This window comes from Caballeronia sp. LZ003, from assembly GCF_031451465.1.
Lineage (GTDB): Bacteria > Pseudomonadota > Gammaproteobacteria > Burkholderiales > Burkholderiaceae > Caballeronia.
Genome location: NZ_JARUXJ010000004.1, coordinates 1 through 112184, shown reverse-complemented (window position 1 = coordinate 112184; position 112184 = coordinate 1). Strand labels below are relative to the sequence as shown.

General features: G+C 61.1%; 114 protein-coding genes, 1 pseudogene and 1 riboswitch (1 of these 116 running past the window's edge). Of the genes and pseudogenes, 35 read left to right on the top strand and 80 right to left on the bottom strand.

Annotation, left to right across the window (positions count from 1 at the left end; translation table 11 throughout):
* Positions 1–519, top strand: partial view of a pyrroloquinoline quinone biosynthesis protein PqqE gene (gene pqqE / locus QCE79_RS24610; protein WP_250467554.1) — the final stretch only. It extends 681 nt beyond the left edge of the window; the window shows 519 of its 1200 coding nt (coding positions 682–1200); the start codon falls outside the window, past its left edge; it ends in the stop codon at positions 517–519.
* Positions 516–1217 (top strand): response regulator transcription factor, encoded by a 702-nt coding sequence (locus tag QCE79_RS24605; RefSeq protein ID WP_250467555.1) that lies wholly within the window; start codon positions 516–518, stop codon positions 1215–1217. The genes pqqE and QCE79_RS24605 overlap by 4 nt, the downstream gene beginning before the upstream one ends.
* Here QCE79_RS24605 and QCE79_RS24600 read toward each other — a convergent pair.
* The gene (locus QCE79_RS24600) at positions 1145–2182 is read right to left on the bottom strand and encodes a sensor histidine kinase (protein WP_370652166.1); all 1038 of its coding nucleotides are present in this window, start codon (positions 2180–2182) and stop codon (positions 1145–1147) included. The two genes, QCE79_RS24605 and QCE79_RS24600, sit on opposite strands and share 73 nt — an antisense overlap.
* A 161-nt stretch (positions 2183–2343) precedes the next feature.
* On the opposite strand from QCE79_RS24600, the gene QCE79_RS24595 reads away from it, so the two are divergent.
* Complete coding sequence (locus QCE79_RS24595; RefSeq protein ID WP_309848345.1) at positions 2344–4698, top strand: TonB-dependent receptor; 2355 nt, start codon at positions 2344–2346, stop codon at positions 4696–4698.
* A gap of 9 nt (positions 4699–4707) precedes the next feature.
* Here QCE79_RS24595 and QCE79_RS24590 read toward each other — a convergent pair whose 3' ends face one another.
* From QCE79_RS24590 to QCE79_RS24575, 4 genes are all read right to left on the bottom strand, one after another.
* On the bottom strand, positions 4708–5691 hold the full coding sequence (locus QCE79_RS24590) for a glycosyltransferase (protein WP_244828838.1): 984 nt from the start codon (positions 5689–5691) through the stop codon (positions 4708–4710).
* Positions 5692–5795: 104 nt separating this feature from the next.
* Complete coding sequence (locus tag QCE79_RS24585) at positions 5796–6203, bottom strand: hypothetical protein (RefSeq protein ID WP_244828839.1); 408 nt, start codon at positions 6201–6203, stop codon at positions 5796–5798.
* A 133-nt stretch (positions 6204–6336) separates the two neighbouring features.
* Positions 6337–7401 (bottom strand): beta-propeller fold lactonase family protein, encoded by a 1065-nt coding sequence (locus QCE79_RS24580; RefSeq protein ID WP_250510429.1) that lies wholly within the window; start codon positions 7399–7401, stop codon positions 6337–6339.
* Positions 7402–7569: 168 nt separating this feature from the next.
* A complete protein-coding gene (locus QCE79_RS24575) occupies positions 7570–8115 on the bottom strand; it encodes a DUF3280 domain-containing protein (RefSeq protein WP_244828841.1) in 546 nt (181 codons plus the stop codon).
* Positions 8116–8273: 158 nt separating this feature from the next.
* Here QCE79_RS24575 and QCE79_RS24570 point away from each other — a divergent pair, with 158 nt between their 5' ends.
* The 3 genes from QCE79_RS24570 to QCE79_RS24560 all read left to right on the top strand — a co-directional run bounded on the left by QCE79_RS24570 (position 8274) and on the right by QCE79_RS24560 (position 9542).
* On the top strand, positions 8274–8588 hold the full coding sequence (locus QCE79_RS24570; RefSeq protein WP_309848344.1) for a hypothetical protein: 315 nt from the start codon (positions 8274–8276) through the stop codon (positions 8586–8588).
* A 1-nt stretch (position 8589) separates the two neighbouring features.
* A complete protein-coding gene (locus tag QCE79_RS24565; protein WP_250467560.1) occupies positions 8590–8964 on the top strand; it encodes a VOC family protein in 375 nt (124 codons plus the stop codon).
* Positions 8965–9293: 329 nt separating this feature from the next.
* Positions 9294–9542 carry a hypothetical protein gene (locus QCE79_RS24560; RefSeq protein WP_244828844.1) on the top strand — a complete coding sequence of 83 codons (249 nt, stop codon included), beginning with the start codon at positions 9294–9296 and terminating at the stop codon, positions 9540–9542.
* Between the two features lie 12 nt (positions 9543–9554).
* On the opposite strand, the gene QCE79_RS24555 is transcribed toward QCE79_RS24560, so the two are convergent.
* Positions 9555–10100 (bottom strand): DnaJ domain-containing protein, encoded by a 546-nt coding sequence (locus QCE79_RS24555; RefSeq protein WP_309848343.1) that lies wholly within the window; start codon positions 10098–10100, stop codon positions 9555–9557.
* Positions 10101–10234: 134 nt separating this feature from the next.
* Here QCE79_RS24555 and QCE79_RS24550 point away from each other — a divergent pair, with 134 nt between their 5' ends.
* From QCE79_RS24550 to QCE79_RS24540, 3 genes are all read left to right on the top strand, one after another.
* Positions 10235–10786: a phosphonate degradation HD-domain oxygenase gene (locus QCE79_RS24550; RefSeq protein ID WP_309850533.1), complete on the top strand. Its 552-nt coding sequence runs from the start codon at positions 10235–10237 to the stop codon at positions 10784–10786.
* 83 nt (positions 10787–10869) lie between these two features.
* Positions 10870–12306, top strand: a complete 1437-nt coding sequence (locus QCE79_RS24545) for a DHA2 family efflux MFS transporter permease subunit (protein WP_404989412.1) — start codon at positions 10870–10872, stop codon at positions 12304–12306.
* A gap of 117 nt (positions 12307–12423) precedes the next feature.
* A complete protein-coding gene (locus QCE79_RS24540) occupies positions 12424–12990 on the top strand; it encodes a transglycosylase SLT domain-containing protein (protein WP_250467564.1) in 567 nt (188 codons plus the stop codon).
* A gap of 112 nt (positions 12991–13102) precedes the next feature.
* On the opposite strand, the gene QCE79_RS24535 is transcribed toward QCE79_RS24540, so the two are convergent.
* The 3 genes from QCE79_RS24535 to rarD all read right to left on the bottom strand — a co-directional run bounded on the left by QCE79_RS24535 (position 13103) and on the right by rarD (position 15492).
* Positions 13103–13498: a hypothetical protein gene (locus QCE79_RS24535; RefSeq protein ID WP_250492940.1), complete on the bottom strand. Its 396-nt coding sequence runs from the start codon at positions 13496–13498 to the stop codon at positions 13103–13105.
* A gap of 125 nt (positions 13499–13623) precedes the next feature.
* Positions 13624–13950, bottom strand: coding sequence for a hypothetical protein (locus tag QCE79_RS24530; RefSeq protein ID WP_309848342.1), 327 nt, complete (start codon positions 13948–13950; stop codon positions 13624–13626).
* Positions 13951–14505: 555 nt separating this feature from the next.
* The gene (gene rarD / locus QCE79_RS24525) at positions 14506–15492 is read right to left on the bottom strand and encodes an EamA family transporter RarD (RefSeq protein WP_309848341.1); all 987 of its coding nucleotides are present in this window, start codon (positions 15490–15492) and stop codon (positions 14506–14508) included.
* Between the two features lie 325 nt (positions 15493–15817).
* Between rarD and egtD the strand changes: the two genes are divergently transcribed.
* Positions 15818–16786, top strand: coding sequence for an L-histidine N(alpha)-methyltransferase (gene egtD / locus QCE79_RS24520; RefSeq protein WP_244828850.1), 969 nt, complete (start codon positions 15818–15820; stop codon positions 16784–16786).
* A 1-nt stretch (position 16787) separates the two neighbouring features.
* Here the strand turns inward: egtD and QCE79_RS24515 are convergent, their stop codons facing one another.
* The 5 genes from QCE79_RS24515 to QCE79_RS24495 all read right to left on the bottom strand — a co-directional run bounded on the left by QCE79_RS24515 (position 16788) and on the right by QCE79_RS24495 (position 23036).
* Positions 16788–17084: an acylphosphatase gene (locus QCE79_RS24515; protein ID WP_244828851.1), complete on the bottom strand. Its 297-nt coding sequence runs from the start codon at positions 17082–17084 to the stop codon at positions 16788–16790.
* Between the two features lie 82 nt (positions 17085–17166).
* The gene (locus QCE79_RS24510; protein ID WP_250467569.1) at positions 17167–18306 is read right to left on the bottom strand and encodes a hybrid sensor histidine kinase/response regulator; all 1140 of its coding nucleotides are present in this window, start codon (positions 18304–18306) and stop codon (positions 17167–17169) included.
* Complete coding sequence (locus QCE79_RS24505) at positions 18307–19008, bottom strand: chemotaxis protein CheB (protein WP_309848340.1); 702 nt, start codon at positions 19006–19008, stop codon at positions 18307–18309.
* A 2-nt stretch (positions 19009–19010) separates the two neighbouring features.
* Positions 19011–19847: a protein-glutamate O-methyltransferase CheR gene (locus QCE79_RS24500; protein ID WP_244828854.1), complete on the bottom strand. Its 837-nt coding sequence runs from the start codon at positions 19845–19847 to the stop codon at positions 19011–19013.
* Between the two features lie 30 nt (positions 19848–19877).
* Positions 19878–23036, bottom strand: a complete 3159-nt coding sequence (locus QCE79_RS24495) for a response regulator (protein ID WP_250510435.1) — start codon at positions 23034–23036, stop codon at positions 19878–19880.
* 173 nt (positions 23037–23209) lie between these two features.
* Here QCE79_RS24495 and hpnA point away from each other — a divergent pair, with 173 nt between their 5' ends.
* From hpnA to QCE79_RS24480, 3 genes are all read left to right on the top strand, one after another.
* The gene (gene hpnA, locus QCE79_RS24490) at positions 23210–24220 is read left to right on the top strand and encodes a hopanoid-associated sugar epimerase (protein ID WP_309848339.1); all 1011 of its coding nucleotides are present in this window, start codon (positions 23210–23212) and stop codon (positions 24218–24220) included.
* A 222-nt stretch (positions 24221–24442) separates the two neighbouring features.
* Positions 24443–26695 carry an NADP-dependent isocitrate dehydrogenase gene (locus tag QCE79_RS24485; RefSeq protein WP_250467572.1) on the top strand — a complete coding sequence of 751 codons (2253 nt, stop codon included), beginning with the start codon at positions 24443–24445 and terminating at the stop codon, positions 26693–26695.
* Between the two features lie 196 nt (positions 26696–26891).
* Positions 26892–27407 (top strand): hypothetical protein, encoded by a 516-nt coding sequence (locus QCE79_RS24480; RefSeq protein WP_309848338.1) that lies wholly within the window; start codon positions 26892–26894, stop codon positions 27405–27407.
* A gap of 16 nt (positions 27408–27423) precedes the next feature.
* On the opposite strand, the gene QCE79_RS24475 is transcribed toward QCE79_RS24480, so the two are convergent.
* Positions 27424–28626: a glycosyltransferase gene (locus QCE79_RS24475; RefSeq protein ID WP_309848337.1), complete on the bottom strand. Its 1203-nt coding sequence runs from the start codon at positions 28624–28626 to the stop codon at positions 27424–27426.
* A 463-nt stretch (positions 28627–29089) separates the two neighbouring features.
* Here QCE79_RS24475 and ispH point away from each other — a divergent pair, with 463 nt between their 5' ends.
* Positions 29090–30061 carry a 4-hydroxy-3-methylbut-2-enyl diphosphate reductase gene (gene ispH, locus QCE79_RS24470; RefSeq protein WP_250510437.1) on the top strand — a complete coding sequence of 324 codons (972 nt, stop codon included), beginning with the start codon at positions 29090–29092 and terminating at the stop codon, positions 30059–30061.
* A 13-nt stretch (positions 30062–30074) separates the two neighbouring features.
* The gene (gene hpnH / locus QCE79_RS24465) at positions 30075–31229 is read left to right on the top strand and encodes an adenosyl-hopene transferase HpnH (protein WP_309848336.1); all 1155 of its coding nucleotides are present in this window, start codon (positions 30075–30077) and stop codon (positions 31227–31229) included.
* Positions 31230–31293: 64 nt separating this feature from the next.
* Here hpnH and QCE79_RS24460 read toward each other — a convergent pair whose 3' ends face one another.
* From QCE79_RS24460 to QCE79_RS24450, 3 genes are all read right to left on the bottom strand, one after another.
* Positions 31294–31689, bottom strand: a complete 396-nt coding sequence (locus QCE79_RS24460) for a type II toxin-antitoxin system VapC family toxin (protein WP_309848335.1) — start codon at positions 31687–31689, stop codon at positions 31294–31296.
* Positions 31686–31925, bottom strand: coding sequence for a type II toxin-antitoxin system Phd/YefM family antitoxin (locus tag QCE79_RS24455; protein WP_404989436.1), 240 nt, complete (start codon positions 31923–31925; stop codon positions 31686–31688). Before QCE79_RS24455 ends, QCE79_RS24460 begins: the two co-directional genes overlap by 4 nt.
* Before the next feature lie 170 nt (positions 31926–32095).
* Positions 32096–32710, bottom strand: coding sequence for a phospholipid-binding protein MlaC (locus QCE79_RS24450; protein WP_250492951.1), 615 nt, complete (start codon positions 32708–32710; stop codon positions 32096–32098).
* Between the two features lie 255 nt (positions 32711–32965).
* Here QCE79_RS24450 and QCE79_RS24445 point away from each other — a divergent pair, with 255 nt between their 5' ends.
* Both QCE79_RS24445 and QCE79_RS24440 read left to right on the top strand, forming a co-directional pair.
* Positions 32966–35626: an MMPL family transporter gene (locus QCE79_RS24445; RefSeq protein WP_309848333.1), complete on the top strand. Its 2661-nt coding sequence runs from the start codon at positions 32966–32968 to the stop codon at positions 35624–35626.
* Positions 35623–36573 (top strand): VacJ family lipoprotein, encoded by a 951-nt coding sequence (locus QCE79_RS24440; RefSeq protein ID WP_244828864.1) that lies wholly within the window; start codon positions 35623–35625, stop codon positions 36571–36573. Before QCE79_RS24445 ends, QCE79_RS24440 begins: the two co-directional genes overlap by 4 nt.
* A 70-nt stretch (positions 36574–36643) precedes the next feature.
* Here the strand turns inward: QCE79_RS24440 and QCE79_RS24435 are convergent, their stop codons facing one another.
* The 5 genes from QCE79_RS24435 to hpnD all read right to left on the bottom strand — a co-directional run bounded on the left by QCE79_RS24435 (position 36644) and on the right by hpnD (position 42071).
* The gene (locus tag QCE79_RS24435; protein ID WP_250467579.1) at positions 36644–37114 is read right to left on the bottom strand and encodes an acyl-CoA thioesterase; all 471 of its coding nucleotides are present in this window, start codon (positions 37112–37114) and stop codon (positions 36644–36646) included.
* 121 nt (positions 37115–37235) lie between these two features.
* A complete protein-coding gene (locus tag QCE79_RS24430; RefSeq protein ID WP_309850527.1) occupies positions 37236–37892 on the bottom strand; it encodes a phosphorylase in 657 nt (218 codons plus the stop codon).
* A gap of 74 nt (positions 37893–37966) precedes the next feature.
* Positions 37967–39946: a squalene--hopene cyclase gene (gene shc, locus QCE79_RS24425; protein ID WP_309848332.1), complete on the bottom strand. Its 1980-nt coding sequence runs from the start codon at positions 39944–39946 to the stop codon at positions 37967–37969.
* Positions 39946–41223 (bottom strand): hydroxysqualene dehydroxylase HpnE, encoded by a 1278-nt coding sequence (gene hpnE, locus QCE79_RS24420; protein ID WP_309848331.1) that lies wholly within the window; start codon positions 41221–41223, stop codon positions 39946–39948. The genes shc and hpnE overlap by 1 nt, the downstream gene beginning before the upstream one ends.
* On the bottom strand, positions 41223–42071 hold the full coding sequence (hpnD, locus tag QCE79_RS24415) for a presqualene diphosphate synthase HpnD (RefSeq protein ID WP_244828868.1): 849 nt from the start codon (positions 42069–42071) through the stop codon (positions 41223–41225). The genes hpnE and hpnD overlap by 1 nt, the downstream gene beginning before the upstream one ends.
* A gap of 484 nt (positions 42072–42555) precedes the next feature.
* Between hpnD and QCE79_RS24410 the strand changes: the two genes are divergently transcribed.
* Both QCE79_RS24410 and QCE79_RS24405 read left to right on the top strand, forming a co-directional pair.
* Positions 42556–44799, top strand: coding sequence for a hybrid sensor histidine kinase/response regulator (locus QCE79_RS24410; protein WP_250492956.1), 2244 nt, complete (start codon positions 42556–42558; stop codon positions 44797–44799).
* A gap of 169 nt (positions 44800–44968) precedes the next feature.
* Positions 44969–46366: a hypothetical protein gene (locus tag QCE79_RS24405; RefSeq protein WP_309848330.1), complete on the top strand. Its 1398-nt coding sequence runs from the start codon at positions 44969–44971 to the stop codon at positions 46364–46366.
* A 69-nt stretch (positions 46367–46435) separates the two neighbouring features.
* On the opposite strand, the gene QCE79_RS24400 is transcribed toward QCE79_RS24405, so the two are convergent.
* Positions 46436–46987 carry an NADPH-dependent FMN reductase gene (locus QCE79_RS24400; RefSeq protein WP_244828871.1) on the bottom strand — a complete coding sequence of 184 codons (552 nt, stop codon included), beginning with the start codon at positions 46985–46987 and terminating at the stop codon, positions 46436–46438.
* A 726-nt stretch (positions 46988–47713) separates the two neighbouring features.
* Here QCE79_RS24400 and QCE79_RS24395 point away from each other — a divergent pair.
* Positions 47714–47953: a DUF4148 domain-containing protein gene (locus QCE79_RS24395; RefSeq protein WP_250510445.1), complete on the top strand. Its 240-nt coding sequence runs from the start codon at positions 47714–47716 to the stop codon at positions 47951–47953.
* Between the two features lie 125 nt (positions 47954–48078).
* On the opposite strand, the gene QCE79_RS24390 is transcribed toward QCE79_RS24395, so the two are convergent.
* On the bottom strand, positions 48079–49059 hold the full coding sequence (locus tag QCE79_RS24390) for an AEC family transporter (RefSeq protein ID WP_250527055.1): 981 nt from the start codon (positions 49057–49059) through the stop codon (positions 48079–48081).
* 499 nt (positions 49060–49558) lie between these two features.
* On the opposite strand from QCE79_RS24390, the gene QCE79_RS24385 reads away from it, so the two are divergent.
* A complete protein-coding gene (locus QCE79_RS24385; protein ID WP_244828874.1) occupies positions 49559–50128 on the top strand; it encodes a lipocalin family protein in 570 nt (189 codons plus the stop codon).
* Positions 50129–50134: 6 nt separating this feature from the next.
* Here the strand turns inward: QCE79_RS24385 and QCE79_RS24380 are convergent, their stop codons facing one another.
* From QCE79_RS24380 to QCE79_RS24370, 3 genes are all read right to left on the bottom strand, one after another.
* Positions 50135–51358 (bottom strand): serine hydrolase domain-containing protein, encoded by a 1224-nt coding sequence (locus QCE79_RS24380; RefSeq protein ID WP_309848329.1) that lies wholly within the window; start codon positions 51356–51358, stop codon positions 50135–50137.
* Positions 51359–51436: 78 nt separating this feature from the next.
* Positions 51437–51691 carry a hypothetical protein gene (locus QCE79_RS24375; protein ID WP_244828876.1) on the bottom strand — a complete coding sequence of 85 codons (255 nt, stop codon included), beginning with the start codon at positions 51689–51691 and terminating at the stop codon, positions 51437–51439.
* Positions 51692–51825: 134 nt separating this feature from the next.
* On the bottom strand, positions 51826–53256 hold the full coding sequence (locus tag QCE79_RS24370) for a sigma-54-dependent Fis family transcriptional regulator (protein ID WP_250467589.1): 1431 nt from the start codon (positions 53254–53256) through the stop codon (positions 51826–51828).
* A 296-nt stretch (positions 53257–53552) separates the two neighbouring features.
* Here QCE79_RS24370 and QCE79_RS24365 point away from each other — a divergent pair, with 296 nt between their 5' ends.
* Positions 53553–54953, top strand: a complete 1401-nt coding sequence (locus QCE79_RS24365) for a GntP family permease (RefSeq protein ID WP_250467590.1) — start codon at positions 53553–53555, stop codon at positions 54951–54953.
* 28 nt (positions 54954–54981) lie between these two features.
* Here the strand turns inward: QCE79_RS24365 and QCE79_RS24360 are convergent, their stop codons facing one another.
* On the bottom strand, positions 54982–55884 hold the full coding sequence (locus QCE79_RS24360; RefSeq protein WP_309848328.1) for a LysR family transcriptional regulator: 903 nt from the start codon (positions 55882–55884) through the stop codon (positions 54982–54984).
* A gap of 93 nt (positions 55885–55977) precedes the next feature.
* On the opposite strand from QCE79_RS24360, the gene QCE79_RS24355 reads away from it, so the two are divergent.
* Positions 55978–56736 carry an SDR family NAD(P)-dependent oxidoreductase gene (locus QCE79_RS24355; RefSeq protein WP_250510449.1) on the top strand — a complete coding sequence of 253 codons (759 nt, stop codon included), beginning with the start codon at positions 55978–55980 and terminating at the stop codon, positions 56734–56736.
* Between the two features lie 70 nt (positions 56737–56806).
* Here the strand turns inward: QCE79_RS24355 and QCE79_RS24350 are convergent, their stop codons facing one another.
* Both QCE79_RS24350 and QCE79_RS24345 read right to left on the bottom strand, forming a co-directional pair.
* Positions 56807–57154, bottom strand: a complete 348-nt coding sequence (locus QCE79_RS24350) for an H-NS family nucleoid-associated regulatory protein (protein ID WP_244828881.1) — start codon at positions 57152–57154, stop codon at positions 56807–56809.
* A gap of 154 nt (positions 57155–57308) precedes the next feature.
* Entirely contained in the window at positions 57309–57968 is a 660-nt protein-coding gene (locus QCE79_RS24345; RefSeq protein ID WP_309848327.1) for an NAD(P)H-binding protein, read from the bottom strand.
* 32 nt (positions 57969–58000) lie between these two features.
* Here QCE79_RS24345 and QCE79_RS24340 point away from each other — a divergent pair, with 32 nt between their 5' ends.
* From QCE79_RS24340 to QCE79_RS24320, 5 genes are all read left to right on the top strand, one after another.
* Positions 58001–59017 (top strand): LysR family transcriptional regulator, encoded by a 1017-nt coding sequence (locus tag QCE79_RS24340; protein WP_309848326.1) that lies wholly within the window; start codon positions 58001–58003, stop codon positions 59015–59017.
* Positions 59018–59141: 124 nt separating this feature from the next.
* Positions 59142–59957, top strand: coding sequence for an IclR family transcriptional regulator (locus QCE79_RS24335; protein ID WP_309848325.1), 816 nt, complete (start codon positions 59142–59144; stop codon positions 59955–59957).
* 99 nt (positions 59958–60056) lie between these two features.
* Positions 60057–61421 (top strand): MFS transporter, encoded by a 1365-nt coding sequence (locus QCE79_RS24330; protein ID WP_309848324.1) that lies wholly within the window; start codon positions 60057–60059, stop codon positions 61419–61421.
* A gap of 53 nt (positions 61422–61474) precedes the next feature.
* A complete protein-coding gene (locus tag QCE79_RS24325) occupies positions 61475–62140 on the top strand; it encodes a DUF4286 family protein (protein WP_250492971.1) in 666 nt (221 codons plus the stop codon).
* 61 nt (positions 62141–62201) lie between these two features.
* Positions 62202–62630 carry a PaaI family thioesterase gene (locus QCE79_RS24320; RefSeq protein ID WP_309848323.1) on the top strand — a complete coding sequence of 143 codons (429 nt, stop codon included), beginning with the start codon at positions 62202–62204 and terminating at the stop codon, positions 62628–62630.
* Positions 62631–62702: 72 nt separating this feature from the next.
* Here QCE79_RS24320 and QCE79_RS24315 read toward each other — a convergent pair whose 3' ends face one another.
* Complete coding sequence (locus QCE79_RS24315) at positions 62703–62987, bottom strand: hypothetical protein (RefSeq protein ID WP_244828888.1); 285 nt, start codon at positions 62985–62987, stop codon at positions 62703–62705.
* Between the two features lie 295 nt (positions 62988–63282).
* On the opposite strand from QCE79_RS24315, the gene QCE79_RS24310 reads away from it, so the two are divergent.
* The gene (locus QCE79_RS24310) at positions 63283–63504 is read left to right on the top strand and encodes a hypothetical protein (RefSeq protein ID WP_250467598.1); all 222 of its coding nucleotides are present in this window, start codon (positions 63283–63285) and stop codon (positions 63502–63504) included.
* Positions 63505–63519: 15 nt separating this feature from the next.
* Here the strand turns inward: QCE79_RS24310 and catC are convergent, their stop codons facing one another.
* From catC to QCE79_RS24295, 3 genes are all read right to left on the bottom strand, one after another.
* Positions 63520–63798: a muconolactone Delta-isomerase gene (gene catC, locus QCE79_RS24305; protein WP_250467599.1), complete on the bottom strand. Its 279-nt coding sequence runs from the start codon at positions 63796–63798 to the stop codon at positions 63520–63522.
* 71 nt (positions 63799–63869) lie between these two features.
* Positions 63870–64997, bottom strand: a complete 1128-nt coding sequence (locus QCE79_RS24300) for a muconate/chloromuconate family cycloisomerase (protein ID WP_309848322.1) — start codon at positions 64995–64997, stop codon at positions 63870–63872.
* Between the two features lie 104 nt (positions 64998–65101).
* Complete coding sequence (locus QCE79_RS24295) at positions 65102–66025, bottom strand: LysR family transcriptional regulator (RefSeq protein WP_244828892.1); 924 nt, start codon at positions 66023–66025, stop codon at positions 65102–65104.
* 175 nt (positions 66026–66200) lie between these two features.
* Between QCE79_RS24295 and catA the strand changes: the two genes are divergently transcribed.
* From catA to benD, 5 genes are all read left to right on the top strand, one after another.
* Positions 66201–67136 carry a catechol 1,2-dioxygenase gene (gene catA / locus QCE79_RS24290; RefSeq protein WP_309848321.1) on the top strand — a complete coding sequence of 312 codons (936 nt, stop codon included), beginning with the start codon at positions 66201–66203 and terminating at the stop codon, positions 67134–67136.
* A gap of 100 nt (positions 67137–67236) precedes the next feature.
* Positions 67237–68595, top strand: a complete 1359-nt coding sequence (locus QCE79_RS24285; RefSeq protein WP_309848320.1) for a Rieske 2Fe-2S domain-containing protein — start codon at positions 67237–67239, stop codon at positions 68593–68595.
* On the top strand, positions 68592–69080 hold the full coding sequence (gene benB / locus QCE79_RS24280) for a benzoate 1,2-dioxygenase small subunit (protein WP_244828895.1): 489 nt from the start codon (positions 68592–68594) through the stop codon (positions 69078–69080). Before QCE79_RS24285 ends, benB begins: the two co-directional genes overlap by 4 nt.
* Before the next feature lie 38 nt (positions 69081–69118).
* The gene (gene benC / locus QCE79_RS24275; RefSeq protein WP_309848319.1) at positions 69119–70141 is read left to right on the top strand and encodes a benzoate 1,2-dioxygenase electron transfer component BenC; all 1023 of its coding nucleotides are present in this window, start codon (positions 69119–69121) and stop codon (positions 70139–70141) included.
* Positions 70138–70914 (top strand): benzoate diol dehydrogenase BenD, encoded by a 777-nt coding sequence (gene benD, locus QCE79_RS24270; protein WP_309848318.1) that lies wholly within the window; start codon positions 70138–70140, stop codon positions 70912–70914. The genes benC and benD overlap by 4 nt, the downstream gene beginning before the upstream one ends.
* A 211-nt stretch (positions 70915–71125) precedes the next feature.
* On the opposite strand, the pseudogene QCE79_RS24265 reads toward benD, so the two are convergent.
* From QCE79_RS24265 to QCE79_RS24225, 9 genes and pseudogenes are all read right to left on the bottom strand, one after another.
* Positions 71126–71968, bottom strand: a pseudogene (locus tag QCE79_RS24265) (endo alpha-1,4 polygalactosaminidase); the annotation flags it as partial.
* A 13-nt stretch (positions 71969–71981) separates the two neighbouring features.
* On the bottom strand, positions 71982–73355 hold the full coding sequence (pelG, locus tag QCE79_RS24260; RefSeq protein ID WP_309848317.1) for an exopolysaccharide Pel transporter PelG: 1374 nt from the start codon (positions 73353–73355) through the stop codon (positions 71982–71984).
* On the bottom strand, positions 73355–74992 hold the full coding sequence (pelF, locus tag QCE79_RS24255; protein WP_309848316.1) for a GT4 family glycosyltransferase PelF: 1638 nt from the start codon (positions 74990–74992) through the stop codon (positions 73355–73357). The genes pelG and pelF overlap by 1 nt, the downstream gene beginning before the upstream one ends.
* Positions 74989–75999: a hypothetical protein gene (locus QCE79_RS24250; protein ID WP_309848315.1), complete on the bottom strand. Its 1011-nt coding sequence runs from the start codon at positions 75997–75999 to the stop codon at positions 74989–74991. The genes pelF and QCE79_RS24250 overlap by 4 nt, the downstream gene beginning before the upstream one ends.
* Complete coding sequence (locus QCE79_RS24245) at positions 75992–77380, bottom strand: PelD GGDEF domain-containing protein (protein ID WP_309848314.1); 1389 nt, start codon at positions 77378–77380, stop codon at positions 75992–75994. Before QCE79_RS24245 ends, QCE79_RS24250 begins: the two co-directional genes overlap by 8 nt.
* A gap of 87 nt (positions 77381–77467) precedes the next feature.
* On the bottom strand, positions 77468–78019 hold the full coding sequence (locus QCE79_RS24240) for a penicillin-binding protein activator LpoB (RefSeq protein WP_309848313.1): 552 nt from the start codon (positions 78017–78019) through the stop codon (positions 77468–77470).
* Between the two features lie 32 nt (positions 78020–78051).
* Positions 78052–81930: a tetratricopeptide repeat protein gene (locus QCE79_RS24235; protein WP_309848312.1), complete on the bottom strand. Its 3879-nt coding sequence runs from the start codon at positions 81928–81930 to the stop codon at positions 78052–78054.
* A complete protein-coding gene (locus QCE79_RS24230; RefSeq protein ID WP_309848311.1) occupies positions 81920–84583 on the bottom strand; it encodes a sugar ABC transporter in 2664 nt (887 codons plus the stop codon). Before QCE79_RS24230 ends, QCE79_RS24235 begins: the two co-directional genes overlap by 11 nt.
* A 468-nt stretch (positions 84584–85051) precedes the next feature.
* Positions 85052–85132, top strand: a riboswitch (cyclic di-GMP riboswitch).
* Between the two features lie 30 nt (positions 85133–85162).
* Positions 85163–85387, bottom strand: a complete 225-nt coding sequence (locus QCE79_RS24225) for a hypothetical protein (protein WP_309850675.1) — start codon at positions 85385–85387, stop codon at positions 85163–85165.
* Between QCE79_RS24225 and QCE79_RS24220 the strand changes: the two genes are divergently transcribed.
* Complete coding sequence (locus QCE79_RS24220; RefSeq protein WP_404989411.1) at positions 85377–86009, top strand: spherulation-specific family 4 protein; 633 nt, start codon at positions 85377–85379, stop codon at positions 86007–86009. The genes QCE79_RS24225 and QCE79_RS24220 overlap by 11 nt on opposite strands.
* Positions 86010–86052: 43 nt before the next feature.
* Here the strand turns inward: QCE79_RS24220 and QCE79_RS24215 are convergent, their stop codons facing one another.
* From QCE79_RS24215 to QCE79_RS24040, 36 genes are all read right to left on the bottom strand, one after another.
* Positions 86053–86760 carry an SDR family oxidoreductase gene (locus tag QCE79_RS24215; protein WP_309848310.1) on the bottom strand — a complete coding sequence of 236 codons (708 nt, stop codon included), beginning with the start codon at positions 86758–86760 and terminating at the stop codon, positions 86053–86055.
* Between the two features lie 50 nt (positions 86761–86810).
* On the bottom strand, positions 86811–87644 hold the full coding sequence (locus QCE79_RS24210; protein ID WP_309848309.1) for a helix-turn-helix transcriptional regulator: 834 nt from the start codon (positions 87642–87644) through the stop codon (positions 86811–86813).
* 9 nt (positions 87645–87653) lie between these two features.
* Entirely contained in the window at positions 87654–88211 is a 558-nt protein-coding gene (locus tag QCE79_RS24205; protein ID WP_309848308.1) for a carboxymuconolactone decarboxylase family protein, read from the bottom strand.
* Positions 88212–88592: 381 nt separating this feature from the next.
* A complete protein-coding gene (locus QCE79_RS24200; RefSeq protein WP_309848307.1) occupies positions 88593–88964 on the bottom strand; it encodes a hypothetical protein in 372 nt (123 codons plus the stop codon).
* On the bottom strand, positions 88961–89566 hold the full coding sequence (locus tag QCE79_RS24195) for a glycoside hydrolase family protein (RefSeq protein ID WP_309848306.1): 606 nt from the start codon (positions 89564–89566) through the stop codon (positions 88961–88963). The genes QCE79_RS24200 and QCE79_RS24195 overlap by 4 nt, the downstream gene beginning before the upstream one ends.
* Entirely contained in the window at positions 89563–89844 is a 282-nt protein-coding gene (locus QCE79_RS24190) for a hypothetical protein (RefSeq protein WP_309848305.1), read from the bottom strand. The genes QCE79_RS24195 and QCE79_RS24190 overlap by 4 nt, the downstream gene beginning before the upstream one ends.
* Before the next feature lie 60 nt (positions 89845–89904).
* The gene (locus QCE79_RS24185; RefSeq protein WP_309848304.1) at positions 89905–90480 is read right to left on the bottom strand and encodes a hypothetical protein; all 576 of its coding nucleotides are present in this window, start codon (positions 90478–90480) and stop codon (positions 89905–89907) included.
* Positions 90477–90884, bottom strand: coding sequence for a hypothetical protein (locus tag QCE79_RS24180; RefSeq protein WP_309848303.1), 408 nt, complete (start codon positions 90882–90884; stop codon positions 90477–90479). Before QCE79_RS24180 ends, QCE79_RS24185 begins: the two co-directional genes overlap by 4 nt.
* Before the next feature lie 44 nt (positions 90885–90928).
* The gene (locus tag QCE79_RS24175; RefSeq protein ID WP_309848302.1) at positions 90929–91147 is read right to left on the bottom strand and encodes a hypothetical protein; all 219 of its coding nucleotides are present in this window, start codon (positions 91145–91147) and stop codon (positions 90929–90931) included.
* A gap of 77 nt (positions 91148–91224) precedes the next feature.
* Entirely contained in the window at positions 91225–91533 is a 309-nt protein-coding gene (locus tag QCE79_RS24170) for a hypothetical protein (protein ID WP_309848301.1), read from the bottom strand.
* Between the two features lie 14 nt (positions 91534–91547).
* Entirely contained in the window at positions 91548–92234 is a 687-nt protein-coding gene (locus tag QCE79_RS24165) for a hypothetical protein (protein ID WP_309848300.1), read from the bottom strand.
* Positions 92234–92515, bottom strand: coding sequence for a hypothetical protein (locus QCE79_RS24160; protein WP_250467622.1), 282 nt, complete (start codon positions 92513–92515; stop codon positions 92234–92236). Before QCE79_RS24160 ends, QCE79_RS24165 begins: the two co-directional genes overlap by 1 nt.
* On the bottom strand, positions 92515–95910 hold the full coding sequence (locus QCE79_RS24155; RefSeq protein ID WP_309848299.1) for a host specificity protein J: 3396 nt from the start codon (positions 95908–95910) through the stop codon (positions 92515–92517). The genes QCE79_RS24160 and QCE79_RS24155 overlap by 1 nt, the downstream gene beginning before the upstream one ends.
* Before the next feature lies 1 nt (position 95911).
* Positions 95912–96508 (bottom strand): tail assembly protein, encoded by a 597-nt coding sequence (locus tag QCE79_RS24150; RefSeq protein ID WP_309848298.1) that lies wholly within the window; start codon positions 96506–96508, stop codon positions 95912–95914.
* Complete coding sequence (locus tag QCE79_RS24145; RefSeq protein ID WP_309848297.1) at positions 96505–97257, bottom strand: C40 family peptidase; 753 nt, start codon at positions 97255–97257, stop codon at positions 96505–96507. The genes QCE79_RS24150 and QCE79_RS24145 overlap by 4 nt, the downstream gene beginning before the upstream one ends.
* Entirely contained in the window at positions 97257–97937 is a 681-nt protein-coding gene (locus tag QCE79_RS24140; RefSeq protein ID WP_309848296.1) for a phage minor tail protein L, read from the bottom strand. The genes QCE79_RS24145 and QCE79_RS24140 overlap by 1 nt, the downstream gene beginning before the upstream one ends.
* On the bottom strand, positions 97934–98854 hold the full coding sequence (locus QCE79_RS24135; protein WP_309848295.1) for a hypothetical protein: 921 nt from the start codon (positions 98852–98854) through the stop codon (positions 97934–97936). The genes QCE79_RS24140 and QCE79_RS24135 overlap by 4 nt, the downstream gene beginning before the upstream one ends.
* A 6-nt stretch (positions 98855–98860) precedes the next feature.
* Positions 98861–99202 (bottom strand): phage tail protein, encoded by a 342-nt coding sequence (locus tag QCE79_RS24130; protein WP_309848294.1) that lies wholly within the window; start codon positions 99200–99202, stop codon positions 98861–98863.
* Positions 99202–102018: a phage tail tape measure protein gene (locus QCE79_RS24125; protein WP_309848293.1), complete on the bottom strand. Its 2817-nt coding sequence runs from the start codon at positions 102016–102018 to the stop codon at positions 99202–99204. The genes QCE79_RS24130 and QCE79_RS24125 overlap by 1 nt, the downstream gene beginning before the upstream one ends.
* Positions 102019–102097: 79 nt before the next feature.
* Complete coding sequence (locus QCE79_RS24120; RefSeq protein ID WP_309848292.1) at positions 102098–102499, bottom strand: HK97-gp10 family putative phage morphogenesis protein; 402 nt, start codon at positions 102497–102499, stop codon at positions 102098–102100.
* Positions 102492–102797, bottom strand: a complete 306-nt coding sequence (locus tag QCE79_RS24115; protein ID WP_309848291.1) for a hypothetical protein — start codon at positions 102795–102797, stop codon at positions 102492–102494. Before QCE79_RS24115 ends, QCE79_RS24120 begins: the two co-directional genes overlap by 8 nt.
* Positions 102798–102799: 2 nt before the next feature.
* Positions 102800–103186, bottom strand: a complete 387-nt coding sequence (locus tag QCE79_RS24110; protein ID WP_309848290.1) for a hypothetical protein — start codon at positions 103184–103186, stop codon at positions 102800–102802.
* A gap of 5 nt (positions 103187–103191) precedes the next feature.
* Positions 103192–103626 (bottom strand): phage tail tube protein, encoded by a 435-nt coding sequence (locus QCE79_RS24105; RefSeq protein WP_309848289.1) that lies wholly within the window; start codon positions 103624–103626, stop codon positions 103192–103194.
* A gap of 7 nt (positions 103627–103633) precedes the next feature.
* Entirely contained in the window at positions 103634–103987 is a 354-nt protein-coding gene (locus QCE79_RS24100; RefSeq protein WP_309848288.1) for a DUF3168 domain-containing protein, read from the bottom strand.
* Positions 103980–104216 (bottom strand): hypothetical protein, encoded by a 237-nt coding sequence (locus QCE79_RS24095; protein ID WP_309848287.1) that lies wholly within the window; start codon positions 104214–104216, stop codon positions 103980–103982. The genes QCE79_RS24100 and QCE79_RS24095 overlap by 8 nt, the downstream gene beginning before the upstream one ends.
* Positions 104209–104541 carry a phage head closure protein gene (locus QCE79_RS24090; protein ID WP_309848286.1) on the bottom strand — a complete coding sequence of 111 codons (333 nt, stop codon included), beginning with the start codon at positions 104539–104541 and terminating at the stop codon, positions 104209–104211. The genes QCE79_RS24095 and QCE79_RS24090 overlap by 8 nt, the downstream gene beginning before the upstream one ends.
* Entirely contained in the window at positions 104538–104894 is a 357-nt protein-coding gene (locus QCE79_RS24085; RefSeq protein WP_309848285.1) for a head-tail connector protein, read from the bottom strand. The genes QCE79_RS24090 and QCE79_RS24085 overlap by 4 nt, the downstream gene beginning before the upstream one ends.
* On the bottom strand, positions 104884–105072 hold the full coding sequence (locus tag QCE79_RS24080; RefSeq protein WP_309848284.1) for a hypothetical protein: 189 nt from the start codon (positions 105070–105072) through the stop codon (positions 104884–104886). The genes QCE79_RS24085 and QCE79_RS24080 overlap by 11 nt, the downstream gene beginning before the upstream one ends.
* A gap of 62 nt (positions 105073–105134) precedes the next feature.
* Positions 105135–106349: a phage major capsid protein gene (locus QCE79_RS24075; protein WP_309848283.1), complete on the bottom strand. Its 1215-nt coding sequence runs from the start codon at positions 106347–106349 to the stop codon at positions 105135–105137.
* Between the two features lie 27 nt (positions 106350–106376).
* Positions 106377–107234, bottom strand: coding sequence for a head maturation protease, ClpP-related (locus tag QCE79_RS24070; RefSeq protein WP_309848282.1), 858 nt, complete (start codon positions 107232–107234; stop codon positions 106377–106379).
* 3 nt (positions 107235–107237) lie between these two features.
* On the bottom strand, positions 107238–108506 hold the full coding sequence (locus QCE79_RS24065) for a phage portal protein (protein ID WP_309848281.1): 1269 nt from the start codon (positions 108504–108506) through the stop codon (positions 107238–107240).
* On the bottom strand, positions 108506–109939 hold the full coding sequence (locus QCE79_RS24060; RefSeq protein WP_309848280.1) for a terminase TerL endonuclease subunit: 1434 nt from the start codon (positions 109937–109939) through the stop codon (positions 108506–108508). Before QCE79_RS24060 ends, QCE79_RS24065 begins: the two co-directional genes overlap by 1 nt.
* Before the next feature lie 414 nt (positions 109940–110353).
* Complete coding sequence (locus QCE79_RS24055; protein WP_309848279.1) at positions 110354–110821, bottom strand: hypothetical protein; 468 nt, start codon at positions 110819–110821, stop codon at positions 110354–110356.
* 195 nt (positions 110822–111016) lie between these two features.
* A complete protein-coding gene (locus tag QCE79_RS24050) occupies positions 111017–111337 on the bottom strand; it encodes a phage head closure protein (RefSeq protein ID WP_309850522.1) in 321 nt (106 codons plus the stop codon).
* Positions 111337–111660 carry a head-tail connector protein gene (locus QCE79_RS24045; protein WP_309848278.1) on the bottom strand — a complete coding sequence of 108 codons (324 nt, stop codon included), beginning with the start codon at positions 111658–111660 and terminating at the stop codon, positions 111337–111339. The genes QCE79_RS24050 and QCE79_RS24045 overlap by 1 nt, the downstream gene beginning before the upstream one ends.
* On the bottom strand, positions 111641–112184 hold a 544-nt coding region (locus QCE79_RS24040), incomplete at its 5' end, for a phage portal protein (protein WP_309848277.1). The genes QCE79_RS24045 and QCE79_RS24040, both read right to left, overlap by 20 nt.

The window sequence follows — 112184 nt, the reverse complement described above, 5'->3', positions numbered from 1 at the left end:
AAAGAGATTGGCGACCGGTGCAAGATCTACTTCGTCGTGCCCGATTACTACGAGCGTCGTCCGAAGCGCTGCATGAACGGCTGGGGCTCGGTGTTTCTCGGCATTGCGCCCGATGGCGCCGCCTTGCCTTGTCATACGGCGCGCTCGTTGCCTGGCCTTACGTTCCCCAACGTCACGGAGACGCCGCTCAAGGACATCTGGTACGAGAGCGATGCGTTCAATCGATTTCGCGGCTTCGGCTGGATGAAAGAACCCTGCCGCAGTTGCGACGAGAAAGCGATCGATCTCGGCGGCTGCCGCTGTCAGGCGTATCTGCTGACGCAAGATCCCGCGAACGCGGACCCGGTCTGCGACAAGTCCCCGCATCACGAGCGCGTGATCGAAGTGGTGCGGGCCGCCACGATGCGTCAGGAGCCGGAAGAAAAACCGATCATGTTTCGCAACGATGCGAATTCGCGGCGCATTGCCGCCGAATCGCGCGAGAACAATTCGAACAAGAACGGAGAGAGACAACCATGACTGCCGACATCGCCGTGCTGCTGGTGGACGATCATGCCGTAGTGCGCGAAGGCTACAAGCGCTTGCTCGAATTGAGTCCCGACGTGAGCGTCGCGGGCGAGGCGGGCAACGCGGCGGAGGCGTATCAGAAGTTCTGCGCCTTGCAGCCGGATGTCGTGGTGATGGACCTTGCGCTGCCCGGCGCGAGTGGAATAGAAGCCATGCGCCGCATGCTCGCGCGCGAGCCACATGCGCATGTCCTGATCTTCAGCGTGCACGAGGAAGCCATCTTCGTGCGCCGCGCGCTCGATGCGGGCGCGCGTGGCTACGTCACGAAAGCGAGCGCACCCGATGTCCTGGTCGAAGCGGTACGCTCCGTCGCGCGACGCGTGTGTTACCTAAGCCCTGACATATCACAGGCGCTGGCGTTGCGCGCAACCATTCAGGAAGGACCGCCCGGACGTCAGCTTTCGGCACGCGAATTCGAGGTGCTGCGGCTCTTGGTCCAAGGCTATACATTGCCGAGTATCGCGGAAAAACTCGGCTTGAGTCAGAAGACAGTGGCGAACCATCAATCCGTGATACGGCAGAAATTCGGCGCCGATAACGGCGTGCAACTCGCGCAAATAGCAAACCGGCTAGGCCTTCATTTCGCCGATTTCACCGACGCGCCGTTCGCTCCTTCGTTCAGTTCGCTAGGCAACGGCAGTCCCGCCTGAGCCGGAACGCGCGCGCAAAACAGGAAGCCCGCACCGGGTTGACTGGCGATATGAAATTCGCCGCCGAGCGCTTCCACGCGTTCGCGCATGCCAATGAGACCCAACCCCATGCGCGGCTTCGCGAGATCGACGCCCGGTCCATCGTCGGTCATCGTCACCACGATCTCGCCTGCCGGCGCACGCGCCAGGTAAATCTCGACGCGTGAATCGCGCGCGAATTTCGACACGTTGGTCAGGCCTTCCTGCACGAGACGGTAGAGCGTGATGTTGAGCGCATCGTTGAGATTGTCGAAGTCGCCATCGACGGCTAGCGTAAACACCGCATCGGGCAAGCGCTCGCGCCAACCGTCCACGCAATGTTCGAGTGCGGTCGGCAAGCCGAATTCATCGAGACCGATCGGACGCAGCTTGCGGATCATTCCGCCGATTTCGCGGTACACATGCGTCGCGCTTTGCATGAGCGCAAGCGAAAGACGATGCACTTCAGGCTCGCGTTCGAGCGATAAATCGCGGATGCGCCCTGCATCGAGCGAAATGGCATTGAGGTACTGACCCAGTTCGTCATGCAGTTCGCGCGCGAGATGCCGGCGCTCGGTTTCCTGCGCGGCAATGGCCTGACTCGCGAGCCTGCGGTTTTCCGCGAGCAGATGCTCCGCCTCTTCCTCCAGCGCCCGGCGCCGCCGAACTTCACGCTGCGCCTGACGGTAGCGCCGCCACGCGAACCACGCGAAGCCGATTGCGAGCACGACGAGCGTGGCAGGCAATTCATCGAGCTGGAAACGCTCGGCGCTGCGCGTCCATCGGTAGGTGAACTCGTTGAAGTCGAAGGCCGCGAACAGCATGCCGGCCAGCACCGTGATAAGAACGACGCAGGCGAGATCGCTCCATACGGTCGAGCGCATGGAACGCGCGGGCGGGCGTTCGGAGAGCGAGGGAAGAGATTCGTTTGGTATCACGGAATGCATTCTACGCACGGCTTCATCCTCGGGCCCGACACCGTTTGTGCGATTGGGAACGCTTCCCTGCTGAATCGGGAAAAGCTCCCGGTGCGCGCGCGTGTTCTTATGCGACGCTTTCAATGAAAGGAACTTACCTCAAGACATTGCAATAACAAGAGGAGACGACGATGAGAAGCATGCCGCGCGAGCGCAAGTCAGCGCATCGGTTCAAACCCCGAGCCGGATTGCGGCTCGTGTTCGGCGGTGCGTTCGCCAGCATCACCGTCGGCGCATGGGCGCAGGCGGCAAGCGCTCCAGAGGTGCCTCCCGCCGTTGTGGCACCGGTCGTCGAAGCGAGTCCGCCGCCGAATACCGACTTGCCCACGGTAGTCGTGGTGGGCACGACACCGCTCATCGGCGTCGGCACGCCGCTCGAAAAGGTGCCCGCGAACGTGCAGACCATCAAGGGCAGCCAGATCGACGAGCAGCATTCCCAGACCATCACCGATGATTTGCAGAAGAACGGCGGCAGCGTCGATATCAACGACGCGCAAGGCAACCCATCGCAGACGGACATTCTCTATCGCGGCTTCACGGCTTCGCCGCTGCTCGGAACGCCGCAGGGCCTTTCGGTGTTTCTGGATGGCGTACGCATCAACGAGCCGTTCGGCGATGTCGTGAACTGGGACCTGATTCCGCAGGCCGCCATCAGCACGATGCAGATCATTCCCGGCTCGAACCCGACGTTCGGCTTGAACACGCTGGGTGGCGCAATCGCGGTGACAACGAAGAACGGCCGGGACAACCCTGGCGGCGCGGTGGATGTGAGCTTCGGTTCGTTCGGCCGCAAGGTGGCGCAGTTCGAACAAGGCGGGTTGATCGGCGATCATCTCGACTACTACTTCACGGCCAACATCACGAACGATAACGGCTGGGCGGCGCAGAATTCGAGCCGCTTGCGCCAGGCCTTCGGCAAGCTGCGCTACACCGACGCCGATACGACCATCTCCCTTTCGATGGGCGGTGCGGACAACACGCTAAACGGCTCGCAGACGATCCCGCGCTCGTTCCTCAACAACTTCAAGCAAGCCTATACGTTCCCAGATACCAACGAGAATCAGGTCGGCTATATCACGCTGTCGGCGGATCGTTACATCACGCCGAACATCCAGTTGAGCGGCAATCTGTACTACCGTCACTATCGCAACAAGAACGTGAGCAGCAACGTCAACGACGACTTCGGCACCGTGGAGGGCGACGATGACGACGATATCGATCTCACGCAGGCCACCAACGACCAGTCGGTGATCGTCACGGACAGCTATGGCGCAAGCCTGCAACTCACCTTGCTCAACAAGCTCTTCGGCAAGGACAACCAGTTGGTGATCGGTGCGGCGGGCGACTTCGCCAACTCGCATTTTTCGCAATCGTCGCAGGATGCCGAGTTCACGGATAGCCGCGCGACCATCGGCATGGGTCCGTTCGTTCCGCAGACGGACGCCAAGACGCGCAATCAGAACTGGGGCATCTACTTCGAGAACACCTTCTCTTTCACGCAGCAATGGTCCATGACGCTCGCCGGGCGCTATAACTGGTCGAAGGCGGTGATCGGCGACGAGAGCGGCGTGCAGCCATTACTCGATGGCAATCACACGTTCTCGCGCTTCAATCCGGCTATCGGTTTCAACTGGAATCCGACGCGCTCCTTCACCGCCTACGCCACGTATAACGAAGGCATGCGTTCGCCTACGGCTATCGAACTCGCTTGCGCCGACCCGGCCGCACCGTGCTCGCTGCCGAACGATTTCATCGCCGACCCCGACCTCAAGCCGGTGATTTCGCGCACCTTCGAAGTGGGCGCGCGTGGACGCCTTGGCAACGCGACGACATGGAGCGCGGCGGCCTACAGCACGACCCTTTCCGACGATATCCAGTTCGTCAGCAGCCAGGGCGCGGCAAGCACGCTCGGCTACTTTCAGAACGTGGGCAAGACGCGCAGGCAAGGCTTCGAACTCGCGGGCCGCACGCAATGGGGACCGGTCGGCATGGCCGCGAGCTATAGCTACGTGAACGCGACTTATCGTTCGACATGGACCGAGAGCAGCGCCAGCAATTCGAGCGCGGATGACGGCGGCAATATCACCGTTCACTCCGGCGATCGCATTCCGGGCATTCCGGCGAATACGGTCAAGGTGCGACTCGACTACAACGCGCTGCCGCAATGGAATATCGGCAGCAACCTCACGTATCGCAGCAGCATCTTCGCGCGCGGCGACGAGAACAATCAGGACACGAATGGCAGCATTGCCGGCTACTTTCTGATCGATCTCGATACGACCTACAACGTGACCAAGCAGTTGCAGGTCTATGCGACCGTAAAGAATCTGTTGAACAAGCGCTACGCGAACTTCGCCATTCTTGGCGAGAACTTCTTCAACGGACCGAATCACACGTTCAACGGTGCGGATACCACCAACGAGCAATTTCTGGGTGTTGGCGCGCCGCGTGGCGTGTGGGTGGGGATGCGCTATGCGTGGAAGTGAGTATGCCGCTCAAGCATGCTTGAGTTGACTCATTGCTTCCGCAATCGCGCGGTGACAGCGGAACTTGTCCTCTTCGCTACGAGGATAGGTCTGTGCTGACGCCCGCCATTTGCGATCGAGCATATCGACCATTCGATACTCGAGTTCGAGTGCGCTTACACCATAGCGCGTGTCGATCTGCGAAAGGGCGACGCCGCCCGCGCGATACGCGTCGATCAATGTATCGAGTTCGGCTTCCGGCTTGAGTGGCCAATCGTGCAACGTACACAGGCGTTGCACGTCATGTCCGGTGAGACGCGGAAAGAACGTGGGAAAGATACGCATGAAAAGGCGCTTCTTGGCTTCGTAGAGCTTTACGACATCGAGATTCAACGACGTCATCTCTCGATGAATCCGGTATGCCGTCAAAGGCTCTGCAAGGTTGGCGAAGCGCGCGCCATGCAGCATGCAGTCGAACCAGAAGCCGAGATCATCCACAATGTGCAGATTCGGATCGTAGCGAATCTCGAAGCGCTGGATGAACGCGCGCCGGAACATCACGCTCGGATTGGCGAGGTAAGCCGCGCCGATCATGAAACGCGCCTTTATCTCGCCGTCTTCGAGCGGAAAATTGCTGACGGTGGAATCTTCACCGAAGTGGCGGATTTGCGTGCCGAGCACGGTGACATGCGGATGCGCATCGAGATATTCCGCTTGCTTGCGAAGTCTGCCCGGCTCGGCAATGTCATCGTGATCGATGCGCGCAATGTATTCGCCACGGCATAGATTAAAGCCACGGTTTGCGTTGCTCGCGCGCCCCTGATTATGCTCGAGGGAAAAGATGCGAATGCGCGCGTCGTTCAGGCTGCGCACGCGTGCAAGCGTGTCGTCATGGCTCGCGTCATCGAGAATCAGGACTTCGAAATCGGCGTCCTGATTCAGCAACGATTGCAGCGTTTCGACGATGAAGCGCTCTGCGTTGTAAGTCGGGATGACGACGGATATCTTTGGCATGTTGAGCGCAGCGGCTTTTCCGCGGTCGGGTTCGGCTCGACATTATCCGCGCCTTCTTGCTTCGAATTGTCAAAGATGGTTTTATCAGCCATCCGAATTATTTTTCAGCGCGGCTTGAAGGGATAAACCTTAGCTGGCCTGCGCTGCTGCAATTCCGCCAGATAGTTTTCGACAAAGCGGCCAAGCGCGTTGGCCTTGAGTTGTTCGAGCATGCGCATGGCGTCGCTTGGCGATTCGGGACCCATGACGAGTGCGCCGACGCCAAGCTCACCCAGATGCACGACGAGCGCGCATGAAGAAAGCGAACCAGCGGAGAAGAGGCGGATTGCTTCGGCGGCATCGTCGTCTATTTCAATGTTAGCAGCGCGCGGGTCGCAACGAAACTCGCCATGCTTGCCGACGTATGCGGGTAGCCAATGACAATTGGCAGTGCCGCCTTGAGCTGCGATCAACAGACGCTTACGTGAGGGCGAATCCAGGAGCTCCTGGAAAGCCTCGGCCAATGTGAACATGGTGCACCTCGCCGTCGAGCCTGTCCCGATACTACCAGCGCTCTCTTGAGCGGCGCGGATTCCTTTACGAAACGATGCAAGGCACAAACCGAAATGGCCGCGCATGGCGGCCATCACGTTTCATGCATCAAGCTCAACGCCCTTCGATCGATCCCGCGCTCGGCGGATACGTCACGATGCCCCATGCGAGCGGTAGATCACCGATCTGCTTGACCGTCTGATAGTTCGATGCATCGAGCACATACACGGCGTTGGACCGTCCACATGCAAAGAGAATCTTCGAGCCATCGGGCGTGAAGCTGAAGTGCCAGCAACGTTGACCAATCGGTACATCGCTTAAGTGCTCGAAGCTTTTGCCATCGAAGACTTGCAAGGTCTTGTCGCGCGAAGCGGCAACGAGAAGACGCTTGCCCGAAGGATCGAACGATACGCCATACGGGCCCGTCTTCGTGTCGACGGTCTTGACGATCTTTAGATCGGCCGCATCGAGCACGGTGAACTTGTTCGTGTTCTCGAGCGTCACGACATACTGCTTGCCATCCGGCGATACCTTGATGCCGCGTGGGCGCGAACCTTTCGGCAACGTGACCGTGCGCACGAACTTGCCGCTGCCCACGCGATACACCGACACCGTGTCGTCACCTTCATTGGTCACGAGAATGGACTTGCCATCGGCCGAGAATTCCACGCCTTCCGTTTCGTGTCCGCTCTTGACCGAGCGCAGAACCTTAAGCGTCTTGAGATCGACGATGGCGATCTCGGCGGGCGGCGCATTGGGATCGTCATCGTCCTTTTCGAGTTGACCAGGCTTCGGGGGACCGCCGGATTCGCCCGGCTCGTAGGTCACGTAAGCGAAGCCGCCACGCACGCGCACGAACTCCGGATTCTTGCCGATCTTCACGCGCCGCACGACCTTACCCGTCGATGTATCGATCTCCGAAAGGTCCGCTGTCTCCTTGTTCGCGACGTAAAGGCGTGTTCCTTCCTTGTTGAGACTCAGGCCGCGCGGACCGTCTTTGCCCACATCGAAAGTTTGCTTGAGCGAGAGATCGCCCAGATCGATGACGCCGACACCGGCGGACTCGGTCGTCACGTAGGCGGTGGGCGTGGCCGCGTGCGTGGAGCTTGCGGCAAGCGCGAGCGTCGGCGCGAGTACCGACGCGCAGGCAAAGCGCGCCGCCCTGTATCTGGCTTGCATGGTCGTCTCCGGCTTTGATTCGTGTTCGAATCGAATTTGTTTTGACAGGCACCGCGACCGCGTCGAACGGGCGTGCCCGAATGGAACTTAGCCCAACATGCGCCGCTCTGGCAACGCCGGAAGGCGGGAGAAACTCCCGAATTCGTTTCCGTGGGTTCAATCGCCGCGTCAGGGCTTCATCGAAGGATCGTCGGCGAGCAGGACGACGAGCGCCTTGGCGCCGCGCTGCCACGAGAGATCCGTGTTGCCGCGTATATCGACGGAACGCTGAAAGAGCGTGGCGCCGCTCTTGGCATCTTCCACACGAAGGTTCATGTTGAGGATTAGATTACTGATCTTCTGCACCCAGCAAATGCCCACGCGCTCCACGCCAAGTTGGCGCGCAACGCGCAGTTCGCAGCCGTTGCAGGCGCTCATGTCTTGCGCCCCTTGAAGCGACGCGATGAGATCCTTGGCGGGCGCGTTATCGGCAATGCGGAACAGGCCACGCTCACGCATGTCGTCGCGCAGCGCGGTGCCGATCATCGCGAGGCGCTGGCTCTGGATGCGGTTGATGTCGGCATCGTTATACGCGGCGTTATCGTCGATAAGCGTGCAGTCGATGAGTGCAAGCGACGGCTTCTCGTTCTGCGCACCGGCGTTGCCTGTAGCAAAGCCTAAGCTTGCGATAACCACGAGAAACAGCGCACGCACTACGCGACGGATGACGGTCATGGTTGAAGTCTCGTCGGGCGAAAGGCCCGTGGCTCAACATAACGTCCAACGCGCTGCGGAGCAAGCGTATCGTTCGTTTCAACGCGCTTAAACATGGATTCATCGCGCCAACAGGAGTAACGTTGAATAGCCCGCGCGAAGATGGAAAGGAGGCGATCATGCCCGACGACCCCACGCCGAAGTGTCACGTTTTCGAATACGAAGGCTTCGAGATTCATGCACTGCCGCAAATCAAGGCAGCGCCTGAATCCGCGTCTAACAGCTACGTTTATATTGCCTATGTATGCAGACCCGGCACGCATGCGCAAAGACCTGGCGACGCCGTGCATTTCCATTCCGATGGCGACGACGCGTTCAAGACTCCCGACGACGCAGCCGACGACGCGCGGCATGTCGGCCGAAGTATCGTCGATGGTACGCATCCGGATTTGAACGTGCTGCCGCTCGTGTCGCATCATCATCACACTGGATGACATGACCGATTCGAATCAAGACGAGCCGCGCATTGAAAGTCTCAGCGCCGTTACGCTCGCCACGCACGATATGCCTCGTGCCGTCGCCTTTTACGAAGCGCTCGGTTTTCGTATCGTGCATGGCGGCGCGAACGAGGCATTCACTTCTTTTGCGCTAGGTACGTCCTTTCTCAACATCACGACCGAAACACATGGTCCCGTTCAATGGTGGGGCCGCTTCATCATTCATGTCTCCGACGTGGATGCTTTTTATCGCCGTGCGCTTGCCTGCGGAATGAAACCGCACTTCGCGCCGCGCGATGCGCCCTGGAACGAGCGCTACTTCCATCTCACCGATCCCGACGGCCACGAACTGAGTTTCGCACGGCCGCTCTAAAAAAATGCCGCGCCGCGGCACGGAACTGGCTCTTACACAAATGACGGATAGCGCACGCATCGGATCATTGATATGACCGTTCGCGTACATACCCGTCCATCGCGTTGAATGACCATTCAATCAACTCGAAGCCGTACTCCGCCAGTTCAAAGTGAGCGTGTTGCTATTTCGCAAACTTGGAGCAGGCGCCTGGTTTTCAGGCGTAGAGTTAAAGTGCTTTGTCAGGTACGTGATGCATTGCGGCATAGTTATTTCAGTGGCGGGGCGTAAAGCCTTGAGCGCATCTGGCCGTTAGCCCGAACATGAATGCCGCGTGTTGGAGACTCGGAATGAAATGCACGAAAGAGCAATCCCTTCGCTATCAGGTCGAAAAATGGCTGGCGCCCGGAAGCATGCCGGTCCATGTCAGGCAATTCAGTCGCACGCGCGCAGACCGGCGCCGCTTCGTTTGTGTGGAAACGCTGCAGGGCGCTGCATCGCGCGCGCTGTTTTTCTTCCGTCACGACGACGGCCACTGGTGTGTGTATCCGCCCGCGCCGCGTCACCGTAACATGCGCGGCGAAAGACTGGCCGCGTAGCACGGCATTGATTTAAAGCTTCAGGTTGTTGAGAAACTGGAACCACACGGACCCAAGCGGATTGACCATGGGACCCGCCAGTTTCTTTTCAACGACGGGTTCTTCGGCTGGCTCGGCGTCAGCCGTCTGTCGCGAATCATGCAGCGCTATCGCGCTATCCGCGATTTGCCGCGCTTGCACTTCATCGCATTGCTGTCCAAGCAGCGCGCCAAAGACGACATCGCGGTTATGCCCTTGCGATGCGAACCGCATGGCGAGCGATACATATTCCGCATAGAGCGCCTCGCGTACTTCACGCTCCTTCGCTTCGCGCTCTGTTTGCGCCTTATGTAGACGCGCGACTTCCTCCGCGAAAATGCGATCGTAGACTTCGCGTTGCGCGGGATCGGAAAGTATGGCGTAGGCTTCCTTGATCTCTTGAAACGTCGCGCGTGCGGCGTCTTCGTTACCCGCGTTGCGATCCGGATGCGAGCGCATCGCGGCCTTGCGATAAGCGCGCTTGATCTCTTCCTCAGTTGCGTGCTCGCCTACTCCAAGCGTTTCGTATAACGTTGCCATCTGCATTGAATGATTGACGGGTCGAAGGGCATCGTAACACGCTAAAAACAGTGGTTTTATGCAGGTGCGCAATGCCATCGGCACGTCATGAAGACTCGCGACAATCACCGTTTCTCCTCGCACTGCACTGGAAGATGGCGCTCTCCTTCAACGACATCCGGCATCTCTTCGACACCTACGGGGCGCTTGCCTATAGCGGCGAGCCCGTCACGCAACTCGAACACGCGCTGCAGACAGCGTATCTCGCGGAGCAGGCGGGCGCGCACCGCGAGTTGATCGTCGCGGCATTGCTGCACGACCTCGGGCATCTGTTGAACTTGCAGGGCGATACGCCGACTACACGCGGTATCGACGATCTCCACCAGTATTACGCGCTGCCGTTCTTACGCCCGCTGTTCGCGGATGCCGTGCTCGAACCGATCCGCCTTCACGTGGATGCCAAGCGCTGCCTCTGCGCGATCGATGCCTCATATCACGCGCTTCTTTCGCCCGATTCGGTGCGCAGTTTGCAGCTGCAAGGCGGCGTATTCGATGCCGACGAAGCGCGCCATTTTCTGGCGCGCCTGTTCGCCGAAGATGCCATGGCGTTGCGCCGCTGGGATGACGAAGCGAAGGACGCCGCACGCGGCACGCCGCCGCTTGCTCACTATCTGGAATACGCCGAAGGCATCGCACAGCAGAATTGAGAGGCGACCCGTGCGCCTCCGCGGGCTTCGCGTAGACTGGCGGGCATGCACTCGTCATCCACTCGAAATGCCTTGCAGCGCCCATGCAGCGTGCGAGCACACACTGCATCGTGAACGACGGCAACTTTCGCATCACCGCTGCCGTCGTGGCCTCGGCGCTCTTCATGCAGAACATGGACGGCACCATCGTCGCGACCGCCATTCCCACGATGGCGCGCGACCTGCATATCGATCCCGTCCATCTGAGCGGCGCCATTACCGCTTATCTCGTTGCGCTCACGGTCTTCATTCCGGCGAGCGGCTGGGTGGCCGACCGCTTCGGCGCGCGGCGCGTTTTCATGTGGGCAATCGCCACGTTCACGCTCGCGTCGATCGCTTGCGCGGCGGCGGCGAATCTTCCGCAACTCATCGGCGCACGCATCGTGCAAGGTCTGGGTGGCGCGATGATGGTGCCCGTCGGCCGCCTGATCCTCTTTCGCGGCGTGAAGCGCGAAGAGCTGCTGCAAGCGACCACGTGGCTCACCATGCCCGCGCTTGTCGGCCCCTTGCTTGGGCCGCCGCTCGGCGGCTTTCTCACCGATGCGCTCTCCTGGCGCAGCATCTTCTGGGTCAACGTCCCGGTAGGCGCGATCGGTCTCGTCCTCACGTGGAAGCTCTTGCCGCCCTCGCCGCCTGAAAGCCGCACGCCACCGGATTTGCGCGGCATGCTGCTTTCAGGGACATCGCTGAGTCTGTTCATGATCGGAATCGAAAGCGCGGGACGCGGCGTGATGCCCGAAGGGCTGCCCTGGGCATGCGTCGCGGTCGGCCTCCTACTGTTCTGGGCAACCGTCGTTCACTGCCGGCGCGTGGAGAATCCTGCCATCGACTTCTCGCTGCTTGCCATTCCGACATTTCACGCGGCCACGGTCGCGGGCAGCCTCTTCCGCGCGGGCGCCGGTGCGCTGCCTTTTCTCGTGCCGCTCACCTTGCAGACCGGCTTCGGTTACAGCGCGTCCGCTAGCGGACTGGTGACTTTTGCAAGCGCGCTCGGCTCCTTTTGCATGCGTCCGATGACCGCGCTCGCACTCCGGCGATTCTCCGTGCGCGCGGTTCTGTGCGCAGGCAGCGTGATCTTTGCGCTGGTTCTGGTCGTGTGCTCGACGATGTCGCAGGCTTGGCCCGCAGCAGCCATTTTCGTGCTGCTCCTCGTCGGCGGATTAGGCCGCTCGCTCAGTTTCGCGACGATGGGCGCGCTCGCTTTCGCCGATGTTCCGAAGCCGCGCCTCGCCGCCGCGACTTCGTTTCAGGGCACCGCGCAGCAGTTGATGAAGGCGCTTGGTGTAACCGTCGCGGCCGGGACGATTCAAGCCACGATGCTGATTTCCGGCAGCGTTCAGACCGAACGCTGGCAACTAGCGAGCGCCTTTTTGGCGACGGCGGCAGTCGTCCTGATGTCTCTTCCAATGTTCGCACGTCTCTCCGATGAAGCCGGCGCTGGCATCTCAGCGCCCACGGCGAAGCGCGCAGAGCGCACCTGATTTACCGGGTAAGCAATACCGAATTGCAAAAATATTCATCATATTTAAGACAAGCCCATGATCCGCAAGACTTTTTTATGAAGCTATAATGCGCTTTCCTCAAGATTACCCAGTCCGATGCGTCGAAATATTCTCTCAATCCTTCTACTGATCAGCCTCGCACAAGCTGCAAGCGCGCAAGAAGCCGTGCGGCCCGGCGGCCAAAACGACACGCAGGCGCCCTCGGGCAACGACGTAAAAACAGAGCAAGTCAGTCACAAGATTTCGGAATTGATCGTTCGCAAGTTCGGCGTCGCACGCGAAAAGGCGCAGACCATCGCATCGGCGGTAATGGCGTCTTCATCGAAATACTCGCTTCCGCCGGCATTGTTGCTTGCGATCATTTCCATAGAATCGCGCTTCAAGGAAACGGCCCACGGCCCGAACGACGCAACCGGTCTCATGCAGGTCGTGCCTTCCGCTCACAAGAAGTTGGTTCGCGATGTGGATTTGACAGAACCGGAAACCAATATCGAAGTCGGTTCGGCTATCCTGCACGGCTATCTGAAGTCCGCACAGGGCGATATCGACGCCGCGCTGAAGAGCTACGGCGGTTCACGCGCTTATGCCGAGAAGGTCAGTTTGCGCGTCAAGACATTCGAGCCGGCAGCGGCGGCAAGCGCAGCGTCCGCGACCGAGCAGTAAAACGTTATTCCCTATTCAATCTTTCGTTCTTCGCGCGCCGCTGCATAGCGGATGCCGCAACCTGCCCCGGCGATCGCACCTGCATGCGCGCTAGCGTACACATACCACGACATCAGTAGCTCTTTTGTGCACCGTTAGCGTTGCCGGTACTGTCCGGCGTGCTGCGCTGCATGGTTCCCGGGTTCATGTTGTTGTTGACCCCGTTGTTCATGCCACTCTTCGCGCCTGTGCCGGTTCCGCTCGTGCCATCCGACGAGCCGCCGACACCCGTGCCTGTCGCGCCGCTCATGCCAACGCCACCACCTTTGCCGGACGCGCCCATGCCGGCGCCAGCGCCCGCGGCGCCATTGCCGCCCGCACCTGCCGACCCCATGCCCGCGCCGCCGCCACCGCCTGCGCCGCCGCCCGCACCACCACCTGCGCCGCCTCCGCCTCCGGCCTGCGCGTAGACACCGCCCGAAAGACCTAACACCAGTGCCGAGATCACCAGCTTCTTAGTCGCGTTCATAGCAAGTCTCCAAAAGTTTGCGTTTCACGTGTCCATCCATCGTCCGTCCAGGCCGCAGAGACGCTGCAACGCACGTGGACTTGTTAGCGCAAACGTCGTGCCGCTTGGCGGTGATGGTCGGGCAATCAATATCCGTAGCCAGCGGGCGCGCACGGCACGTAGGCGCGGCGATAGCCGTCGTAGCAATAGCCGGGAGGAACGGCAGGTTGCGCGTACATGGGCTGCGCATAAGCCGGTTGCGCATAAGCCGGCTGTGCGTAGACAGGCTGCGCATTCGCCACCGAGCTCACGATGGCACCCAGCACAGCGCCGCCGATCAACGCGCCGACAATCGCGCCGCCATTGCCGCCATCACCGTGGCCGCTGTAGCCGCCGCCGCGCCCGTGGGCCGACGCTTGTCCTGCCACCGACAGACTTCCGATCATCAACAAGACAAGTGCTGCGCGTTTCATGAGACTCTCCAATTCCCGTGAGCCGGGTTCGTAGAGTCATCTTAAGCAGGCGATGAAGAAATAACTGATGCAGTTGGTAACCGTACATTTCAACGCTTACAAGTTGGTCCTGCGGCAGGCATTCGTTCGGATGTCGAAGTATTTCCACGGCGCTGCTATAAATGCCGACATATGTGTTTGGCCGTAACACTTGGCATGTTGAATCGGTAAAGACGTTCCACGACGCTCGGCGTTTTAACGCGCCGTTTCATTTGCTCGCGACTCGTTACCCTTTGTCACCAGACGGACGTCAACGCGCTACTGAAGCGCGGCGTTTTCATCGGCATCGCGACGAAAAAAACAGCGCATCAAGGTTTAACGGGGCGCAGCGAAGGTGCCGGTGGGGAGCCAAAACGAAGGCCGACAAGTAACAAGTCGCGAAATCCAGCGACGCAAAAAACGGCCGCCGATGCGAACAGTTGACGCAGCAGGCAATCAGGGAGGCTGCGCGTAGGCGCATCGCGCATCGGTTGCATCGATGCGTTCAGGCAAGGCGAGCTCACGGGCTCGCCTTTTTTATTGCATCGGCGCCACGCGCTCGCTGTGTTCCGCGCCAATCTCATGCTCAATACTCGCGTGATGTTCGCTGACCGGCAAACTCGCCGCCGACATGCGTTCACGCCGTAGCAGCCGCGCGCTGTGCACGGCGGTCAGCGCCACGGCAATCCAGATGGGCACATAGGTTCCGAGTTGCGTCGTCGAGAACGGCTTGCCGAGTACGAGCACTGCCACGCCGACCAGCAAGACCGGTTCGACATAGCCCAGAATGCCGAAGAGCGCGAGCGGCAAATAACGGCTCGCGCGCAGGTAAGACGCGAGCGCAACCGTGCTCAACGCGCCGAGTCCGGGAAGCAACAGCATCCACAAGCGCGCGTCGCTTGCAGCCATAGAAAACGAATTCCGTGCGAACAACATGACGATTGCGACCGGCGCGAGCAACATCATCTCTATCGCGAAGGAAACGAGCGGGTCCGCGTTCAGGCGTCGCCGCAAGATGAAATACGGTGGATAGCCGAGCACGACGACGAGCGTCGGCCAAGCGAACGCATGCGACACGACAAGCTCATGCGCCACGCCAAGCGCCGCCGCAATGACGCCCGCCCATTGCAGACGATCGAGCGCTTCGTGATAGTAAAAGCGACCCAGCAGGACCATCCCGAGGGGCAACAAAAAGTAGCCAAGCGACACTTCGAGCGCGCGTCCATGCAACGGCGCCCAAAGAAAAATCCATAATTGCAGGCCAAGCAAGGCGGCGACCGTGGCGAACGCCAAAAGCAGACTCGGGGTTCGAGCAAGCTTTCCAATGAGCGCGCACAATTGCGGCCAGCGATTACGCAAGGCGACGAGCAGCAGCGCGCCGGGCATGGTCCACACGATGCGCCAGGCGAAGATGTCGAGGCCATCGAGCGGCGCGAGCCATTTGGTGTAGCCCGACATGAGCGCGAAGAGCGCCGATGCGACAACGGAAAGCGCGATGCCGCGCCCGAGAACGTGCTGATTCATCAATGAGTGAAAGCTCGAGCGAAGCGGGAACTGCGCATTCTAAACGCTGTGCATCGACGCTATTCAGAGCGTGCTTCAAACTTCGCCTTGGGTCGTGCGCGTTTTTTGCTTCGCTAGTTCGCTTCTCGCGCCGGATGAACTTCACCGAGCGCGACGTTGTCTTCAACCCGTCATGCCGATGGGCGACTCTTCATATCTAACCCAACGGTTTCACCTGCCTGATTCGAGCGAAGCCGCTCACGTCATTGCATCAGCAGCATCCAAGCGCCGCGCCGTTGCAACGAAGGACGGCACGCGAATAAAACGCCGCATAGATGGAGACGTCATGATTCAACCCGCCCTATCCACCCGCGTCGACAGCGCCTTTGCCGAGGCCGTCCGCGCCGGGTTGTCGAAAGAGCCGCAAAAAGAATTGCCATCCATGTATCTGTATGACGAAGTGGGCTCGGCCCTCTTCGAAGTCATCACTGCGCTGCCCGAATACGGCGTGACGCGCGCCGAAGAGCGCGTGCTCACGGAACATGCTGCCGATATCGTCGCGGCAATGCCGGGCAACGTGAAGGTCGCCGAACTCGGCAGCGGCAGCGGCCGCAAGACGCGCCGCATTCTGGAGGCGCTTTGTAAAAAGCAGCCCACCGCCTATTACCCGATTGAAATATCGCGCACCGCTTTGCAGTTGTGCCGCCGGGAACTGGGCGATATCGAGCGCATTTCGATCGTCGGTTATGAGCGCGATTATCTGGCCGGCTTGTCGGAAGTCAGCGCCAAACGGAAGGAAGGCGAAAGGCTGCTCGTGCTGTTTCTCGGCAGCACCATCGGGAATTTTTCGCGGCTCGCGGCGACCAAGTTTCTACAGTCGATACGCAGCATGCTCGCTCCCGGCGATGCCCTTTTGCTCGGCACCGACCTTCTCAAACCGCTGCCGACGTTAATCGCCGCGTACGACGATCCCATCGGCGTGACGGCTGCATTCAACCTGAACTTGCTGGCGCGCATCAACCGCGAACTGGGTGGCGATTTTCCGCTCGATGCCTTCGAGCACGTCGCGCGCTTCAATTCCGAAGCACGCAGTATCGAAATGCATCTGCGAGCCAAGCGTGCGCTGACGGCGCATGTGCCAAGTGCGGATCTACGTGTCGAGTTCCGCGAAGGCGAGACGATCTGGACGGAAAGCAGCCACAAGTACGCCGCCGATGAAGTTGCGCCGATGGCCGCCGACGCGGGCTTCGAATGCTCGCATCAGTGGCGCGACGAGGAATGGCAGTTCGCGGAGAGTTTGTTGGTGGCGCGTTGATTCAGTGCTGCTCGAAGCGCTCGTAGCGCTTTTCTACGTAGCGTTCTTCGCTGAAGAACTCGGTGACGCGGGCATGCGGCGGCCCGCGTCGCAGCCATTCGAGCATCAAGTCGACTTGATTGGCCGCGCCTTGTACTATCGCCTCCACCGAGCCGTCTTCGAGATTCGCGACCCAGCCGCGCACGCCGAGCGCATGCGCGCGCCTCACGGTGTGATGTCGAAAGCCCACGCCCTGCACGACGCCCTTCACGTGCACGTAATAGGTTTCGATTCTCGTATCCAGATCCGGGCCAGGCATCGCGCATTCCCCTCGTAAGCGTTGATAGGCCGCATTGTAGACGGCGTATCGAAACGCTTCAGGATCAGCTCGATTTCGCGCTTCAGCTGAGACGGAACGGCTGCGCGGAATCCGTGCGTTCGCCAGGACGCGGACGCGGCGTGCGCGGCAGATGCACTTCGAACACCGTGCCCGCCTGCGCGGACGATTGCACCGTCACGTCGCCGCCATGCATTTCGGTGATTTCGCGCGTGATGTAGAGGCCGAGCCCGAGGCCGCTGGACTCGCTCTGACGCCGCCCCGAGCGATACGGCGCAAAGATGGTCGGCACCACTTCAGGCGGAATCTCGCCCGCGTTCTGCACGACGATGGTCACGTCGTCCTTGCCGCCTTCGAGACGCACTTGAATGGCCGAGCCTTCGAGCCCGTGCTGCAACGCGTTGCCGATGAGATTCGAAAACACTTGCGAAAGCAGATCGCCGTCGCCTTGCAAAAGCGTATCGCCGTGGCGCAGCACGAAGATGCGCCCCTTGCCTACGCGCGCCTCATATTCCTCGACGATATTCTTCGCGAGCGTCGCGAGTTCCACGGAACGCGGCTGCAAGGTCACGCGGCCGCCGCGCAGACGCGCAAGGTTCAGCAACTGATCGACCATGCGAACCATGCGCATGCCGCTCGACTTGATGCGGTTGCCGATATTCGCGACATTCTCGTCCGGCACGAAGCGCGCGAGATATTCCGCCGAAGCGATCACGGCCGACAGCGGCGTGCGCAGGTCGTGACCGAGCACGGCCATGAGCATCTCGTTAGCATCGAGCAGTTGCTGTACGGTTGCGAGTTGCGTCGCGAGTTGCTGCTTTTGACGCTCCATCTGAATGAAGACATCTACCTTCGAATTGAGGATGCGCGAATCGAACGGCTTGTAGAGAAAGTCCACCGCGCCCGCTTCGTAGCCGCGAAACGTGCGGTTGCCATCCTGCGCGGTCGCGGTCAGAAAGATGATCGGCACATGCGCCGTACGCGGACTGCCGCGCATGAGTTCGGCAAGTTCGAAGCCGTCCATGCCGGGCATGTTGACATCGAGAATGGCGAGCGCGACGTCGTGCTTGAGCAGCAGTTCGAGCGCGGCCGGTCCCGATTCCGCCTTCAGCACCGAGAGATCCGGCCGGGCCAGCGACGCCTCGAGTGCGGTGATGTTGTTGCGGATGTCATCGACGATCAGCACATAAATGGGTTGCGTCATTTAGCGGCTCCCCTTGCCTGCATTGCCTGCATTGCCTGTTTTGCTTCCTGCGTCGCTTCCAGCTTCATTGCCTGCCTCATTGCCTAACTTATTCTCTGATAAGTACCCGATGCGCGTGGAAAGACGCGTCACCATTTGCTCCAGCGTCAGGACCTCTCGGACCGCGCCGTTTTCGATAGCCGCAAGCGGCATCGCGGACGAGGAAGCCGTGCGCGGGTCCTGCGCCCAACACGCGCCGCCCGCATCGCGAATCGCCAGCGCGCCGCGCGCGCCATCGTCGTTGGCGCCCGACAGCACGATGCCGAGCAGCCGCTCGCGATACGCGTGCGCCGCCGATTCGAACAACACATCCACCGATGGCCGCGAAAAGCGCACGGGCGGATCGACCGACAGCGCGATGGAAGGCGCCGCGCCATCTTCCGCCTCGACCAGCATGTGATACCCCGGCGGCGCGAAATACACCGTGCCCGGCGCGATCTCGTCCTTGTCGAAGGGTTCGCGCACAGCGATTGCACAGCGTTGCGCGAACAGGTCGGGCAACAGGCTCGGCTGACCCTGCCGCACATGCACCACGACGAGAACCGACGGCGCGAACGCTTTCGGCAGCGCCGGCAACAGCAGATTCAGCGCCTCGACGCCGCCCGCCGACGCGCCGATCACGACGGCGTCGAAGACGAGCGGGCGCTGCATCTGTGTGCTCATCGCTACACCTTCTGATAAAGCCGCTCGCGCGGATTGAAGTCGGCGAACTGGTCCGCATGCTTCGAAAAACGCAGGCTCTCCTTGCTGCCGAGTCCGAGAAAGCCGCGCCGCACGAGCGACTCGCTGAACAGGCCGAGCGCGCGGTCCTGCAACGCGCGGTCGAAATAGATCAGCACGTTGCGGCACGAGACGAGATGCGCTTCTAGAAACACGCTGTCCGTGGCGAGGCTGTGGTCCGCGAACACCACACGCGACTTGAGCGTCTGCGAGAATTTCGCCGCGCCATAGGCCGCGTGATAGTAGTCGGAGAGCGAACGCTTGCCACCCGCCGCGAGGTAGTTCTGGCTGAACCCCGCCATGCGATCCAGCGAATAGATGCCGTTTTCCGCTATACGCAAGGCTTCCGCGTTGATGTCGGTCGCGTAGAACACGGTGCGCTCGGCGAGCCGTTCCTCGGCGAACAGCACCGCGAGCGACCACAGTTCCTCGCCGCTGCTGCATCCCGCGACCCATACCTTGATCGAAGGATAAGTCTGCAGAATCGGCACGATCGTCTCGCGAATCGCACGAAAATACTGCGGGTCGCGGAACATCTCGCTCACCTGCACGGTGAGGTACTGGAATAGCCTGCCGAAGAGCGACGGGTCGCGCAGAATGCGCTCCTGCAATTGCGAGAGCGTCGCGCATTCGAGATCGCGCACTGCCTGGCCGAGCCTGCGCCGCAGCGAACTCACCGAATAGTGCCGGAAGTCGTGCTGATACTTGAGGTAGATGGCCTCCAGAATCAGCTTCAGTTCGATATCGAACGTGGCTTCTTCGTCGTGCATGCTTTCGTTCATCAAGTGGGCCGTCTGATCTGACATCTCACGTCAACGCTGCCGCAACCAGACGCGGCACAGCGATACGAGCTTATCGACATCGATGGGTTTGGATATGTAGTCGTCCGCACCCGCCTCGAGACATTTCTGGCGATCGCTCTGCATGGCCTTCGCCGTCAGCGCGATGATCGGCAGCCGCGCGTGCTCATGCTGCTTGCGAATCTCGGTCATGGCGGTGAGGCCGTCCATCTCGGGCATCATCACGTCCATCAGAACGAGGTCAATCTCGTTGGGACGCGCGAGCGCTTCGAGCGCCTCGCGGCCGTTGCGCGCGATCTCCAGCGTGGCGCCGAGCGGCTCGATCACGCGCGACAGCGCGAAGATATTGCGCACGTCGTCTTCGGCGAGCAGGATCGTGCGGCCTTCGAACACGTCGTCGCGCTGACGCGCCGCGCGCAGCATGCGTTGCTGCTCGGGCGGCAACGCGCTTTCCACGCTATGCAAAAAGAGCGTCACTTCATCGAGCAGACGCTCCGGCGACTTCGCACCCTTGATGATGATCGATTTCGAATAACGGCGCAGGCGCTGCTCTTCCTCTTGCGAGAGCATGCGGCCCGTGTAGACGATCACTGGCGGCGAGCCGTGTCCGCTGCTCGTCGAAACGCGTTCGAGCAGTTCGTAGCCGGAACCGTCGGGCAGCGCCAGGTCCATCACGACGCAATCGAACGCGGCGCTTTTCATCTCGTCGAGTGCTTCGGCGATGGAGCCCGCTTCCACGATTCCCACGGTTTCGCTCGCGAGCAACGCATGAATGCTCTGACGTAAGGCCGGATCGTCCTCGACCACGAGCACGCGCCGCATGCCTTGCGACGAGCGCGCTTCGAGCTTGAGGATGGCCTGCGCGAGATCGTCGCGTGCGCTCGGTTTGAGCGTGTAGCCGATTGCGCCGAGATGCAGCGCGACATCGGCGTGATCCGTCGCGGAGACGATGTGGATCGGGATATGACGCGTGAGCGGATCGTGTTTCAGCCATTCGAGCACGGTGAGGCCCGACTGGTCCGGCAAGCCGATGTCGAGCAGGATGCCATTGGGTTGCAGCGAACGCGCCAGTTCCACGCCTTGCGTGGCGCTTGCCGCATGCACGCAATCGAAATCGAGTTCGTGCGCGAGATCGTAGAGGATATGCGCGAAAGGCTGATCGTCCTCGATGACGAGGATCACGCGCCCCGGCCGCTTGCGGTCCGCGCGGTCGTCGGCGATACCTTTTGGCTCGGGCATCGACGCCTGCGGAGGTTGCGGCGCCGGGCGTTCTTGCGGAGCCGGCGAAGGCGCGACCGGCACCAAGGCAGGATCGCGCACGGCGGCGGGCTCGGGCTCGCGCATATGTCCGATGGTGTCGAGCTTCGCGGTGACGGTGCCTTCGCGCGTGGCGATCGGCAGCGTCACCGAGAACACGCTGCCTTTGCCGACTTCGCTCGATACGCCGACCGAGCCGCCGAGCAAACGCGAGAATTCGCGCGAGATCGAAAGGCCGAGTCCGCTGCCGCCGTATCGACGGCTCGTGGTGCCGTCCGCCTGCTGGAACGCCTGGAAGATCAGGTCTTGCTTGTCGCGCGCAATGCCGATGCCCGTGTCGCGAACCTCGAACCGCAGTGCCTGTTCGTTCGCGCGTTCCACCGCGATCGTCACGCTGCCGCGCTCGGTGAACTTGAACGCGTTGGACAGCAGATTGCGCAGCACCTGCAAGAGCCGCTGGTTGTCGGTGACGAAATACTCCGGCACGTTCTCGCCATGCACGGTGAAGAACTCGAGCCCCTTGCTGGCCGCGACCGGCGCGAAGGATTGCTTGAGCGCTTGCAGAATCGAATCGACGGAAGCGGGCGCGAACTGCACATCCATCTGGCCCGCTTCGACTTTCGAGAGATCGAGAATGTCGTTGATGAGCGAAAGCAGATCGCTGTTCGACGAGTGGATGGTCGCCGCGTAGCGCACCTGCTCGTCGGAGAGATTGCCTTGCTTGTTGTCCTGCAGGAGCTTGGCGAGGATCAGCGAACTATTGAGCGGCGTGCGCAATTCATGCGACATGTTCGCCAGGAACTCCGACTTGTACTGGCTCGCGCGCTCCATCTGCAACGCGTTCGCGGTCAGTTCCTGCTGCGCCTGAAGCAGTTCGGCCTTCTGCCGTTCTAGATTCTGCGAATGCTCTTCGAGCTGCACATTGGTCTGTTCGAGTTCGGCCTGCTGCTGTTCTAGCCGCGCCTGCGAGTCCTGCAGGGCGCGGCCGCGTTCCTCGAGTTCTTCGTTCGAGACGCGCAATTCTTCCTGCTGCACCTGCAATTCCTCGCTCTGACGCTGTGTCTCTTCGAGCAGTTCGACGAGCCTCACGCGATACCGCGCCGAGCGCAACGCCATGCCCATCGCTTCCGATGCCATTTCGAGCAGCTCGCGGCTGTCGTTGAAGCGTCCTTCGTCGCCGACAAAGCCGAGCTCGACGACGCCCATCACTTCGCCATCGGCCATGACGGGCGCGACTACTACGCTCGACGCGGCAACCGTGCCCAGCGCGGAGCCGGCTTTCAGATAGTGCGCGGACGCATCGCGCATTTGCAGGATACGCTTGTCCTCGACCGCCTGACCCGCGAGCCCGACGCCGCGCGCAATGCGGCGCGGCGCGCTGTCTTCGTCGGGAAGCGCCCAGCCGGCGACGCGCGTGAGCGTATCGGCTTCGAACGTATAAACCACGCCGACTTTTGCGTTGACATACGGAACGAGCGAACGAAGCATGCTGACGCCGATCGAAGCCGGAGACTGTTCGCCGCGCAATTGCAGGCTCATCTGCATGATGCCCTGCTGCAGCCACGTGGTCCGTTGTACCGCGAGCCGCGATTTGATATACAGGTGCGCCACCGCCGACACCACGAGCAACACGAAAATGCCCATCGCGCGATTGAGTTGCAGGACTTCGTGGTTTGCGGTGGGTTCAGCGTTGGAGAAGACGTAGCCGCCGATCATCAGCACCGAAGACGCGCCCGCGACGATAATCGGCGCAGGCGGCTTGTCGAGCCACATGCACAACACGACCGGCAGCACGTAAAACACCCAGATCGCGAGACGCGTGGGCGTGAGCAAGTCGATGGCGAACACGACGGCAAGCGCGATCGCAATGGCAAGGTAAATCCACGAGGCGTGGCTTCGAGTGTCTTGGGGCATCGTTGACCAGGATGTTCATGTTTTGCAAAAGCGCCTACAAAGCAGGCAGGTCCGGACCATAGCACGACCCGCAAGCCCTTGTCATATCTGGCTTTGCGGGTTCTTGACGCATCCATTGTCGCGCGGCACTTGTTACGAAAAAACGGCCGCGCAAATGTAAGGGCGAGGTAAGAATGACTGAATTTTCCGGCTCACGCGTGCTTGTCACGGGAGCCTCCGGTTTCGTGGGTTCGGCGGTTGCGCGGCTCGCGATCGAGCGCGGTTTCAAGGTGCGCGTGCTGGTCCGCGCCACGAGTCCGCGCAAGAACGTCGAAGCGCTCGATGCCGAGATCGTCGTCGGAGACATGCGCGACGAAGCCTCGATGCGCGCCGCGCTGAAGGGCGTGCGCTATCTGTTCCATGTGGCCGCCGATTACCGAATCTGGGCGCCGGACCCGGGCGAAATCGAGCGCGCGAACCTGCAGGGCACCGAGGCGACCATGCGCGCGGCGCTGGCCGAAGGTGTGGAGCGCATCGTCTACACGAGCAGCGTGGCGACGCTCAAGGTCACGAGTTCGGGCGCAATCTCGGATGAGACGAAGCCGTCGGACACGGCGAGCACCATTGGCGCGTACAAGCGCAGCAAGGTGATGGCGGAGCGCGCCGTCGAGCGCATGGTCGCGAACGACGCGTTACCGGCGGTGATCGTGAATCCTTCGACGCCCATCGGTCCGCGCGATGTGCGGCCGACGCCTACCGGGCGCATCATCGTCGAAGCGGCGACAGGGAAGATTCCCGCTTTCGTCGATACGGGCCTGAATCTCGTCCATGTCGATGATGTCGCCAACGGCCACTTTCTTGCGCTCGAACGCGGCAAGATCGGTGAACGTTATATTTTGGGGGGCGAGAATCTGCCATTGCAGCAGATGCTCGCGGACATCGCCGGATTCGTCGGGAGGAAGCCACCGACCATCAAGCTGCCGCGCGGGCCGCTTTATCCGCTCGCCGTGGGCGCGGAGATGTTCGCCAAATTCAGCGGCAAGGAGCCGTTCGTGACGGTGGACGCACTGCGCATGTCGAAGAACAAGATGTACTTCACGTCGGCAAAGGCGGAGCGGGAACTAGGCTACAGCGCGCGGCCGTATCGCGAAGGACTCAAGGACGCGCTCGACTGGTTCCGTGCGAACGGCTATCTGGGCAGTTGACAGTGCAACGTTCCGCATTGCGAGATTGGCTCAACTCTTCTATAAGACCCAAAAATCTCCAAGTTATTGATTTGAAATGAAAATGCTTCGATTTACGCCCGCGCGGCGACCAGCTTTCACACGCGCGCCCCTCAAAATCATGCAAAATAGCGGATTCACGGCCGGAAGGGTGAATGCAGCCGGCGCTTTTTTCCAACCTGTTCTGCGAAGTCGAGACAAGCGATGAGTAATCAGCAACCCACTATCATCTACACCCTGACCGACGAAGCTCCGCTGCTCGCAACCAGCGCCTTTCTGCCGATCGTCCGCACTTTCATCGCGCCGGCCGGCGTCAATGTCGAAACGAGCGACATCTCGGTCGCCGCGCGTATCCTCGGCGAGTTTCCCGAGTTTCTGAGCGAAGAACAGCGCGTGCCGGATAACCTCGCCGAACTCGGCAAGCTCACGCAGTTCGAAGACACCAACATCATCAAGCTGCCGAACATCAGCGCGTCGCTGCATCAGCTGATCAGCGCGATCAAGGAATTGCAGTCGAAGGGCTACAAGCTGCCCGACTATCCCGAAGAGCCGAAGAACGACGAAGAGAAGGCCATTCGTCAGCGCTACTCCAAGTGCCTCGGCTCGGCCGTGAACCCGGTGCTGCGCGAAGGCAACTCGGACCGCCGCGCGCCGCTCGCGGTCAAGAACTTTGCGAAGAAGCATCCGCACAGCATGGGCGAATGGAGCATGGCGTCGCGTACGCACGTCGCGCACATGAAGCATGGCGACTTCTATCACGGCGAAAAGTCCATCACCAACGACCAGGCTCGTGAAGTGCGCATGGAACTCGTCACGAAGCGCGGCGAAACCATCGTGTTGAAGCCGAAGGTCAAGCTGCAGGAAGGCGAGATCGTCGACAGCATGTTCATGAGCAAGAACGCGCTCGTGGCGTTCTACGAAGACCAGATGGAAGACGCGCACAAGACGGGCGTCATGCTTTCGCTGCACGTGAAGGCGACCATGATGAAGGTTTCGCACCCCATCGTGTTCGGTCATGCGGTCAAGGTGTTCTATAAAGACGCGTTCGCCAAGCACGCGAAGCTCTTCGAGGAACTCGGCGTCAACGTGAACAACGGCTTGGTCGATCTCTACTCGAAAATCGACACGCTGCCGGAATCGCAGCGCGATGAAGTCATCCGCGACCTGCACGCCTGTCATGAACATCGCCCGGCGCTCGCCATGGTCGATTCCGCTAAAGGCATCTCGAACCTGCACGCACCGAACGACGTGATCGTCGACGCGTCCATGCCCGCCATGATCCGCGCGGGCGGCAAGATGTGGGGCGCCGACGGCCGTCCGCAAGACACCAAGTGTCTGATCCCGGAAAGCACGTTCGCGCGCATCTATCAGGAAATCATCAACTTCTGCAAGACCAATGGCGCGTTCGATCCGCGCACCATGGGCACGGTGCCGAACGTCGGCCTGATGGCGCAGAAGGCCGAAGAATACGGCTCGCACGACAAGACTTTCGAGATCAGCGAAGCCGGCACGGCGCGTATCGTCGATAACGCGACCAACGAAGTGCTCGATTCGCTCACGCAGGAAGTCGAGCAAGGCGACATCTGGCGCATGTGTCTCGTGAAAGACGCGCCCATCCGCGACTGGGTCAAGCTCGCCGTCACGCGCGTGAAGAACTCGGGCACACCGGCCGTGTTCTGGCTCGACCCGTACCGTCCGCACGAAAACGAGCTCATCAAGAAGGTCGAGACGTATCTCAAGGACCATGACACCACGGGCCTCGACATCCAGATCATGTCGCAGGTGCGCGCCATGCGTTACACGCTCGAACGCGTGATCCGCGGCATGGACACGATCTCGGTGACGGGCAACATCCTGCGCGACTACCTGACCGACCTGTTCCCGATCATGGAACTCGGCACCAGCGCGAAGATGCTCTCCATCGTTCCGCTGATGGCGGGCGGCGGCCTGTACGAAACCGGCGCGGGCGGCTCGGCGCCGAAGCATGTCAAGCAACTGGTCGAAGAAAACCATTTGCGCTGGGATTCGCTCGGCGAGTTTCTGGCGCTGGCGGTATCGCTGGAAGAACTCGGCATCAAGAACGACAACGCGCGCGCGAAACTCGTCGCGAAGGCGCTGGATGCCGCCACCGGCAAGCTGCTCGACAACAACAAGAGCCCGTCGCCGAAGACCGGTCAGCTTGACAATCGCGGCAGCCAGTTCTATCTGGCCATGTACTGGGCGCAGGAACTCGCGAACCAGTCGGAAGACCGCGCACTCGCCGAACTGTTCGCGCCGCTCGCGAAGCAACTAGGCGACAACGAGCAGAAGATCATCGACGAACTCAACGCCGTGCAGGGCAATGCGGCGGATATCGGCGGGTACTATCAGCCGGACCCGGCCAAGCTCGAAACGGTGATGCGTCCGAGCAAGACACTCAACGCAGCACTGACCGAAGCACAGGCACGCGCGAAGTAAAGTAGTCGGCGCCGTCTCGAAAGGCGTCTTCCGGAGCAATCCGGAAGACGCCTTTTTCTTTGCGGCGGGGAACGGCGAAGCGCTTCATCGGCAGCCGTTTCCAAGCATTTCGTTACAACGTGTGCCCGGTGGCTCCTGACGGAGAAGGTAAAATCACGGTCTCGCTGCCAGCATCGAAAGACACAGATACCTTCGCATGAATCTACATGACCAGCTCGGCGCGCTGGAGTCGAGCCTCGACACGCTCCTCCAGTCCGCTACTTCTCCAGACGACCAACCCGCTCCGCTGCCCATGCGCGTGACGAGCGCCGAGCCCGTCGCGCCCGCTGCGGAACCCACGCCGCTCGGCGCCGAAGCCGAGCGCGAACAAGCCGCAAGACCTGCGGAAAAGCCTACGCTGACCGTCTCGCGCCCCGACCGCGATGCAATCGAAATGACGATCGCCGGCCAATCGGTGCTGCTGAGTCCCGAAGGCGTGTCGGAGCTGATCGAGGAATTGGCGAACGTGCGTGCATCGATGACGCCGGATCAGCCTGGCGGCATCGCGCCCGGCTGGCGTTTCGCGGCAACGAAAAACCCGCTGATGGCCGTGCAGAAGCACGCAAACGGGGATCGACTGCTCATCATGCGTCACGGCGGACACGGCTGGGTGCCGTTCACGTTTTCGCCGCACGCCGTCGTCGAGATGTATGCCCTTCTGACGAAGAAGTAACGCGCGTTTAAGTCGGTCAGGAGCCTTCCTGCGTCGGCGCCTGCACGCGCGCCTTCCACTGACCGCCCTTGCCGCTCCAGTAACGCACGGCCGAGCCGATCGTCGCGCTCACGTAGAACAGCGCCACCAGCGGCAGGAACGGCGCCCACAGCAGCGAACGCCGGTAGTAGCGCAGCATCGGCCCATACGCAATGCACATGAGCGCCCACGCCGCGCAGGCGGGCCAGGCACGCGCGCCCATCGTGAGCGCCAACAACGGCGGCGCGAGATAGATCACCACCATGCCCAGCACCGTACCCGCGAGCAGAAGCGGCGAGTAGCGCAACTGCGTGAACGCGGTGCGCGCGATCATGTTCCAGATTTCGCGCCAGTGATCGTACGGACGCAGCGACTCGCTCGATTCGGCCAGATCGAGCCGAATGGGCCGCGCGCCGTTGCGCCCCGCGCGATGCTTGATGCGCGCGGCAAGACTGCAATCGTCGATGAGTTCCTGCCGGATCGACTCGATACCGCCTGCCTCCACCAGCGCCGAACGGCGCACCAGCATGCAGCCGCCGGCCGCACCCGAGGTCATTTTCCGCACGTCGTTGACCCACGCGAACGGATACAACTTCGCGAAGAAGAACACGAACGCTGGAATCAGCGCCTTCTCCCACGGCGAGTCGCAGCGCAGCCGCACCATCAGCGAGACGAGATCGCGGTCTTCTAAAATCGTGCGCGCGACGAGTTGCGTGGCGGCATCGGCCGGATGGTAGATGTCGGCATCGGTAAGCAGAAGGAATTCGGCGGGCAGGCCGAGCGAATCGATAGCACCGATGCCCTGCGACTGCGCCCATACCTTGCCCGACCAGCCAGGCGGCAACGGTTGCGCGGTGAGCACGGTCAGACGGTCATCGAGCCCGAGATCGCGGGCGGCGGCGAGTGCGGCGGCGGCGGTGCCGTCGGTGCTGTGATCGTCCACGACGATCACGTGGAACGCGCCCGCGTAGTCTTGCCTGAGTAGCGAGCCGACCGCGCGGCCGATCACGTCGGCCTCGTTACGCGCGGGCACCACGGCCACGAGCGCCGGCCACGCGCCGCGACGGGCAATTTCGGCTTGGCCGACCGCGTGCACGGTCGTCGCGGAAAGCGCGGGTGCGGGCTGGGCGCGCCAGAAGCCGCCACGGGCGAACAGCAACACGATCCAGATCAGAAATGACAGCCAGGCGATCAGTAGCATGAGATGAAAGTCGAAGGCGGCAGCTCGGACGACCGAGTGCGCTTGCGTTGAATCAGGTCGGATCAGGGATTGCAGCGGGCCGGGGCGTTGCGCCAAAAATACACGAAGGAATAACGCGCGGGGCACGCAAACAAGGCGCAAACGACGCAATCGCACCGTGGCGAGCGAGCGCCCCGCCCGGAGCACCCGACAGTTTAATGGGATATGCCGGTCGCCGTATTGCCGCGTGCCGCAAGGCTCAGCCGGAACGTATGCGACAAGCACCCATAAAGGGAACGAGTTAGAATACGCGGTCATCTTCGGCATGCAGACCGAACCCGGCACGTCGTTTTTTCCGGTCTGCATTCCGGGCTCGCCACGCCGCCCGTTTGCGGCATGGCCGGCACGATAATGTGGTCCCATGGAACGCGCGAGCATCGCGCCGCCTGATCCGAAACCCGCGCCAGTCGGAGTTCGTTCGAATATGCGTATCATCCTTGCTCAACCCCGCGGCTTTTGTGCGGGCGTGGTTCGCGCGATCGAAATCGTCGATCGGGCGCTGGAACGGCATGGCGCACCGGTGTATGTGCGTCACGAGATCGTTCACAACCGTCATGTCGTAGACAATCTGCGCGGCAAGGGCGCACGTTTCGTCGAGGAGCTCGACGAGGTGCCACACGGCGCGGTCGCCATTTTCAGCGCGCACGGCGTCGCGAAGAAGGTGGAGAAAGACGCGCTGTCACGCGGGCTCGACGTGCTGGACGCCACTTGCCCGCTCGTCACCAAAGTTCACGTGCAGGGCCGGCAGTATGTCTCGCAAGGCCGTACACTCATTCTGATCGGCCACGCGGGGCATCCGGAAGTGGAAGGCACCATCGGGCAGATTCCGGGCAAGGTCGTGCTGGTGCAAAGCGAGGCGGAAGTGGAAACGCTAGCTTTGCCTGTCAATGCCCCGGTCGCCTATGTCACGCAGACCACGCTTTCGGTGGATGACACACGCGGCATCATCGACGCCTTGCAGCGCCGTTTCACCGATATCGTGGGTCCGGACACGCGCGACATTTGTTATGCCACGCAGAATCGCCAAGCCGCCGTGCGCGAGTTGAGCACTCAGGTCGATGTCTTGCTCGTAGTAGGCGCCACGAACAGTTCCAATTCGAACCGGCTGCGCGAGATCGGCGCGGAAACCGGCGTGCCGAGTTATCTCGTCGCCGATGGTTCGGAAGTCAAGGCCGAATGGTTTGCAAAGGCGCAGACTGTCGGCATCACCGCGGGTGCTTCGGCGCCCGAGGAAATGGTCAAACATGTGATCGATGCCCTGCGCGCGTTCGGCCACGTCGAAGTCACGACGATGGAAGGCCGCGAGGAAAAGGTCGAATTCAAACTCCCCGCGAAGCTGTTGCAACCGCTCGCCGCCCTGGCGACCACGGCAGCGACGGCCACCCGCGAAGAATAAGGAGAGCAAGCAATTGTCTATTCCGCTGCTTCAGAAAGTCCGCGTTGGCGCCTATATCTTTCGCCAGCATTTTTCGCGCAACAAGCGCTACCCGCTTGCACTGATGCTCGAACCGCTGTTCCGCTGCAATCTGGCGTGTAACGGCTGCGGCAAGATCGACTATCCAGATCCCATTCTCAACCAGCGTCTGTCGCTGGAAGAGTGCCTGGGCGCGGTCGACGAGTGCAACGCGCCGGTCGTTTCCATCGCGGGCGGCGAGCCGCTCTTGCACAAGGAGATGCCGCAGGTCGTGAAGGGCATCATCGCGCGCAAGAAGTTCGTGTATCTCTGCACGAACGCGCTGTTGATGGAAAAGAAGATGGACGATTACGAGCCGAGCCCGTACTTCGTCTGGTCCGTTCACCTCGATGGCGACCAGCAGGCGCACGATCACTCGGTATCGCAAGACGGCGTCTACGACAAGGCCGTAAAGGCGATCAAGGAAGCGAAGCGGCGCGGTTTCCGCGTGAACATCAATTGCACGCTGTTCAACGACGCCGATCCCGATCGCGTCGCCAAGTTCTTCGATACGCTCGGTCCGATGGGCGTGGACGGCATCACGGTGTCGCCCGGCTATGCTTATGAACGCGCGCCGGATCAGCAGCACTTCCTGAACCGCGACAAGACCAAGACGTTGTTCCGCGAGATTTTCAAGCGCGGCAACAACGGCAAGAATTGGTCCTTCAGCCAGTCGGCCATGTTCCTGGACTTCCTCGCGGGCAACCAGACGTATCAGTGCACGCCGTGGGGCAACCCGGCGCGCACGGTGTTTGGCTGGCAGCGTCCGTGCTATCTGCTCGGTGAAGGTTACGCGAAGACCTTCAAGGAACTGATGGAAACCACCGAGTGGGAAAAGTACGGCACGGGCAACTACGAGAAGTGTGCTGACTGCATGGTGCATAGCGGCTTCGAAGCCACCGCCGTGATGGATACCGTGGCGCATCCGCTAAAGGCGCTTGGTGTGTCAATGCGCGGCCCGCGTACGGAAGGCGCGTACGCGAAGGATCTGCCGATCGACAAGCAGCGTCCGGCCGAGTACGTGTTCTCGAAGCACGTCGAGATCAAGCTGGAAGAGATCGGGCGGATGTCGAAGGGCAAGGGATCGAAGGCACCCGCCGCGGCGCATTAATGGCCGAGGGTGGTGTTGATGGAAGGGCGGATGACTCTGGTTGTCCGCCCTTCTTGTTTTCGGGTTACCAAATGGTCTTGACGTGTTGATAGTCGCGAATTCTCCGGTCCTTCGTGACCAGAGGTGCAGAAAGCGAACGCGCCGTCGCCACGATCATGCGGTCTGCCGGATCTTTGTGGAACTCGCCCGGCAAATCGGCGGATTTGACTGCGATGTTTCGGTCCACGGGGACGAAGCGCACGCCTTCTATTCGACTCACTTTGTCGAGCCAGTCGCCAACGTCCGCGGAGAGGACAACCCGGCCTCGCTTCACCAACATCGCGATTTCCCATGCGGTCATGGTCGAGATCACAATCTCCCCACCTTCCTCCAATTCTTGCTCGATCGCTGCCCGAGCTTGCTTGCCGAGCGCCGCTCCGCTCACCCACCACAGCAACGTGTGCGTGTCCAGCACGATCATTCCAGCGCCTCCCAGTCGTCCTCGCCGACGGGCTCCATGGGGTCGTCATAACGCAACACGCTTCCGCGCAATTCCTCCAGCGGCGTGAGGGATGAGTTGTCGTAGCGCCGCACTTCGAGCACGGGCTTGCCATGGTCTGTCACGATCATATGTTCTCCTGTCGATTCCACGAGACGAAAGTATTCCAACGCTTTCGCCTTGAACTCGGATTTCGAAACTCGCTTGACAGTCATGATAATGCCCCTGGTCACGTAACGATAGTCATTTTAGACTCGGCCAAATGGTATAGGAAAACGGGACAAGCGCGTCATAAACAAAAAAACGCGACGGCTCATCACCGTCGCGTTTCTTATTACATGAGTCTGGCTGGTGCAGGTGGCGTCGCAGGCGCTATTGCGCCTCCATGTCACCCCGCCGAGCGCGAATTGTGCTCCGACAGATACTTGATCAGCCCATCGACACCGTCTTTCTGCAGTTGCCCCGCGAATTGTTGCTGATAGACCTGGATGAGCCACGCGCCCATCATGTCGATGTCGTAGATTTTCCAGCCTTGCGCCGTCTTACCCAATCTGTAACGCACCGGATTGTCGCCGCCAGTCGAAACGACGTGCGATTCGACCACGACGTCGCGCGCGTTCGCATCGGCCTTGGGCGACTCGAAGCTAAACTTGACGTCCTGATCGCGTAATTGCGACAACGAAGCCGCGTAGGTCCGCACAAGCAACGTCTGGAACTGATCGTAAAGCTGTTTCTGCTGCTCGGGCGTGGCGCTGGCCCATGCCTTGCCGACCGCTATGCGCGTCGTGCGCTGGAAGTCGGTGGCGGGCAAAAAGCGCGTTTGCACGAGTTGTGTGATCTTCGCCATGTCGCCGCCGCGCGCTTGCGGGTCGGCCTTCATCGCGTCGACGGTGCCTTCGACAGCAGCCTTGACGACGGCGTCGGGGCTAGTTTGCGCGAAAACCTCGCCGGACAGGCCGAGGGCAAGGAGAAATGCGAAGCAAATGGACAGATAGCGTTTCATGGCACCCGTTCTCTGAATGAGTTCTGAGGTTGGAATTGGTATGGGGACGGCGCAATACCCGGTAACGCCGATGCAGCCGGCACGCGTCGAGCCAGTATATCGACACGCGGGGGCATCGACAGTTCAAGACGCATGGCGCGTTCGTGCCCGGCATCGACCGGTATACTTGCGCGGCATCGCCGGACGCCGGCGCGCATCATCTCGCCGGCAGCACGCGGCCCGCAAAAATAACAGGACACACCAGGTAGCGTCTTCATGCTGACGTCCAACATTACTCGCTTCGTCACCATCGCCATACGCCGTCCGGCGTGGATTATCGCCATTTCGCTGCTGCTCGGCGTGCTGAGCACGATTTATGTCGTCCATCACTTCAAGATCAGCACCGATGTCAGCCAACTCATCGAGAACGAGCCGGAGTGGGCCGCGCGCAGCAAGGCAATCGACGCCGCGTTTCCGCAGCGCGGCGCCACGCTACTGATCGTCGTCGAAGCCGCGGCCCCCGAATTCGCCGATGCCGCCGCGAACGAACTCGCCGCCGCGCTCAAGCAGGAGCCGGCGCGCTTCAAGTCGGTGTCGCAACCTTCAGGCGGCGATTTCTTCGAGCACAACGGCCTTTTGTACTTACCCGCCGCCAAGGTCGATGAAGTCACGAAGCAGCTCGTGCAGGCGCGTCCGCTCATCAACACGCTCGCGCACGACCCGACACTCACCGGCCTCGCGCAGACGCTGAATACCACGCTCAATGTGCCGCTGCTGACAGGCCAGATCAATCTCGGCCAGATGGCCAGCTTGCTCGGCAAGAGCGCGACCGTGCTCGACGGCGTGCTGGCCAATCAGCCGGTTGCCTTCTCTTGGCGCGACGTGGCGGATTCCGCAAAGAGCACCGGACCGGCGCGCGCGTTCGTCACCGTGTTGCCGGAACTCGATTTCAACGCGCTCAAGGCGGCGGCGGGCTCATCGGACGAAATTCGCGCCGTGGCGGCCAGGCTGAACCTCGACAAGAAGTACGGCGCGACGCTGCATCTGACCGGCGCGCAACCCCTCGCCGACGAAGAATTTGCCTCCGTGGCCGATGGCGCCGAGCTCAACGGCATCCTCACGTTCCTGGTCGTACTGGTCATTCTGTGGGTTGCGTTGCGCTCCAAGCGCATGATTCTTGCGGTGTTCATCACGCTCTTCGTCGGGCTCGCGATCACGGCCGCGCTCGGCCTCATGATGGTCCACGCGCTCAACATGATCTCGGTCGCGTTCATGGTGCTGTTCGTGGGTCTGGGCGTGGACTTCGGCATTCAGTTCGGCGTGAAATACCGCGAGGAACGGCACAAGCACAAGCGGCTCGACGTGGCGCTCGCCGAAACCGCGCGGCATGTGGCCGTGCCGCTGACGCTCGCCGCCACCGCGACTGCCGCGAGCTTCTTCTCCTTTCTGCCGACCGCGTATCGCGGCGTGTCGGAACTCGGGTTGATCGCGGGCGTCGGCATGTTCGTCGCGTATATCACCAACATGACCTTGCTGCCCGCGCTCATCAAGGTGTTTGCGCCGCCGGGCGAAGCAAGCGCGCCGGGCTTTCCGGTGCTCGCCCCCGTCGATGAATTTCTCGACCGGCATCGCAAGCCGGTGCTGATCGGCACGCTCGTCGTCGTGATCGGCGCGTTGCCGCTCCTGTTCCATCTGCACTTCGACTTCAACCCGCTGCATCTGAAAGATCCGCATACGGAGTCGATGGCGACGCTCGCCTCGCTCAAGGATTCACCCGAGGGCGCGGTCAACGATGTCGCGGTGCTCGCGCCTTCGCTAGCGGAAGCGGATCGCATCGCGGCGAAGCTCCAGAAGCTGCCGGAAGTGGATCGCGCGACCACGTTGTCGTCGCTGATTCCGGCCGATCAGCCGGCAAAGCTCGCGCTCATCAAGGCTGCCGCCGATCAGTTGCTGCCGGCGCTGAACCAGCCGGTGGCATCGCCCGTGACGGATGAAGTGCGCGTCGCCACGCTCAAGCGTGTCGCGGGTGCGCTGTCGCTCGCGGCCGACGATCACCCCGGCGCGGGCGCGGCCGAAGCGCAGCATCTCTCCGCCACGCTCAAGAAGCTCGCCGCCGCCGATGCCGCCACGCGCGATCGCGCCGACCACGCGATGGCCGAGCCATTGCGCCTCGCGCTCGGCCAGTTGCGCGCGCTGTTGCAGCCGGTCGAGATCACGCGCGCCACCTTGCCGCCGCAAACGGTCGAGACGTGGGTTACGCCGAGTGGTCAGGCGCTCGTCGATGTCTCGCCGAAAGTGCCGCCGGGCGCCGATCCGAACGACGACACCCTGCTCGCCCGTTTCGCAGATGCCGTGCGCCACGCCGAGCCGAACGCCATAGGCGGCCCGATCTCCGTGCGCCATTCGGCCGAGACGATCATCAAGGCGTTCCAGCAGGCGGCAATCTACTCGCTGATCGCTATCACCGTGTTGTTGTGGATCGCCTTGCGCCGTTTGGGCGATGTTTTACGAACTTTGGTACCGTTGCTCGTCTCCGCGATCGTCACGCTGGAACTGTGCGTCGTCTTCAGGATGCCGCTCAACTTTGCGAACATCATCGCGTTGCCGCTCATGCTGGGCGTCGGCGTGGCGTTCAAGATCTATTTCGTGATGGCGTGGCGCTCCGGCCAGACGCGCTTGCTGCAATCGAGTCTCACGCATGCCGTGATGTTCAGCGCGGCAACGACCGCAACCGCGTTCGGCAGTCTGTGGTTTTCGCATCACCCCGGCACATCCAGCATGGGGCGGCTGCTCGCGCTGTCGCTTTTGTGCACGCTGATCGGCGCCGTGGTATTTCAGCCGGTATTGATGGGCAAGCCCCGCCGTGTACGCGCAGCCGATCGGGCGAAGCTGCGCGCGAGCCAGCGGCACGACAACCTAAGAGGAATCGAAGAATGAGAACGGCTTTAGCCGCTGGTGCGCATCGCAAGCTGGCCACGAGTGTGGTGATTGCGAGCGCGCTTTTGGTCGCGGGATGCGCGACCGGACCGGACCGCAATCCGCGCGATCCGCTCGAACCGATGAACCGCACGATCTTCAAATTCAACGACACGCTCGATACCTACGTCGCGAAGCCGGTCGCGCAGTTCTACGTGGACTACACGCCGAGCCCGTTCCGCACGGCTGTCAGCAACTTCTTTTCAAATATCGGCGACTTCAGCAACTTCGCCAACAACCTGCTGCAACTGAAGATCACGGACGCCACGCAGGATTTGATGCGGATCGCCATCAACTCGGTGTTCGGTCTTGGCGGTTTGATCGACATTGCATCGCCGGCCGGTTTGCCCAAGCATCATCAGGACTTCGGTTTGACACTCGGACACTACGGCGTGCCGTCCGGTCCGTATCTCGTGATTCCACTGCTCGGCCCGAGCTCGTTCCGGGACTCGACGACGTGGCTCGTCGACTGGCGCGTGAACCCGATCAGCTACGCGGATAACGAAATCCGCTGGCCGCTGTACGGCATCAATTTCGTGAGCGCGCGGGCCGATCTGATCGGCGCGACGGATCTTCTTTCGCAGGCCGCGCTCGACAAATACGCCTTCGTGCGCGATGCCTACACGCAGCGCCGGCAGTACTTGTTGACGGGCGGCGGGACGGCGACGTTGCCCGATTATGGCGATGAAGGCGCATCCGCTCCCGATGCCGCGAGCGCGCCGGGCGTTCCTGGCGCGACGGGCGGCGGCAGCGCGGCGCAAGGTCTGCCGAATTACGCCGATCCGGGCGCGGCCGCCGCGCCAGCGGGCGGAATGGGCGGCAAGTCGCCAGCGCCGGCGGAAACCACGCCGTCGAGTTCGAGCAAGGATCAAGACGTGCCGCAGTACGAAGATCCGGGCGCAAAGTAAGCCTGTGTTGCCAAGGCTTTTCTCAGCTTCAAAATGAAACGGGCGCTTTGCAGCGCCCGTTTCAATTGCCTCAGTGCGTTTCTTCCGCGGCTTCCTGCATGTAGTCATCGCTCGATGCCTTCGGTGCTTCCACCACGCGCTGGTCGCGTCGATATGCTTCGAACAACTCGTCCGCATAGCGAATCGCCGTGCGGCCATGCGGCGCCGGGTCGCCTTGCGCGTCGAGGTTCACGAACACCATTTTCTCGACCGTGAGAATGCTCTTGCGCGTGATCTTGTTGCGCACTTCGGCGCGCAGCGTGATCGAGGTGCGGCCGAAATGCGTCGCCGTGATTCCCAGTTCGATGATGTCGCCCTGCCGCGCCGACGTCAGAAAATTAATCTCCGACATGAACTTGGTCACGACGCGCTGATTGCCCAGTTGCGAGATGGCATAGATCGCGGCTTCCTCGTCGATCCAGCGCAGCAGGCTGCCGCCGAACAAGGTGCCGTTCGGATTCAGGTCTTCGGGCTTGACCCATTTGCGAGTGTGAAAATTCATTTGCGCTTCCTTTTCTGCTGACCCCGCGCGCGTGACTGACCGCACGCAGTTTTGTTAGGGTTTTCCCGGATTATACGCAGATGCGGGTTAACCCGCAGAAAGCAAGCGGCACGTTACGCGGTCAATCGAACGTTAGTGCATGCGCGGTTTCAAGCGCGTGACGCGCTTGTACGAGCGATGTTCGCGCGGCGCGGGCATCGGCGGCAAGACGCAGCATGGCGCCGAGTTGCGCGGGCTGACGCGCCAGTTCTCGCAGTATCGGACCGATGGCCGTGGTGCCGTCATCGCGCAAACCAGCCGTGGCCGCGGGCGGCAGCGTGCGCCATGCCGGATCGACAATCGCGCGGCACACGGCGAAGGGCAGACCGCGCGCAAGGGCAATCGCCCCGGCGATATGCGATTCCATATCCACCGCGAGCGCGCCCGTCGACGAATGCAACGAGCGTTTCTCCGCTTCGCTCTTGACCGGCGCGGCGACGCCGGCCATGACGCCGCGCCGCGTGAGGCGCTGTAGCGGAGTGCCCGCGAAGGCATCGACGATACGCGCGGACCAGGCGTCGTCGGTACGCAATTCGCCGAAGGGTCCGCACACGCTGTTGGCCACGACGAGCGCGCCTGGCTCCAGATCGGGCGCGAGTCCGCCCGCTGTTCCGAAGCTGATGACACCCGTGCAGCCGCGCGAAATGGCGTCCGACAACGCGCGCTCCAGCCAGTCCGAGCGCGCCGCGAACACGACTTCCACGCCGCGTCCGCGCACGATCTTCGCCTCGAACGCCATGCCGGTCACGGCAATGACCGGCAAGCCGCCCGCCGCGTGGCGCAATGCGTGGAGCGAGCGCGCGTCGGGCGCGTTCACACGGCCGCCGTCACGCGCGTCAGGCCTTCACGCGTCATGTTGCGATATCGCGCGAGCGCCCATAGCGGAAAGAACTTGCGATAGCCGTGGTAGCGCAGATAAAACACGCGCGGAAAACCCGTCGCGGTGAAGCGCGTCTCGTCCCACAAACCGTGGCTTTGCTGCGTGCGAACGAGATAGTCGATACCGCGCGCCACCGCCGGGTGCTCGATCTGGCCCGCGGCCATCAGCCCGAGCACGGCCCACGCCGTTTGCGATGCCGTACTCGGCGCCTGTTCGTATCCGCGATAGTCGAGCTTGTAGCTTTCGCCGCCCTCGCCCCAGCCGCCGTCCGCGTTCTGAATGCGAATGAGCCATTCCGCGCCGCGCTTAACGCGCGAGTCGGTAGGCGCCGCGCCGGCCGCGTTCAGCGCGCACAACGCCGACCAGGTGCCGTAGATGTAGTTCATGCCCCAGCGGCCATACCAGCTTCCGTCGCGCTCCTGGTCCCTCACGATGTAGTCGTACGCGCGCCGCGCCGGTTCGCTGTTGGCGGGCGTTTCGCCGAGTTGCGCGAGCATGGAAAGGCAGCGCGCGGAGACATCGACGGTAGGTGGATCGAGCAACGCGCCGTGGTCCGAAAACGGGATGTTATTCAGATAGAACTGCGTGTTTTCCGGTTCGAACGCGCCCCAGCCGCCGTCGCTGCTTTGCATGCCGACGACCCATTCGCGTCCGCGCGAGATCGCTTCGGCGTAAATGGCCGAGCCGTTTTCGCGGTCCGCGCGTTCCATGGCCATGGCGACGACGGCGGTGTCGTCGACATCGGGGTAATGCGGGTTGGCGAACTGGAACGCCCAGCCGCCGGGCCGCACGTTCGGCCGGCGTGAAACCCAGTCGCCGCGCGTGTCGAGAATCTGCAGCGGCAAGAGCCATTCGAGACCGCGCCCGACCGCCGCGCGCGCCTTCGGCATGCCGGTTTCGAGCAGCGCATGCGCCACGAGCGACGTATCCCAGACGGGCGATAAACACGGTTGGCAGTACGCCTCGCCGTCCTCGGCTTCTTCGATGACGAGCAACTTGTCGAGCGACTTGCGTGCGATCGCGCGATGCGGATGCTCCGGCGGATACCCGAGCACGTCGTACATCATCACGGAATTGGCCATCGCCGGGAAAATGGCGCCCAGGCCGTCTTCGCCGTTCAGGCGCTCATCGACGAAACGCACCGCTTCCTCGATCGCGCGCTGACGGCCCGCTTTCGGGAACGCGTTGTCGGTTGCGCGCAAAACGGTGTCGACCACGCGGAAAAAGCCGAACCAGCCGCGGCTCTGATGCGGTGCGCGGCTCAGCATGCCGGTATTGACCGGCGCATCCAAGAACAGCTCGTCGATACGCACGCCACGCGGATTCTTCGCCACCGGCCGCTTCGCATTCAACACGAGCAGCGGCACGATGACCGTGCGCGCCCAATACGAGACCTTCGACAGATGGAACGGGAACCACATCGGCAGACGCGTGATTTCGACGGGCATCATCGGCACCGCGCGCCACGACACGACGCCGAAAAGGGCCAGCAAAATGCGCGTGAACACGTTGACCTTTTCCGCGCCGCCAGCGGCGAGAATCGCGCTCCGGGCGCGCTGCATATGCTCCGCGTCGGGCGAATCGCCGATCATCTTCAGCGCGAAATACGCCTTGACGGTGGCGCTGACGTCCATCGCGCCGTCGGTGAAGAGCGGCCAGCCGCCGTCTGCACGCTGGATACGGCGCAGATAGCGGCCGATCTTCGCTTCGAGCGTCGGATTCGCTTCCTCGCCGAGATAGTGGACGAGCAGCACGTATTCAGCCGGGATGGTTGCGTCGGCTTCGAGTTCGTACAGCCAGTAGCCTTCGGGATGTTGCGCCGCGAGTAGCGCATCGGTGGCTTCGGCGACGGCATGGTCCAGCGCGGCTTTCGATACCGGCGCGCCCACGGCCGACAGGGATAAATCGTTCATCAGCGTTCCATCGATGGGTTCATCAGCACGTCCGCCGCCTTCTGGCCGGAGCGGATCGCGCCCTCGATCGTCGCGGGCAGACCGGTCGCCGTCCAGTCGCCCGCGAGCGTGAAATTGTTCCAGCGCGTGCGCGTCGCGGCCCGCAAGCCTTCCTGCGACGGCACGGCGGCAAATGTTGCGTGCGGGTCGGCCACGACCTGCCAGGGCGGCATGGGCACGGCGGACATCCGCACCGCGCGCGCCACTTCCTGCCAGACCGTGTGCGCGAGTTCGTCGTGCGGCGTCGCGAGCAAGTGATCCGCGGCAGCGATTGTCGCGCTCAGTCTGCCGTCGTTGGCGAATAGCCAATTAGCAGTGCCGTTGACGAGACAGGTGATCGGCCCGAGATCGGACGGCGCATCGACCGCGAAATGCACGGTGACGATGGCGCGAAACTCGTCCGGCGCGACGAGATCCGGCACGAGGCGGCGCGCGGTTTCGGACGGCGTGGCGAGCACGAGACCATCGCCCGGTGCGAGCACGACCGGCTCGGCGCGATCTTCGAAAGCGATGGAGCTTACCCGTTCCTGCGAATCCGTGCCCGAAAAGGCGATACCCGCCACGCGCGCGCCCAGCCGGATGTCCGCGCCGCCGTACTGCAAAAGCCGCAGCGCGGGTTCGACGAAAGCATGCGCAAGCCCGTTACGCGCGATGAGCGGCCGGCATGCCTGTCCGCCCGCCGCGACCGTCTCGCGCAACAGATTGGCGGCAAGCGCCGCGCTGGCTTCGGCGGGCTCGGTGTTGAGCATGGCGTGCAAGAGCGGGCGCACGAGCGCGTCCCACACGGGGCCCTTGGCGCGCATCGTTTCCCCGACGGTGCGGCCCGGCTTCGCAAAGAAGAGCGGCAGCAGCGCGAAGTAGTCGGCGGGCTGCGTGTCTGGCGTGCGGGCGTTGGCGTCGAAAATCCAGCGCGGCAGGCGTCCCGGCGACATGCGAATGGTCCACGCCGCGCCATTGGCAAAATCGAAGAAAGGGTAGTCGGGCTGGCTCGGGCCGATGAGCGTATCGGCGGAACCGATCGCACGCAAAAAGCCCAACGCCGCATGGTTGCCCGACAGCAGCAGATGATTGCCGTTGTCGATGGTCGCGCCGAGTTTCACGTCGAAATAGGAACGGCAGCGTCCGCCCGCATGCGCCGCCGCCTCGTGAAGCACGACGCGCGCGCCGCGCCGTTGCGCCTGAACTGCTGCGGCAAGGCCCGCTAGGCCCGCGCCGACGACGTGTACCAGCCGTGACATCAGAGAAGATTGCGCGCGACGATCCACAGCAGCCGCGCACGCGGCGTGCGCACGCGCGTGCGCGGCAGGTCGAAGCCGCGTTTCAGATTGGCGTCGAGCACGGCGTGATACGCCGCCGACATGATGCGCGGCGCGCGCACTTCGTGGCGCGGCGAAGCGGCCATGATCGTGTCCGACTGCGCGTAATGCCCTTTGGCGCGTTCGGCGATGACGGCGCACACGCGCGGCAGGCGCGCATCGGCGACGATACTCGCCGCGTCGCTCGTCGAGATGCCTTCGCGCGCGAGCAGTTCGCGCGGCAGGTAGACGCGGCCGATGCCCGCGTCTTCGTCGATATCGCGCAGGATGTTCGTCAGCTGCAGCGCGCGGCCAAGATGGTGTGCAAGCCGTCGCCCGGCGTCCTCATGCATCCCGAAGATTCTCACCGATAGCCGGCCCACCGCGCTTGCCACGCGGTCGCAATAGAGGTCGAGCGTGGCTTCGTCGGGCGCGACGATGTCGCATGCGGCGTCCATGGCCATGCCGTCGATGACAGCGTGGAAGTCGTCGCGGGAGAGCTGGAAAGCCTGGATGTGACGCGTGAGCGGTTCGAGCGATTTTCGCGGCGCGCCGGCATAGCACGCGTCGATGTCTTCGCGCCAGCGGTCGAGCGCGATTGCGCGTTCGCGGCGCGGCAAGTTGCCTTCGTCGGCGATATCGTCGACCGCGCGGCAAAAAGCGTAGATCTGATACATCGCGTCCCGCTGGTCGGCGGGCAGGATGCGCATCGCGAGATAAAACGAGCTGCCGGATGACGCCTTCGCGGCATCGGGAGCAGATTCGTCAGCGATGGTGTGGGAAACGGCCAAGACGGACTCCGCGAGTTCTTTCGCTATCGCGCCCCGAGGGCGAATTGTTGGATGACGCCAGCCTCGACGATTCCGGGTGCGCGCGGAACGGCTTGGCGCTGAGTGGATCGAGTCGATGAATGCCGGCGGGCCGGTGGCAAGTACGCCGGAAGCGGCAAAGAGTATAACAATTCTTTGGCCATCGAGCCTGCGCCTTGACCGGCGTGGGCTTTCAGCGGCGTGGCTTTCAGCGGCGTGACTTGCACGCGTGACTCGAGCGCTTGCATGCGGCGGCATCGTATTTACCTGCATACCCTCCACTCTGGTAATGTCGCTAGTCCTGCGCGTACGCACGTTCTAAACCCAAATCGGCATTCTTCGTGCTTGCCCGAACCGGGTTACTCCACAGCCCAATCCGTTCAAGTGCTTTGGAACACTGTGAACGAAGCGTTCAACGCTTCGAACGACACGCGCGCGCGTAAAGTTTTCCACTTCGCTGCCAAATATGACGCTGCAACGTGAGGAGTCCGACGCCGATCCTGCCGCCGAACAGAGGCAGGATGAACCGCCATTCCCCGTGGTTCCCGAGCGCAACTTCGCCGCACAACGCCTGACGCTTTATGCGTTGCTCGTCGCCGCCATTCTGCTGCCCTGCATTTACGTGGCAGTCACCGCATACACCGACTATCACGACCGCGAGGCGCTCGCCGCCGAAACCGTCGCCCGCAATGCACGCGTCGCCGAAGAGCACGCGCTCAAGGTCTTCGATCTCAACGTCACGCTGAACGAACGCATCGTCGATCTGCTCGATGGACTCGACGACGAACCGATCCGCCGCGACAGTCGTCTCATCCACGACCGTCTCAAGATGATGAGCAACAACTATCAGCAAGTCGCTGCCGTTTCGGTGTTTGGCGCCGACGGCAAGCTGCTCGTGACGAGCCGCACCTGGCCGACGCCCGATGTGTCCGTCGCGACGCGCGAGGACTTCGGTGGCATGCGCGACGACCGCAGCATCGAACAGATTTCGCGCGTGATGCTCGGGCGCGTGGCGGGCGAACAGGTCTTCAACACGGCGGTCGTGCGACGCACCGACAAGGGCAAGTTCAACGGCATCGTGTCGATTGCGCTGCGTCCTGCTTATTTCAACGCGTTCTATCGCGAACTCCTCGGCGACAGTCCAACCGTTTCGCTCGGCCTTGCACGCAGCGATGGCGAAGTGCTCGCGTGGTATCCGCAACGGCCGCCCGACCGCATGGCGCTCGCGGCCAGTTCGCCCTTGCGCGAGGCATATCGCGCGGGACGACGCAGCGGCGTCGTGGAGATGATGTCCGGGCTCGACAACGAGCTGAAGATCGTCGCGTTCCGCAGGGTCGGCGGCTATCCGGTCTATGTGTCGAGCGGCTATCCGATCTCCACGTTATGGGCCGAGTGGTATCGGCATTTGAGCGTGCTCGCGTTGTCGATTTTCGCGCCTTGCATCGTGCTGTGGGGCGTCATCGGACAATCGCTGCGGCGTCTCGCCATCGAGGAAGAAGCGTGGGAACGCTGGCAAGCCGAAGCGTCGATGCGGCGCTCGATCGAATCTGCCTACCGGCAGGCGCGCAAGATGGAAGCGCTCGGCAATCTCGTTGGCAGCGTGGCGCACGACTTCAACAATCTGCTGATGATCGTCTCGACCAACGTGCAGATCGCGCGACGGCGCGGCGCGCCCGGTCTTGAACGTGAACTCTCCGCGATGGAACGCGCGCTCAAGAGCGGACAGTCGCTCACGCGGCAATTGCTCGGCGTGGCGCGCAAGCAGCCATTGCGCAGCGAAACCATTGCCATCGGCAAATGGGTGCCGGCGGGGCGCGAACTGCTGCGCGCGTCGCTTGGCGCGAAGGTCGCGCTCCACGTCGAAGTGACCGCGGATGTCTGGCCCGTGCGCGTCGACCCCGCCGAGCTGGAGCTTGCGCTCATCAACGTCGCGGTCAACGCGCGCGACGCGATGCCAAGCGGCGGCACGTTCACCGTGCGCGCCGACAACGTGCGCTTCCGTCACGAAGACGGCTTTCCGATCACCGGCGATTTCGTTCAGGTCACGCTGGAAGACACGGGCTTCGGCATGAGTTCCGAAGTATTGGGCCGCGCATTCGAGCCGCTTTTCACGACCAAGCCGAAAGGCATGGGCACCGGTCTCGGCTTGCCGCAGGTGTTTGCGTTTTGCGAGCGCGCGGGCGGACTCGCGACCATCGACAGCGCAATCGGCGCGGGCACGGCGGTGCGTCTTTATCTGCCGCGCGCGGCGGCTGAGGCCGAGGCCAACGCGGCGGTAAAAGACGAACCCGCCGTGGTCAAGGAGACCGAAGGCTTGCGCGTGTTGCTCGTCGAAGACAACGAGGAAGTGGCCGCCGGCACGGAGGCGCTGCTCGCCATGATGGGTCATCACGTGAGCTACGTATTCAACGCCGATACCGCCGTCACCGTGCTCGAAGGCGCGCGCGAAGCGTCCGAATTTCCCTTCGATGTGGTGCTCTCCGACATCCACATGCCGGGCAAGATGAGCGGCATCGACCTCGCGGAAATGCTGCAACGCTTCGAGCCGCGCATCCCTGTGATTCTCGTCACGGGTTATGCGGAAGAACTGGACCGCGCCCGTCACGTCGATGCGCGCGTGCTGTCTAAACCATTCGATATCGCGCTGCTCGACGCCTTGCTGCACGAGATTCGCGAACGTCTCAACGAAGCTCGGGCAATCGGCCGCTGATCTGCTTTTTGTACCAGTTTTGTAAAAGCGCCTTGCGTGATCCATCGCTGCGAGCCTTGCCAGACGCGCCACGGCGCATCCGGCACGCTCGTTGCGTGATGGGCAAACATGCACGGCAACCTCGCAACGTTGCCGATTTCGAAGTTCCGCCCATCCGCAGGAGGCGTATATGCGACACACCGTCATCGGAGTTTTCGACACCTACGCGCAGGCCGAGGACGCACGCTCGGCCCTCGTTACAGCGGGCTTCCCGCGCGCTGATATCGAGTTGCAAGCGAATCCAAAACGCGACGATGCCGCCGAGCCGTCCGTCATGCCCGATGCCCAAACGCACGCCGAACCAGGCGTGCTGGCGAACATCGAGCGCTTCTTCAGCATGCTTTTCGGCGGGCGCGATCACCCGCCAGAAGTCGCGCATTATTCGGAAGCCGTGCGTCGTGGCGCAGTGCTTGTAGCCGTCGATACCCCGAGCGAAGAGCAAGCCGATGTCGCCCGCGCGACGCTTGCGGATCAAGGCGCGATCGATATCGATGAGCGCGCCGCAAGCTGGTCCACGCTCGAACACGGCACCGCGATGCCGCAAGCCGGCGTGGATGACCGCGATCATTCGATACTCGACGAACTGGGACTCGGACGCGGCAGTGCAGTGCCGGGCCGCGAGCCGGTGAGCGATGCGCGCATGGACGCAACGCGCGCCCGCGCTTATCCGCGCACCGACGCAGCAAGCCCGGCTACAGGCGCCGCCGCCGATCCGCTGCTCGACCCGCTTGCCGATCCGCTCGGCGACCCGTTGACGCGCCGCGATGCCGCCGCACTGGGTGCACGCGACTTCGTGAGCGACCCGGCAGACGATTCGCTGATGCCGCATGCCGGCACGACGCGTCACGAGACGACGCAGTACACGCAAGTCGAGACGCGCACCGCCGCCGATCCGCTGTCGGGACGCGATCCCGTCACTGGCCGCGATCCGCTCGCCACCACTGGCATGGACCCACTCGCTGCCCGCGACCCGCTGACCGGCACGCCGGCCGACCTGCTTGCCGCCCGTGACGAACTCTCGGGCGAATCGCTTTCGGAGCGCGACGCTCTTGCCGGTCGCGATCCGCTGCGTTCGGGCAACATGGGCGATCCTCTGCCCGGCGTACGTACCGATAGCGCCGCCGACTGGCGTCCGGTCGAACCGCTGAGCCCGCTCGATGAACCCGCGCAGATTCGAAGCGGCACGCTGAGTCAAAGCCAGTCGCAATCGATCGGCGCGATGGGTTCATCGGCTGGAACGGCTGCTGTGCCGAACGAGTACATGGAATATGAGGAAGACTTCCGCGCCGACTACGACACCCGCTACGCTGCAACCGGCGAGCCGTACGAGGATTATCAAGGCGCGTATCGGTACGGCGCCACGCTCGGCAACGACGACCGCTTCCGCAGCCGCGCGTGGGACGATCAGATGGAATATGAGATGCGCCGTGAGTGGGAGACGCGCCATCCGGAAGACGGAACCTGGGAGCGCTTCAAGGCTGCCGTCCGTCATGGTTGGGATCGCGTGACGGGACATCATCACGTTTAATTGCAGGACGCTTAGGCAATGACGAATCGGCCCGCACGCGCGGGCCGATTCGTTTTGGAACACGCCTTCTTATCCGGCGATTTTCTTGACCCACGCGACGTATTTATCGACGAAGGTTTGCAGATACTTGCGCGTGTCGTCACTGACGATTGCGCCGTTTGCATCGATACGCGAGTCATCGTGCTTGATGTACATCTCGGGCTGACCGAGCATTGCAATGTCGAGATACGCGCACACGCCACGCAGATGCGACTGCGCGATAGCCGTACCGATCGCGCCCACCGAGGTGCCGATCACCGCGCCCGGCTTGCCGCCCCAGGCGCTTTGGCCCCACGGCCGCGAACCCCAATCGATCGCATTCTTGAGCACGCCCGGAATCGAGCGGTTGTATTCCGGCGTGACGAAAAGGAGCGCGTCTGCTTCCGAGATCTTCTGCTTGAATTTCACCGCGACTTCGGGATAGTCGCTGTCGTAGTCCTGGCTGTACAACGGCAGGCTGGCGATATCGAGATGCTCGAACGAGAAATCTTCCGGTGCGAGCGATTCGACTGCGTGCGCAAGCCGCCGGTTGAACGACTCCCGTCGCAGACTTCCGACGACCACCGCAATCTTGTAGGCCATGAGGTTTTGCTCCATGAAGGATGCCAACAAATCCGCGTGCGAAAAAACGACGCGGCTTCGAGTCAACATCATAGGCGAGCCGTCTGACCGCCGTCACGAACCAAACAGACTGCCTATTTTTGCGATGATTTGAGCAACCCAGTTCCCCCCGCATTGTTGCGAGGTTTGTGGCTGATTATCCCCACTGTTATCCACAGAAACTGTGGATAACTCGGTGTTTGCCGAAAAGATGGTTCGAAAATGTTACTTTGACGAAACATTCCCGCGATAAGAGCATGATTTCAGTGCGTTCGAACCGCTGCGCCTCGGCGGATCAGTGGCCGAAAAACACGCTGCATTGCGATGCGGGACCTTGGCACGATGTCGGATTCGAATCGGCGGCTTGCGCTGCGCCGACTGCCGAAAAAAGGGCCAGCGACGCGAGGACTGCAGAAAGACTGCGCTTCATTTGACATCTCCAGAATGAGTGTTTGGCCGACCGTGTTCGATCGATGCCGTGACTCTATCTATGAAGCATTCGCATAAAAAGCCCACAAAACTCAATTTATTCTTACCAGCATGGTAAGAATCGCGCTTGGTAACACCCGCCAACCCGCGATTCGTGCGCCAGCATTCAACCATTCCCGACAACAATGTGTTGGCTCAATGGGTATTTTTGTCCAATAGGAAAACTCCTAGATTTTTCTCAGGCGTCAACCGGACGCAAGCGAATCCAGGAGTTCTTCCATGAAAAACACACTTATCGGCGGCCTGCTCATTTCGGCGCTTCTTGCAACGGCTCCGGCCTTCGCTCAATCGGCTTATGGCGCAAAGTCGCGTGCGGAAGTGAAAGCGGAACTGGCGAGCGCCCGTCGCGCGGGCGATCTCGAAGCGGTCAACGCATTGAGCTATCCGCAACTGCGGCCGTATCAGGAACGTCATGCGCAAGTGCGAGCCAACACTCGCAGCGATGGCAGCGCACAGTAATTTAGGACAGGCAGAACAAACCGGCCCTCCTCCACCATCGAACAGAAGGTGGCTTTGCCCGACGCCCGCGCGCCGGGCATTTTTTATCGCGGGCGAGCGACGGGTCGAATGCGGGCGAAGCCGGTTCAAAGCAGCACGGTCAGACAGAGCGTCACGGTGACGAGCGAAAGCACCGTGGAAAACAGAATGGCGCTCGAAGTGACGCCGCCATCGCGTCGATAAAACTCCGCGAGCATGAACGGACCGGTGCCGGTTGGCAGCGCGCTCAAAATCACGGCGGTCTTCGACCATAGCGGCGGCATGCTGAAGACATGAAACGCCAGCCAGTAAGTCAGCAAGGGCTGCGCGATCAATTTGAGCGTGACGAGTGCGCCCGTCGTTCGAAGACTGCGCGCCTCGCCTTTCGCGCCGAGAAAGAGTCCGAGCGCAACCAGCGCACAAGGACTCGCCGCGCCGCCCAGCAGTTTTAGAAACGCTTCGGCGCCATCCGGCACGTGCGCGCCCGAACCGCTCAGCAACGTGCCCGCAAGCGGCGCGATCAAAAGAGGGTTCTTGCCAAGCGACTTCGCCACGCGCCATAGCGTCCAGAAGATGTGCTTTTCGCTTTGCAAGCCGAGTTCGATCAGCACGATCGCCACCGCGAACAGCACGCACACAGTAATGATCGTTGCGATGACGGCGGGCGCGAGACTTTCCTTGCCGAACGCCAGCAAACAAAGCGGCAAGCCGACGAAACCGGTATTCGCATAAGCAGCGTTGAGTCCGTCGATGCTGGCATCGGCGAGCGGACGCGCACGCACGAGCCGCGCGATAAGCGTAAGCACGAACACCACGGCTGACCCGATGCCGAACACCGCGATGAACGCCGGTTGATCGAGCATGCTCCACGGCGTCCTGGACATCGTGTCGAAGAGCAACGCGGGCAACGCGAGATAGACGACGAAGCGGTTCAGTTCCGATGCGGCGGCGGGACCGAGCTTGTTGAGCTTGCGGCACGCGTAGCCCGCGAAGATGAGTCCGAAGACCGGCAGGATGATGGTGAAAAGCGGCGTGAGAAGCGAAGACAGCGAAGAGAAAGCGAAATGCAGATGATCCGGCGATGGCATGACAAGGCTTCAACAGAAAGGAGCCAAGAGAATAACCGCTGTCAAAAAGGTGAGGCATTTCGGGAGCGGTGTGATGGTGAGCCGCGAGATCCGCCCAAGCTCACGCTTCAAAGTTTATCCGTACCGCGAAACGTTTTAATGTGCTCTAAGTTCTGTCGACAAGCCGTTGTTCTGTAACGTTTTCATCTTGACGTCGAAAAGTGCCAACCAGCACGCGAATTCGACCTGGAAGACCGCTGATGCGCTCCGTCCGTACAGCCGTTTGCCTGAGGTGAGCGAATACAGGAGCGCGTCAAAACGACTAGTCGAATCGACCTCGGCTTAGCTTTCGACGAACGAAAAACGATATGGGACAAGGAGTTGCCTTCTATGCCGCAACCTCGGAGACATGCAAAAGCCTCCTCCGACGCTCGAAAGGTGAGGCTTTCCGGGAGCACAAGAACATCGGAATGAAGTTTGCTCAATGCTAGGTCTTCGCAATCAAAAGTAGACGCGCAACATGAAAATCAGAAGTCCATGGATCTACGGCGCCGCTGCGCTCATCACGCTTGGCGGCGTTGCGGCGCTTGCGGCATGCGCCACGAACGGCGCACGCAAGAGCGGCAACGAGAACGTGCCCGAGCCTTCTAAGGCTGTCGATCTCGATCGATACCTGGGCCACTGGCATGAGTTCGCCCGCTACGAAAACCGCTTCGAACGCGGCTGCGAAGGCGTGACCGCGAACTATGCGCGTCGCGAAGACGGGCTCGTCTCGGTCATCAACGCATGCCACGAAGGCGGCTTGAGCGGGCCATATAAAACATCGGAAGGACGCGCGAAGATCGTTCCGGGATCGAACGGAACGAAGCTGAAGGTGTCGTTTTTCGGGCCGTTCTATGTCGGCGACTATTGGATTCTCGATCACGCCGACGACTACAGCTGGTCCATCGTCGGCGAACCGACCGGCCGCTATCTGTGGATTCTCACGCGCGACGCGCGGCCATCGCCCGATATGCGGCGCTCGCTGATCGAACGCACGCGCGCACTCGGCTACGACGTGACGATGCTGCGGGAGACGCAGCAAAGCTGACAACGGTCAGTCGTCGATAGCCGCATACACGAGCCGCTCGTACTCGCGCGCGAGCGGGAACGGTTCGAGCGCACGCCGCTGAATGAGCATGATGCCGATCATGTCCTCGACGGGATCGGCAAACCAGCTTGTTCCGAGCGCGCCCGGCCAACTGAACGAACCCGTCGAACGATATCCCGCGGGCAATTGAAACGCCGGATTGTCGACAACCGACAGCCCGAGGCCGAAACCCTGCGCGCGCCACAATGGATAGCCGAACGCCGGGATCTCGCGCTGCGCAGGCGTAAGAAAGTTAGAGCGCATCAAGTCGACGGACTTGTGCGACAGAAGCCGCGGACCTGCTGCGCGCTCTTTAGCATCGCCTTGCAGACGGCCGCGTCCAAGCAACACACGCGCGAAACGCAGATAGTCGTCGGCGGTGGACACGAGCCCGCCGCCACCGCTTTGATAACGCGCGGCGTCGATCCAACGGCTCGACGAAGGATGATCCTCCACCACTGGTTGCGCGCCCGGGGAATCGACGACATAGGACGTCGCAAGCCGCGTCGCCTGTTCGGGCGTCACGGCAAAAGCCGTGTCGTGCATGCCAAGCGGCTCGAAGATGCGCGTGCGGAAGAACTCGCCGAGCGGCATGCCTGACACGCGCTGCACCAGCGCGCCGAGTACATCCGTGGACACGCCGTACTGCCAGCGCTCGCCGGGATGAAACATCAACGGAATTCTGGCGACGTGTTCCAGCCAACTCGCGGGATCGACCATCGCATCGAAGCCGTTGAATACGCTCTCGTACGCGGCGGCGAGTTCGCCCGTCGCGGTGAAGTGATATGCGAAGCCCGCGCGATGAGTGAGCAAGTCGAGCAGCGTGATTTGCGTGCGCGCCGGTTCGGTCTGCGAGAGCGGGCCTTCGGGGTCGAGCATCACCTGCGCGTTCGCCAGTTCGGGCAACCACTTCGCCACCGGCGCTTCGAGCGCAAGACGGCCTTCCTCGACCAGCATGAGCGCGGCGACGCTCGTCACCGGCTTGGTCATCGACGCAATGCGAAACAGTGTGTCGCGTGTCATCGGGGTGCGCGCGCCGGTGTCGCGCCAGCCGAGCGCATCCACTTGTGCAATCTCGCCGCGCCGCCAGGTGAGCGTGACGATGCCCGCGACCTCACCGGAATCGACGAAGCGTTGCATGGCGGCGCGCATTTCGGCAAGGCGCGCGGAATCGAAACCGGCGTTGGACATCGGTGCTCCTTCGAAGAACAGAGAAAGACGCCGCATGCGGCATCACGCTTCGATGAGGAAGCGCGCGACGGGTTCCAGCTAGTTTGCCTTGCAGGCGATCAACAAGCCGTTCTGGTTGTCGGCGCTGGATTGTTCGAGCACGTCGTAGCCGCCCGGGCATGCGACCTTCGCGTTGTCGGTGCAAAGACGCCAGCCACCGTAGGCCGGGCATTGCACGAGCTGAGTGGGACGGCCATCGGCTGAGAAAAGAGGCGGCGCGCTGCTGCATCCGGCGAGTGCCCATGCACTCGCGGCGAGCATCACGGAAAAGCCGATCGCAGTGCCGAGTTTCATCCCTTACCCCTTGTTTTCAGTCGTTATTTTCGATGTCGATGCCTTCGCGAGTATGCCACGCCGGCCTTTCGCGACGATTGCCGCAAATGTGCGCGCGCTCACGTTTGACACAATCTCACATGCCTTTACATGTCCTATACGTCGATGCCCAACGCGGCGATCTTCTTGTAAAGCGTCGCCCGCCCGATGCCGATGCGTCCCGCCGTTTCCGCCACGCGGCCATTGTTCGCGCGCAGGGCGTCGGACAGGAAGCGACGTTCGAAGTCGGTCATCGCGGCGGCATAGGGCATGGACGCGCTTTCGATTGGCGGCGCGGGCGCGGCCGGTGTCGAATCGATGAAGCCTGCGAGCGCGCGGGCATCGATATGTTCGCTATCGGAAAGCATGAGTGCGCGTTCGAGCGTGTTGCGAAGCTCGCGCACGTTGCCCGGCCAGGCGTAACCGGCTAGCAGCCGCAGCGCGTTTTCATGCAGCACGAACTGGCGGATGCGGCCCGTGCGCGCCTCGCCCGACAGGTCTTCGAGAATGGCATAGGCGAGCGCTTCGATATCGCCCGGACGCTCGCGCAAGGGCGGCGCGTGAATGGTCAGCACGTTCAGGCGATAAAACAGGTCCGCGCGAAAGCGCCCCGCCGCGACAAGCGCGGGCAGATCGGCGGAAGTCGCGGCGATGATGCGAACATCCGCCCGCACGATGCGGTTCGACCCGAGCGGCTCGAATTCCTTGTCCTGCAGCACGCGCAAGAGCTTGCCCTGCAACGGCAGCGGCATGTCGCCGATTTCGTCGAGGAACAGCGTGCCGCCATCGGCGAGTTCGAATTTGCCGACGCGTCCCTTGCGCTCCACGCCGGTGTACGCGCCAGGTGCCGCGCCGAAGAACTCGACTTCGAGCAAGGTATCGGGAATCGCGGCCACGTTGACGGTGACGAGCGGCTTCGCGGCGCGTGTCGAGGCACCGTGGATCGCGTGTGCAAGCAGCTCTTTGCCGGTGCCGGTTTCGCCGAGCAGCAAGACCGGCGAGTCGACGAGCGCCGCGCGCCGCGCTTGCCGCTTCACTTCGAGACTCACCGCACTCGTGCCGACGAAGCTCGCGAAGGTGTACTTGGCGCGCCGCGCCTGCGCGAGCGACTGGCGCGTCGCGATGAGTTCCTGCTGCACGCGCGAGTAATGCGCGAAAAGCGGCGTGAGCGCTTTCATCTCGTCGAAGAGCGCGAAGCCGATGGCGCCAACGGTCGCGCCCCGCTCGTCCTTCAGCGGCAAACGCGTGACGACGAGCGGTTCGCGGTCGGTCTCCAGCACGTCGAGCAGAATCGGCTTGCCGGTCGCGACGACTTCGCGCATCAGGCTATTGGGAATGACCGCTTCGCAATCGAGGCCGATCACGTCGGTGGGATCGGGGAAACCGAAGCGCGCCGCGTAGCGCTTGTTGATCCAGACGACGCGGGCGTCCGCATCGACGATGAAGGTGCCTTCGCTCAAATTTTCGAAGGTCTTGAAAAGCGATTCCATCGCGCGGCGCATGACGTCGCTATAGTCCAGGGGAACGTTGATCCAGTCGTTGAGCATGCTGCGTTTGTCTCCGATATCTCTTTATCGAGACAGGATATCTCAAACGGGAGACTGCCTGCATTGGGGCAATCTGCTAGGCTTCGAGGCGCGTGCCCGACCGTGACGCGCGAGAGTTTGTCTCGGCACAGAGACATTCCGAATGCATTTGCGGCCTTCATGCATGGTCAAACGAGCGCAAAGCCCTGTGACTACGCGGATGGCACGGAAGCTGCATTTGCCCGCGCGGCGCGCGATCAATCGCGTCGAGGGTCTTCAAGAGAGACCCGTGATAACAAAACATCAATGGAGACTCCATGTCGTTCATCATCGTGCTCGCCGCCCTGGCGTTCCTGATGCTGGCCGCTTATCGCGGTTACAGCGTCATTCTTTTCGCGCCGATCGCCGCTCTCGCGGCTGTTCTGCTGACCGATCCGGCAGCCGTCGCGCCCGTGTTTTCGGGCATCTTCATGGAGAAGATGGTTGGCTTCGTCAAGCTGTACTTCCCGGTGTTCCTGCTTGGCGCGGTGTTCGGCAAGGTCATCGAACTGTCGGGATTCTCGGAGTCGATCGTTGCCGCCGCGATTCGCTATATCGGCAAGTCGCGCGTCAATGCGGTGATCGTCGCGGTGTGCGCGCTGCTCACGTACGGCGGCGTGTCACTGTTCGTGGTCGTGTTCGCCGTGTATCCGTTCGCGGCGGAGATGTACAGGCAGAGCAATATTCCCAAGCGCCTGATGCCGGGCGCGATTGCACTCGGCGCGTTCTCGTTCACGATGGATTCGCTGCCGGGCACGCCGCAGATTCAAAACATCATCCCGACGACGTTCTTCAAGACGACTGGCTGGGCCGCGCCGTGGCTCGGCGTGATCGGCTCGGTGTTCATCATCGTGGTGGGACTGACGTTTCTCGAATGGCGCCGCCGCCGCGCGATGGCCACGGGCGAAGGCTACGGCACCTCGCTCGTGAACGAGCCCGAGCGCGTCGAGTCGACCAATCTGCCGAATCCGGCGTTGGCGATTGCGCCGCTGATTCTCGTGGGCGTCGCCAACTTCGCGCTCACGAAGTGGATTCCGACGTGGTACGGCGCGAGCTATACCATCGCGCCGGAAGTGCTGCCCGGCGTGCATGCGCCCGTGACCACGGCCGTCAAGACGGTCGTCGCGATCTGGGCAGTCGAAGGCGCGCTGCTGCTCGGCATCGTGCTCGTGTTGCTGACGGCTTTCTCGCGCGTGAAAGATCGCTTCGCCACGGGCACGCGCGTAGCCGTCGCGGGCGCTTTGCTCGCGGCGATGAACACGGCGTCGGAATATGGCTTCGGTGGCGTGATCGCCGCGTTGCCGGGTTTTCTCGTCGTCTCCGATGCGCTGAAGAGCATTCCGAATCCGCTCGTCAATGCGGCGGTATCGGTGAGTTCGCTCGCGGGCATCACGGGGTCGGCGTCGGGTGGCATGAGTATCGCGCTGGCCGCCATGTCCGATACCTTCATCAAGGGCGCCGAAGCCGCACATATTCCGCTGGAAGTTCTGCACCGCGTCGTGGCCATGGCAAGCGGCGGCATGGACACCTTGCCGCACAACGGCGCCGTCATCACGCTGCTCGCGGTGACGGGTCTGACGCATCGGGAGTCGTATCGCGACATCTTTGCGGTGACGGTCATCAAGACGCTCGCGGTGTTCTTCGTGATCGCGGTGTATTACATGACGGGGCTGGTTTGAGCGTTGGAAGTGCTGTTCGCGTCGCGCTTCAGAACGACGCCGAGCGGATGAAATCCAGAAACGCACGCAGCGGCGTCGGCACGTAGCGGTGACCGGAATAGTACAGAAACGGCCCCGGAAACCGCTGCCACCAAGGTTCGAGCACAGGCTCGAGCGAGCCGTTCTCGAAGAACGGCTTCATCCAGTCGTCGAAGAGTTGCACGATGCCGCAACCCGCCAGCGCGGCATCTATTCCAAGATCGGTTGCGGCGCCCGCTCGAACGATGAGCGGGCCGCTCGGCTCGACGCGAATGTGCTCGCCGTCGCGCTCGAATTCCCATGTGGTCATCGCGCCGCTCGCGAAGCGATAGCGCACACACGCATGCTGCAAGAGTTCGCTCGGATGCTGAGGACGACCGCGACGCTCCAGATACGCGGGTGACGCACCGAGCGCCATTCGTTGCTCGCGCGGACCGATAGGAACGGCGATCATGTCCTGCTCCAGACGTTCGCCGTAGCGAATGCCTGCGTCGCATCCTTCCGCCATCAGGTCGATGAAGCCGTCGTCGGCAATCACCTCCAGTTCGATATCCGGGTAAGCCGCGAGAAACGCCGGCACCAGGCGCGGCAGGATGAGTTTGGCCGCGACCACCGGCACATTCAGCTTCAACTTGCCAACTGGCTTGTCCCGAAAGCCGTTCACCACGTCGAGCGCTGCGTCGAGGCCATCGAGCGCGGGCTTGAGTCGAGCCAAGAGCCGCGCGCCCGCTTCGGTCGTCGTGACGCTGCGTGTCGTGCGATGAAGCAAACGCACGCCGGTGCGGGCTTCGAGACGGCGCACCGCTTCGCTTACGCCGCAAGGGCTGCTGCCGATGGCGCGCGCGGCATCGCGAAAACCGCCCGCTTCGACGACGGCCACGAATGCTTCCAGTTCCTTGAGGTTGGGTCCCATTGTTCGCTCTTTCAGTACACCCCGTGCAGACTCGAGCACGTTATCTTTCGAGGCTTGGTTGGCTATTCTGTTTCCTGTCACAGGAGAGCAAACATGTCCGCGGAAAAGATTGCGATTGTCACCGGCGGCAGCCGGGGCTTAGGCCGAAACACAGTGCTGAATCTCGCCAAGCGAGGCGTCGATATTATCTTTACTTATCACCGGAATCGCGAGGAAGCTGAAAACGTCATCCGATCCGTGTCCGATCTCGGTCGGAAAGCAGTGGCGCTTCAGCTAGACACCGGAAATGTCGGCGCCTTCGATAGCTTTATCGGCAAGGTCCGCGAAACTCTGGCCGAATGGAAAGCAGAACGCTTCGATTTCCTCATCAACAATGCGGGTACATCACATCACAACAGCATCGAGAAAACGACCGAGGAAGAATTGGATGGCCTATATAACGTGCACTTCAAAGGCGTGTTCTTTTTGACGCAGAAGCTGCTGCCGCTTATTCGCGACGGCGGGAAGATCGTCAACTTGTCTTCCGGGCTGACGCGAATCATCGTACCGGAAAGCGGCGCTTACGGCTCGCTGAAGGGCGCGGTCGAAGTATTGACGAAATACATGGCGAAGGAACTCGCGCCGCGCCGGATCGCAGTAAACGTGGTCGCGCCCGGTGCAATTCAGACGGATTTCAGCGGCGGAATAGTGCGGGATAATGCGGAGCTGAATAAGCGCATTGCCGACATGACGGCGCTGGGCCGTGCCGGATTACCCGACGACATTGGCCCGATGATCGCGTCGCTGCTCTCCGAAGATAATCGGTGGATCAACGCTCAGCGTATTGAAGTGTCGGGCGGCATGGCGATTTAACGCCTACGCACAGGAGAATAGATCGCTGCGCCCGTGGTTCGAAGCGGGCGCGGGCGAGCTTTCTTTCGACTTAATGCTTTTCGGGGAATAGCGCGGCTTGAACCATCGCGCGGACATTTTCGCCCTTGTCGACGAGAAACTCGTCGCGATCTTTCCCGGCAATCCATTGCGGCGCGCGGCCGCGGCCGCTCCAGGTCGCGCCGCTTACCGGGTCGCGATATTTCGCCGGGGCGTCGGCGCGCTGGGCGCCCGACTTCGGGCCAAACAATTCGTTAAGCGAAATACCGTACTGACGCATCTTCTGAACAATTTCCTTCAGTACGAGCTGCGTCTCTTGTTCTTTAGCTTCGTTCAACTGCCGCTCCAGCGCTTGCTGCTGCGCGACGAGGCGGGTAATTTCAGGGTTTTGATAAGCCATGTGCGTAGTATTTGTTCGATGAGCCGTATCGCCATCGATGCGTGGAGTAGAAGCATTATAAGACTTCTCGCACAAGCCATGGACTCGAAACGAGTCTGCTCGTCCGTTTAGCCTCTTACGTCCACGCATGGAATCTCGCAGCGGCTTCGAATGCTCAAAGTTCGCGCGCAACCGTGAATCTGGCTCTAACGTGTTTTGGATTCTCCAGTTCATCGACCACTGCGACCGCTAAATCGGCGACGGAGATGCCGGCCGGCTTGTCGCCATCCATTAAAAGGTTCTCCGAGCCAAGTCGATAAGAACCCGTGCGCTCACCTTCTTCGAGAAAAGCGGGCGGGCTTACGAAAGTCCAATCCAGGACCGTGTTGCCGCGAATTGCATTGAGCGCGTCGCGGGCGGCGGTTGCGCCCGGAATGATGTTCGCCGGCACATGCGAACTGAACTCGTCGGTATCGATGAGTTGCACGCCAGGCGCGACGAACAGGCTCGCGGCGCCGCCAATGACCACATAGCGCCGAACGCCGCTTGCCTCGACGCCGCGAACGATTGCCGAATTGCCGCGAGTGAAGTTCTCGAACAGTTCGGGGTCGTTCCATCCAGGGTTGAACGCGGACACTACGGCATCGTGACCGCGCACGGCGTTCGCCACCGACTCCCACGAATACGCGTCGCCGACAACGACTTTGAGACGCTCGGACGACGCCGCGCTTGCGGCGTTGCGAAGCAATACCGTGACCTCGTGGCCTCGTTGAAGAAGTTCTTTCTTGAGATGCGTTCCAACAAAACCGGTCGAACCAATGAGAGCGACTTTCACGTGACATCCTCTAAAAAAATAGCGATACGAGGATGCTAGCTTCTCAAGCAGCGATTTATAATCCGCCGAAAACGACAATCAAATTTAAGTCACACTTCAAAATGAATGATCTTCGGCCGTTCGTGATCTTTGCGGAGACCGTCTCCCACGGTTCCATGAGCGCTGCCGCTGCGCGTCTAGGGATGAGTGCATCGGCGGTGAGTCAGGCAATCAAGGCGCTTGAACGGGAATCCGGTGTGACCTTGCTTCATCGGTCGACGCGCAAACTGACGCTGACCGAGGACGGCGAGCGCTGTTACGCCCATTGCCTGAGGTTGATCGAGGCGTGGAAAGCAGCGTCCGAATCGCTCGCTCAGGCACGGGACGCGCCAACCGGCGAATTGCGCGTCGCCGCGCCGATTGGCTTCGGGTCGTATATCGCGCCCGCGCTGGCTCCGGTCCTTTCCACGTGGCCAAAGTTGCGACTGCGCCTTTTGGTCAGCGACGAGATGGTCGATCTCATCGATGCGCGCGTCGATATCGCCATTCGCGTTGGCAAGCTCGCGGATTCCGGTTGGGTCGGCCGTCCACTCTGCGAACTCGAAACGATTCTCTGCGCCTCGCCGGCGTACTTGCAGCGTCACGGCACGCCGCAAAGTCCGCAAGAACTGACGACGCATCATTGGATATCGCTGGAACGCGAACTGGACGAATCCAGCCAGAACGCCAGCACGCCCGACGATGACGCACCTTCGCTCGTCCTCGGTTTGCAAGGAGACAAGCGCGTGAAAGAGACGGTGCGCGCGCCAGTGCGCATTGCAAGCACTACACAACCCACGGTTCAACAGATCTGCGAACAAGGTTTAGGCATTGCGCGCTTGGCATATATCGACGCGCAAAGCTCGATCAAGCGTCTGACGCTCGTTCATGTGCTTCCAGACTGGCGGCTTCCTATGCTACCGGTGACGTTGGTATCGCCGAAGAAGAGCACCGAGCCTGCGAAGGTTCGCGCAGCGGTCGAAGCGTTGAAGGCTTACTTCACCCGTCTTCCGTCGACTCGGGATAGTTGAACACCCCGCGCCCCAAAAACGTCTGAAACATAAAAGTGAAAAGAGTTTGCAATTTGCAAAGACTTTTCACTAAAATGGCACACATACCCGATCCGACGAACAACAACCGTCCGATGCCCCGACCATGAGCGCCGTCGCTGAACGCATTCTTCGTGTGCTGGAAGAGCTTGCCAACTCGCCGGAGGGCAAGACGCTCTCCGAGTTGTCGACGAGTCTCGACCTGCCCATTACGGCGACGCACCGCTTGCTCGCCGACCTCATGGAGCAGGACTACGTTCGCAAAGACGAACGGCGCGGCGAATTCACGCTGACCATGAAGATGCCGTCGCTTGGACTGCGCTTCTTGAGCGCGGGCGGCGTCGTCGATATTGCGCAGCCCATTCTGGAGCGTCTCGCATCGACATCGGGAGAATTGGTGCGGCTTGCAATCGTCGATGGCGAACAACTGATCTATGTCGCGAAGGCGCAAGGCGCACGGCAAGGCATTCGCTACGACCCGGAGATGGGACGCCCCGTTACGTTGTCCTGCAGCGCGGCGGGAATGATTTGGCTCGCGGGCAAGAGCGACGAAGAAGTCATGCGGCTTGTATCGAAACAGGGATTCGGCGTGCCGTCGGATTTCGGCCCGCACGCGCCCACGACGTTCAAGGCACTGATTCCGCATATCGATGCCGCCCGCGCCAACGGTTACGCAACCACGCACGACATGTTCTTGCCTGCGATGAGCTCGATGGCGACAACCGTGCATGCCGAGAACGGCGAGGTTCGCGCAATTCTCATCATCGCGGGACCCATGTCGCGATTGACCGACGCAAAGATGAAAGAGCTCGTGCCGTCATTGATGTCGACGTCGAAAGAGCTGTCTGAAGCAAGCGGAGTGTCGCCCATGCTTCGTCAGGCGATGAAAGGCCCTAACTTCGCGGTCAGCATCGCTAGTTGATGCGCGGCGAAACAAAGCATTGAAAACGCGTCCTCATTAAATCGTATAACTAAATATATAACCCTAAGATCGGTTCTGACACATCAGGAGGAGACACAAATGGGAATGGAAAACGCGGACGGCTCGCAACGCTCCATGGCGAATCGCGCGGTAAGCGCCGCCACGCTCGGAACGGCGCTCGAATGGTTCGACTTCACGCTTTACGGTTCGGTCGCGGCCACAGTGCTTCCCAAACTCTTCTTCCCGAGCATGGAGCCAAACTCCGCGCTGCTGGCGTCGCTCGCGACCTTCAGCGTGGGTCTCGCGGCACGGCCGCTTGGCGCCATCATTTGCGGCCATTTCGGCGACAAAATCGGACGGCGCAACCTCATGCTCGGCACAGTCTCGGTGATGGGCATTACCTCCGTGTTGATGGGCCTGCTTCCGACCTATCTGCAGATCGGCATGCTCGCGCCCATTCTGCTCGTCGTCTTGCGCATCATCCAGGGATTCGCGCTCGGTGGCGAATCCACCGGCGGACAACTGATGGCGCTCGAACACGCGCCCGCGGACCGGCGCGGAAAATATTCCGGCTTGATCGGCATGTGTGCGCCGCTGAGTCAGATCCTCGCGAATGCCGTTCTGTTGATTCTATCCGCGACAATGAGCGCCGATGCCTTCACGAGTTACGGCTGGCGCATTCCCTTCGTCATGAGTTTCCTGCTCGTGATCGTCGGCATCTACATTCGTCTGCGCGTGTCGGAAACGCCCGCATTCGTGCAGATGAAGCAGTCTGCGGTAGCCAACGTAAGCAGCCCGCTCAAGGACGCGTTTCGTCTTCACTACAAGACCATCATTCGCATGATGCTCTTCTTCTGCGGCCCCACGGCACTGTTCTATCTTGCGGTCGTGTTCACGCTCGGTTATCTGACGAACTCGCTCGGCGTGCCGAAGCAGACGGGGTTCACGCTGCTGATGATCGGCAACGCATGCGCAATCGCCGGTTCCATTCTCGGCGGATTGTTGAGCGACCGCATCGGCCGAAAGCGCGCGTTGCTCATCGCATCCGCAGCGACGTTCATCATCATGATGTTCTACTTCCCGCTGCTCGCCACGAAGAACTTTGCGACGATGGCCATCGCCATGGGCCTCTTCATGGGCTTCGTTCAGGTTCAGACGGGCATTCAGCCGGTCGCGTTTGCGGAAGCCTTCCCGACGAACGTCCGATACTCGGCATCGGCACTCGCGTTCACCGGCGCAAGCCTCTTCGCAGGCGGCCCGATTCCGGTTGTCGCCACGTGGCTTTTGAATCTCAGTCACGGCTCGCCGTGGACATTGGTCGCACTCGTGGCGTCGTTGAATGCGCTGTCCTTTTGCATGATCGCGATCGGACCGGAGACGAAAGGCATCGACATAAATCGGCTCGATTCCACCGACGACGTCATCGGCAAACAGAATCCGAGCGCGCATCAGGCTACTTACTGAGACGCGTGAATCACGCTTCCATCCACCATTCAATCGATACCGCGAGAAAGCACATGACCGATCGACACACAGGTTTGCTCGCCATTTGGAGCACGATCGAAGCACACAACGAAACCGATTACTTGCACTGGCTCACGCGTGAACATGTCTTCGAGCGGGTAGGCGTGCCGGGATTTCGTTCGGGCCGCGTATTCAAGCGTCGCGCAAGCAAGCCTTCGGAATACCTCATGCTCTACGAGCTCGACACTGCGAACGTGATGTCGAGTACCGGCTATCTTTCGCGTCTCAACGACCCGAGCGAATGGACGCAACGAATCATGCCGAACCTGATGCGCTTCCGGCGTGGCGGGGGTTCAGTGGTGCTGAAGGGGGGTCATGTCGGCGGATATGGAAGTCATATCGCCATCGCACGCTTTGAAGACATCATGCCGGACGAGTTGACCGGTTCGACAGGGCAAGAACTGATCGACGCTTTGGCGCGGCTCGATTGGGTCGTCACCGTTCAAGCGATGACGGTACAAACCGACGGAACGTCCATTGCCACACGAGAGAAGTCGATGCGGCGTAGTCAGGAAGGCGCTTTTTGCGGGCTGCTCGTGATACAGGCGCTCGATCATGCATCGCTCGATAACGCCATTACTCACGCAACTCGCGTGCTTCCGACGACCGAAGGAAAATTCGAGTTGTTCGACGCCATCTTCAGTTGCCATAAGCCTTGAGGCGCACGAGCCTAAGTGCCGTTAGACTAAAGGCATCCCCGGCCTATCCATAACGCGTGACATGAACGATATCGAATCGAGGATTTCATCGAGCTTCTCTGCTCAAGGCTTGATGAAAACGCTTGGCGCCACATTGATGTCGGTATCCGAAGGCGAAGTCCGAATCAGTCTGCCCTTTTCAGCGGCTTTATCGCAGCAGCAAGGCTTCGCTCATGCCGGTGTGATTACGAGCATCGTGGACAATGCTTGTGGCTATGCCGCTTTAACCAAGGCACCGGAAGGGCACGACGTGGTGACGGCGGAATTCAAGGTGAATTTTCTGCGGCCCGCAATAGGAACGTCGTTTCTAGCCGTGGGCAAGGTCGTCAACGCGGGCAGGCTTCTGACTGTTTGTACCGGCGAGGTGTTCGCTATTGGCGATGCTCAATCGGCGCCGAAGTTGATAGCGGTGATGCAGGCAACCATCGCTATGGTTTCCTCGAAGGCATGAAGCACCGTTGAAAGCCGGCGGCCCTGGTGAGATCAGGAACCACTGGCAATGTGTCATCGTTCAATTAAAGCTTTAAACGTAGGCTTCGCGCTGCCACGGTCCCCACTCACCGCCCATCGCCTTGGTGCGCGTGTATGTTGCGCTTTGGCCTGTCGGCGTGTCCGAGGCATCGTCGGCCTGCACTGCATCCGTGGTGTGAAGCGCAAAGGCCTGGCGGTCGTGCGTATCGACAGTCACGCGTCCAATCGGACCCTTGACGGGTTCCGCATCGCCCTCTTGCGATGATTCGAGCAACGCGAGGTAAGGTGTCAGGCGTCCCCAAAAGTCGGTGAGCTCTTCCTGTACGTAACGCGTCATAAAGTGTCTCCCAAAGCCCTCTAGCTTACCGCACATCGCGCAAACGTCCTTCTTTGGCGGAAGATGAGTCGAGACATTGCGTCGGAGCGTGCGACTTCAAACGCCCGTCGCCATTCCCGTAAGTAGCCTTTCGACGGCCGCGCCGATGTGTGGTGTAGCGAATAGAAACCGCAGCCCTGTGACGTTACTTTGGTACACGAGAAGCATGGCCCAGGCGTCCGAGGATGCACGCGGAGCCGTGACGTCCCGACAACGTAATGCCATTGAAGCAACAGTTAGAAAAGCAGCCAGAGCCATGCCTACGACCAACAAATACCTCTCTGAGAACTCGCAAGTGCGAATTGGCCTCGTCACGCAAGGCCACATTTCGACTATCGAGTGCATGCTGGAAGGCGGAGCGGCGTGGCCCGACATCGGCCGCGCAATCAACTGGGACCCGGCGGCCGCGGCCCAGGATTATGCAATCTACGCGTTCACGCAGCTTAGGCGCTTGCGTCAGGGGGCTAAAGATCACTAATCGCGTGAGTCGCGGCTAGCGAATAGAAGAAGGATGATGCGCCAGCGCAGTCACCTGCATCGTCATAAACGGAAACAAAGGCAACGCGGACAAGATTGTATGAAGCTCGTCATGCGAGTCCACGTCGAATACGCTGAAATTCGCGTACTCACCAACCACGCGATGCAACTGCTGCCACTTCCCTTCACGCTGCAATTGCTGCGAATACGCCTTCTCGCGAGCCTTGATGTCTTCAGCTTGCGCTTGCGGCATGTCGTGCGGCAGATGCACGTCCATTCTTACGAGATACAGCATATTTCCTCCTAAGCGGCGACGCTGATTCCGCATGCGGACACAAGCGTCATGTCTCATCCGGCAATGAACCTTCAGGCCTTCTTGTCGCGACGATAAAACGCCAGCTTTTCCTCGTCGATTTGCAGCCCCAGCCCCGGACCTGCCGGCATATGCAGATCGAAGTCGCGATACTGCGGACGAGCGGTCACTATGTCGTCCTTGAGCAATAACGGCCCAAAGAGCTCCGTACCCCAAGCGAGTTGCGGAAGCGCGCTAAAGCCATGTGCGGAAGCAACGGAACCGATACTCCCTTCTAGCATCGTCCCGCCGTAAAGCAGCACGCCCGCTGCATCGGCAATCGCAGCCGTGCGCATCATGCCGAAGATGCCGCCGGACTTCGCGATCTTCAGCGCGAATACATCGGCGCATGCGTCGCGCACGAGTTCGAGGGCATCTTCGGGACCGGTCACGCTTTCATCGGCCATGATGGGCACGTTGAATCGCGCGGCGAGCCGGGCAAGCGCGCCGCGATGCTCACGCGGCGTCGGTTGCTCGACGAGATCGACGCCCGCCGCTTCCAGCGCTGCAATGCCGAGCGTGGCATCGACTTCGCTCCATGCCTGATTGACGTCTACCGTTACCTTGGCCCGGTCACCCAAAGCCGACTTTATCTTCGAGACATGGGCGACGTCATCGCGCACGCCGCGGCGGCCGATCTTCAGCTTGAACACATTGTGGCGGCGTTCGGCGAGCAGCATCTCGGCTTCTTCGATATCGCGATTCGTGTCGCCGCTGGCAAGCGTCCACAGCACCGGCAGCGTCTTGCGAACCGCGCCACCGAGCAACGTGGACACCGGCACGCTAAGGCGTTTGCCTTGCGCATCCAGCAGCGCCGTCTCGATCCCGGACTTGGCGAAGCGATTGCCACGCGCGACCTTGTTCAGCTTGAGCATGACCGCGTTGATATTGTTCGCGTCCTGTCCGACGAGCGCCGGAGCCAGGTAAATATCGATGGTCAGCTTGATACCCTCGGGACTTTCCTCGCCGTAAGACAAGCCACCGATAGTCGTGGCTTCGCCGATGCCCTCGATGCCATCGCTCGAACGCAGGCGGATGATGACCATCGTTTGTTGCTGCATCGTCGCCATGGAAAGCTGATGCGCGCGAATGGTCGGTAAATCGACCAGAATCGCCTCGACGGATTCGATGTGAGGGTTCATACCTGGATTGGCGAAGTGGATGGGTTGAACGAAGTATCGAACGGCGAATAACACCTTGTCCAAGACCTTCGACGTCTAATGCCATACTCGCTAGGTATCGAAACTTAGCGCCCCCGGTCGGTGCGGGGCGCGTAAGGCACGTGTTCCTCATCGTAGAGCCGATAAATCAATTCGAGCATCTCGCGTATGTCGCGCGATTCGTCTAGCGCTCGCATGCTCATGATGATGGGCGATACCAGCGTGGGGTCGTCCAGGTCCTTGTAACTCACATCATCACGCTTAAGGCCATACACACTGCTCGGCACGATCGAGATGCCTTCACCCGCCGCCACGAGACCAAGCGCTATCTGCAGCTCGCGCACTTCGTAAATTCGCCGGGGTTCGAGCGCTCGGTCCTTGAAAGCGGCAAGCACCTGGTCCGCGTAACTCGGGCGAGGCGCCTTCGGATAGACGATCAACGTCTCGTTGAGCAAGTCACGCAGCGCGAGCACCGGCTTGAGAACCGAGAGCGCATGCCCCTGCGGAAGCGCCACGATCATCTTTTCTTCCCGCAGAATGACCCGGCGAATATTCGCGTCTTCATTGCGGATTCGACCGAACCCCACGTCGATATGACCGTCCTTGAGCGCGCGAAGCTGGTCCATCGTCGACATCTCATGCAGGCTCAACTCGACGGTAGGATTTTCGTCGCGAAAGCGGCGGATGATCTTGGGCAGCATGCCGTATAGCGTCGAGCCTACGAAACCAACGGACAAGCTGCGTTCGATATTGCCAACGCGCCTTGTCATCGATTCGAGTTCGGACGTCTGCGCAATCAGCTGCGCGGCATGCGAATAAAAGAACTTGCCCGTCTCTGTCAGCTTGAGCGGCCGCGAGTTGCGCTCGAGCAGTTGAACGCCCAGCGTCTCTTCGAGCTGCTGAATCTGACGGCTCAGTGGCGGCTGCGCGATGTTGAGCCGCTGCGCGGCGCGCGTGAAGTTCCGCTCTTCCGCCACGGCCACGAAATAGCGCAGGTGTCGCAATTCCATTTCTATACCTCCTTGGTATAGCCCGATACCAAATCAGTGTTGGACGGCGGTCTGGCGGCTCATTATTCTGCAATCACACTCTGTTTTCGCCGCCGACCATACCTTCCAAACATTATACGGACTGGGGAAAAACGAGGGTTAACCCCCACCGAACAAGAGATTCAGGAGCAGACAAATGAGCGTCAAAGTGTTCGATTCGAAGGAAGCGCAGGACCTCTTGAAGGCCGCTGCGAATCTCGGAAGCAAGGACGGTAACGCACGCGCCAAGCAGATCACTCATCGCTTGCTGGGTGACCTCTTCAAGGCCATCGACGACCTCGACATGACACCCGACGAGATCTGGGCCGGCGTGACCTACTTCAACAAGCTCGGACAAGATGGCGAGGCTGCACTCTTGGCCGCTGGTCTCGGTATCGAGAAGTATCTCGACATCCGCATGGATGCGGAAGACCGTGAAGCAGATATCCACGGCGGCACGCCGCGCACCATTGAAGGTCCGTTGTACGTTGCCGGCGCTCCGGTGCGGGATGGTGTCTCCAGAATCGACATCAACGCGGACGAAGACGCGGGTCCGCTCATCATCCGCGGCACGGTGACGAGCCCGGATGGCAAGCCCGTACCGAATGCGGTCGTGGAATGCTGGCACGCAAACTCGAAGGGCTTCTATTCGCACTTCGACCCGACGGGCGCGCAAGACGCCTTCAATCTTCGTGGCGCGGTAAAGACGGGTGCCGATGGCAAATACGAATTCCGCACGCTCATGCCCGTGGGTTACGGCTGCCCGCCGCACGGCGCGACTCAGCAACTGCTCGACCTCATCGCGCGCCACGGCAATCGTCCGGCGCACGTGCATTTCTTCGTGACTAGCGACAAGACTCGCAAGCTCACGACGCAAATCAACATCGAAGGCGACCCGCTCATCTGGGATGATTTTGCCTATGCGACTCGCGAAGAACTCGTGCCGCGCGTGAGCGGGAAGACGGGCGGTGCTGCGCTGGGACTCAAGTCCGACGCGTACAAGGAAATCGAGTTCAACATCGAGTTGACTCCGCTGGTTCAAGGTAAGGACAACCAGCTGGTCAATCGCCCTCGCGTATCTGTCGCGGCTTAACCGCCCACGCGGCCGCCGCTGTTACGCGGCCAAACCTCTTTCGCAAATTCTTTGAACCGATGCAAGCGCTTCGCACGGAGCCTGCATAGGGAGACGAGTCATGCCCGCAACCATCGATAAAGCGCGACAACTGGACGACTTGCTGAACAACGCCGTTCAGGATGACAAGGAAAGCGGTGTGTTCCGCTGCCGCCGCGATATTTTCACGAACGCCGATTTGTATGAACTCGAAATGAAGCACATCTTCGAGAGTAATTGGGTGTATCTCGCGCACGAGAGCCAGATTCCAGACAACAACGACTACTACACCACGTGGATTGGCCGTCAGCCGATCGTCATCACGCGTGACAAGGTTGGCGAATTGCACGCCGTCATCAATGCCTGCGCACACAAGGGTGCGATGCTCTGCCGTCGCAAGCATGGCAACAAGGGCAGCTTCACGTGCCCGTTCCACGGCTGGACGTTTTCCAACGCAGGCAAGCTATTGAAGGTCAAGGACGAGAAGACGACCGAGTACCCGGTGCAGTTCAATAAGCAAGGCTCGCACGACTTGAAGAAGGTTGCGCGCTTTCAGAACTACCGTGGCTTCCTTTTCGGCAGCCTGAGCGAAGACGTCATGCCGCTCGAAGACTATCTCGGCGAGACCAAGGTCATCATCGATCAGATCGTCTCGCAGGCGCCTGAAGGTCTCGAAGTGTTGCGCGGCAATTCCTCGTACATCTACGACGGCAACTGGAAGATGCAGATGGAAAACGGCTGCGACGGCTATCACGTCAGCACCGTGCACTGGAACTACGCTGCAACCATGGGCCGTCGCAAGGTCGAAGGCACGAAGGCCGTCGATGCCAACGGCTGGAGCAAGTCCGTCGCTGGCGTATATGGCTTCGAGCATGGACATATCCTGCTTTGGACCAACACGATGAATCCGGAAGTGCGTCCGGTGTATCAACATCGCGATGAGATTGCAGCACGCGTGGGCGACGAAAAGGCGAAGTACATCGTCAATCAGACGCGCAATCTTTGTGTGTATCCGAACGTGTTCTTGATGGACCAGTTCAGCACGCAGATTCGCGTGATCCGCCCGATCAGCGTCGACAAGACCGAAGTGAACATCTTCTGCTTCGCACCCAAAGGCGAGAGCGCGGAAAGCCGTGCCATCCGCATTCGTCAATACGAAGACTTTTTCAACGTCTCGGGCATGGGCACGAGCGACGACCTCGAAGAATTTCGCGCGTGTCAGGCGGGCTATGCGAGCACGACATCGATGTGGAACGACATGTCGCGCGGCGCGCCGCTATGGGTGCACGGACCCGATGCGAACGCAAAAGGCATGGGACTGAAGCCGCTTATCTCGGGCGAGCGCAGCGAAGACGAAGGGCTCTTCGTGGTGCAACACGAGTACTGGATGCACGTCATGCGCGAAGCTCTACGCAAGGAACAGACGGAGGCGACGGTATGAGCATCGACTATCAAAAGGTCTGTGCCGCGCTCTATCAAGAGGCGCGCTTTCTAGATGACCGTCAGTGGGACGAGTGGCTCGCTTGCTACACCGAAGACGTCGAGTACTGGATGCCCGCCTGGGACGACGATGACAAGCTCACCGACGACCCGCACAGTCAAATCTCCTTGATGTACTACGCCGACCGTGGCGGCCTGGAAGATCGAGTGTTCCGCATCAAGACCGAGCGCAGCGGTGCGTCGATGCCGGAACCGCGCACCAGCCACAACGTGACGAACGTCGAGCTGCTGGCCGAACGCGCGAATGAAGTGGACGTGCGCTACAACTTCACTACGCAGAGCCATCGCTACAAGATGACCGACTATTTCTTCGGCACCATTTTCGTTACCTTCCGCAAGGTGGATGACCGTCTCTTGATTGCCAGCAAGAAGATTGCGTTGAAGAACGACTATATCCGCCAGGTACTCGACGTCTATCACGTCTGAAGTGCTTGATGGGAACGAGACACGAAGCAGGAGACAACATGTCTAGCTACAGCATCGCATTGAACTTCGAAGACGGCGTGACTCGCTTTGTCGAATGCAAGGCGGGCGAGAAGGTCCTCGATGCCGCATTTCGAGCCCGGATCAACTTGCCGATGGATTGCTCCGACGGCGTATGCGGCACCTGCAAATGCCGCGCGGAAAGCGGCGCGTACGACCTCGGCGACGACTATATCGAAGACGCGCTAAGCGACGACGAAAAGGAAACCGGCCTTGTCCTCACGTGCCAGATGGTGCCGCAAAGCGACTGCGTGATTGCAGTGCCGGCATCGTCAGTAGTGTGCAAGACCGAGCAAAGCAAATTTGCCGCGACCGTCGCGAAGGTCGAACCGCATAACGACGCAGCCGTCGTGCTCGAATTCGATGTCGAAGCTGCCGCGCCTGTGTTCCTCGCCGGTCAATACGTCAATATCGATGTGCCGGGCAGCGGGCAGCATCGCTCCTATTCGTTCTCTTCCGCGCCTGGTGCAAGCAAGGTCAGCTTCCTGATCAAAAAGATTCCAGGCGGCGTGATGAGTACCTGGCTCGAATCCGCGCAGCCGGGCGACAAGACCCAATTGACCGGGCCGCTGGGTAGCTTCTATCTGCGCCCCGTCGAGCGGCCGTTGCTCTTTCTTGCGGGTGGCACTGGTTTAGCGCCCTTCTTGTCGATGCTGGAAGTCTTATACCGGACGAACGCGCAGCAAAGGGTTCATCTCATCTACGGTGTGACGCGAGACCTCGACCTCGTGCAAACCGATGCAATAGCTGCGTATGCCATGAAGCTCCCGCACTTCACTTACAGCACCGTCGTGGCCGATGCCGAATCGGATCATCCACGCAAAGGCTGGGTCACGCAGCACATGTCGGCAGAGTCATTGAATGACGGTGACGTCGATGTCTATCTCTGCGGTCCTCCTCCAATGGTCGATGCCGTGCGCAAGTACTTCGACGATACCGGCGTGAAGCCGAATAGCTTCCACTACGAGAAGTTCACCCCTAACGCCGCGCCGGAGACCGCATGAACACCAACCGATTCGCCGGCAAAGTCATGGTGGTCACAGGCGCGGCGCAAGGGATCGGGCGGGGCGTTGCGCTTCGTGCGATCGCGGAAGGAGCGAAGGTTCTATTCGTCGATCGAGCGGACTTCGTGGCGGACGTCGCCGCTGAAGCACAAAGCGATGATGCGGCTGCGTTTGTCGCCGATCTCGAAACCTACGACGGTGCGGCATCGACAATGGCTTTTGCAAAGAACAGGTTCGGTCGGATCGACATTCTCATCAACGGCGTGGGCGGCGCCATTCGCATGCGCCCTTTCGCGGAGTTCGAGCCCGCGCATATCGATGCGGAGATTCGGCGTTCGCTTATGCCAACGCTTTACGCGTGTCATGCCGTGCTTCCGTACATGCTCGCGCAGGGTTGCGGCACCATCGTCAACATTTCATCGAATGCGACTCGCGGGATTCGGCGCGTACCGTACTCCGCGGCGAAGGGCGGCGTAAACGCGATGACTCAATCGCTTGCGATGGAGTATGGCGCGTACAACATCCGCGTCGTTGCGGCTGCGCCCGGCGGGACAGAGGCGCCTCCGCGACGAGTGCCTCGTAACGCCTCAGGCGATAGCGAGCAAGAGAAAACATGGATGGGCGAGGCGGTCAAGCAGGTCACCGAGTCGACCTTCTTCAAGCGTTACGGCACGCTCGACGAGCAGATAGCGCCGATTCTCTTTCTTGCCTCGGATGAGGCTGCGTATATCACGGGTGCGGTGCTGGCCGTGGCGGGTGGGGATAATGGGTGAGACCAAGGAACACGCTGCTGCTCAGTGTTCGCAATGCCCCCTCACTCCACCGTGACCGACTTTGCCAGAGTCCGCGGCTTATCCACATCCGTGCAGCCCTTCGATCAATATGGGAACGATATCGCGTTGGGTACGGCGCCGACGATGCCAAACATGGCTTTGCTCTCTCAGATGATGTTGTTCTTCGTTGCGTTCAATTCGCTGGTGGCGCTCCTGTACCTACCGTGGCGAGCGCGCCGTCGGTGACATAGGGCACGATGCCGTCGGCCGCGATGCGTGCGGCCGTCGCGGCCTTGCAATCGGCATCGGCGGGTGCGCAATAGTCGATCGAAAGGACCGGCAGATGGTATCGATCGCGTATGGTCGTGGCCTGCATCAGCAACCAGTCGCGGTCGGCCTGCGGTACTTCCGTATAGCGTTGCTTGCCTGCATCCCAGCCGCGATACAGCGATTCGAACGCGACCATCCAGGCTGATTCATGCACTTGAGGCAGTACTTCAAAGCCGCGATTGAAGATCAGCTTCGCTTCCGGATAACGCGCCTTGATGGCGCGAATGACGCGCACGAGTCCCGCTTCCTGTGCCGCACGCGCGGCATCGGTCGTGGCGATCAGCTGATACGAATCGAGCGTATCGAGAAAGAAGCCGCGATAACCCTTCTTCCACAACGGTGCGATAACCTTGTTCACGACGAACGCCGGCCATTGCGCCGCCGTTTGATCCACCACATGCGACGCCCACGCCTGATTCACGCCAGGCATCCACGCAGACGGAATTGCCTTGAAGTAAGCGCGATGCGGATTCACTTCGCCGATGCTCACGTAAGCAAACCACGCCGTGTGCGCATCCGCATGAGCTTGCGGATCGAAATGTGCATCGGGCTCGACTACGACGACATCGAAACCGGTGAGTTCCTCGACAGGCGGATTTGCGCCGTAATACAGCGCGACCGATGGCGTTTGCGCGTGCGCGGCAGTCACCATCGCCCCGAAGGCGGCGATTCTCGCGAAATGCAGCAATGCGCGCAGGCCAGATCGTCGGACGATTTTGTTCATGTCGTTAAGCCACTCAGCCGCGCAGCATGTAAGTCTCGTATTCGAGAGACAGGAACTTGCGGTCGAGCACCTTCACGGCGGCCACCACGACGACGAGCAACGCCAGTGCGAACCCATAGCCGTAGAAATCCGGTCCGAGCCGCAACGTAATGCCCGTAAAAAGGCCATTCAACAGAACGAACGCGCCGGTGAGCTTCATGACGGTGCGTCGTCCATCGAGATAGAAGAAGACGTTGAGCAGGCCGAGCAGCAGCACTTGCAGACTCGCGGACACGACATCGACGACCAAAAGCGGCATATACAAGGGCGAGATGCCGAGCAAGCCCAGCACGCGCTCACCGAACGCAACGATCAGCAGCAGCACCACCGTCTGCACCTTGATGATTTCATAGAGCCCGGCACGCACGCTGCCCACCATCATGTCGCGCATCTCGCTGATATGGCGCAGCGTCGCGCCGCTGCGCACGGCGTCGTAGAACGCGTCGTAGTATTCGACGAAGTCCGCTTCGATACGCACGAGGAACGTCGCCATGCCCGGCATCACGCATACGTAAGCGATAAAAATGGGGATGTCGTAGATCACCGATGCATTCAGCGGCCCAATGACTCGCGTACCCGTGCCCGGCGCATACCAGAACATGAACTTGTCGAGCCACACGCCGATATTGAACAGCAAGCCGACGAGCGCAAGACTAGGATAGGCATAACGTCCTTCGAACACTTCGAACGACACGAAGCGCTCGCTGCGATAGTTACGGTAAATCAAGCCCGACAAACCCGCCAGCAAGACAATATGGCCGGCCACGAAGCCGCCCAGCAAACCGATGAGTCCATAGCCGTTCAGTGCGAGCGCAAGACAAACGACGCACGCATAACCCACGGCGAACACGTAAAGAATCTGCCGATACTGCTTCACGCTCGACAGAAAAATCACCGCGATCCAGATATTGCTGACCACGACGAAGCCGGTAATCATCAACAGGCGATAGACGATCGGCTCTTCACGAAAGCCTAGTAACATCGCAACGACCGCAACCACGCTCGAAAGAGCCGAAGACACGAGCACGACGCCGTTGTAATTGGACAGCACGAGGTCATCGCGCTTCTCGAACAAGCGGTCGGAAATGAAGCGCGTGAACGAGAGTTGCAACGGTCCTGTCAATATCAGACTAAGCGCGATCAAATATGTCACCGACACCTGAAACTGCACGATCGCAAACTTCGGTATGACTGAAGCCAGGCTGATGAGCCCGATGATCAAAATGCCGAAGATCGACAGAATGAGCGGACCTGAACTGATCAACCCTGCATAGGCATACGCGCGCGCCACGCCCGCGAGCGTGTCGCGGCGCATGATCTTGCGCAATTCGAAACCAATGCCGGCCATCAGCGTGACTCCTGCGATGCAAGCGGCTCTTTCGCGGCGCCTGCCGGTTTGTGATGATGCATCGGGCATTGCGCGGCGCTGGCCGACATGCCGCTGCGCGCGCGATCCGGCAGTGCCGACAGCCGGTCATACAGCGCGCGATAACGGTCGATCATCTGCTTCTTCGTGTAATAGCGGCGCACGCGTGCGAGGCCGGCTTGTTGTGCGGCTTGCCAGCGCGTTTCATCCGCGAGCAAGGACAGCACGGCCTGCGCGAACGCGGCCGGGTCCGCAAGCTGCACGACGCCGCCCGCCGATCCGAGCGCGCGATCTTCCTCATCCACGCCTTCGATCAATTGGCGGCACGACCCGACATCCGTCGTGATGGCCGGCACGCCCGCTGCGAAACCTTCGAGCACCACGAGCGGCAGCGCTTCGCTGATCGAGGTCAGTGCGATGACATCGACTTGCGGCAGCATGTCGTCAATACGCTGAAAGCCGAGAAACTTGAGATTGCGGCTCAAGCCGAGACTCTCCACCAATGCGCGGCATTCGAGCGCATAGGCGGGATCTTCTTCTTCCGGTCCGATGATCCAGCCTTCCAGGTCCGGCATGCTGCGCGACGCGATGAAGATCGCGCGAATGAAAGTCTTGATGTCCTTGATCGGCACCACGCGTCCGATCAGCGCAACCACGCGATTCGAACGCGGCTTGCGTTGCGCGACGAGCGGCCCGAGCGCATCGACGTCGATGCCGTTGGGGATACACTGCGTGCGCTCGGCACGCGCACCGTCCGTCACCTGACGCTGGCGATTCGCTTCGTAGAGCGCGCCGATAGCGTCGGCGGCGTCGTAGGCAAGCTTACCGATCGCTTCGAAGAAACGCACCCACAGTTCGCGGAAGTAACTCACCCGCGAGATGTCGCGTTCGAACACACCGCGGTTGTCGCGAATCCACTGGCTTTGCAGCAAGTCGATCTTGCGTTCCTTCGTATAGATGCCATGCTCGGAGATCAGCAACGGCCGTCCGGTACGGTAGTGCATCAACGCGCCGAGAAAGCCGCTATATCCCGTCGATACCGTGTGATAAACCTTGGCCGGCAACAACTGCTCCGCCACGCGCGCAAGCTGCCACAGCGGCTTGTGCATGATACGCACGGTCCAGAAGTAATCGGTGAAGGACGGGTCCGTGCAGAACTGCTCGTATTGATCGACGATGGTATGCCACGCCGCGCGGCTCGTGAGGAACTGCTCTTCGTTGAGCGCGCCGCTCGTGCCGATCATCGGGATCATGTCGGCGAGCAACGCGCCAGCATCGCGGCCGTTACGCGGGTCGCGCAAGGTGTCGTGCAACTGCTGCGAGCGCACGAATGCGGCGCTGTCGCCAGCGGCCGCGCGCGGCGTGAAATCCGCCGTGGTCGGCTCGTACAGGTAATGCGTTTCGATATGCACGACGTTGTCGGGCAATGCATAAGCGACGCCCGCATAATCCGACTTCTGGCTGCCTATGAAGACGATCGCGAAGCGTGTGTCGGGGTAAGAGCGGATCATCTCGTTGACCCAGCTCGATACGCCGCCGCGCACGAACGGGAACGTGCCTTCGAGGAGAAGGCAGACATCGGCATCGGCGGCGCGGCGGATCGGGAGTTCTTTCATCATGACCAGTACTTCACAACCGGTTTGAGCGTGGGCAACGAAGCGGCATTGCCGAGCGTCGCCAGAAGGTTCGCCACGCGTGAATATTCGCCGCGCAGAAAGTCCGCTTCGCCAAGCCAGGGAACGAGACGTTCGCGCGGAAAGCCGAGCTCGAGCGCGCGGCCAATGTGTTCATGCGCTTCATCGGGCAAGCCGCTTGCGAGCGCCAAACGTCCGCGAATGAGCCACAGTGCGGCATCCGATGAATCGGTTTCGAGCGCGGCCTGCGCGTAGCGGTCGGCTTGCTGCAGCGTGTGCTTATAGACCGCGCCTTGCACGAGATTCTGGTACACGAGCTCGAAGTAGAGTTCGGCAAGCAGTCGATTCAGCGCGTGACGCTCGGCCGGCTTCCCGGTTGCTTCGAGCGTTCTGCTCGTTCTGAAGATTTTCTGCATGATCTCGTTCTCGGCATGGTCCAACGTGCCGTATGCAATTAGGCGAATATCTTCCAGGGGATCGGCGAGCAAGTCGCGCAGCAAGGTGCCGGTGGTGCGGGTCGGCATGCTCTGAATGGCAACCAACGCGGACAGTCGATCCGTCGATGCCACCTGCGTGTTCGCAAGACGTGCCTGCAAGCGCGCGCCGCCGCCATGCTGAACGCGCGACACCAGATACGTGACGAACTTGGGACGCGCGACATCGTCGAGTTCGCCGCTTTCCTTGAGCGCGGGGAAGAGCGCTGCCCAGATACAGCTCACGAGCACCACGACGCCACCCAAGAGCGGTACGAACGTGCACGCAAGCCACAACGAGAGCAACGACCACGCAAGCGGCTCGCGATAGTTCCGCGGCAACCATGCGCGAAACGCAATGGCTTCGGCCAGACCCGCTGCGGCCTGCCAAGCCAGGAAGCGCATGAGCGGATCGAACGCGCCCGGCGCCTGCATCAGGCTCGCAATCGCAATGTATTGCACGATTCCCGCGACGATAGCCGCAAGCGCGCCGACGAGGAGTGAGGACCCTTTAGACATCGAGGCCACTTCGCTTGAGAAGACGCTTGAGCGCCGCACCCGGTTCCTCGCCTTCGAGATGCAGCGTATGCACGCCGACGCGCGCGCCTTCGAGGTCGGTATTGAACTGCGCTTTCAGACTTGCTTCGATACGCGCGAGATAGCCGTCGATGCCGGTCGTATCCGTTGCGGGCATGAGATTGAGCAGCACGGATTGCCGCGGCGTCTGCAGGGGCCACATGACGTCGAGCGAACGGCGGCGGCGTATGACGTGTTCGAAGAGTTCATCGCCTTCTTCATCGCGCGGAAACACGAGCGCGACCAGCGAGGAAGCCACGCCCGCCTTCTTCTGCAGACGCGTCAGACGGCCGAGATCGAGCGCGAATTCATGCGGGCATTCGGGTACCTGATCGACGATGCGCTGCACGAAGGACGCGTGCGCCACGCCATCGGCGTAGTAACCCAACAGCACCAGCAGGAGTTGCAGATTGTCGAAGTTGAGCGACAGGAACGGCATGCGCTTGATGACGAGCAACGCACGCAATTCGCCATCGGCGGATACCAGCGGCGCGCAGACGAGATACTCGCTGACCGGCACGGTCGAATCGACGTTCTTCAGATGCGCGACGTTTTGCGTGGCGAGCGCATGCATGACGAGTTCATCGTCGAGCTTGAGCGTGAAGGCATCGCCGAGTTGGGCGATCGGCTCCATGCCCAGTTTGCCGCGATGCACCGGAAAAAGCGCGGCCACTTCAATTTGACATGCTTGCGCGATGAACTCGAGCAGGCCATCCGCGCCGCGCATCGATGAATCGTTCTTCGCCGTGTCGCCGGCGACGGAAAGCCGCCGCAACTCGGTGATCGAATCGCGCAACGTCGTCGGACGCGACAGCAGATCCTTCTCAAGCCGCTCATGCGAAAGACGCAGCAAGTAGTGACTGTTGGTCAACGCAACGAGGCGGTCGTTCAGATAATCGTTCAGCGACGATGCACGTTCCGCGCGGCTGCCCCACGTATCGCCGAAATGACCGGCAAGGATCGTCTGACAAAGACCGCCCGCGAAATACAACGCGGGAAACGTGCCGCCCGGCGGATAGAACAACTCCCACACACCGAACATGATGGAGCTGGACAGCAAGCCAAGCAGCGTACCGTAGCGCAACGCGACGAGCAGCGGCACCATCCATAGCCACGGAAAGCCGCCGCGCACGAGTAAGGGATCGTCATGCTGAAGCCAGCGCGCGACAGACAGCATGATGAGCATCAGCGCGACGCTTTCGACGATAGCGAAGGGCCGCGCCACCGCGGGCGCGAGAAAGCGGCGCACGCGGCCCAGATTGCCGAACGGATGCGCGTGGCGCTTGGCGGCGCCCGGGTTGGTTTCGACGGCTGCGGTATTCACGGCCATTTCCTTTTCTTGTCTCGTGCTTATTTCGTATCAACCTGCATCCTGTATCTCGGTGGCAGGCGGGCAAGCTTGATCGGCGACTTACTGGCGCGCTTGCAACGGCGACAGCACATTGCCGATCAAAGTGGTCGCCACACTCGACAATGCCGAGCGGCTCCAGCCCGTACGCGTTCCCGTTGCGCTCCAGACGACCGAGCCGTTCGCGACATCGATCAGTTCGAAGGTCACGCCCACTACCGGTTCGCCATCTACGCCGGTCTTGTAGCGCCATTCCTCGACCGCGCCCGTCAGCACATAGCGCGCGTTTTGCGAGCGTGCCCATTCGAGCGACTTGTCGCCATCGCCGCGTTGCGCATTATCGACGAGCGCGTTGCGGTTGGTATCGGCGGGAGCGATACGTACATCACCGACACCGCCTGCGCGCAGCGTATTCGCCGCGATGGATTCTGCGCTCTTGCCCGCATCCGGCGTTTCCGTGTAGTTGGCGATGGACACGACAGCCACCTTGTCGCCATGCGTGAGCGTCGGGCCGGCCGTCTGACGCACCGTTCCGCATGCGCTCATTGCAAGCGCGAGCGCGGTTGCCGCCACACACCATGCGCCTGAACGCGCGAGTCGTTTGATACCGTGCATGTTGCTTCCCCTTCCGTGGATCCAGAATCGTTTCAATAAAACCAGCTATAGCGCGCACCGATTTGCGTGACCGGCGTACCGAGACGCGACACACGCTGATGCGAGAAGTAAAGCGCCGCATGATCGCCGCCGAACACAGTGCCCGCGAGGCCAAGACTGATGGACGGTCCCCAGCCCTGATTCGAGTCGTGCAGCACGCCTGCATCGAAGAATGGCCGCCATGCGCGCGTGTATTGATCGAGCAGATCGTTGCCGAAACCGAAGAACAGGCCGTATTGCGAGTAGCTTTGCGGAATGAAGCTCGCCGCACTCACCGGACCGGCGGTCACCGGAATGAGGCGCGAGATCAGGCCATCGGCGGCGCCACTTGCGCCGTATCCGCCATGCGCGCCCATCAGGCGCAGCGTGTAGTCCGGATAATTCGTGCGAATGCGATAACCGAGCTCGCCCGTCGACAGCACGCCGCTACCGAGATAGTTACGCGCTTGGCTATAGAAGCGATCGGCTTCGACCGTGCCCGTGGCATAGAGGCTTTCCGTCGCGCGATACGTCACGGTGCCTGCGACGTTGTCCTTCACACCGCCCACTTGCAACACTTGCGACTCGCGTGCGGTCTGGTTGTAGCCCGCCTTCACGGCGAGCGACAAAGCGGAATTTCGGCCCCATTCGGCACCCGCCGATACGCTGTAAAAACTGTCGAGCGCTTCGCGGCGGCCCACGGTGACCATGAACGCCGTGTCGTAAGTCTGGCGGCGCGCGAAGACTTCCAACGAGCGATCCACCGAAGGGACATCGGTGAGTTGCGATGAATCCGTCGAATGCTGGAAGCGTTGAACGCCCCTTACGCCGATCATGTATTTGTCCGCGATCTTGAGGCTGCCGCCAAGCGTCTGCTCGATGTAATCGAGCGGATGTTCGACATAACTCGTGACGCTTGCATCGAGCGATTGCGGCCACGTCAGTGAGGTCTGCACGAGGCGGCCATGAAGTTCATCGTCATAGGGCGCATCTTCGAGGCCTTGAAACGCGAGCTTTTGTGCGTCGCCCGGACGATCCACCGCGATCGATGCATCGATACGGTCATAAATCGGCAAACGCGCCTTCTGATCATCGAGAAGACGTTCCATCGCGGGCTTGTCGTTGTCGGCAAGCGCAATGGCGATCAACTGCTCCGAAGGCTGAACCAGCACGTCGGCGTATTGACGCGCGAGCCAGCGCTTCGCCAACGGATTCGCTTCGTGCGACATGGCCCAGGCAAGCGCGACATCGCGTGCAACGGACGAGGTCAGTTGTGTCTCTTTCGGAGATGCACTCGCGTTCGATGCCTTCAATTGCGCAGCGGGCAAACCGGCCGTATCGCCCAGCAAGGTGCGGCGTGCGGCGGTGTCGTCGTTGCGCCCGGCATCGGTTGCGAGCAGGTCGATCAGCAATGCCTTCGATACATCCGCGTTCTCGAATATCGATGCCAGCGTCACGCGCCGGCCTTGCAGTTGTTCACGCACTTCACTGCCTTGCGACTGGTGCGTCTGCACGATGTTCTTTCCCACCGCCGTGTTCGCGCGAACGGCCGCTTCCTCGTCCTGCATCTGGCGCCAGACATTGCGGCGAATGGACCATGCGAGATCGCTGCGTCCCGCCATCTCTTGCGCCTCGGCATAGCTCAACTGCCACAGCGGATCACGCGATGCGGACGCCGCTTGCAGACGCAAGTACTTGAGCGCGGCTTCAGGCTTGTTCAAGCGCATATAGGCAGCAGCGAGCGGGCCCCACAACGCGGGCTCTTGCGCGGGCGTATCGCGCCATGGCTTGAGCGCGTCGTGCAATTGCGCATCCGTGCCGTAGTCGACGAGCGTCCAGAGCAATGCCGCGCGCAAGTCGAGCGCGGCACCCGGCAGCGTGACGGCATGTTGAAGATCGGCGAGCGCATCGAGCGGACGGTTCGTCTGTCGATAGTATTCGGCGCGAATGCGCAGGAACGACGGCGACTCCGACGCAACGGCGAGTTGCTCCGGGCTCAGGCTTTTGAGCAATGCATCGGCGCGATCGTATTGCTCGGCATCGGTGTAATAGTGGACTGCGCTTTCCAGCGAGCGCGGCGAACGATCGCGGCGATACTGCAACTCCGAAGTGCGAGCGGCATCGACTGGATAAGCGTCGTAGAAGTACGTCATGGCGCTCAAGTCTTCGGGCGTGGCCTCGCCGCTTGCAAGCAGATGCTTGTACGCGTCGTTGGCGATGTCATCCCGTTGCAGAAGACGCGCGAGTTGCGCCGCGTTGCGCCAGAACAGAATGTCATCGTTCCTGGCGCCTTGGCGTGCAGCGAGCAAGGCATCGAGCGCACCCTTGTAGTCGCCATGACGATACAAAAGGCTCGCGGTGCGCAATGCGTATTGCGTGTTCGCCGGATTGCGCTTGTTCAGCGCGCGATAAGCGGCGAGCGCTTCGTCGTCGTGGCCCGAGCGTTCCGCGAGTTGGCCAAGCCGCAAAACGATGGCCTCGTTCGATATCGTGCGCTGACGGGTGCGCAGGAACGCCAGTGCATCGTCCGGACGGCCGAGACGTTCGTATGCCGCGACGACCGAGTCGAGCAGCTTGAGATCGGCGGGTGCGGCATTCGATGCCTGGATCAACGCGGCGAGATACGCGTTGTCGTCGTTGAGCATCGGAGCCAGACGCATGACGTTTTTCCAGCCTTCCGGGTCGTGCGTGGCTTGCGCGTAAGCGAGCCACATCTTGAGCGCGAGCGGCGACGCGTGATTCCATTCGGATACTTGAGCGAGCCGCTTCGTCCACACCGTCGAGCCGGGATTCTTCTCGACCTGTTCGCTCGCGACGCGCTGTGCGTTCTGCAAGTCGTTCGATTCGAGGAACGATTGGTACAGGAGACCCGGGACATCGTCCGTGGCGTTCGGAGCCGATGCAGGCGTGGCAACACGAACGACATGCACATCGTGACGGTGCGTATGCATCGGCTGCGAACCATCCATGTACGCATATTCTTTCTGTGATGCGCGCTCACGAAGATACGCGACCAGCCGTAGCGCGCCGTCTTCATCCGTTGGCTGCGCTTGCGCATAACCCGCGAGCGCCTTTGCATAACGATCCACGAGGTCCGGCCGATGCGCCGCGCGCGCCAGATTCAGCAGCACGACAAGCGTCGCGTGATCGTGCGCGAACGCTGCGCCATGTTCCTTCGCGGCGCCAAGCGCTTCATCGAGCAGATTGCCCGACTGTAGCGCGCGAATGCCGTTGATGAAGCAATCACGCTTCGCATCGAACGTGGGTGCCTTCGCTTGCAAACGGAACCAGCCTTCCGCCGCGCCGCGATAGTCGCCGCCATACATGGCAAAGCGCACCACTTCGCGATTCCAGCGCGTCTGTTGTGCCGGGTCCTGCACGGCAAGCCGCGCATAGAGCTGCCCCGCAAGCTGTTGCGCATTCGCGGATGCAGCCGCTTCGGCCAGCATTTGCAAGTCCGCATTCGACCACGACAGCGCCGCCGCGTTGGTCAGTTGCGTGCGCAGGCGAACCAGCGCGGCCTCGCGGCCCGGATCGTTCGCGGGCAATGCGAAGGTCTCGCGCGTATCCACGGTCAGGCGCAGCAACTGTGCGGCGCGATGAAGCTCGTCACCAGGCGCGGCGGCCATGCGGTCAGCAATGCGGCGCGCATCTTCATCGCGCCCGAGACGCACGTATTGCGTGCCGAGCACCGAGAGAATCTCCGTGTTGCCGGGCTGCACGCGCAGCCACGCTTCGAGATAAGCGATGCTGAGATCGCTCGGTGCATCGGTGGATGTCAAGCGGTTGCGCAATCCGCCACGCGGATGCATGAACCATAGCGTGATCATCACGACGCCCGCGAGCAACATCACGAGCCACGTTGGCGCAATACGAGGGCGATTAACGAGCACAGGCGACCTCGACCGGCTTGTAGTTCAAGATAGATCCGACGTCGGCCGACGTCTCGAAGCGCAGGAAATCGCCATCGCGTCGGACAGCAACGCTTTGACCGTTGACGCGAACCTTGCACTGCTGCGCGTTCGCTACCTTGACGAACGGCTGATAGTGGCCGGCAAATTCGAACTGCATGCCTTGCGGCGTGCGGCGAAAGTTGCGCACGAAACCATTTGCCTCTTCGATATACGGCGCGGTCGTTGTACCGCCCATGGCAAAACGCGCACTGCCGTTATCGATATGGATGTAAGTACCGTCAGGCCCCGGCGCGAAACCCGTGACGCCCGAAGCATCATCGACCGATGGCTTTGTCGCTTGCGGCCAGTGCAATTCGCGCACTTCGCCATTGCCGCGCACGAGCCATTGACCGGACTTCGAATCGATGTCTTTTGCTACCGCGAAGGTATGCCAGTCGAGCACCTTGCGGATGTACTCGCTCACATAGACCGGCATCACCGGCTGCTTGAGTGTCGTCGAAAAGATCTGATCCAACGCGCGCAGCGACGCCACCTTGGTGCCGCTATACATGTGGTAATAGATGTCGATCGGCTTGAAGCGCTGCGGACGCTCGGTCATCGCGAACGTTTCCAGCACGCGCGTGAAGCCATAGAACGGACCTTGCCAGTTGTTCGTATAGACGTTCTCGTCTTGATTCGGCGCATATACCTGATATGCGCCGGGTCCCTTGTCCACACCGACCGGCGCGATATTGGTCCAGCTATTGGCCGACTTCGTGATGACCGTATCGCCGCCATTGAAGTTGTAGACGCCCGCCTCGGCCACCTTGCGCACGACGAAGCCAGGCGGACGGCAGTCGCCGGACCATTGCAGGAGCACGGTCTTCTTGCCGGCAGGTGCAAGACGCGAGTTGATATAGTCGATCGAGCCCGTGATCTCACGATCGATATTGAAGCGATATCCCGGGATATTCAACGAGAACGCCGCGTCGCCACCGCCGCGATCCATCTGTGCGCCCTTGCTGTCGACCTGTTCCCACTGAAACGGATGCGAGTACGTATGCGTGCCGATCTCGACGTGCGGCAGCGCGAACATCTTGCGCGCGATGGCTTCCAGACGGGGCGAGATATCCGGATGCAGACCGGCAGGACCGACTTCGCCTTCGATGACGGAGAGCGTCATCGGCACTTGATAGCGCGTGAATATCTGCTGATACAACGCTTCGCCCGAGTAGTCGGGACCGGGGAATTCCGCGCGTGAGGCGAAGCCATCGCCATCCACGTGCGACATGAAAAGGCGTCGGCCGTTTTCCGTCGTCACGCTCGGCGCGGGCATGTCTTGCAGATGCAGCGCCGCCTTCATGAAGGCCATCGGTTGAATGGCCCAGCGTTCCTGTTCGATGCTGTCCAACGATACGACTGTGTAAGGACTCAGCGCGTACCCGCCCCACGGCGTGAGCGCGACTTGGTCCACCTCCTCTCCGCTTGCCGAGACGCGCAGCAAAGCTTGACTGCGCGGACCCACGCGCACCCCTTGCAGATCGCGCGGTTCCGGTTTCGGGCTGATCTCGAAGCCGATCATCGGATCGCTCTTGACGACCGTGACGGGCGCCGCGAACGTTCCGCCGACCGGTTGCAGATCGAGCGCGGCGCCAGCGGAACCGGCTGAATCGAAACCGAACTGACCGAGAAACGCGACAGGAATGTGATCCGCCATGCGCGCGGCAACCCATCGTTGCCAGACTTGTGCATCGGGCACCGCGCCGCGCTGAATCCATGCGACCACGCCTGCGTAACGGTCGGGTGTGATGTTATCCGGCAAGCGCGACGAAAAGTCGGCGTACTCGACGTCGTAGCCCATGTAATTGAGCGGCGTGGCGAGGTCACGCACCCCCGCGCTTAAATCGAGCGGGTCCTTGGTATCGCGGTCCTGCACGACGAGAATCTTGCGCGGCAGCACTTCTATCTTGCCGATGCCGACCACATCGCGCGCCTTGCTCGTCACGTAAGGCAGCATGCCTGCGGACACGACGCGGCTCGCTGTATCGCGCGCGCACTGCCGGTCGTTGCGATTGCAATACTCGATCGACACGAGGGGCACGCCGCTTTGCTGCGTGAATTCGCGCGCCGCCGCCATGCGCCGTGCGCGCAACGCTTCAGGAACTTCCGTGAACTGACCACTTTCGTCTATACCGCGAATCAGCGAATCGCCGACGACCGCATACAGCGCGCTTGCATAGGGCAACGCGCTTTGCGCAATGTTCTCGCCACCCGCGATAAGACGCGCGTCCGGATGCGCCGCATGAATTCGAAGGGCTGCGGCAAGAGCGATTGGCGTATCGAGGAAAAATCCGCGATAACCCCGCTGCCACAGCGCTTCGATTTCAGCGGCATTTCCGCTTTGACTACGCGCGATCCATGTCGTATGCGCGAGCGGATGCATGGACGGATCGAAGCCCGTTGCCGGGTCGATGACCACTGCGTCGAATGCCTGCAATTGATCGACAGGCGGATTCGCCGCGTAATAGAAAGCGATATTGGGTTGAGATGCAGCGGACTGTAAAGCGCGCGGCGCATTGGACTGCAGCGCCGCCGCTTGCGCATAAGCGATGAACGGATCAAGGCCCGCCGTGCTCAACAGAACGGCTGCCATTACGCGCATTACGAAACGTTCAGGCGCACGTTCCGCACGCGCGCAAGAGAACATACCGGCGCGTGCCCGGGTCCACTTCTCCATCGGCAAGATCTTTCCCCCGTTTGATTTTTATACGAGTGCAGCGCGCTTTTTCTCAAGGACATCGCCTTGAGGAAATCGTCACCGCAAGCTCATTCGGCTAGCCGCAATCGCGCTACGCAAAGCCCGCGTTGCGCGGGTCGTGAAGCAATATTTTTTTGCTTAATTGCCAAGGGCGCGCACGATAGCACATGACCTTTAGCCGCTCAAGTCCGCTTATGCATCGAACAAACCAGTGCACGTTGCTAGGCATTAACGACCATGTTCAATAGAACTTTAAGGCAAACGTTTGGCGACGCGCTGAGAGATAACGAGTCGTCCAAGCGTCATCAAGCGATGCCAAAGATTTCTTTTTATTACGCTAAAGAAATCTCAAAGCCTGCCGTTAGGGGAGAGGGGCAAAACCGGAGTGATCCGGCGACGCAAAACTAAAGGGACTTTCTTGACGAGAAATTGCCAGTTGCCCGCCGTCTGTGCGGCGGGCCAAAAGACAGCGGCTTAAATGACCGCGTCAGGAGGCTTAATGCTGAACGCAGCTTTGAAATGCTTGAACTGTCTGAAGTGGGCAATGCCTCTCGCCGCCTTGTTGGGCACCGCTAGCACGGCCTTCGCGGCCACAACGGTCAATACGGCCAACACGGTCAACACGGCCACCAGCGTCGTCATCCCCTCGTATTTCAATGCTACGAGCAGCGTCTCGAACTGGAACAGCTTGACCGCCACCGCGCGCAAGGTTCCGACCACGGCCATTCTGAATCCGAACAGCGGTCCCGGTATCAAGGAAGACGTCGCCTATGCCGCCGCCGTAACACGACTTCATGCGGCGGGCGGCAAGGTGATTGGCTATGTATCGACGTCGTATGCAAAGCGCTCGCTTTCGGCGGTCGTGGCGGACATCAACGCGTACGTGACGCTTTATAAGGTCGATGGCTTTTTCATCGACGAGATGACGGCCGATAGCCAGATGTCGCACGTCCAGTTCTATCAGTCCATCTACAACTACATCAAGGGATTGAAGTCGACATACTCGGTCATGGGTAACCCGGGAACGAACGTTCCCGAGCTTTATGCGAGCCTGCCGACCGCCGATCAGTTCGTGGTCTTCGAAAGCACGGTCAAGAGTTACGCGCGCTATCAACCGATGAGCTGGCAAGCCGCGTATCCGAAGAACCGCTTCGTGCATATGGTGTATGGCGCAACGGCCGCGCAGTTGCCGGGCGTCGTTCAGTATGCGAAGACACATGGCGCGGGCGGCGTGTATGTCACGTCGCTTGCCGGTTCGAATCCTTATAAGGCGCTGCCGCCGTATTGGGATCAGGAAACGGCGGACGCCATCGCGCCTTGAGATCACGGCCACACGAAGCAACGCCGGACACAGGGCATCGCATTCAAAGCGCCCGAACGATTCCCCCATCGACGCGGATGTTCTGTCCGGTGATATAGCCCGCGCCGTCCGACAATAGAAACGCCACGGTCTTCGCAATCTCTTCGGTCTTACCGAAGCGCCCTGCCGGAATGCGTGCGACGATCTCCGGCGTTTCCGGCCAGCTATCGATAAACCCCGGCAGCACGGAATTGATGCGAATGTTTTCCGCCGCGTGCCGCTCCGCATAGAGGCGCGTGAATGCGCTCAACGCCGCACGCAACGCCGATGAAACCGGCATCACCGGCTCCGGCGCCACCGCTGCGAAGCTCGAAATATTGACGACGGCGCCGCCGCCCTGCTTCTGAAACACCGGCGTCACGCGGCGCAGCACACGCACCACGTTGAGGATGATGAGGTCGAGGCCTTCGTGCCATTTGGCGTCGTCGAGTGCGAGGAGATCGCCTTTGGGCGGATGCCCCGTGTTGTTCACCACGGCATCGATGCGGCCGTATTTTTCGAGCGTACCTTGCACGAACTTTTCGATATCCGCGTCCTGCGCCACCGAACCCGTCATGCCGAAGCCGTTCAACTGCTCCGCGAGCGTAACGGCGCTGCCCGAAGGCGACATCAGCGCGACTTTGTAGCCGTTGGCCGCGAGTTCCTTCGCGATGGCCGCGCCCATGCCCTTGCCCGCCGCCGTGATCAGTGCAACCTTGTCCGTGGTCGTCATACGTTTCTCCTTCATAGAGTCGAATGAAGCACTCTATGCGCTGCAAGCGCCTATGTCGAGAACGTCGCCAAATGCCGCGCTTCCGTTGCATCGTCGGCGGGAAAGAGACACTCGATGCGCAACTCCTGCGCGGCGATGGTTCGCGGCGTGCCGACCGTCGTCACCATCGAGAAGTAGTCAAGCACCGTACCTTCGAAAACGAAGCCGAGCGGCACGACCGGCAACGCGGAAGCGCCGCGCGATACTTCCCGCGAGCGCCAGTCGCGCGGCACATCGGGATAAGCGAGCAAGGCATCGAAGAGATTACGCGTGCCTTCATCGACAAACTGCCCTACTGCTTCGCGATGCACGCGTTGCAAGAGACTGCGCGCGACGTTATCCCAGTCCGCGATGAACGGGCGCATGCCCAGCGGATCGAACATCAGATGCAGCATGTTGCGCGGCCCCGTGCGCGCGGACATATCGATGAAACGATTGAAGAAGCGCGGCGCGGCAGCGTTGGTCATCAGCACGTTCCAATGCCGGTCCATGACGATGGCGGGATAAGGCTCGTGCTGACGCAACACGCGTTCGAGCGCGCGCACGACGCCCTGCATCTCTTCGGCGTTCCACGGCGCATCGGAATAGAGCGGCGCGTAGCCTGCTGCAAGCAACAGCGCATTGCGCTCGCGCAGCGGCACGTCGAGCGTCTCGGCAAGATCAAGTACAGTCTGCCGGCCCGGCACGCTGCGGCCGCTTTCGATGAAGCTAATCTGCCGCTGCGATACGCCCGCGTCCAGCGACAAGCCGAGCTGACTCACGCCGCGCACATCGCGCCAGTAACGCAGCAGGTCGCCGATAGCGTTCGACGTTCGACTTTTCTCGGCGTGAGCGGCTGTCGTCATGTGCTTTCCTCAACGTGTCGGCGCTTGCCACGCATACTCGGCGAACTGCTCTTCGAGCGGCGGTTGCGTGACGCTACCGGTGTAGTTCGTGATGGTCGATGCCGCCACGACCGCGATTACATCGAGTATCTGCGCGGCGCCGAAGCCGGCATCGATGAAACGCTTCTCGTCGGCGCGATCGATCCGGCCGCGCCTGTCGATGAGCGTGCGCGCCAGCGCCGAGAGCGCGGCGAGGTTTACATCGGCGGGCAAGCGTGCTTCGCGGATGGCATCGACATCGGCCCGGCTCACGCCCTGTTGCAACGCGAGCGCCGTATGAAACGCGGCGGCCCATTCGCTGCGGTTCGTCACCGCGTTGGTGAGCAGCAGCGTCTGAATCTGCGGCTCGCTGAGACTGCTCGCGTGCACGCGCTCGAACAAGCCGATGAAGCCATTGATCAGCGTGGGCGATGCAGCCATCGCGCCCGCGATGTTCGGCACGAGGCCGAAGGTTCGTTGCAGGCGTTCGAGCACAGGCTTCGATTGCTCGGGGGCGGTTTGAATCGTATGAACGGTATGGTTCGACATGAGAGGCTCCTTGTTCTCGAACGCTGCGGCCAACATGGCTGCATCGCGATGATGAGAGAGTAGGAGCGCGCGTGAGGCTCGCCAATTACATGGCATGTAATTAGGTGTTTTCGCGCTTTTCTCTTTCCTGTCATCCACTTAGGTTCGTTTTCCGCACGAAATCGCATGCCCTGAAATGCACAACACGGCACTAATAGAATCAAAGACATACAGCGGCATTCTAGACGGCGTTACTTTCGGTCGCCTAACTTCCAGCCGCAGTGCGCGATGCCCATTTTAAGATTCGCCGTCACCTGGTCAAGGAACGGTCGAGACATCGCGCGCACGTCGGCATCGGTTGGCGTCTCGGGCTTGAAATACAAGCAGCTGTTGTCGATAACCCTAAGCGGGCCCGGCACCTCTTTGACCTGTTCCGGGGTTGTCTGCACCGGAGCCGTGGAGCAGCTTGAGAAGCTCATCGCGAGCAGCGTCGTCATCGAGACGCGCCTGAGTGTTTTCAACATCGGTTCTCTCCTGCGCGGCGACCGCCGCAGTCTTTGCCGCGTCGGCGTCGGCTTGGACATCCGCCGTTTTGCGTGCGTTGAGGTTGTCTTCGGCAACTTGTTGCTGTGCCTTGGCGGCCGCGACGGCGGATTGAGCCTGCTGCTTCGTATCAGCGACCGTCGCTTTCGCGTTCATGTGCGTGAAAACTGCCCACGCGCCCACTAGGCCAGCGACGATCCATGGCCCAAGTTTCATCACGAGTTCGATCATTTCCCGTCCCTCATCATGTTGGCGAGTCGCAGCGCGCGGCCCGGCTTCGCGGCCGTGCCAATGCCGACGTCATCGCGCGCCCACTTCGAATCAAGCATCTCGGCGGCGGCCGTCGAATAGTTCGCCGAGCGCGCCGCCGCCAGCATGTTCGTAAAGCCGAGCAGACGGCCGATACCCATGTTGAAACACATGTTCGCGATGACTCTCTGCCGGACATCGTCCAGCGCGCGCCACCACGACAGGTTACGGTCCAGGTCGACGTACACGTCGTCGAGATCGTCTTCGAGCAACTGATCGACCTGGCTGTCCGACAGCGGATAGGTCCACCCGGCTGGCAGCGGCTTCGCCAGCAGGTTGTGCCCCACGCCGGTCGTCGGAATACCCTTCGAGTCGAGATAGCGCGTGTATCGCACGCCCTCGTCGCGGCGCAGCTCGTCGACGAGAACCATCTCGTTATGCGGCGTCATCGTCGGCAGACGGGTCGACAGCGATACCGCGGGCGCAGGCGGCGGAGGAAGCGGCTCAGGTGTTGGCGAAGGCTGATAGCCGCCGCCCTGCTGCTTCGGTTTGAACAGAGCGAGAACTGCGTCAAGCAAGCTCATCGCTGCGCCTCACCATCTGCCGGAACGCGGTGCAGCGAGGTATAGCGGATCGCGATAAAGCTCAGACCGAAGAGCGTGTATGCAATCCACTGCTGGACGTTTTGCGGAATGACGTCGCGCAGCTCGTGCGGCATGCCGGACCACGCCTGAGCGATGAGCGGACCGGCGCCGGCAAGCGCGGTGAACGCTGCACCAGCGATGACGGTGCCGCGCTTATGCAACTTCTGCCAGCCATCGGCGAGCGTGAGACGCACTTGAGTGAACGGGATCAGAGGCATATGCCCTCCAGAAATGAAAAACCCGGCGCGCGGCCGGGTTGGATGTGAAAGCGTGGTGGTCTAGCGGCGGTTACCCGCCCATGGCGTCGGCGGGACTGCGGCTGTCGGATGCGTTGCGGTATCGAGTTTCTTCTCGGTGGCCTTCGCAGCCGATGCGGCTTCAGTCGCCTGCTGCTGCACGGCATCGGTCTTCACGAGAATCTGCTCGGTCTTCTGCGCGGTCACGGCGGCAGCGACGGCCGCCTTCTGTGCCGCAGCGATGGCAGCCGCCTGCGCGCGCTCGCGCTCCGCGGCGCGGCGGTCGTTCTTCGCGTCCATCTTGTCGAGCGCTTCGCCAAACTTCGCAATCGCGTCTGCAAAGTTGTTCACGTCGATGGCGTATTGCGCCGACTGTTTGCCGAGCCGCTGCTCATACTCGAGCTTTTGCGCAGCGAGTTTGTCGTTCAAGTCGCTCAGGTTCTGCTCGTTCTTGCTCGCCTGCATCGTGCTGCCAGCGAATACGCCAGCGACGCCCGTGCAGAGCGCGCCGAAGAGCAGGATTACGCAAACCCACGGCAGATGCTTCGCACGGAGGAAATATGCCTGCTCGATGTGGACGCCGTCATGCGACGCCACCGGTTCGGTCAATTCGGTCATTCGGTCACCGTGATGCGGATGGGCGGATAGACGTTGCTCTCGTCGCGCCCGACCAGGTTGTTTTGGAAGCGCGATACGTTGCGATACTCGTAGTCACCCGGCGGAAGCGTTGCGGGGATCTCGAACGCTGAGCTGCGCACGGCGCACCCCGCCTTCGCCAGCGTGGCGGTGCCCCGCAGCGCGATGTATGCCTTGCGATTTACGTCGTATAGCGACGGCGACTGCTCCGCGTAGATGTCGCGGTCAAGACATACATTGCGCCGCACGTACATCCACTCGCCGCGGTGAAACGAAGCGCGCGGCGTGCCGCCTTCATCGAACGCTGCAGCCGGGCCGGCATGATAGGGATTGCCGCCGACAAGCGCGATGTACAGGAACGTTGCGGCGCTAACGATAAGCGTCACGGCGTAGGCACCTCCAATCAAGATCTGGTTCCGGTCTGCAGGACTCATTTCACGATCACCTTTGCGAGCAGGGCTGATAAGACAGCGGTCAAAGTCGTGCCGGCAATCGAATAGACGAGGATCTTCACCACGGTGAACTCGGTCTTCGTGATGAAGGTATCCATCCGCACAGCGATGCCAGCCTTCCATTCACGCAGAGCAGCAAGTTCCTCGCCGTGCTCGGATACTTTGTCCCGCAAGCCCGACAGTTCATCAGCAGGCATTCAACACCCCTCGTAAGCCGGTTTTCCGGGCATAAAAAAAGCCGCCCGAAAGCGGCTCAGTCTCTCTGGCCTGTTGTTCAGTCGGCGATCTGCGCGCCGATGAAGTTCGCGCGCGCCGCTGTCGGCGACGTCTTGTCATCAGCGGACGCGACGATCTTTTGCTCGGCATATTCGCGGGGATCGACACCTGCCGTCGGCAGTTCCGAGAACTCGATCGACTGGGTGAACACCGGCTGCTTGCCATCCGTGAAGGTTTGCTGATTCACGAACGATTCCAACTGCGCGGCGCTGCGCCCATTGCGATAGTCGATGGTGACCTGTTGGACGACATGGAAGCTTGCTGTGGCGCCGGTTCCAGGCGTTACGTAGTCGATGATGATGGACATGCTTTTCCTCTCAATTACATGTTGGTGACGTCGACGATGATGTACGCGTAGCCGTTCCGCGCCGTCGAGTTGATAGCCGGCGCCGGATCCTGCCGCGAGTAATCGATCAATTGCCCCGAAGAGGCAGAGAAAGTGTTGTTAGAAACTCCAAATGGCATAGCCAAAAAGTTCACGATGCCGCCAGTCTGCGGATACGGTGGCGTGCTAATTCCCCACGAATACCAGAGCTGCGTCTGCACGACTGCGATCGTTTTGCTATACGGCGTCGAAAGCGAAACATTCGTGCCAGTGCCGTTGATGAAATCGAGGATGCGCAGGTACGACATCCGGCTATCGAACACCGGCGATCCGCTGCTGTTCCGCACGATCAACCCATACGATCCCGAACCGGTGATGCCTGCCGGCGAGTCGAACAACCAATACGTGATGGCGACGCCGCTTGCGTTGCAGTAGAACTTATAAGTGACGTTCGATCCGCTCACGCTCGTCGAGACGAGCACGCACTGCCCGGACGCGGGGCGAACCGCCAACATCGGCGAGACGCCGTATGCGACGGTCAGGGTTGCGGCGTACCATCCGTTTGCCGTGGCCGCTCCACCCGATGTGATCGAGCCTTTCTGACGAAGTCCCAGATTGGCGTATGTGCTGTCGATCTGCAGGAAGCCATTCGCGTTCACGACCTTCAGGCCAAAGTCAGCCATCAGTACACCCCATACATCACGGTCACCGCGCGCGTGCCATAAGTCGTAGACGGGAACGTCCACGAGATCGTATTGCCGCTCAGCGTGACGATGGGCGCCAGGACCGTTCGCGAATATTGCGAGTCGTCCAACACCATGAACCATACAGAACCGGTCACGTTGACCGTGAAGCTTCCGTCGCTGCCGCCCGTCGAGAACGTGCCGATCACGCGCGTTAGCCGATCGGTAATGTCCACGGTGATATTGCCGCTAGCGTCGCGGCATCGAAGACCGTATGCCATCAGGCGATGTATCCAAGCTGCACGCGATTCACGCCACCGGTGTCATACACATACACTCCGTTGTTATTGAGCGTAGTGCGCCCTCCTCCGCCCGTGCCGTTGATCTCAAACGTACCCGCCTTGTTGATCTGCCAGCCTTGCTGTCCGGCGACATAGTTGTCGCTCTGGATCGTGCTGCCGATCATCGCGTTCGTGATCCAGCCCGTGCCGATGAGCGCCTGGCTGATGAAAACTTGACCGCCTTGGATGACGAAGGGAAGCGTCACGACCGAGCCATTCGGGTCGAGCACGGCGAACCGGCTCGCCGCGACCAGCACCTGCGATTCGACGACGCCGCTGCTGTTGTCGACGCCGATACCGACACCGGCGATGTACGTCCGGCCGTTCGAAGTGATCTGCGTCTTGATGGTGTAAGACGCGGCCACCCGCCCGTTCAAGTCGGCGTATGAGGACTGCGCCGTCTGCGCTGCGGCGGCGGCATTGTTCGCCGTCGATTGAACCGTCGTAATCTGGGAAGCCTGTGCGCTATCTGCATCGACGCGCGCCTGCGTCTCCGTCTGAATAGCCGCAATCAGAGTCGTGTTGTTCGACGTGATCTGCGCGGTCACCGTCTCGACGTTCTTCGCAATCGCGAGATCCGCGTCGGCGCGCGCGCTCTGTTCGGACCAGACGCCCGCATAGACCTGCGTTGAACCAGCATAGTCGCCAGTCGAGCCGGCCAGCGGCGGCACTAGAACCTGTGCGCTAACGACATCGATTCGACTAGAAAGCGCGCTGTCACCTTGAATGCGCGACTGAGTTTCCTGAGTGATGGCCGCAGCGGTCTGGGTGACACTCTGCTGCAAATCTGGAATTTGTTCGATCTCGGAAAGCAGATCTTGTGCGAGTTGCGTGGCAGTGATCTGTCCAAGCAGGTACGTCAGGATCGCGTCGGCGTCGTCGCTCGATGCCCCGAGCACGCCCGCGTTCGGATCCGTTGGATACCACGGCCCTATGTTGCCCGACGTGTCTACAAGACGACCCCAGAAGAAAAACTGCTGCCCCGCTGCGAGCCCCATCAGATGCGCTTGCGACTGAGGATATGCGTAGTCCGCCTGCTTCACTGCCGTCGACCGGTCGTTCGTGCGGCTATACCAGATCTCCGAGCGCTGCGTGTCGCCGGCCGAACCGTCCGCGGGGAACGTCCAATCGACCTCGATAGCGAAGATCTGCGAGATGGTCGTAAGCGACGTCATTGACGGCGGCGGGCTCGTCTTACCGGTGAGCTGCGTATCTACGCCATACGCCGGCACTGACGTGACGCCCATCGCATTCTGCGCCCGCACGCGCGCGAGATACGTGCCCTGATAGATACCCGGCACTTCTGCCTGCAGCCCGCCCGTCGAGCTGACCGTTACCCACTCGCCGTTGTCCTTCCGCCACTCTGACAGATACGACACGGCCTTGTCGGCCGCATCCCACGCGATGACCATGGTCGTTTTCGAGATGCCTTGGTCGATCGTCGAATAAGTCGACACGCGCACATTCGTCGGCGGCGGCTGCACCGATGGCGGTATGACCGTGATCGGTCGCACCTGGATCGCGGCGCCGTTATCGATCGCCGCGTACTTGCCGGGCTCGTACTGCGTTGCGTTGACCGTGTACGTGATCTGGCCATCGTCGTCGGACTCCTGCACGCTCACGACGCGGAACAGTTGCGCGGCTAGATCCGAACTCTCGAGCATCCACACCGCGCCGGCCGACGGCTGAGTGTCGAAGGCGGCGGTCACCGTGACAGCATCGCCGGCCGTACCTTGCACCGTGCGCGCCTGCGCGATGCCCGACGGTAGGATCACCGTGAGCTTGTCGCCAGCGGCGACGGTCGGTGCTTTGTCGAGCGTAATGACGCGCCCGTTGCTCGCGCGAATGCGCCCGCCCGTCCGCCTTCCTGCCTTCGCTGGATCGGCCACGGCAATGACACTGCCCGGCGGGCAGAGCGTACCGTCGAGGCCGACATTGAAAGAGACGGTGTTTGTCTCATATCGGCTCGTGAGCAGAGTCCACAAACCGAGTCGATGAGCTTGCCCCTGCGACGTCGTGCCGAACGCGGTGATTTCCGCCTTCATCACGCCGTAGCGCGCCATGCCGTCTTCATCCGGCACATACTCGACGGCTTGTTGATAGCCGTTCGCTGGATCGTTCCAGCTGATTAGCGCCGTCGTGTAGCGCGTCTTGCGCGACGAGCCGACATACTCGAAAGTCCCGTTGACCACGTTCGCGGCGGTGTAGACGTACTCGGGATCTTGCGGCATGTCCGCATTGGCGACGACCTGCCCCGGACCCCAATACGCTATGCCGCGGAACACGGTCGCTAGGTCTTGCAGTACCTTGTACGCGTCGGCGCGCGACTGGATGACGGCATTGCACGTGAAGCGCGGTTCTTGCCCGCCCTTCCCATCCGAAACCATGACGTCGCAATACTGCGCGATCTGATACAAATTCCACTTGTCGATCATGGACGCGTCGACGAGTTTCCCGAGACCATACCGGTCGTTGATCACCAGGTCATAGAAGATCCACGCCGGATTATCGGTCCAGGCCGTCTTAAATGTGCCGTCCCAAGTCCCTGCGTATGTCCGCGTGGCGACGTCATAGTTCGTCGGAACGCGGATGATCAGGCCTTTTATGTCGTATGCACAGGTGGGCACGGAACTGAAGGACTGAGCATCGAAAGACAGGCCGACGAGCGCGCTCATAGGGTAGCGCAGCTTTCGATCGATGATCTCGGTGATGGCCTCAATGTTCACCGTGTCGGCGATTAATGAGCTGTGCGCATTCGCCGTGAGACGCCGCACGCGCACGAGCCAGCCGGTCGTTGCCGGCGGCAGTTCGATGCGTACGCTGCGCTCATAGAGCGATGTCGTTTTCCCGTCGAATGCGCCGCTTAGCACTTGCGCGTATGCGCCGCCATCAACTGCGACGTCGATCGCATACTCAATTCGGTAGCCAGTGACATCCCCCGTCGATTGGTTCGACTGTTGAAGTTGCGGCACGCCGAAGCGAATGCGTGCCGCTGTGAGCTGCACGTTCTGAAGTTGGTGAACCCACGGCGTGTCCGACGTCAACGCAGTGTTGACCGTAATTTCGTTTTCGACAGCCGGAAAGCCCGACATGAAGGTCTGGTCTTGCGTGCCTGTCCGCGTGTCGACTGAATAGTTCGTGAAGTTGGTCGAGCCGTCGCTGTTTTGAATCGGCGTGTCGTCAAGATAGATCGACTGCAAGCCGCTTACCAAGCCGACGATCGGGCCTTCAGAAACGATGTCGAGCACCCTCGCAGTCGCGGTCGAGCGCAGGCTATCGGGCGATTCGGTTGCCGTGCTCGACGAGCCGCCGCCCTTGGAACCGTAGAGGCGCATGTCAGGCTTGGTCCTCTGCATAGATGCCCGCGCTAGCTCGTTTCGAGCCTACGCGCATGCGGCCGTAGACGATAGGTACGCAGTCGCCCTGCGCCGCGCTATTGACGGCGCCATTGAAGTAATAGGACGTGCCGTTGTCGCCGCTCGAACTCGCGAGCCCGCTTGTCTGAGGACTCAGCATCTGGACGACGCCGCCGAGCGCCATCGATGCGCCTAGCCCGAACACCGCGCCTTGGCTAAGTGCAGCGATACCAAACGCGCCGCCGGCAGGAACGAAAAACGAAGCTGCGATAAGTGCCGCGCCCAGCAAAGTTTGGAACAGGCCGCCGCTTTTGCTTCCGATTATGATCGGCGCAATGCGAATCTCATCGTCGCCGACAGGCTCGGGCAACTGGTCTTCACCGAGATTTCGCTTGCCATTAAACACTGCGAACGTCAGGCCGTTGTCTTTTGCGTTCAGCATGAACCTCTTGAATCCCGGCACGATGACGCTGAGCGCGCGCACCGCCTCTGACGTAGACGACACCGCAAGTCGATGCACGCGGCCGAACTGCGAGAGCGGCCCGTAAAGCCGAATGGTTCGGAGTTTGTCGCTCACGACTGCGTCTCCTTGCATCGAAGCACCGTGCGCAGCGCGTGCGCCCACATGCCGCCCCATACCGTGCGACCCGACAGACGGCCGTGCATGTGGTGCAGCATCACGTTGTCGCCAAGATAGATGCCAGCATGGTTGGGCACGTCGTTCTTGCTGCGAATCTGCATCAGCAAGACATCACCCGGTTGCAGTTGGGCATCCTGGCCGACATCGACAAAGCCCGCCTCAGCGAAGTGCTCCATGTAAAGATTCGACTTGCCGTCTTCCCACCACCGGTCGTCACGCTCGAAGTCCGGCAAATCGATGCCGCGCTCCACTTTGTAGTAATCCCGCACGATCGAATAGCAATCGTGAACACCGTGGACGAATTCCCGCCCGATGAGGGGTGCCGAGTAGCCGCTCGGCCCGAACTCGCACCAGTCTTCGGTGCCGACCGAGCCGTCGTCTTGCACGCCTACGGAGATGATCACCCACTTATCAATGCCGCTTTTTTCGGCGATGGCTTTATCAGCCATGCTCGGGCGCGCCGGCGCGCCGGGATGCGAATGCACGACGGCGAGGATTGGTCCCATGTCTTCCGCGAGCGCGTAGTCTTCGGGCGACATCACGAAGTGCTCGCCGGGCGTGGCCGATAGATTGCGGCACGGCACATAGCATTCGGTGCCGTCCTGCAATATCACGAGGCCGCAGGATTCCGCCGGATAGCACGACAAGGCGTGATCCGAGATCGCTTTTTTCGTTGCGTCGTTCATCAGGAAAGGGTGTCCGACAAGAAGCCGCCGAACGACAGCGGCTGGTTCACACCGAAGCGGCATTCACAGCCGCTGATCCGTTTGCTGCATCGGTCTAGCGCCGGATCGCTCACCGGCTGATCGTTCGCGTCAAAGTAAGCGCTGCCCGTGTAGCCGCAGTTCGCGTCACGATACTGCCATTGACAGATCGACACGATTTGGCGCGCGGGCAGCTGCTGGCCTCCGAAATCGAGCGCGCTCGAAAGCGTGAATTCGACTTGCACGTTCGTCTCGCTGCTCTTCTGCTCGACGTACCAGAGCTCAGTCGCCATCTCTTCAGACGGGTCCGCAGTCGGATTGCCGCCCGGGAAGTTGACGGCGTCGAGATACTTGCTAAGCGTGCGACGGCGCCGCACCTTTGCGCCCACGAGATCGGCGAGGAAGACACACAGCGCCGAGATCGTGCCGCCAGTGTTGCCGACGGTCAGCTTCGGCTCGGGCTGCTGCGCGTCTGACGTGTGTTCAAAGCCAGTGCCCTGAATCGGCCACGGCTTATATTCATTGCCCTGCCAGAAGATTGACGCGGTCTGGAGGTGTCCTTGAAAGCGGAGCAGGTCGCCGCCGATCGCCGTGCAATCCACCTCGAACAACTCGACGAGCCGACCAGGTTCGAGCTGCTGAATGTCAGCCGTGATTGTCATACGATTCGAAGCGCGTAGATGCGACAATTGATCGACGCTGCGGCGCCGCATCGTGCAACCGCGAAGATGGTCGTGTTCGCCGAGACATTCATGTTGGTCATCGGCGACGAAATAGTATTTGCGACGGCGGCAGCAGCGAGCGACGTATATTGAGGGAACGTGAAAGCGCCAGATGTCGCGCTCACGCCGAGGGTAAAGTCCGACGCGCTTCCAGATGTCACCGCGAATGCCGCGACAGTCCAAACCAGATAGTTTCCGGGAGGAAGTGTCATTGCAATGACGTTGGTTACGGCGTTTGCAGTTAATCCGCCCGAAGGTTGAGATGCTTGCAAAATCTGTCCGACTGCACCTGCCGGAACTGCGGCACCGCTAGTCATCCCCACGGAAGAAGCCGGATTTGGCAGATTGCCTGTGTCCCATAGGGTGTTGCCATTGATAGCCGGGCGTGTAGCGAAGCCTCCCGTTACTGTCAGCGTCCCATTGACTATCTCGTTATCTGAATTCGTACGGCCTCGAAACAAACACCCAATAGCATGGACGCCATCCGAATCCAGACTTGCCGACTCTCCAGCATTCAGCTTGGTAAGCGCGATCGTGTCTCCGGATCCAGCTGCGATTGCGAGCGTGACGGCCGTCGCTCCAAGATTACGCAAATGAACGAGGCCGTCTAAGCCCATCGTCGCCGCCGATGGAACGTTGATCGTGCCGGGCGAGGCAAGATTGACATTTACGCGCTTACCGACATGCGCTGCCGTGAGCGCTTGAGCGCTCGTGATGGTCGCGGCCGCGCTCGTGAGCGTGGCCTGAGCATTCAGCACATCAACGTTCGCGTTGGCCTTCGTGTTCGCGCCGCGCACGGTGTCGCCGTCAACCGCCGTCGGCGGAGTGCCGAGGTTGACCTTTTGGAGTGTGCTCATCGAGGTTTAGGGTGCGTAAGTCTGATCGAAGGTTGCGGTGATCGTGTAGGTGTTGCCGTCTTTCGTCGGCTCACTCCACGTCTCACAGGTGAACAGCGCCGGGGCTGTCCATAGAAGCGGCGTCCACAGGAACGCGGTCGCGCCAGCGTGCGCACGCAGGAAGGCGAGGATCGCGCTGATGGTCGCGGCGTCGCCTATAAATTGAAGGCTGAAGCTCGAAGAGGCGTTATTCAGACCGTCTGCTACACGTTGGGCATACCCATCGCCGAACTGCGCTTTGCGCGTCTTCAGCGTCGTGCTGCCCGACGAGCTCGCAACGGTCGGCTTCCAGATGAATGTGTCGGCCATTACGCGACCCCGTTCTGCATCTTCCACAAGGCGCCGCCCTGACGCCGCTCATTCACGACGACCTCGCGCACGGCTGCGCGGATCTTCTTTTGCAGATCGGCCGCCCCAGACTGATTCGCCGCGCTATCGGCCCCGCCCTGCACCGTCACCGGCGCATCAATGTTGATGTCGCCGCCGCCCGCGCGCGCCGCGTTTGCCGACGCGCCCACGTATCCGCCGCTGGCAAAACGAGCCGCGTTGCTCACGTGCCGACCTTGATTTACAGCGTCCAAAACATTCACGCCAATGCGCTTCACCGCATCTGCACGCAATACATACTCGCCATCAGACAGCCATGCAGCGATCGAATCGGAGTTCGAAGTGCCCGGACCGGCTACGCGGCCGCCATCTGCTAGATGGAAGGTGCTCGCCGTATCGCTCGTCGTGCTGAAGCCGTAGACGTTGTTGCCGGTGGTGGTGCTCGGCGTGAAATACGAGCTCACCGCCGACATCGCGAAGTTGAATAGCCCCGAAATTGCCGCCCGCGCCTGCATGCGAGCGATGTCCGCGATGACGCTCGTCGCGAGACTGCTGAAGTTGAGCTTGCCGGTCGTCACGAACGCGGCGAAGGCGTCTTCCATGCCCCGGAACGCATCTTGGAAGGCTGACGCCGTGCCGGCGGCAACGTTCGCAGCCGCATCTGCGTAGTCCGCCACGGCACGCTTGGCGCCGGTGAACCACTGCGCATTGGCCGCGCGAATGTCATTCGAGGACTTCTGCGCGATCTCAATCGACTGATCGTAGTATTCCTTCGTCGCAGCCAGTTCGTCGGCGTATTGATCGAAGTCGATCTTGTTCTCTGTCCGCTGCTTCGCGAGATCAGCGACCTTCCGATCGTAGTCCTGCCGAATCGCCAGCTGCTTGTCGAAGTCTGCGCGTGCGTCGGACCCCATGCTCAAGCCAGAAAGGGTGTTCGCCGCCGCGCTGCGTTGCGTTTCTAGCTGCTGCGCCAACGCGTCGGTGTAGATTTTCAGATCGGCAGCTCGCTTCGTCGCGAGCGTCGCCGTATCGTTGGTGTACTTCTTGTCGTCCTCGGCCATCGACTGTCGCACAGCCGCTATATCGTCGGCATACTTCTTGTAGGCCTGTTTGTTCTTCTCGCCCTTCGCGACCTGAAGCTGCTTTTCATCGTCGATGAGGAGCTGCTGATAAGCGGCCTGACGCGCGGCGTGCTCTGCGTCGAGTTGCTGCTGCGCCGTGATCAAACCCTGTTGGCGCTGACTTGCGATGTCCGACAGCGAACTCTTCAGGGCGTCGTTGATGCGTTTCTTGTCCGCATCGAGCGCATCCAGCTGGGCCTTTATCGCCTGTTGCGCAGCCGTCGCCGCGGCGGACGCCGCAGACTTCGAGCCGTTTCGGCTTTGGTACTGCTTTTCGATTTCGGCGAGGTTGTCGACGTGCCGCTTCTCGACGTCTTCAAAATCTTTCCCGAGAGCATCACGATTTTTCTTCAGCTCGTCGAACTTCGCGTTTTCCTTCTGAATCGCGAGGTTCCGCTGCTGCAAAGGCGACGCATATTCCGAGCTTGAAAGGTATTTCCTAGCCGACAATACGGCATCGCCGCCAGCGGCGCGCTTCGCCTGCTCATCAGCCACGGCTTTCTGCGCAGCCCCTACCTTCTGCAGAGCAGTCACTTGCGCGTTGGCGGCGTCGAGTTCTTGCTGCGCAGACATCGTGTTGCCAAAGGGCATCGATTGCGCCTGCATCAGATTACGCTGCGCTTTTGCCTGGCGCTCGATCGCCGCGGTCAACTGTTCGGCGTTCGATGTTGCTACGCCGATCTGGCTGATGTAATTGATGGTTTCGATAACAATCGATTTCAAGCCGCCCCATGCGCGGCCGACGGCCCCAATATTTTCCTGAGCATGCTCCTTGAATTGCTGATGCGCCTGAGCCATGCCCTGCAGGATTGCCTTATAGGCTGCGGCGCTATCTCCCGTTTTGATGTAATTCTCGATGACGTCGACCTGTGACGCCGAGAACGTGTGGTATTGACCTTGCAGATCTTCGAGAGCTTTCTGCGGGTCTTTGGCGAAGTGAATCATCGCCTCGGCTGCCTTTTCAGCAGATACGCCAGTGTCTTCGGCGAACTCCGCTGTCACCTTCGTTGCAAGCGCAAGCTGATCGGCCGCGATCTGACCGCTCGACACCAGCGCGGTCATCGCGGCCTGCACCGTCGTGATCTGCGACCCGGTGCCCGCAATAGCCTTTGACATCGCGTTCAGCTGGTCGTACGTCAGCCCGAGATAGCCGTTCGTGATCTGCGACGCGTGCGCCAGATCGCTCATCGAGGAAGCACCCTTCACCACCTCGTAGATGAAGCCGCCAATCACGCCAGCGACCGCGCCGATAGCCACGCCCGCACCACTGAAGACGAGAGACAGCGCATCGGTACGCTCGGCAAGCACGAGCAGCGAGCCTCCGAAGTTCTTCCAAGAGCCGGTGGCGGCCTCGTGTCCAAGCACGGCGAGCTCGCGACGCGCCGCGACCGAATTCAAACTGAACGAGTGCATGGCCTCGCCATTCGACTTCGAGGCCTCCTCAACGGCGCGCAGCTTTGCGATAGATGATGCGGCTGCATCGGATACGCCAAGCTGAGCGGCCTGCAATTCGAGAAGCTGCGAGCGCGTAAGACCGGCGGTCGACGCTGCGCGCGTCAGGGACGAAACGAAGCTGTTGATCTGACGTGCGCTAGCCTGGCTTCCATTAGCAGCGGCCTCAGCAATGGCTTTCTGCGCAGTCGCGACGCGCTGCGCGGCCTGATCTTGCGTCTGCATGAAGGCTTGCGCCGACTTCCGCGCGGAATCAAGCTCGGAGCGATAGCCGCTTGCGTCGGCTGTGACCCGCGTTACGCTCTCATTTGCCACTGGTTTTCGCCTTGATTTCGGAGTCTATGGCATCAGCGACAGCCTGCGCTGCCGCCTTCTTCTTCGCCTCATACGCGGGCCGCTTGAATGGCTTCGCAGCCATCTTCGATGTCCCGTATTCGACGAATCTCAGGTAATACGCATCCTTCAGCCAGGTCACGACGTACGAGGCGATCTTCCCGGTGACAGAGTTCTCAGCGTCATAGGCAATGACGAGCGAAGCCGCACCCTTGCCGCTATCGCGCGGGATGCGCAGCTTCTCTTCAGCGAGGAAAATATTCGCGCCGGCCAGCGCGGCCTTGCGCAGCGTCGATTCGCTCACAGTGACGTCGAGCGCGTCGAGCTGCGCGGTCAGCGCACCCGGATTTTTCATCTCGAATGCTTTAGCCATTCGGAGCCTGACCGAACAGCGCCGCGCGCATCAGATTCGATTGCGCAACGACATCAGGAAGGAGGATCGGCTCATTTGCCGCAGGCTTCGACACGCCGCCGAGCCACGGGATAACGTCCGACGGGCCGAAGGGCTCCGGCCGCGCTTTCGGGCTGCGATTGACGTTGTAGATTGCGGCGGCAACGACCCCTGCGCGGAGATCCTCCATCTCGGTACCAAACGGCTCGATCTTCGAATAGGCGAGCCACTGCGTGAACTCCGCGCTGTCGACCTCGGCCTGGCAGCGCGCGACCGACATTTTCAGCTCGCGAGCGAGTCGGAACCAGAAGAGCCGCTCAGGGCGGCGTCGGAGTTTTTTTCCGCGTCCTCCGTGGCCGTCGCGCCGATGCCGTTCAGGACCATGGACGCCGCAGCGATCCGTGAAATAACTGCGGCATTCCGTTGCTGCAACAGCGGAATGTCGTCAGCGGTGAACAGTGGCTTGCCGTCGTCCCCGACCGCCGTCGCTACGACAAGCGCCGCCTCGAAGAAACTCGGCGACTTCGCGCTGTCCGCCGTGGCTTGGCCGAACGCATCGCGCGCGGCGCCGCTCATCACCTCGACGGTGATTTGGCCACCCCATTCCGGGACGTCGACCGTCTCGCGCTTCAAGTCGTTTGTGGCGAAGATTTGATCACGTGTCAGCATGCTGATTAGCTCCCTGCCGCGACGTCGGTCACATCGCCGGTGATCGTCAGCGCGATCGTGCCGGTGAGAACCGTGTCGGTGCCGCCCGCGAGGGGAAACGACTTCACGAAAGCCGAGAACGTCTTCGCCGAGCCGTCGGGCAGCGTCAGCTTGTACTGCTTCGCGGTGCCAGCCTTGCGCGAGGCGAGCATCGCCGCCTGACCGACGTCGGCATAGTTGATGTTCGCTTCGAGCGAGAACGAGCCCCAATCCTGCAAGCCCAAGCGCTTTTCCTTCGCGACGGAATTCAAGTCGGTGACGTCGATTTCGGTCGCGGTGCCGTCGAAGCCGGAATAGCTCTTGACGTTGCCGACGTTCGTCCAGGTCGGCTGCGCCGCGCCATCGGCCGCAGTGTTGATCGCGAAGGTGCTGCCTTGCGAAGAGATTGCTGTGCTGGTCATGATTTCCTCAGACGGTGAACCACAAAGAGATGTCGAGACGACTTCCGTAAAGCTTGGTGTCGTCCTCATAGACGCTCACCGGCGCGCCGATGGGCACGCCACGAACAGGCGCAGCAGTCAGCGCCTGAAGAACCTGCTGCATGAGAGTCACTGCCGCGGCGCGCGTCGTCGCCCAGACGTTGATCTGCATGCGTGTGTTTTGCTGCTGATTTAGGCCGTCGAATGATGTTTCGTCGACTCCACCGACGGCTTGATATGTGATGTACGGCTTCGCCACGCTGGCAGGCGCGACGTCTGGATAAACGCGATCCGCGACGAGGCCACGCGTCGCCGTATAAACGATCGATTCAGCGCTAGCCATCTTGTGCCTGCCCTTGCAGCGGGCACTGCATGTCAACGTCGAACTCCATGATCACGACGCTCATCGTGGTGAACTGGCGTGGATCAACGTTGATTTTCACGTCGGACACGCCCGCGATATGACGTCCATCCGGAAGAATGAGTCGTTTCCCGTCACCGTCTTCTACAAGGCGAAGGCGCACCTTCTCTTTGCTTCCTGCGAACGGCGCGCGCGCAACGATGCTAACCATTGTTGTTCCCTGTGGTGCACGGCAGATCGACGTATTCGCGACCCGCTAGATCCGGCAGCGGCGCGCCGATGTTGAACACAACGCCATCAACGATCGCGCGCATGCCGTTCGTTATGTCCGTGCGATAGCGGATTCGAATGCTTGCCGACGCGGTGCCGACGTCAGCGTCTGACGTGAGCGTTTCCTTGCCATTCAGCATGAGGACGTTGCACCATACCGTCGCGACTTCCGTCCATCCTTCGATGGGCTGACCAAGATCATCGAAACCGCCGCCGTTGCGCTCGATGCGCACGCGCCGGTCGAGATCGCCCGCGCGCAACGTCATACACCGAGCCCCGCGCGGAATGGCTGGAGTAATTGCTTCGAGCCGACCGGCAACTGCATGACGCTCGACGACGTACCGACCACTGCATCCTCGCGATAGGCATAAAGCTGGCCGAGGATCAACAGGATCGCTGCGCGGATCGCATCGTTGATCAAGATTGGATCGGCACCGGCCGTGCCGTCAAGCACGGCGGCGGCCATGTCTTCGGCGTTGGCGAACAGTTCTCGATTCAGAAACTCGCTCGCCGTACGGATTGCCGCGCTCAGATACAGCGCAACTAGATCATCGGCAACGCCCGCGTCCTCGCGCAGATGCGCAAGCGCGGTGGCAACCGGAATCAGTTCAGCCGCCATTTCGCGCCTTCGGCTTCGAGACGGGCTTTTCTTCCAGCACCAGCTCTTCGGAAGGCTTCGTCGACGGCTTGTCGATCAGCCCCTTCGTTTCGAGCTCCCGCGCGTGCTGCTCATTCGTCGTGAACTCGGTCTTCACTTCGCCGTTGTGAAACACCGGCCGCTTCGTCTTCACTTTCATAGCAGTCTCCTAACCAGCGGCGCACTCGGCGCCGCTGGCGTTAGCTTGCAAACACCGCAGGCTTAGGTCGCCGGCGTGAACGAGCCGTACACGAACGCTTCAGGACGCTTGACCGCCAGTGCGAGACGCTCTTCGCAGCGCACGGTGAGCATATTTTTTTCGAAATCATCGTTATTCTCGCTGGAAATCACGACGTTCGCATCTTCACGGTCGAAGATTTGTGCGCCAGCCTGGAATGCGCCGGTGAGGAACTTGCCCAGGAAAGCCGGGGTTTCCGTCGGGACGACTGGCAGGCCCCAGAGCGTCGGCGACGCGAGGCGCAGCGGATTCGCGAACAGGTACTGACCCGTCGAATCCTTCGTCAACTCGACCTTCGCCCAGTCGACGAAATGCAGCACGAAGCCGGTCGCGGGATAGCGCGCGAGCTGCGCCTGAAGCATTGCGAGACGCAGATCGTCGATACCGGTGCCGTTCGCGACTTCGAACGCGGGATTGAACGCCGACGCTTGCGGAACGATGCCGTGCAGATGCGCACCCGTGCCGTCGCCGAACAGAATTTCCTGCTCTTCGACGTAGCTGAGCCCGTAGCGCATTTCAGCATCGACCAGGCTCGACAACTGCGAGAAGTCGTCCATGATCTGCTTGGACGCCTTGAACAGGTGAGCGATGGTCGTCACGGGCGTGATCTTCGTCGCGAATGCGATCGTCGATTCCGGCTTCTTCGTGTTTTCCGGCACGACTGCGGCGTTGTTCGTGAAGCCCGTCTCCTGCACCCAGAAGATCGCCGGAGCCGTGGTGCGGCCACCCGTGATCAGGTCACGAATGAACAGACGCTGCTTCGGCGCCACGTCGATGTTCGTGTCTCGCTGCGGCTGCACCACGCCATCGGCGACGCCGGGGCTCGTGAGCGCGGCGCGCACCGGGATGCTCAGGCGTGCGCGCTCGTTGCCTGCGATGCGCGCCTTGAACTGGTCCAGGCCTTCGTTCGCGACGACTTGCTGACCGAAACTCTTCGGCATCTCGCGCGCGGCCGGACCGGCGTTGCGCACGGCTTGTTGCTCGACTTCGCCGAGGCGCGACTTGATCTCGTCGGCCGTGCCCTTCAGCGCATTGAAATCGGTGGCCAGCTTGTCGACCGACGCCTTGGTTTCGGACGACAGCGTGCCGGCGTTTTGCGCCTCTTTCAACGCCTTCTCGGCTTGCGTCGAGAATTCGCTCGACACCTTGTTGAGCTTCGCCGTGACGGTGCCCAACAGTTCTTCAAGTTCCTTATCCATTCGATACTCCAGTAGGTCTGTGACGCCTCAAAAAGCCGCAAGCGCGAGCTTCAGTCGGGCGATTACGTCGGCTGCATCGGCCGACACGGTTTCGGTAGCGTCACGCGTACCGGGAGCAACAGCGTTCTGCGTGCCGCTCTTGACTTCCTTGATGAGTTGCCGGCGCTCCGAGCGCGGCACACCCTGCTTTGCGAGCAATGCATCGATGCGATGCGCCGCGATGCTCTCGCGCGCGCTCGCATTCGTATCTTTTTTCGTGGCGTCGGAGGGCAACAGGCCGTCCGCGAAACCCTTGGCGACCGCATCCGATCCACCGATCCACGTCTCGGCGTCGAGCATGCTTTCGATTTCTGCCGTTTTGAGGCCCGTGCGCGCTGCATAGATGTCGGCCATCGCTGCGTCAAACGGCGCAAGCGTCTCAGCCGTCGCGATGAGGTCGTTCCGATTGCCGATCGCAACCACCCAGGCGTTGTGAATCATCAGGAAGCCTGCACGCGCAACTTGCACTTCGTCGCCGGCCATCGCGATGATCGACGCCGCCGAAGCGGCGAGCCCGAGAACGCGCACGGTGACCTGCGCCGGATGCTCGCGCAGCAGGCTATAGATCGCGAGACCTTCGAACATGTCGCCGCCCGGCGAATTAATGTTGACGACCACCGGATTGCTGCCGATCGAGCGCAACGCCGCGCTGATCCGCGCAGCCGTCACGCCGGAGCCGTCCCAGTCTTGCCCGATGACGTCGAAGATGCTGATCGTCGCTGCGTCATCACTCGCCGCCGCGCGAATGCCGTTATCCCAGCTCTCCACGGCACGCGCCGAAAGTTCCGAGCGCGCGCTCGGGCGCACCGCCATGCTCGGAGCGGTGGGAAGTCGTTTCAGGCTCATGTGTTATTTCCCGGTTGGTTCGGGCGTAGGTGCAGGCGCTGCTTTGCCAAGCTGATCCAGCGGAATCATGTTCGACTGGACCGTGAAGACATCGCCACCCTGGAACGGCGGCAAGTTTTCTTTCTTCCGGACGTCATTACGGTTTTGCCAGCCGTTTTGAAGCGCCGATGTGTAGTACTGCGCGCGGGCAGCGCTGTCGGCGCGCAGCAAACCTTCGACGTTGAACTCTGCGTAAAACTTGTCGCGCTCAAGAGCCGTCAGCAGGGCGCCCCCGATCTCCTGCTCGATGTTTTCGAGCCAGAAGCGCAGCGTGTATGTCAGAAACTGCTGGTTCATCTGTTCCGACGAAGACGCCCACGACGACGATTTATCCGTGTGACCGACCATAGTCGGATGCACGCGGAACCAGCGGCAGATTTCTTCGATGTCGAAGCTCAGCACCTGAAGCATCTGGGCGTCGGCCGGACTCATGCTGATCTGTTCGAACTTCGCGCCCTCTTCGGTGACCATCACCTTGCCGGCATTGGTCGACCCTTGGAACGTGGCGAGGGACTTCTTCAGCGACTCACGCTGCTCCGGCTTCAGCGAGCCAGTAATGGCTAGCACGCCGGACGCCGCCATTCCCTGCGCGAAAGACTTCGCCGCATACTCATTCGCTGCTGTCGCCTGGCCGAGCACCTCTCGTGCACATGCCACAGGCGACAGTCCGATGAGCCCGTCGGTGCCGAACCCTCGAATGTGCATCACCTGCGCCGCGCTCAGCGTGCGCTCGGTTCCGCTCAGGTCCGTGTAGACGTATTGCAGCTCGCCGGTCGTCAATTGCTTCACCACCATGCGCTGCGGCAACAGAATTTCTAGCGACACGATGCGCGCGCCGAGGCGCTTGATCTCGACGTAGGCATTGCCGCGCAATAGCAGGCTCGCCATCACCGATAGCCAAAACCGCGCAGCGGTCATTTGGCTGTTCGGGCGCACCCGGAGCAAGGTGTACAGCGGATGGTCGACCGCAGGAACGCGAGAACCATCACTCAACCGCTGGAAGAACCCCATCGGCAGCGTCGAAACCGTTTCAGCGAGCAATCGCACGCACGCCCAGACTGCAGAGAGCTGCAACGCTGCGTCGACGCCGACGACCTTACCGGCAGCCGATTTGCGGTTATAGAACTCGTTCCAAAATTCCGTGTTGGTCAGGTCGATCGTGCCGCCGGAAAGCCAGCTGACCAAAGCTGCGCGCACGCGGCCCGGGCCCGCATTTTTCGGCTTTCGTGCCATTAGACGCCCACCATGATCATGTCGTTGGTCCAATCGTTGCCGGTCACCTGAGGATTAAGTGCCATCAGGGAAATAGCATCGAACGTTGCCATCAGCGGGTCGATCTTGCCCGTCCCGCTGGCTTGTTTTGTGATATTCACTGCATTGCCCGTCGGCACAATGCGTGCATTTCCTACGCACCAGGCCATAAGAGATTGGCCGCCGTGGACCAGCACGCCTTCAGCAAGCTTCCGCTCCGCTGTTTTGATTGCGCCGGAGAGCTTCCAGCCCTGCGAGATACCAATCACCTTCTCTTGCGGCACCTCCGCCTCGACAAGAGCGTCTAGAATGCCGCCAATTCCAGCCGGGTCGCATCCGACGCGGTCAAGCAGCCCCGATCGCTCGACAGTCGCGACGATGTCGGCCACATCGGTGACGTCGTCGCCAATCTGCGCCACCACGGTGAGATCACCGTCGTTCTCGAAGTCGCGCAGCCGCGGCGCATGCTGCTTGTTTCGCTCGAATACTGACGGATGCGCCCAAGCATGTGTCCACAGTAGCCACCGACGCGTCTCGCGCTCCCTACCGATCACGGCAAGGCCTAGCAAGTCGTCCAAGCCGCCGCCGTCGATGCCGACGTCGATCACTTCGCTGCGCGCGATCAGATCGTCGAGCGTTATGCGCGTCGCACGCGCGGCGTTCTCCCAAAAATCTGCGCCTGCCCACCGGTCGCTCCGCAGCGCAAGACCAATTTCCACATTGGCATGCTTAGCCAAAAAACCCCGGAAGGACTCTTCGCCTTCAGTCTTCGCTTTCGTGAATTCCCGCTGCAGGAACGCCTCATCGACCGAATATCCGAGGTTCGGATTCACCATCGCGAGATTTTCGGCGAGCAGATGTTCCTTGCGGGCCACCATTTCCGGCGGATGCTCGAAGATGATCGGCACGAAACACTTGTCGACGACCTTTCCGTCGCGCACGTCGCGCGCGTACTGCAGTTTCTGGCGAAAGACGCCCGCCGGTGGATCTGCAGACTGCGTGGTCAGGTAGATCACAAAGCCTTCAGGGCGAGAAGCAAGCCCGCCGATCGCCTCGCGGAACATGTTTTCTGCCGAAGCCTGATACCCAAACAGATGCAACTCGTCGATTAGCGTGCCGACGCTCTTCTTGCCGCCGACAGTATTCGAATCCGCCGCGACCACCTTCAGCGTCGCACCGCTTGTGCGATGCGTGATCGTCTTCACGTGCGTTTGTACTTGGAAGAGCGCGTCAAGCTCGTCCTCATACTTCACGATGTCACGGCTAGGCGCGAAGCTGTTGTTCGCGACTTCGATTGTCGGGGCTAGGATCGCGTACTCCGCCGACACGCGCCAGTTCAGGATCATGGCAGTCATCATGATCCCGGCCGCCAAGCTCGATTTCGAGTTTTTCTTGGAAATGCGAAATGTCCCCACTGTCGCTTATTGGGCAAGGGTCTCATTGGCAAGGATACCGCTGATACCCCGTTAGTTACCCCCTTAATAAAGGCAGTGGCGAGCGCTCGTGTCCTGAGCGATACTGAAGACTGCATGCCTTCCAAGCTCGGCCGCCGACTCGACAAATGTTGTTCGGCATGCGGGAGACGAGGCAAACCATAATGCGGCAAGAAACCTATCGCCAGTGGATGGTGAAAGCGGCTTGTTCGGACACTGGCAAACCCTACAGTGCAAGCGTTTATTTAGAGGCTGCGCCGGTCACTCCACAGTCACCGAAACGGCGTCTTAGATTTGTCCGAGTCGTATTGCGCGACTCGTGTGTGGAAGCAGAAATGGCGGGGATTTTGTGGGCACGCGATTGGGTCGATACGCATGACAACGAGCACTGATTTCTTAAGAAGCATGTGACTCGTCAGAATTGCCCACTACGAAAGTTTCGTCGTTGTCCGCCGAAGCAGAGTGCTCATGTATCCGGCGGATCGTGACGCTATGGGACTGAGCGCGCTTCGCAAATCCACGTGCCCGGTTATAGACCGTGCCACGCGAGCACTGAAGCTGATGCGCGATCACCTTGATGTTGGCGCGATACCAGTACACGCCAAGGAAGCACTCCGCGTCACCCGCGAAATCGGGTCGTTCGCAAAGCGCGTAAATCGCCATGTTCAGGTAAGGCATTTCGGCGTCAAGGAACGCGTCGGGTTCTCCGGTGCGCGTGCGTCGTGATGGCCTAAGCCGAGCGAGCACATTCGACTTCACCGGCGGCACGAAGATACGGCGCGTGCGGCACCATTCGACCCAGCGATTGATGAGATCGTCCACCGCGTGGCGGTCATACTGAGTCGAGTGACTGTCTTTTCTCATGGTTCAGGATGCGCGCCAGTTTTGGCGAGCGTTGTCGAATCAATGGGTCGAGCAGATAGCAGGAATTCCTGCTATCGCACCTAGATCAACGGTTCGAACGCGCTCCAATTCTGGCGAGCGCTGTTCGATCAAGGGTTGGAGCGGATTGCTGGAATTCCAGCAATCTTCCTGATGCGGCGGGCTTCGCAGGCGTGGCTAGTGGATATCGTCCGTTTGACAGGTGAGATCGACGTGCTCACGTCGCGCATAATCGGGCAACACGGCGGTCACGTGAAACGCCGCGTCACCATGGACGACGCGCATGCCCGCCTTCACATCTGTGCGATATCGGATTCGGATGCTCGCCGTACCCATCGAAATGTTTGCGTTGGACGCCATCACCTCTTTGCCGTTGAGCATGCGAATGTTCGCAGGCACCGTCGCCACTTCCTCCCAGCGAATGTCCATATCGCCCGGCTTCGCCTTGGCACGCCGTTCGATGCGCACCGTCCGATTGAGTGAGCCAGCTCTGAGCATCACGCCACCGCCGGATCACGAAAGCGCATAAGCAACGACTCGACCGCCGGACCGATGGGACTGCCGCCGCCCTCACGATCGGCGTAAAGGTGCCCCAACACGAGCAGCACGGCCGAACGCACCGGACCCGGCACTGCGCTCGGCGTCGAATCGGTTTCGACCTTCCACTCCTCGGGCGCGGGCTTTTTCAGATAGTCGATCACGATGTCGCTTGCAGCGCTGATGAGGTCGTTGATCGCCGCGTCGTCTTCACCGGGCGAGACGCGCAGATGCGCACAGGCGCGCGTGAGCGTCACCAGCGGCCTACTCAGGTGTGTTGTCATCGGTCGGCTCTTCGTTCGGTTCGGTTCGCGCGGTGCGTCTTGGCGCGGGGTGCTTGTCGCGCGCGGCCAGCGCGGAGAGCGCGAAGTTCTGCTGCTGGAGGTAGGGCGTGTCGCCGCCTGCGACCGGCGGCAGGTTCTCGGCCGCACGCGCCTCGTTCGGCATCATCCACCCGCCGCCCACCGCTTTGGAATGCGCGTCGTAGCGCGCTACCGGGTCCATGCGCAACAGATCCCGCACATCGACCTCAAAGCCTTGCCCGTCTGGAACGTCAAGCCCCTCGTCCAGGCAAAGCTCGAGCTCCTCGATCGGCGCTTGCAGACAGTCGGTGTAATAGGACTGCTCAAGCGCGCCGATATTGGCGGCGGTCTTCGAGCCCGTCGGGTCCGCACCGATCTTGTAGAGCGGCACGTGATAGCAGCGCGCAACATCCTCCACCGCCCATTTGAGTTGCTCGATGAGCTGTGCGTCGATGGCGCTCATCATGACGGTGGCGTATTTCAGGCCGTCCCCGACGACGGCCACG

Excerpts from the sequence above, each read along its gene's own strand:
- QCE79_RS24045 (WP_309848278.1), bottom strand. The coding sequence starts at position 111,660 with ATGACAACACACCTGAGTAGGCCGCTGGTGACGCTCACGCGCGCCTGT.
- QCE79_RS24360 (WP_309848328.1), bottom strand. The coding sequence starts at position 55,884 with ATGGGACCCAACCTCAAGGAACTGGAAGCATTCGTGGCCGTCGTCGAA.
- QCE79_RS24125 (WP_309848293.1), bottom strand. The coding sequence starts at position 102,018 with ATGCAGACGCAAGATCAGGCCGCGCAGCGCGTCGCGACTGCGCAGAAA.
- QCE79_RS24200 (WP_309848307.1), bottom strand. The coding sequence starts at position 88,964 with ATGATCGAACTCGTGATGAAACTTGGGCCATGGATCGTCGCTGGCCTA.
- hpnA (WP_309848339.1), top strand. The coding sequence starts at position 23,210 with ATGACTGAATTTTCCGGCTCACGCGTGCTTGTCACGGGAGCCTCCGGT.
- catC (WP_250467599.1), bottom strand. The coding sequence starts at position 63,798 with ATGCTGTATCTCGTAAGAATGGACGTGCATCTGCCGCACGACATGCCG.
- QCE79_RS24130 (WP_309848294.1), bottom strand. The coding sequence starts at position 99,202 with ATGGCCGACACATTCATCTGGAAGCCGACCGTTGCGAGCTCGTCGGGC.
- QCE79_RS24135 (WP_309848295.1), bottom strand. The coding sequence starts at position 98,854 with ATGAGCACACTCCAAAAGGTCAACCTCGGCACTCCGCCGACGGCGGTT.
- QCE79_RS24170 (WP_309848301.1), bottom strand. The coding sequence starts at position 91,533 with ATGTCCATCATCATCGACTACGTAACGCCTGGAACCGGCGCCACAGCA.
- QCE79_RS24065 (WP_309848281.1), bottom strand. The coding sequence starts at position 108,506 with ATGGCACGAAAGCCGAAAAATGCGGGCCCGGGCCGCGTGCGCGCAGCT.
- QCE79_RS24310 (WP_250467598.1), top strand. The coding sequence starts at position 63,283 with ATGCCTACGACCAACAAATACCTCTCTGAGAACTCGCAAGTGCGAATT.
- QCE79_RS24445 (WP_309848333.1), top strand. The coding sequence starts at position 32,966 with ATGCTGACGTCCAACATTACTCGCTTCGTCACCATCGCCATACGCCGT.
- QCE79_RS24570 (WP_309848344.1), top strand. The coding sequence starts at position 8,274 with ATGCCCGACGACCCCACGCCGAAGTGTCACGTTTTCGAATACGAAGGC.
- QCE79_RS24530 (WP_309848342.1), bottom strand. The coding sequence starts at position 13,950 with ATGAAACGCGCAGCACTTGTCTTGTTGATGATCGGAAGTCTGTCGGTG.
- QCE79_RS24335 (WP_309848325.1), top strand. The coding sequence starts at position 59,142 with ATGAGCGCCGTCGCTGAACGCATTCTTCGTGTGCTGGAAGAGCTTGCC.
- QCE79_RS24535 (WP_250492940.1), bottom strand. The coding sequence starts at position 13,498 with ATGAACGCGACTAAGAAGCTGGTGATCTCGGCACTGGTGTTAGGTCTT.
- QCE79_RS24485 (WP_250467572.1), top strand. The coding sequence starts at position 24,443 with ATGAGTAATCAGCAACCCACTATCATCTACACCCTGACCGACGAAGCT.
- QCE79_RS24115 (WP_309848291.1), bottom strand. The coding sequence starts at position 102,797 with ATGTCGGTCGCGCGCTGCCAGGCCGAGGTCGACAGCGCGGAGTTCACG.
- QCE79_RS24320 (WP_309848323.1), top strand. The coding sequence starts at position 62,202 with ATGAACGATATCGAATCGAGGATTTCATCGAGCTTCTCTGCTCAAGGC.
- rarD (WP_309848341.1), bottom strand. The coding sequence starts at position 15,492 with ATGAATCAGCACGTTCTCGGGCGCGGCATCGCGCTTTCCGTTGTCGCA.
- QCE79_RS24370 (WP_250467589.1), bottom strand. The coding sequence starts at position 53,256 with ATGCTCAACGACTGGATCAACGTTCCCCTGGACTATAGCGACGTCATG.
- QCE79_RS24600 (WP_370652166.1), bottom strand. The coding sequence starts at position 2,182 with ATGCATTCCGTGATACCAAACGAATCTCTTCCCTCGCTCTCCGAACGC.
- catA (WP_309848321.1), top strand. The coding sequence starts at position 66,201 with ATGAGCGTCAAAGTGTTCGATTCGAAGGAAGCGCAGGACCTCTTGAAG.
- QCE79_RS24560 (WP_244828844.1), top strand. The coding sequence starts at position 9,294 with ATGAAATGCACGAAAGAGCAATCCCTTCGCTATCAGGTCGAAAAATGG.
- QCE79_RS24595 (WP_309848345.1), top strand. The coding sequence starts at position 2,344 with ATGAGAAGCATGCCGCGCGAGCGCAAGTCAGCGCATCGGTTCAAACCC.
- QCE79_RS24325 (WP_250492971.1), top strand. The coding sequence starts at position 61,475 with ATGACCGATCGACACACAGGTTTGCTCGCCATTTGGAGCACGATCGAA.
- QCE79_RS24075 (WP_309848283.1), bottom strand. The coding sequence starts at position 106,349 with ATGGATAAGGAACTTGAAGAACTGTTGGGCACCGTCACGGCGAAGCTC.
- QCE79_RS24300 (WP_309848322.1), bottom strand. The coding sequence starts at position 64,997 with ATGAACCCTCACATCGAATCCGTCGAGGCGATTCTGGTCGATTTACCG.
- QCE79_RS24105 (WP_309848289.1), bottom strand. The coding sequence starts at position 103,626 with ATGACCAGCACAGCAATCTCTTCGCAAGGCAGCACCTTCGCGATCAAC.
- QCE79_RS24195 (WP_309848306.1), bottom strand. The coding sequence starts at position 89,566 with ATGAGCTTGCTTGACGCAGTTCTCGCTCTGTTCAAACCGAAGCAGCAG.
- egtD (WP_244828850.1), top strand. The coding sequence starts at position 15,818 with ATGATTCAACCCGCCCTATCCACCCGCGTCGACAGCGCCTTTGCCGAG.
- QCE79_RS24355 (WP_250510449.1), top strand. The coding sequence starts at position 55,978 with ATGTCCGCGGAAAAGATTGCGATTGTCACCGGCGGCAGCCGGGGCTTA.
- shc (WP_309848332.1), bottom strand. The coding sequence starts at position 39,946 with ATGAACGATTTATCCCTGTCGGCCGTGGGCGCGCCGGTATCGAAAGCC.
- QCE79_RS24400 (WP_244828871.1), bottom strand. The coding sequence starts at position 46,987 with ATGGCCTACAAGATTGCGGTGGTCGTCGGAAGTCTGCGACGGGAGTCG.
- QCE79_RS24340 (WP_309848326.1), top strand. The coding sequence starts at position 58,001 with ATGCTAGCTTCTCAAGCAGCGATTTATAATCCGCCGAAAACGACAATC.
- QCE79_RS24160 (WP_250467622.1), bottom strand. The coding sequence starts at position 92,515 with ATGGCATACGGTCTTCGATGCCGCGACGCTAGCGGCAATATCACCGTG.
- QCE79_RS24380 (WP_309848329.1), bottom strand. The coding sequence starts at position 51,358 with ATGTCCAACGCCGGTTTCGATTCCGCGCGCCTTGCCGAAATGCGCGCC.
- QCE79_RS24545 (WP_404989412.1), top strand. The coding sequence starts at position 10,870 with ATGCAGCGTGCGAGCACACACTGCATCGTGAACGACGGCAACTTTCGC.
- QCE79_RS24240 (WP_309848313.1), bottom strand. The coding sequence starts at position 78,019 with ATGCACGGTATCAAACGACTCGCGCGTTCAGGCGCATGGTGTGTGGCG.
- QCE79_RS24110 (WP_309848290.1), bottom strand. The coding sequence starts at position 103,186 with ATGCTGACACGTGATCAAATCTTCGCCACAAACGACTTGAAGCGCGAG.
- QCE79_RS24375 (WP_244828876.1), bottom strand. The coding sequence starts at position 51,691 with ATGAAACTCGGCACTGCGATCGGCTTTTCCGTGATGCTCGCCGCGAGT.
- QCE79_RS24555 (WP_309848343.1), bottom strand. The coding sequence starts at position 10,100 with ATGGCAACGTTATACGAAACGCTTGGAGTAGGCGAGCACGCAACTGAG.
- QCE79_RS24295 (WP_244828892.1), bottom strand. The coding sequence starts at position 66,025 with ATGGAATTGCGACACCTGCGCTATTTCGTGGCCGTGGCGGAAGAGCGG.
- QCE79_RS24055 (WP_309848279.1), bottom strand. The coding sequence starts at position 110,821 with ATGAGAAAAGACAGTCACTCGACTCAGTATGACCGCCACGCGGTGGAC.
- hpnE (WP_309848331.1), bottom strand. The coding sequence starts at position 41,223 with ATGTCACGGCTGGTACACGTCGTCGGCGCGGGCCTAGCGGGCCTTGCC.
- QCE79_RS24540 (WP_250467564.1), top strand. The coding sequence starts at position 12,424 with ATGCGTCGAAATATTCTCTCAATCCTTCTACTGATCAGCCTCGCACAA.
- QCE79_RS24155 (WP_309848299.1), bottom strand. The coding sequence starts at position 95,910 with ATGCGCCTCTACGGTTCCAAGGGCGGCGGCTCGTCGAGCACGGCAACC.
- QCE79_RS24580 (WP_250510429.1), bottom strand. The coding sequence starts at position 7,401 with ATGCAAGCCAGATACAGGGCGGCGCGCTTTGCCTGCGCGTCGGTACTC.
- QCE79_RS24140 (WP_309848296.1), bottom strand. The coding sequence starts at position 97,937 with ATGACAATCACGGCTGACATTCAGCAGCTCGAACCTGGTCGGCTCGTC.
- pelG (WP_309848317.1), bottom strand. The coding sequence starts at position 73,355 with ATGGCCGGCATTGGTTTCGAATTGCGCAAGATCATGCGCCGCGACACG.
- QCE79_RS24165 (WP_309848300.1), bottom strand. The coding sequence starts at position 92,234 with ATGGCTGACTTTGGCCTGAAGGTCGTGAACGCGAATGGCTTCCTGCAG.
- QCE79_RS24145 (WP_309848297.1), bottom strand. The coding sequence starts at position 97,257 with ATGAACGACGCAACGAAAAAAGCGATCTCGGATCACGCCTTGTCGTGC.
- QCE79_RS24565 (WP_250467560.1), top strand. The coding sequence starts at position 8,590 with ATGACCGATTCGAATCAAGACGAGCCGCGCATTGAAAGTCTCAGCGCC.
- QCE79_RS24315 (WP_244828888.1), bottom strand. The coding sequence starts at position 62,987 with ATGACGCGTTACGTACAGGAAGAGCTCACCGACTTTTGGGGACGCCTG.
- QCE79_RS24435 (WP_250467579.1), bottom strand. The coding sequence starts at position 37,114 with ATGAATTTTCACACTCGCAAATGGGTCAAGCCCGAAGACCTGAATCCG.
- QCE79_RS24430 (WP_309850527.1), bottom strand. The coding sequence starts at position 37,892 with ATGGCGTTCGAGGCGAAGATCGTGCGCGGACGCGGCGTGGAAGTCGTG.
- QCE79_RS24100 (WP_309848288.1), bottom strand. The coding sequence starts at position 103,987 with ATGGCTAGCGCTGAATCGATCGTTTATACGGCGACGCGTGGCCTCGTC.
- QCE79_RS24365 (WP_250467590.1), top strand. The coding sequence starts at position 53,553 with ATGTCGTTCATCATCGTGCTCGCCGCCCTGGCGTTCCTGATGCTGGCC.
- QCE79_RS24590 (WP_244828838.1), bottom strand. The coding sequence starts at position 5,691 with ATGCCAAAGATATCCGTCGTCATCCCGACTTACAACGCAGAGCGCTTC.
- QCE79_RS24120 (WP_309848292.1), bottom strand. The coding sequence starts at position 102,499 with ATGGCTAAAGCATTCGAGATGAAAAATCCGGGTGCGCTGACCGCGCAG.
- QCE79_RS24460 (WP_309848335.1), bottom strand. The coding sequence starts at position 31,689 with ATGATCGTGCTGGACACGCACACGTTGCTGTGGTGGGTGAGCGGAGCG.
- QCE79_RS24395 (WP_250510445.1), top strand. The coding sequence starts at position 47,714 with ATGAAAAACACACTTATCGGCGGCCTGCTCATTTCGGCGCTTCTTGCA.
- QCE79_RS24070 (WP_309848282.1), bottom strand. The coding sequence starts at position 107,234 with ATGAGCCTGAAACGACTTCCCACCGCTCCGAGCATGGCGGTGCGCCCG.
- ispH (WP_250510437.1), top strand. The coding sequence starts at position 29,090 with ATGCGTATCATCCTTGCTCAACCCCGCGGCTTTTGTGCGGGCGTGGTT.
- QCE79_RS24085 (WP_309848285.1), bottom strand. The coding sequence starts at position 104,894 with ATGGCGGCTGAACTGATTCCGGTTGCCACCGCGCTTGCGCATCTGCGC.
- QCE79_RS24210 (WP_309848309.1), bottom strand. The coding sequence starts at position 87,644 with ATGACGACAGCCGCTCACGCCGAGAAAAGTCGAACGTCGAACGCTATC.
- QCE79_RS24385 (WP_244828874.1), top strand. The coding sequence starts at position 49,559 with ATGAAAATCAGAAGTCCATGGATCTACGGCGCCGCTGCGCTCATCACG.
- QCE79_RS24495 (WP_250510435.1), bottom strand. The coding sequence starts at position 23,036 with ATGCCCCAAGACACTCGAAGCCACGCCTCGTGGATTTACCTTGCCATT.
- QCE79_RS24480 (WP_309848338.1), top strand. The coding sequence starts at position 26,892 with ATGAATCTACATGACCAGCTCGGCGCGCTGGAGTCGAGCCTCGACACG.
- QCE79_RS24090 (WP_309848286.1), bottom strand. The coding sequence starts at position 104,541 with ATGACGTTGCGCGCGGGCGATCTCGACCGGCGCGTGCGCATCGAGCGC.
- QCE79_RS24185 (WP_309848304.1), bottom strand. The coding sequence starts at position 90,480 with ATGACCGAATTGACCGAACCGGTGGCGTCGCATGACGGCGTCCACATC.
- benD (WP_309848318.1), top strand. The coding sequence starts at position 70,138 with ATGAACACCAACCGATTCGCCGGCAAAGTCATGGTGGTCACAGGCGCG.
- QCE79_RS24285 (WP_309848320.1), top strand. The coding sequence starts at position 67,237 with ATGCCCGCAACCATCGATAAAGCGCGACAACTGGACGACTTGCTGAAC.
- QCE79_RS24390 (WP_250527055.1), bottom strand. The coding sequence starts at position 49,059 with ATGCCATCGCCGGATCATCTGCATTTCGCTTTCTCTTCGCTGTCTTCG.
- QCE79_RS24510 (WP_250467569.1), bottom strand. The coding sequence starts at position 18,306 with ATGACGCAACCCATTTATGTGCTGATCGTCGATGACATCCGCAACAAC.
- QCE79_RS24505 (WP_309848340.1), bottom strand. The coding sequence starts at position 19,008 with ATGAGCACACAGATGCAGCGCCCGCTCGTCTTCGACGCCGTCGTGATC.
- QCE79_RS24095 (WP_309848287.1), bottom strand. The coding sequence starts at position 104,216 with ATGGTTAGCATCGTTGCGCGCGCGCCGTTCGCAGGAAGCAAAGAGAAG.
- QCE79_RS24605 (WP_250467555.1), top strand. The coding sequence starts at position 516 with ATGACTGCCGACATCGCCGTGCTGCTGGTGGACGATCATGCCGTAGTG.
- QCE79_RS24550 (WP_309850533.1), top strand. The coding sequence starts at position 10,235 with ATGGCGCTCTCCTTCAACGACATCCGGCATCTCTTCGACACCTACGGG.
- QCE79_RS24350 (WP_244828881.1), bottom strand. The coding sequence starts at position 57,154 with ATGGCTTATCAAAACCCTGAAATTACCCGCCTCGTCGCGCAGCAGCAA.
- QCE79_RS24585 (WP_244828839.1), bottom strand. The coding sequence starts at position 6,203 with ATGTTCACATTGGCCGAGGCTTTCCAGGAGCTCCTGGATTCGCCCTCA.
- QCE79_RS24215 (WP_309848310.1), bottom strand. The coding sequence starts at position 86,760 with ATGACGACCACGGACAAGGTTGCACTGATCACGGCGGCGGGCAAGGGC.
- QCE79_RS24440 (WP_244828864.1), top strand. The coding sequence starts at position 35,623 with ATGAGAACGGCTTTAGCCGCTGGTGCGCATCGCAAGCTGGCCACGAGT.
- QCE79_RS24410 (WP_250492956.1), top strand. The coding sequence starts at position 42,556 with ATGACGCTGCAACGTGAGGAGTCCGACGCCGATCCTGCCGCCGAACAG.
- QCE79_RS24190 (WP_309848305.1), bottom strand. The coding sequence starts at position 89,844 with ATGCCTCTGATCCCGTTCACTCAAGTGCGTCTCACGCTCGCCGATGGC.
- QCE79_RS24515 (WP_244828851.1), bottom strand. The coding sequence starts at position 17,084 with ATGCCTGGCCCGGATCTGGATACGAGAATCGAAACCTATTACGTGCAC.
- QCE79_RS24250 (WP_309848315.1), bottom strand. The coding sequence starts at position 75,999 with ATGTCTAAAGGGTCCTCACTCCTCGTCGGCGCGCTTGCGGCTATCGTC.
- QCE79_RS24230 (WP_309848311.1), bottom strand. The coding sequence starts at position 84,583 with ATGGCAGCCGTTCTGTTGAGCACGGCGGGCCTTGATCCGTTCATCGCT.
- benB (WP_244828895.1), top strand. The coding sequence starts at position 68,592 with ATGAGCATCGACTATCAAAAGGTCTGTGCCGCGCTCTATCAAGAGGCG.
- QCE79_RS24175 (WP_309848302.1), bottom strand. The coding sequence starts at position 91,147 with ATGCCTGCTGATGAACTGTCGGGCTTGCGGGACAAAGTATCCGAGCAC.
- QCE79_RS24500 (WP_244828854.1), bottom strand. The coding sequence starts at position 19,847 with ATGAACGAAAGCATGCACGACGAAGAAGCCACGTTCGATATCGAACTG.
- QCE79_RS24330 (WP_309848324.1), top strand. The coding sequence starts at position 60,057 with ATGGGAATGGAAAACGCGGACGGCTCGCAACGCTCCATGGCGAATCGC.
- QCE79_RS24475 (WP_309848337.1), bottom strand. The coding sequence starts at position 28,626 with ATGCTACTGATCGCCTGGCTGTCATTTCTGATCTGGATCGTGTTGCTG.
- benC (WP_309848319.1), top strand. The coding sequence starts at position 69,119 with ATGTCTAGCTACAGCATCGCATTGAACTTCGAAGACGGCGTGACTCGC.
- pelF (WP_309848316.1), bottom strand. The coding sequence starts at position 74,992 with ATGATGAAAGAACTCCCGATCCGCCGCGCCGCCGATGCCGATGTCTGC.
- QCE79_RS24575 (WP_244828841.1), bottom strand. The coding sequence starts at position 8,115 with ATGACCGTCATCCGTCGCGTAGTGCGTGCGCTGTTTCTCGTGGTTATC.
- QCE79_RS24450 (WP_250492951.1), bottom strand. The coding sequence starts at position 32,710 with ATGAAACGCTATCTGTCCATTTGCTTCGCATTTCTCCTTGCCCTCGGC.
- QCE79_RS24080 (WP_309848284.1), bottom strand. The coding sequence starts at position 105,072 with ATGAAAGTGAAGACGAAGCGGCCGGTGTTTCACAACGGCGAAGTGAAG.
- QCE79_RS24205 (WP_309848308.1), bottom strand. The coding sequence starts at position 88,211 with ATGTCGAACCATACCGTTCATACGATTCAAACCGCCCCCGAGCAATCG.
- QCE79_RS24050 (WP_309850522.1), bottom strand. The coding sequence starts at position 111,337 with ATGCTCAGAGCTGGCTCACTCAATCGGACGGTGCGCATCGAACGGCGT.
- QCE79_RS24405 (WP_309848330.1), top strand. The coding sequence starts at position 44,969 with ATGCGACACACCGTCATCGGAGTTTTCGACACCTACGCGCAGGCCGAG.